We start from the raw sequence: 111,263 nt of genomic DNA, 5'->3' as shown, positions 1-111,263 counted from the left end.
TCGGCACTGACCTCGGCCAGCGGCTTAACCGCTTCCGGCTTGTGGGCGGCGATACGCAGCACAAAAGCACGATCGCCATCAACCGTGATGATATCGGAGTTGCTGCCCGGCGCGCCGTTATCCCCCAGCAGACCACCGTTAAAGATCGCCTGCTCTACCGCTCTGAAATTCAGCTCGGCCGGTGGATTGTCGTGGCTGAACCAGTCCGTTTCCACCGCTTTTACGCCTGCCGCTTCTTCCGCGCTCGCCAGCGACTCGTTGTCGTTGCTGGCCGCGTCGCTCACTTTCTGCTGCAGCTTGTAATAAGCGTCGACGGCCGTTTCGTGTTTCACCTTAGCGGCGATGTCGTCGTGTACGGCCGCCAGCGGTTTGATCTGCTGCGGCTGAACGTCATCAAGACGAGCAACGATAAAGCCGACGGAGGATTTGATCACGCCCGACAGCTGACCTTTCTGCGTCAGGTTAGCGCTTTTCAGCTCGTCCGGCGTGGTATCCGGCTCCAGCCAGCCCATATCGCCGCCTTTACGGGCAGAGATGGGATCGATGGATTTCTCTTTCGCCAGCGCGGCAAAATCGCCACCTTTTTTCAGCGCGTCCAGAACCGCCTGCGCATCGGCTTCGGTTTTGGTTTGGATCACGCTGAAACGGCTGCGCTGCGGCTGGGTATAGTCCTGCTGATGGCTGTCGTACCAGCTTTGAATATCGCTTTCGCTCGGCGCTTTCTGCAACGAGGCCGCATCCAGCTTGATATAGCTGACGCGGAACTGCTCCGGCGCCATAAAGCTGTTTTTATTCTGCTCGTAGTAGTTTTTGACTTCTTCGTCGCTGACGTTCTGCTTCGCTGCCAGCGCCGCGACGTTAATAGTCGCTTCACGCACCAGGCGCTCCTGAGAAACCAGCGCGGCCAGCGATTCAGTTTCGCCCGGCAGCATAAAGTCTGTGCGGGTCACCGCCGCAATCAGCTGCTGCGTGGTCAGCTGCTTGCGCAGCGCCTGAGCGTACTGATCGGCAGTGAGATTCATCTGGTTAATAATCGCCAGATAACGGGCGTTATCGAATTTGCCGTTAGTCTGGAAGGCCGGCTGGTTGAAAATAGCCTGCTTGATCTGATCGTCGCTAACCGCCAGCTGCAGATCTTTCGCATACTGATCCAGCAGCGCTTCATCTACCAGCTGAGAAAGCGCCTGCTGGCGGATCTGCTGAAGATAAGCGGGATTGCTGGCCAGCTGTGAGAACTGCTCGCCCAGCATTTCCTGCTGACGCGAACGTTCGTTGCTGAACGCTCTTTCCAACTGGGCGCGACTGATTTCCTGGCCATTGACCTTAGCTGCATAATCTCCATTGCCGCCGATCAGGTAGTTGCCCACCCCGGTCAGAACAAAAGAGAGGATGATCAGACCCAGTATAATTTTGAGCACGACATGGTTCGACGCCGCGCGTAAATTGTCCATCATGGTGTGACAACACTCCGCTGTATTATGAATGTAAACCCTTGCGCTTGCTTCCCACGTTCCCGGGGCGCTCCACGCCGCTGCGTATCAGGCTCTTGCGACCGTTGAAACAAAAAAGGCACATCATAGTGTGATGTGCCTCGTATGGTACATGAGAACGTCAGGACAGTCCTCATTCCACCGAAGAAATTGCTTGCCTGACGTTAATTAACCGCGTCTTTCAGCGCCTTACCGGCGCGGAATCCCGGGACTTTGCCCGCAGGAATAGTAATTTCTTTACCGGTTTGCGGGTTGCGTCCGGTACGCTCTGCGCGCTCACGCACGGAAAATGTGCCAAACCCTACCAGCGCCACTTCGTCGCCCGCTTTAAGAGAGTCGGTTACCGCTTCCATAAAAGCATCCAGCACGCGTCCCGCCGCTGCTTTAGAGATATCAGCGTTTGCAGCAATGTTGTCGATCAACTGTGACTTATTCACTCAATCATCCCCTCTTTATTATTTACTTCGCAAACGGGCTTCCCCCCGTTACGAGCACGCATCAATTATCGTTGTTTGTCGAGTCGTAAAAGCAGGGCCTGTTCAGACCTTCACCGGCTTAACAGCCCCCTAAATTAACGGCACAAAAAAAAGCTGGCAAGTACGAATTCGTCTGCCAGCTCTGGATTTAGGGTCTTTTTGTCTTATATCACTATTTCGCCGTGGCAACCTGCATGCCGTATGGGGCATTTTGCAGGGCCAGGGTCAGCACTTCTTCGATACGCTTCACCGGGTGGATATCCAGATCGGCAATCACGTTGTCCGGAATTTCTTCCAGATCGCGCTTGTTTTCATCCGGGATCAGCACGGTTTTGATGCCGCCGCGATGCGCTGCCAGCAGCTTCTCTTTCAGGCCGCCGATAGGCAGAACCTGGCCGCGAAGCGTGATCTCGCCGGTCATCGCCACGTCGGCGCGCACCGGGTTACCGGTCAGACAGGAAACCAGCGCCGTACACATAGCGATACCCGCGCTTGGGCCATCTTTCGGCGTGGCGCCTTCCGGCACGTGCACGTGGATATCGCGTTTTTCGTAGAAGTCGCCGTTAATGCCCAGCTTCTCTGCACGCGCGCGTACCACGGTCAGTGCCGCCTGGATGGACTCCTGCATCACCTCGCCCAGCGAGCCGGTATAGGTCAGCTTGCCTTTGCCCGGCACGCACGCGGTTTCGATGGTCAGCAGATCGCCGCCCACTTCCGTCCATGCCAAACCCGTAACCTGTCCTACGCGGTTTTCGCTGTCGGCGCGGCCATAGTCGAAACGCTGCACGCCCAGGAAATCCTTCAGGTTATCGGCATTGATTTCGATATGGGTAACGCTCTTATCCATCAGCAGCGTTTTCACTGCTTTACGGCACAGCTTAGACAGCTCACGCTCAAGGCTACGCACGCCCGCTTCACGGGTGTAATAGCGAATGATACCCACGATGGCGCTGTCGTCTACGGTCAGCTCGCTCGCTTTCAGGGCGTTACGCTCAATCTGCTTCGGCAGCAGGTGCTGTTTGGCAATATTAAGCTTTTCGTCCTCGGTATAGCCCGACAGACGGATCACTTCCATACGGTCCAGCAGCGGTGCCGGAATGTTCATGGAGTTAGACGTCGCTACAAACATCACGTCGGAAAGGTCGTAATCGACTTCCAGATAGTGATCGTTAAAAGCGATGTTCTGCTCGGGATCCAATACCTCCAGCAGGGCCGATGCCGGGTCGCCGCGCATGTCCGAGGACATTTTATCGATCTCATCCAGCAGGAACAGCGGGTTCTTCACGCCAACCTTCGCCATTTTCTGGATCAGCTTGCCCGGCATAGAACCAATATAGGTACGACGGTGCCCACGGATTTCCGCTTCGTCGCGCACGCCGCCCAGCGCCATACGGACATATTTACGGCCGGTCGCCTTAGCGATCGACTGGCCCAGCGAGGTTTTACCCACGCCCGGCGGTCCCACCAGGCACAGGATCGGCCCTTTAATTTTGCTGACGCGGCTCTGCACCGCTAAATATTCCAGGATACGGTCTTTCACGCGCTCCAGGCCAAAGTGATCGGTATCCAGCGTTTCCTGCGCCTTCACCAGATCTTTCTTCACCTTGCTGCGCGCGTTCCACGGCACCTGGACCATCCAGTCGATATAGCCGCGCACCACCGTTGCTTCCGCCGACATTGGCGACATCATCTTCAGCTTCTGCAGCTCGGCTTCGGTTTTATCGCGCGCCTCTTTTGGCATTTTCGCCGCGTCGATTTTGCGCTTCAGCGCTTCGTTTTCGTCCGGCGCGTCGTCCATTTCGCCCAGTTCTTTCTGAATCGCCTTCATCTGCTCATTCAGATAGTACTCGCGCTGGCTCTTTTCCATCTGCTTTTTCACGCGGTTACGAATGCGTTTTTCCACCTGCAGCAGATCGATTTCCGACTCCATCATCGCCATCAGATATTCCAGACGTTCATTGACGTCGGACATCTCCAGCACGGACTGTTTGTCGGCCAGCTTCAGCGGCATATGGGCGGCGACGGTATCCGCAAGACGCGCGGCGTCTTCAATGCTGTTCAGCGAGGTCAGCACTTCCGGCGGGATTTTCTTATTCAGTTTGATATAGCCTTCAAACTGGTTAATCGCCGTGCGGACCAGCACTTCCTGCTCGCGTTCGTCAATTTCAGGCGAAACCAGATATTCCGCCTGAGCCGTAAAATGGTCACCGTTATCGGCGAGCGTAGTGATATGCGCGCGCTGCAGCCCTTCGACCAGCACTTTTACCGTGCCGTCAGGCAGCTTCAGCATCTGTAAAATTGACGCTACGGTCCCTACAGAGAAGAGATCGTTAATGCCAGGTTCATCCGTTGAAGCCTCTTTCTGTGCGACCAGCATGATCTTTTTGTCATGATCCATGGCGGCTTCAAGGCAGCGAATCGATTTTTCACGGCCTACAAACAACGGAATTACCATGTGCGGATAAACCACTACGTCACGCAACGGCAACACAGGGATTTCAATGCGTTCAGAACGCTCAGGATTCATAGAGCTCTCTCTTAGTTTAATTTCCGCCAGGGTGAGGGGAACCGCAATCGTCAGGCATGCAGTTTTACCCACAGGTAGTTGAGTATATGGGGATGAATGTAAGACATTCAACGTTATGTGCGAGAGAAAAGTAAATGGGGGAAAAATTTCCCCCATTTGCGCTAACCGGTTGGAAAGATGTGGTTATTTATTCGCCAGATGCCTGCTGCGCCTCGCCCTTGCCGTAAATCAGCATCGGATCCGATTCGCCCGCGATAACCGACTCGTCGATCACCACTTTTTCCACGTCGTCCATCGACGGCAGGTCGTACATCGTGTCCAGCAGCGCGCCCTCCACGATTGAGCGCAGCCCGCGCGCCCCGGTTTTGCGCGACATCGCCTTGCCCGCTATCGCCTTCAGCGCCTCTTCGCGGAACTCCAGCTCCACCCCTTCCAGGCTGAACAGCGCCTGATACTGCTTGGTCAGCGCGTTCTTCGGCTCGCACAGGATCTGGATCAGCGCTTCCTCGCTCAGCTCGGTCAGCGTCGCCACCACCGGCAGACGGCCGATAAACTCCGGGATCAGACCGAACTTAATCAGGTCCTCCGGCTCCACCTGCGCCAGCAGCTCGCCTTCCGTCGCCTTCTCCGCCTTGCCTTTTACCGTCGCGCCAAAGCCGATGCCCGAGCCGGTATCCACGCGCTGCGAGATAACCTTGTCCAGCCCGGCAAACGCGCCGCCGCAGATAAACAGGATTTTCGAGGTATCCACCTGCAGAAACTCCTGCTGAGGATGCTTGCGCCCGCCCTGCGGCGGCACCGCGGCGACCGTGCCCTCAATCAGCTTCAGCAGCGCCTGCTGCACGCCCTCGCCCGACACGTCGCGCGTGATGGACGGGTTGTCCGACTTGCGGGAAATCTTGTCGATTTCATCGATGTAAACGATGCCGCGCTGCGCTTTCTGCACGTCGTAGTCGCACTTCTGCAGCAGCTTCTGGATGATGTTTTCCACGTCCTCGCCCACGTAGCCCGCTTCGGTCAGCGTGGTGGCGTCGGCCATGGTAAACGGTACGTCCAGCAGGCGCGCCAGCGTTTCCGCCAGCAGCGTCTTGCCGCTGCCGGTCGGGCCAATCAGCAGGATGTTGCTTTTGCCCAGCTCGATGCCGTTGCTGGTGTCGCCGTTGCGCAGGCGCTTGTAGTGGTTGTAGACCGCCACCGCCAGCACCTTCTTCGCCCGCTCCTGGCCGATAACGTAGTCGTCCAGATGCTCGCGGATTTCGTGCGGCGTCGGCAGCGAACTGCGCTCGCGGTGGGGCGCGACTTCTTTGATCTCTTCGCGAATGATGTCGTTACATAAATCGACGCATTCGTCGCAGATATAGACTGACGGGCCGGCAATCAGCTTGCGGACTTCATGCTGGCTCTTGCCGCAAAAAGAGCAGTACAGCAGCTTCCCTGAACCGTCTTTGCGCTTATCTGTCATCAGTTAACCTCATGGCTTATCAGCGGCCCTTACAGGCTGTGTTCATTAATGGACCAGATCCTAATATAGCGCATTTCAGGGGCGTTTTGGCAGCAAAACCGGGACGCGCTGCGCCTGTCAGCCGCCGTGATTTTTTATCAGTATCCGGTAAGGCAGCGGGCGCCAGGTGATGAAAAGTAACGGGAACGGCTAATAAGCCGCTGTTTTGGCAGGCAATCATTCAGCGCCGCCACAGTTGATTTAGCTGTTGAATGGATTATGCTAAACTCTTGTCACTTATACAGATCGTTTCCTATGGAGTCTAAATAATGTCTCAGGAGCCAAAGAAAGAGAGCCCGGAAGAGAAATCCTCTCTGGCGCTTAACAAGTTACTGCAAGCCCGATCTGTGATCATTTCTGGCGAAATCGATCAGGCGCTGGCGGAGAAAGTTACCGCCCAGCTGCTGATCCTGCAGGAAATGGGCGATGAGCCGATCAAGCTGTTTATCAACAGTCAGGGCGGCCACGTCGAAGCTGGCGATACCATTCACGATATGATCAAGTTCGTGAAGCCGAAGGTACAGGTTATCGGCACCGGCTGGGTAGCCAGCGCGGGCATCACCATTTTCCTGGCGGCGGAGAAAGAAGATCGCTATACGCTGCCTAATACCCGCTTTATGATCCACCAGCCGCTGGGCGGCGTGCGCGGCAAGGTTTCCGATATCGAAATCGAAGCCAACGAGCTGCTGCGCGCGCGTGACCGTATCAACCGGCTGATCAGCAAAGCAACCGGCCAGCCGCTGGAAAAAGTGGAACAGGATACGGACAGCAACTACTGGATGGGTCCACAGCAGGCGATTGAATACGGCATCGCCAGCCATCTGATCACCCACTGGGACGAGCTGAAAGGTTAATCCCTTTTCCTTCCTTCTGAAGCCTCCTTAACCGGAGGCTGAGGTTGCTGACAAACTCCTGCTCTTTCATTAAGTCGCGTTCGGGCCGGAGAATAACACCATAGGCAGATCGGAACACGGATACGCCGCAGATCCGTTCGTGGAGGCTCGGTTGGCGCGTCCATGCGCCAAACGGTCCGTTTATCCGCTCAGCCTCTGCTGTACGAAGCTGATGTTTCGCTGTAAAAAACCAGTTCGTACAGACCCTTTAATTTTCAGCAGCCTGAAGCCTCCTTAACCGGAGGCTTTTTTTATTCTGCCTCACTGCCAAATCATAAGTAAAACTAAGCATTATCCGAATCTCCCGCCCAGGAATATGTACCAGCCATAACTCCGTGTATATTCCTTGCCGTTTATGGTTAAGGAAAAGAAAATGATCCGTAAAGAAATCTACAATCTGCAGATTGTCAGGGGGCTGGCCGCGCTGTGCGTGGTGCTGGAGCATCTCTCACCCCGCGCCGTTGCTCACTTCTTCAGTGCAGGACAGGTTGGCGTATCGATGTTCTTCTTCCTGAGCGGCTATATTATGATGCACACCTTCAGAGAGGATCAGTCAGCGGGCGCCTTTATTAAAAACAGAATAAAAAGGATCTATCCCGCCTACCTCATCCTCTCCATTCCCCTTATCTTATATACGCTCCACAAGACCGGCTCATTAACTTATCTTCTGCATAATCTCTTTCTCATCCCCTGGACGGAGTGGGACAGAGAGGCGTTGCCCTATAACTGGTCGGAATCGATGGCGAATCCGGCGGCCTGGACGCTGGTCTACGAGTTCTATTTTTATCTGCTGCTTTGCGTAGGCAAAACGTTGCTGAATAAAAAAGCCTTTGTTTTCTCCTTTACCACCGTAGCGATGCTCGCCATTCTTATTGCGACCAACATGACCTGGGGTAATGACGGCTATCTGGGCTGGCACGGCGTTACGTTCAAATCCGTGGCGGGCAACCTTGCGCTGCTGTCGTTTATCGTCGGCATGTGCGGACGGCAGCTGGGTTTCCACCACGTGAAAAAAAATCCCGCCGTATTTTTGCTGATCCCTGTCGCTATGCTGCTGCTGTGGCTGATGGCCAGACAGGGCGTAACCAATCTGCAAATCCGCGATCTGCTGGGGTCATGCCTGCCTTCCTGGACCTTTGTGCTGCTGATGGCCAACATGGAGGATTTTAAAGGCTTTGCCTACGATAAACTTCACGCTATCGGCATGTACTCTTATTCGCTCTATCTTTTCCATGCCAACTTTTATACCGCGAAGTGGATTGTCTTTAATAATCTTGCCCGTGTCGGCCTGGACTCTTCCCCGATCAAGGTGGCGGTTCTGCTGCTGTTTATCGCGCTGTCGCTGTTTATTTCAAAACATCTCTACCATTTGATTGAAAGAGGCGGCGCGTGGAAGATGCTGCGGGGCCGTAGCGTCAGAGCAGGCTGAGGGCACGACAGGCAGCAGGCTCCACGTCTGGCTTTTCAGGCGGTCAATGGCTGAAAGATCGGGCCGATAAAAAAAAGAGAGCCGGAAGGCTCTCTTTTTCAGGGGGACAGGTCGTACAGAGAACTATTCGCCGGACGCCTGCTGCGCCTCGCCCTTGCCGTAGATCAGCATCGGATCCGATTCGCCCGCGATAACCGACTCGTCGATCACCACTTTTTCCACGTCGTCCATCGACGGCAGGTCGTACATCGTGTCCAGCAGCGCGCCCTCCACGATTGAGCGCAGCCCGCGCGCCCCGGTTTTGCGCGACATCGCCTTGCCCGCTATCGCCTTCAGCGCCTCTTCGCGGAACTCCAGCTCCACCCCTTCCAGGCTGAACAGCGCCTGATACTGCTTGGTCAGCGCGTTCTTCGGCTCGCACAGGATCTGGATCAGCGCTTCCTCGCTCAGCTCGGTCAGCGTCGCCACCACCGGCAGACGGCCGATAAACTCCGGGATCAGACCGAACTTAATCAGGTCCTCCGGCTCCACCTGCGCCAGCAGCTCGCCTTCCGTCGCCTTCTCCGCCTTGCCTTTTACCGTCGCGCCAAAGCCGATGCCCGAGCCGGTATCCACGCGCTGCGAGATAACCTTGTCCAGCCCGGCAAACGCGCCGCCGCAGATAAACAGGATTTTCGAGGTATCCACCTGCAGAAACTCCTGCTGAGGATGCTTGCGCCCGCCCTGCGGCGGCACCGCGGCGACCGTGCCCTCAATCAGCTTCAGCAGCGCCTGCTGCACGCCCTCGCCCGACACGTCGCGCGTGATGGACGGGTTGTCCGACTTGCGGGAAATCTTGTCGATTTCATCGATGTAAACGATGCCGCGCTGCGCTTTCTGCACGTCGTAGTCGCACTTCTGCAGCAGCTTCTGGATGATGTTTTCCACGTCCTCGCCCACGTAGCCCGCTTCGGTCAGCGTGGTGGCGTCGGCCATGGTAAACGGTACGTCCAGCAGGCGCGCCAGCGTTTCCGCCAGCAGCGTCTTGCCGCTGCCGGTCGGGCCAATCAGCAGGATGTTGCTTTTGCCCAGCTCGATGCCGTTGCTGGTGTCGCCGTTGCGCAGGCGCTTGTAGTGGTTGTAGACCGCCACCGCCAGCACCTTCTTCGCCCGCTCCTGGCCGATAACGTAGTCGTCCAGATGCTCGCGGATTTCGTGCGGCGTCGGCAGCGAACTGCGCTCGCGGTGGGGCGCGACTTCTTTGATCTCTTCGCGAATGATGTCGTTACATAAATCGACGCATTCGTCGCAGATATAGACTGACGGGCCGGCAATCAGCTTGCGGACTTCATGCTGGCTCTTGCCGCAAAAAGAGCAGTACAGCAGCTTCCCTGAACCGTCTTTGCGCTTATCTGTCATTAACTTGCCCCTCTTGTTTAACGCTGACGGCCCAGGCCGTCAGTCTGCCTTTATGACGGCAGCAATCTCTTTTACCAACCAGCGCCGCTTAACCGCGCTGGTTCAAAATGGCGTCGACCAGACCGTACTCCACCGACTCGCTGGCAGAAAGGAAACGATCGCGCTGGGTGTCGCGCTCGATGGTTTCGACGCTCTGACCGGTATGTTTGGCCATCAGCTCATTCATCATCTGCTTGGTTTTGATAATTTCACGCGCGTGAATATCGATATCCGACGCCTGACCCTGGAAGCCGCCCAGCGGCTGGTGGATCATCACGCGGGAATGCGGCAGGCAGTAGCGTTTGCCTTTCGCGCCGGCGGTCAACAGGAAAGAACCCATTGAACAGGCCTGGCCCATACAGATGGTGCTGACGTCAGGTTTGATAAATTGCATGGTGTCGTAAATAGACATGCCCGCGGTAATTACGCCACCAGGAGAGTTAATATAAAGGTGGATATCTTTTTCCGGGTTTTCTGCTTCCAGAAACAGCATCTGCGCGACGATCAGGTTCGCCATATGATCCTCGACCTGGCCGGTCAGGAAGATAATGCGCTCCTTCAGCAGGCGGGAAAAGATGTCGTAAGAACGCTCTCCGCGAGAAGTTTGTTCAACCACCATTGGCACTAAAGCCATATGAGGTGCTGTTTGTTCACGTTCGCCACTGTATGACATTACCGTCTCCTGGATTTTTCATTTGGCCACACTACCAATTCTACTTGAGAGCGTTCCGGAACACTATGTCCCCAACTTTATTCACCCGAAAGCTATCGGCGATCCTAAAGCCTTACCGTAACTTTACTATCTGGGGATACACCCCCGCTAATTCAAGCATAACAACGTTTTCAGGCGGCTGCTAACCAGGAAAAGTAGCATAGTCGATAATTTGCCGCTTTAATGAGCGAATAAGGCCCATAATGTCACGCCATCCGGCGGATAAAAGAAAAAAGCCCGCGGTCATGATGACCGCGGGCTTTAATTTATCCTGAAAAATCAGACGATCAGGCCGTTTGGGTCTGGTTCATCAGTTCCTGGAAGTTTGTCGCTTTTTCGGTCACTTTGGCTTTTTCCAGCACGGCTTCCACCGCCTGTTCTTCCAGCGCGACGTTGCGCATGTTGTTCATCAGCTCGTTATTTTTGCTGTAGAACTCGATCACTTCAGCCGGATCTTCGTAGGCAGACGCCATCTCTTCGATCAGGGTCTTCACGCGATCTTCATCCGCTTTCAGCTCGTGGCTGCGGATAACTTCGCCCAGCAGCAGACCAACCACCACGCGGCGCTTAGCCTGCTCTTCGAACAGTTCGCGAGGCAGCTCAAGAGCCTGCTTCTCGTTACCGCCGAAGCGCTGTGCAGCCTGACGCTTCAGCACGTCGATTTCGCTGTCGATCAGGGCAGCCGGCACCTCGATGTCGTTAGCGCTGACCAGGCCGTCGATAGCCTGAGTCTTCACACGGTTACGCACGGCGCCTTTCAGCTCGCGCTCCATGTTTTTACGCACTTCGGTACGCAGGCCCGCTACGGAGCCATCTTCCACGCCGAAACGCTTGATGAACTCTTCGGTGAATTCCGGCAGCTCGCGCTCTTCAACTTTCTTCAGCACGATCTCGAACTTCGCCGCTTTCCCTTTCAGGTTTTCAGCGTGGTAGTCTTCCGGGAAGTTCACGTCGATAGTGAAGGTTTCGCCCGCTTTGTGGCCAACCACACCGTCTTCAAAGCCTGGGATCATACGGCCCTGGCCCATCGCCAGTACGAAGTCGGACGCTTTGCCGCCTTCGAACTCTTCGCCGTCTACAGAGCCGGAGAAGTCGATGGTCACGCGATCTTCAGCTGCCGCTGCGCGATCGGTTTCTTTCCAGGTCGCCTGCTGCTTGCGCAGGGTGTCCAGCATGGCATCGACGTCTTCGTCGGTCACGGAAACAACCGGTTTTTCAACTTCGATTGCTTCCAGGCCTTTCAGCTCGACTTCCGGATAGACTTCGAACTCTACGGAGAAAGTGAAGTCTTCGCCGGTTTTGTATTCGCCCGGCACGTAGTTTGGCGCGCCAGCCGGATTGATTTTCTCTTTGATGATCGCATCAACAAAGTTGCGCTGCATCAGATCGCCCAGCACGTCCTGACGAACAGACGCGCCGTAACGCTGTGCAACCACGGTCATCGGCACTTTCCCTTTACGGAAACCGTCGATACGCACTTTTTTCGCTACGCTGACCAGCTCATTTTTCACCGCGTTTTCGATCACATCTTTAGCAACGGTAATCGTAACGCGACGGCCCAGGCCCTGAGTTGTTTCTACTGAAACTTGCATCTTATTACCTCAAAAAATCACGTGCTCGGTCAACTTCAGACTCGCTCTACCCGTCAGGGCAAAGTAAGACTAAGAACCGGGACGGCCTCTGATGTCAGAACCGCATTCCCTGTTGTCAGAAGCGTCCCGAAGACATTCGGAAAAACAGACGCAGCATTATAGCGGCAACGGCAAAGCGAGTCGAGGCTGCAACGCGCCGCCATTTTGTTAAGGTTCACGCTTTTTGCATCTGAAAGGAGTAAAAGAAAGGGTTAACGCGGTTTTTTCGACCAGAAACAACAAAGCGGCCCGCAGGCCGCTTCAGATTTTCAGAGATTGCCTCAGGCCAGCGTACCGGCACCACGACAGTTGGGCGAAGCCGGAACCGTGTCCTGTAACCCTACCCACTCTTTTTCGGTATAGGTATGCAGCGCCAGCGCGTGGACGCTTCCCGCCAGCTCGTCGGCCAGCACGCCATAAATGGCGCGATGCCGCATCAGAAAGCGCTGGTTAAGAAAGCTGTCGCTGACGATAACTATCTTGAAGTGACTTTCCGCCCCTGCAGGCACATTGTGACGATAGCTTTCGTCATGAACCTCCAGGTGCACGGGTGTAAATGCCGTTCTCAACTTTTCTTCTATTTGTTCGCGGATCATAACCACACTCCTCTACGACCTGATGCGCCCCATCTTATTCAATATTAGCCGGATTTCGCCGCCTGCCGATCCGTTTACGGAAAAATATCCGCCGTTCAGGCGCGCTACTGTGCATTTTCCCGCTGGCGGCTGCAACTGTCCGCGCGCAGAAAGCGCGTCCGACCGCCCGGGTGAAAAGATAAGGTAATGAATTTGCGCGTCGCCGGGGCTTCCTCTTGCTACAGGCAATGTTATGATGACCTCGGTTTTGTCCGGACTACACCCCATAAAATCGAGAACATAAGCATGCTAAAAAAATTATTCTTCCCTCTGCTGGCGGTATTTATGCTGGCCGGCTGCGCCACCAACAGCACCACGCTGAACGTTTCGCCAGTCATCAAACTGCCGCAGCAGGATCCGAGCCTGATGGGCGTCACCGTCAGCATTAACGGTGCCGATCAGCGTAGCGATAAAGCGCTCGCCAAAGTGAACCGCGACGGCCAGCTGGTCACGCTGACCCCGTCCCGCGATCTGCGTTTCCTGCTTCAGGAAGTGCTGGAGAAACAAATGGGCGCGCGCGGCTATATGATCGGCCCGAACGGCGCGGTTGATTTGCAGATCGTGGTGAACAACCTTTATTCAGACGTTACCCAGGGCAACGTGCGCTACAGCATTACCACCAAGGCCGATATCTCTATTATTGCTACCGCAAAAAACGGCAACAAGCAGGTGAAAAACTACCGTCAGACCTACAGCGTCGAAGGCGCGTTTAACGCCACCAACGATAAGATCACCAACGCGGTCAACGCGACGCTGGGCGACGTCATCGACGATATGGCGCAGGACACCAGCATTCACGAGTTTATCAAGCAAAACGCCCGTTAATATAGCCTTGCCCGCCGCGCTGGCGGGCACTGTTTAAGGTTTGTATGCCCAGTCACTATCTGCAAATTTTCACCCGTCGTAACGCCGCCCTTCTGCTCCTGCTCGGTTTCTCTTCCGGTTTGCCGCTGGCGCTGACGTCCGGCACGTTACAGGCCTGGATGGCCGTAGAAAATGTCGATATTAAAACCATCGGCTTTTTTTCGCTGGTTGGGCAGGCTTACGTCTTTAAGTTTCTCTGGTCGCCGCTGATGGACCGCTATACGCCGCCGTTTTTAGGACGTCGGCGCGGCTGGCTGTTGGTGACCCAGCTGCTGCTGATCGTCGCTATTGCGCTGATGGGCTTTATGCAGCCGTCACGCGATCTGACGCTGCTCGCCTCGCTGGCGGTGCTGGTCGCCTTCTGTTCCGCCTCGCAGGATATTGTTTTTGACGCCTGGAAAACGGATATCCTGCCTGCCGAAGAGCGCGGCAGCGGCGCGGCAATCAGCGTGTTCGGCTACCGGCTGGCGATGCTGGTTTCCGGCGGGCTGGCGCTCTGGCTGGCCGACCGTTATCTGGGCTGGCAGGCCATCTGGTGGCTGATGGCCGCGATGATGGTGCCGGGCGTGATCGCCACGCTGCTGGCGAAGGAACCGGATGAGGCAATTGTTCAGCCGCGCTCGCTGGAAGAAGCGGTGATTGCGCCGCTGCGCGATTTTTTCACCCGTAATAACGCCTGGCTGATCCTGTCGTTGATTGTCCTTTATAAGCTTGGCGACGCCTTTGCCGCCAGCCTGACCACTATCTTCCTTATTCGCGGCGTGGGCTTTGACGCAGGCGACGTGGGGCTGGTGAACAAAACGCTTGGTCTGTTCGCCACGATTATCGGCGCGCTGTTCGGCGGCGTACTGATGCAGCGGCTGAGCCTTTATCGCGCGCTGATGCTGTTTGGCATCCTACAGGCGCTGTCAAACCTGGCTTACTGGCTGCTGTCGGTGACCGACAAACACCTTTACAGCATGGCGGCGGCCGTCTTTGCAGAGAATCTGTGCGGCGGTATGGGCACGGCGGCCTTTGTGGCGCTGCTGATGACGCTGTGCAACAAGTCGTTTTCCGCCACGCAGTTCGCGCTGCTTTCTGCCCTGTCCGCCGTCGGTCGCGTCTATGTCGGGCCGGTCGCGGGCTGGTTTGTGGCAGGCTGGGGCTGGCCCGCGTTTTACGCCTTTTCCGTCGCGGCGGCGCTGCCGGGGCTGGTGTTGCTGGCGGGCTGTAAGCGCACGCTGGACAGGGCAGAGAAAACGCGCGAGTTCGCTCCCCGCGATCGTTGGCCACATGCCTACCGCTGGGCTATCCGTCTGCTGCTGTTGGGCTGCGCGCTGGCGGGGATTGCGCTGGCGCTGCTGGCACTGGATGCCCTGGGCGTGGCGCATATCGACCATTTACTCGCAACGCTGTTTGGCGGCGCGGCGCTGCTGGGGTTGGCGGGCGTGATGCTGGGTTCGCTGCTCGATTATCTGGCGCAGCGCAGCGCGCAGGACTAAGGTCATTTGCCGTCCGGCAATCGGACGGCGGTTCCCGTTGTCACCCGTCTGGCCGGGCCGGGCTTCACTCATTGATGTGCGTTTGCCATTGTCAACAACAATTGATAACCAGAGTGAATAGTGTGATAAACCTCACGTAACAAGCTCGCTCACCCGAGAAAGCGGATGCAGACCACCCCGGATTTAAGGCAAACTCAGTGCCGTCTGATTACATCGGGTTAGCATTGAAGAAGCCGGAATACATTAGCAGCGCTGTTCTGTGCACCCTTAACGGCTATTATTTATTGCCCATAGCAGAAAATAAGCTAACAGCAACGTAACAAACGCCCTTTTTTTTCGCTGTAAATAGCGGCAGTGGTGTAGGTAATTTAATCATTTTTTAACAATTCCACCGCTGCGCTTATTTTGCCTCGTCCGTTATTTCCTAAAGATTCTCGTCTTTACATTTACAATAAAACGAGAAAACACAACCGCTACGAAACTATTTTTGTTTATTTGACATAGATCAAATGCTACAGCTATGTTAAATAATTGAGTACCAATTTCGCTGTTTATAGCGACCCTGATTTCTGAAGGGGATTTTCCATCTGTTTTTGTTATATCACCCCCAAAGCCCTGCTATTATTCATATTTTGTCACCCTCCGAAACATGTGTGACAGTGTTTGCAAAAGGTGTCAACACCTCGCTGACACAAGCTGTTGCTGGTTTACAGTACTGAAACGTTCCCGTAAAATGCCGCCACACTTAAACGACAATAGAGCCCTTGTCATTGAGGTCGTTAAATGAGACTCAGGAAATACAATAAAAGTTTGGGGATTCTGTCATTAATCGCAGGCACTGTATTGTTAAGTGGCTGTGATAGTGCATTGTTGAGTCCCAAAGGACAGGTTGCAATGGAGCAACGTTCGCTGATACTGACAGCCTTCGGCTTGATGATGATCGTCGTTATTCCCGCAGTCCTGATGGCCGTGGTGTTCGCCTGGAAATATCGGGCATCGAATACCGAAGCAAAATACAGTCCAAACTGGTCACACTCGAATAAAGTGGAAGCCGTGGTATGGACTGTGCCCATCCTTATCATTCTCTTCCTTGGCGTCCTGACGTGGAAATCAACCCACGCGCTGGAACCAAGCAAACCGTTGGCTTCCAATGTGAAACCCATTGAGATTGATGTGGTGGCGCTGGACTGGAAATGGCTGTTTATCTACCCTGAACAGGGTATTGCAACCGTTAACCAGATTGCTTTCCCGGCCAACACGCCAGTGACCTTTAAGATCACTTCGAACTCCGTGATGAACTCCTTCTTCATTCCTACCCTCGGTAGCCAGATTTACGCTATGGCGGGTATGCAGACTCAGCTGAACCTGATCGCGAATGAGGCCGGCACGTTTGACGGTATCTCCTCTAACTTCAGCGGTCGCGGCTTCTCCGGCATGAAGTTCAAAGCTATCGCCACACCTGATAATGCAGCATTCGATCAGTGGGTAGCGAAAGCGAAAGAGTCTTCTAACCAGCTGATGACCATGGATGATTTCGAGAAACTGGCTGCGCCAAGCGAAAACCATCCGGTGGAGTTCTTCTCTACGGCGAATCCTGATTTGTTCAAGCAGGTTATTGGCAAATTCAAGATGAACCACGGGAATATGGCTATGTCCTCTGAGCATGAAGGCATGGACATGAACGACGCCTCTCACGCGGGAGCCGAGGAATAATACGATGTTGGGAAAATTAACCCTTGATGCTGTTCCGTACCATGAGCCGATTATCATGGTTACGGTTGCCGCCATCATTCTTGGTGGTCTGGCTGTTGCTGGAGCAATCACTTACTTCGGTAAGTGGCAATACCTGTGGACTGAATGGCTGACGTCAGTCGACCATAAAAAACTGGGTATCATGTATATCATCGTGGCTTTCGTCATGTTGCTGCGCGGCTTTGCCGATGCGGTCATGATGCGTAGCCAGCAGGTGATGGCCTCGATGGGCGATCCAGGCTTCCTGCCGCCTCATCACTACGACCAGATCTTCACCGCTCACGGCGTGATCATGATCTTCTTCGTAGCAATGCCGTTCGTTATCGGTCTGATGAACATTGCTGTTCCTTTGCAGATCGGCGCGCGCGACGTGGCCTTCCCGTTCCTGAACAACCTGAGCTTCTGGTTCACGGCTGTGGGCGTGGTGCTGGTTAACCTGTCACTGGGTGTGGGCGAGTTTGCTCAGACCGGCTGGCTGGCTTATCCACCGCTTTCCGGCGCGGAATACAGTCCGGGGGTCGGGGTCGACTACTGGATCTGGAGTCTGCAGCTCTCCGGTATCGGGACGACATTAACAGGTATTAACTTCTTCGTTACTATCCTGAGAATGCGCGCTCCGGGCATGACCATGTTCAAAATGCCTGTGTTTACCTGGGCATCCCTGTGTACTAACGTACTGATCATCGTCTCCTTCCCGGTTCTGACCGTGACGCTGGCGCTGCTGACCCTTGACCGTTATCTGGGCTTCCATTTCTTTACCAACGAAATGGGCGGCAACATGATGATGTACGTCAACCTGATTTGGGTCTGGGGACATCCGGAAGTTTATATCCTGGTTCTGCCTGTCTTCGGCGTGTTCTCCGAAGTGGTTGCAACCTTCTCGAAAAAACGCCTGTTTGGTTACACCTCGCTGGTTTGGGCAACGGTTGTTATCACCGTCCTTTCCTTCATCGTGTGGCTGCACCACTTCTTTACGATGGGTGCCGGTGCGAACGTTAACGCCTTCTTCGGTATCATGACGATGATTATCGCCATCCCGACCGGTGTTAAGATCTTCAACTGGCTGTTCACCATGTACCAGGGCCGCATTCAGATGCACTCTGCCATGCTGTGGACCGTAGGCTTCCTGGTCACCTTCTCTGTTGGTGGTATGACCGGTGTTCTGCTGGCGGTGCCGGGTGCTGACTTCGTTCTGCACAACAGTCTGTTCCTGATTGCCCACTTCCATAACGTTATTATCGGTGGTGTGGTATTCGGTTGCTTTGCTGGCGTGACTTACTGGTTCCCGAAAGCGTTCGGCTTCTGCCTGAACGAAAAATGGGGTATCCGCGCCTTCTGGTTCTGGATCATCGGTTTCTTTGTTGCCTTTATGCCGCTGTACGCGCTGGGCTTCATGGGCATGACCCGTCGTCTGAGCCAGAATATCGATCCTCAGTTCCACACTCTGCTGGTGGTTGCGGCAGTCGGTGCTGCGCTGATCGCTTGTGGCGTCCTGTGCCAGCTTACCCAGTTCTGGGTATCTGTACGTGACCGCGAGCAGCTGCGCGACCTGACCGGTGACCCGTGGGGCGGTCGTACGCTGGAGTGGGCAACCTCTTCACCACCACCGTTCTACAACTTTGCTGAAGTGCCTGTTATCCACGAGCGCGATGCGTTCTGGGAAATGAAAGAGAAAGGCGAAGCGTACAAACGTCCTGCTAAGTATGAAGAGATCCACATGCCGAAAAACAGCGGCGCGGGTCTGGTCATCGGTCTGTTCAGCATGGTGTTTGGTTTTGCCGCTATCTGGCACATCTGGTGGCTGGCTGGTCTCACCTTCCTCGGCATGATCCTTACCTGGATTATCAAGAGCTTCGACGATGACGTGGATTACTACGTTCCCGTTGCCGAGATCGAAAAAATCGAGAATCAGCACTTTGACGAAATTAGCAAAGCAGGTCTGAAAAATGTCAACTGAAACTCTGACTAAGCACCACGACGCCCATGCGGAGCATGGGCATCACGATGCAGGAGCCAATAAGCTGTTTGGCTTCTGGATCTACCTGATGAGCGACTGCATCATCTTCGCCACGCTGTTCGCGACCTATGCTGTTATGGTCAACAACACCGCTGGCGGCCCGTCAGGGAAAGATATTTTTGAATTACCGTTTGTTCTGGTTGAAACCGCCCTGCTGCTGTTCAGCTCCATTACCTACGGCTTTGCCGTTATCAGCATGGAAAAAGGGACTAAGTCTGCCGTTCTCGGCTGGCTGGGCCTGACCTTCCTGTTTGGTCTTGGCTTTATCGGGATGGAAATCTATGAGTTCCATCACCTGATTACCGAAGGCTTTGGTCCGCAGCGCAGCGGCTTCCTGTCGGCGTTCTTCACGCTGGTAGGTACGCACGGTCTGCACGTGACGTCAGGTCTGATCTGGATGCTGGTGCTGATGTATCAGGTTGCCACCAAGGGCCTGACCTCCACCAACCACACCCGCGTGATGTGCCTGAGCATGTTCTGGCACTTCCTGGACGTTGTCTGGATCTGCGTATTTACCATTGTTTATCTGCTGGGGGCCATGTAATGAGCAAGACATTAAGCGATCATGGTACCTCTCACGGTAACGTGAAGACTTATATGATCGGCTTTATTCTGTCGATCATTCTGACTGCGATTCCATTCTGGATCGTCATGGAAGGTGGCGCGTCTAAAACGACGATGCTGGCCGTGGTGGTAATTGCAGCCGTGGTACAGGTGCTGGTGCATCTTTATTACTTCCTGCACCTCAGCACGTCTACCGATCAGCGTTGGAATCTGGTGGCGATAGTGTTTTCCGCCGTCATCATTCTGATTGTCGTAGTGGGCTCTATATGGATTATGTGGAACCTCAATTACAACATGATGGTCCGTTAAAGAGTCGCCTGTGATGATTAAGCAATACCTGCAAGTAACGAAACCAGGAATTATTTTCGGGAATTTAATTTCTGTCATCGGGGGATTTCTGCTGGCTTCTAAAGGCAGCATCGACTATTCCCTGTTTCTCACCACCTTAGTCGGCGTCTCGCTGGTGGTCGCATCGGGTTGTGTTTATAACAACTTTATTGACCGCGACATCGACGTAAAAATGGAGAGAACCAGAAACCGTGTGCTGGTAAAAGGCCTCATTTCTCCGACAGTCTCTCTGGTTTATGCAACCGTTCTGGGTATTGCTGGATTCGCGTTGCTGTATCTCGGAGCAAACCCGCTGGCCATGTGGCTGGCGGTGATGGGCTTTGTGGTTTACGTCGGTATTTACAGCCTCTATATGAAGCGTAAATCCGTCTACGGCACGCTGATTGGTAGCCTTTCCGGCGCTGCGCCGCCGGTTATCGGCTACTGTGCCGTCAGCAACCAGTTCGACGCTGGCGCGCTGATCCTGCTGGCTATCTTTAGCCTGTGGCAGATGCCGCATTCCTATGCGATTGCTATCTTCCGCTTTAAAGATTACCAGGCAGCGAATATCCCGGTTCTGCCGGTGGTAAAAGGCATCTCCGTGGCGAAAAACCATATCACGCTGTATATCCTGGCGTTTATGGTTGCGACACTGATGCTGACGCTGGTGGGCTACGCGGGCTACAAATATCTGGTGGTCGCCGCCGCCGTGAGCGTATGGTGGCTGGGAATGGCGCTTTCGGGCTATAAGACGCAGAACGATCGCGTCTGGGCACGCAAGCTGTTCGTTTTCTCCATCGTCGCCATCACCGCGCTAAGCGTGATGATGTCGGTTGACTTTATGACGCCGGCCTCAAAGGATTTACTGACTTACGTCTGGTAACTTCCACCTCCTCCGAAGGGCGCGATTATCGCGCCCTTTCTTTTTGTTACCACTTCTCGTTAATAATAATTTTACCCACCTTTCCCAACGCCTTAAAATATGCTCACCAGATAAACTGAGGTAGTAATGAACGATAATAAAATGACTCCGGTCGAACTGCGTGCGACATGGGGTTTGGGAACGGTATTCTCCCTGCGTATGCTGGGCATGTTTATGGTTCTGCCCGTCCTGACCACTTACGGCATGGCATTACAGGGAGCCAGCGAAGCGCTGATAGGTCTTGCTATCGGCATCTACGGTTTGGCACAGGCCGTGTTTCAAATTCCTTTTGGTCTGCTTTCCGACCGTATCGGCCGCAAGCCGCTGATTGTCGGCGGACTACTGATTTTCGTGCTCGGCAGCGTGATTGCTGCCAGCACCAACTCTATTTGGGGTGTGATCCTGGGCCGCGCTTTACAGGGTTCCGGCGCGATTGCGGCGGCGGTAATGGCTCTGCTTTCCGACCTGACGCGCGAGCAGAACCGCACCAAAGCAATGGCCTTTATCGGTATCAGCTTCGGCGTTACCTTTGCGATTGCGATGGTGCTTGGGCCGATTGTGACCCATGCGCTTGGTCTGCATGCGCTGTTCTGGATGATTGCGCTGCTGGCGTCCAGCGGCATTGTGATCACGCTGCTGGTGGTGCCTTCCGCCTCTAACCATATGCTTAACCGCGAATCCGGCATTGTTAAGGGCAGCTTCCGCGCGGTGCTGGCCAACAGCCGCCTGGTCAAGCTGAACTTCGGCATTATGTGCCTGCATATTCTGCTGATGTCCAGCTTCGTGGCGCTGCCCGGCGAGTTCGAGCAGGCCGGCTTCCCGGCGGAGCAGCACTGGAAAGTCTATCTGGTCACCATGCTGATCGCTTTCTGCGGCGTGATCCCGTTTATTATCTATGCGGAAGTGAAGCGCCAGATGAAGCGGGTATTTATCGCCTGCGTGGCGATTATCCTGATCGCAGAAATCGTGCTCTGGGGCGCGGGCAACCACTTCTGGACGCAGGTCTTAGGCGTGCAGCTGTTCTTTATCGGCTTTAACCTGATGGAGGCGATTTTGCCTTCGCTGGTCAGTAAAGAATCGCCACCGGGCTATAAGGGCACCGCGATGGGCGTCTACTCCACCAGCCAGTTTATTGGCGTGGCGATCGGCGGTAGCCTGGGCGGCTGGCTGTATGGCCACTTCGATGCCTCCACCGTCTTTGTGGTCGGCGCTTTTATCGCCGTAGTCTGGCTGCTGGTGAGCTGCACCATGCAGGAGCCGCCGTACGTCAGCAGCCTGCGTATCGTGCTGCACGATGATATTACCGACACCGCCGCGCTGGAAAAACGCCTGAGGGCGCAGCCTGGCGTCGCCGCCGTCTTTATCGTGCCGGAAGAGCGAAGCGCCTACGTGAAGATTGACAGCAAAGTCACCAATCGCCCCGAGCTGGAAGCGCTGGTCGGCAGCTGCTGATTATCTGTTAATGGGGCCTGTCGCCCCATTATTTCCGGCCTCGCTCCCCGCCCTCCCCTCTTTGTCGCGCTGCGTAATGCCGTGATAACGCCTTTACGATGACAAAGTCTGGCGGAAGCGGTGGAATTCAGGCGGGGAAAACTGAATAAAAGGGCGATGCATCGCCCTTTTATTATTAATCGCGGAAATTTTTAAACTGGAAAGGCTGCCCCAGGTCGCCGCCGCGCACCAGCGCCATCGCGCCCTGAAGATCGTCACGGGACTTACCGGTCACGCGCACTTCTTCACCCTGCACCTGAGACTGCACTTTCAGCTTGCTGTCTTTGATCAGCTTGACGATTTTTTTCGCCACGTCAGACGGGATGCCTTTTTTCAGTTTGACTTCCACGCTCCAGCTTTTGCCGCTGTGCTCAATCTCTTCCGGCACTTCCAGCGCGCCGCCTTCAATGCTGCGCTTGAGCAGCTTTTCGCGCAGAATATCCACCAGCTGCTTCACCTGAAAATCAGACTCGCTCAGCACCTTGATCGTTTCGTTTTTCTCGTTCAGCTCATAACTGGCCGTCACGTTGCGAAAATCGAAACGGGTGGAAATTTCACGGTTGGCGTTTTCAACGGCGTTGCGCACTTCCTGCAGGTCGATTTCAGATACGATATCGAATGATGGCATGATTTTTTCTCCTGATTCTGTTGTGACAGGCATAATACCGACTTAGCATCAGTAAAAAAACCATCGGCATGGAAAGCTATAATAAGAACAGCTCTGCCAGCGCGGCCTTCGGCCCGGCAGAATTAATCCAACCCGCTGCGGAGAGGAAGAATGAAGATTACCGTATTGGGATGCGGCGCTTTAGGGCAGATCTGGCTGGCTGCGCTGGACGCTCAGGGCAATGAGGTGCAGGGGTGGCTACGCGTACCGCAGCCTTATTGCTCGGTCAACGTGGTGGATCTTGAGGGCAACATAAGTAACAAAACCTTTATTGCCAACGACCCTGCTTTTTTAGCGGAAAGCGACCTGCTGCTGGTAACGCTGAAAGCGTGGCAGGTATCCGAAGCGGTAAAAAATTTGCGGTTTATTCTGCGTGAAGACTGCCCGATCCTGCTGCTGCATAATGGCATGGGCACGCTTGACGAGCTTAAAATGCTCACGCAGCCGCTGCTGCGCGGGATCACGACCCATGCGGCAAAGCGCGACGGCACCATGGTTATCCATGTTGCTTCCGGCATTACCCACATAGGCCCGACTTCTCCGGACGGCGCCATGCTCAGCAGGCTGGCAGAAACGCTGCAACAGGCGCTGCCGGACGTCGCCTGGCATAACAATGTCTCCTCCGCCGCCTGGCAAAAGCTGGCCGTAAACTGCGTGATCAATCCGCTGACGGTTCAGTATGACTGCACCAACGGCGAGCTGCTTAACCATCCGCAGGAGGTGGCCCTGCTCTGCGATGAAGTGGCGATGGTTATGGAGCGTGAAGGTGAACATACCTCTCGCGAGGCGCTGCTGGACTACGTGAAAGAGATTATTACCGCGACCGCCGCCAATACCTCTTCCATGCTGCAGGATATCCGCGCGCAGCGGCGTACGGAGATTGACTATATTACCGGCTACGTTATCCGTCGTGCGCGGGCGCAGGGGCTGACCACGCCGGAAAACAGCCGACTTTATGAAATGATTAAGCGTAAGGAACAAGATTATGAGCGCGAGCGTACTGGTTTGCCTGGCACCTGGCAGTGAAGAAACCGAAGCCGTTACCACTATCGATCTGCTGGTGCGCGCGGGCTTCACGGTCACTACCGCCAGCGTAACGGATGACGGCAGCAAAGAAATCCGCTGTTCGCGCGGCGTACGGCTGTTAACCGATGCCACGCTGGTTGAGGTAGCCGACAACGATTTTGCCGCCATCGTGCTGCCCGGCGGCCTGAAAGGCGCGGAAGCCTTTCGCGACAGCCCGCTGCTGGTGGAAACGGTGCGGCAGTTTCACCAGTCCGGCCGTATTGTCGCGGCGATCTGCGCAGCGGCCGGCACGGTGCTGGTGCCGCATAAGCTGTTTCCGATTGCCAATATGACCGGCTTTCCCGGCCTCAAGGAGACTATTCCCGAAAGCCAGTGGATGGATAAACGCGTGGTTTGGGATCGCCGCTTCAATCTGCTCACCAGCCAGGCGCCCGGCACCGCGATCGACTTTGCCCTGAAGCTGATCGATCTGTTGGCAGGTAAAGAGAAAGCGCATGAGGTGGCGCAGCAGCTGGTGCCGGCGGCGGGTATTTTTGACTATCGGGAATGGGTGGAATAGATCCGGCCTGCGCGACTACCCGTTTGAGCGGCGTCGCTGACGGGCAAAGGCCTGCTGGCGACAGAGAAGCAGCCAGGCCAGCGCTTTAGCCGGTAACCTGTTGCGAACAAAAGCGGAGTTAAGAGATAAAAAAGGCGCTGAAGCCAGCGCCTTTTACCTTTCCGCTTACGGACGGTAAACCTTAACGTTTTTAAAGCCCTGCTCGTGTAAATAGAGCGCCTGCAAACGGCTCATTACGCCCCGATCGCAGTAAAGCAGCCAGGTTTTGCTCTGATCCAGATCGCCGAACTGGGTGCTGAGTTTATAGAACGGCATGCCTTTTACCTCAACGCCTTCCAGCTCCAGCGGCTTGTCATCCTGCTCGTCAGGCGAGCGGATATCCAGCACCACGTCGTTGTCGCCAAACGACACCACGGTTTCGACTTCCACCACTTCCTGCTCGGTCTCTTCCGCAATCTGACGGATATCGACATTGGTGGCTTCTTCGATAGCTTTCTCCAGCACGGCAAAATCAAAGTTCTGCTCTTCCGCTTCGATTTTCGCCTTTACCGCTTTTACCGTTGGGCTTTTCGAGATCACGCCGCAATACTCCGGCATGGTACGGGCAAAATCTTCCGTGCCGATATGGCGCGCCAGCTTGATGATGTGCTCTTTGTCATGCGAAATCAGCGGGCGCAGGATCAGCGTATCGGAAGCGTTGTCGATCAGCCGCAGGTTAGTCAGCGTCTGGCTGGAGACCTGGCCCAGCGCTTCGCCGGTCACCAGCGCCTGCACGCCGTAGCGCTCGGCGATAGTCGAGGCCGCACGCACCATCATGCGTTTCAGCACCACGCCCATCTGGCCGTCGTCCACTTTTTCCAGGATCTCGCCAACCACCGGTTCGAAGTTGATAGCCACGAAGCGCACCTTGTGCGAGCGGCCAAAACGGTTCCACAGGTAATGCGCCACCTGACGCACGCCGATTTCATGCGCCGCGCCGCCAAGGTTAAAGAAGCAGTAGTGCACGCGGCAGCCGCGACGCATCAGCATATAGCTGGACACGCCGGAGTCGAAGCCGCCGGAGATCAGCGACAGCACGTCTTCCTGGCTGCCGATAGGGAAACCGCCGATGCCTTCATAGCGTCCGGTGATCAGCAGCAAGCGATCGTCTTCGATCTCCAGGTTGACCGTGACCTGCGGATGGTTCAGCTTGACCTGCGCGCTCTGGACGTGCTGATTCAGCCCGCCGCCTACATAGCGCTCAACGTCCTGCGAGCTGAACTCATGCTTGCCGCGACGCTTGACGCGTACGGAGAAGGTTTTGCCTTCGATACGCTCGCGGTTCATCGCCAGCGTCTGCTCAAAAATGTTGTGCAGATCGGTATAGCCGCGCTCTTCGACTTCCAGCACGTGATGAATACCGGGAATGCGCGACAGTTCGTCAATAATATAGCCGCGCTGGCTTTCGTTTTTGGAACGGACTTCGATATGGTCCCAGTGGCGCACCACGGCCAGCGTCTCGTCGCACTGTTTCAATACGTTACGAATGTTCGTCGTTAACATTTTGATAAAACGCAGGCGAACGGACTGGCTTTTAATGGTGATTTCAGGGAATAATTTAATGATAAACTTCATGGTGGCACGGGCTCAACGGGCAATTAAGTGCTGAAATGGAGCGCACTTAGCTGGTAAAATCAGAGAATTGCAAAGTAGCTTACGCCCTTCACATCCAGGGGAGATGAGTGTATCACATCTGCCCGGCGACTGCTTCTTCAACAGCGCCCGGAATCATTATTTTGCTAATCAATTTGAGTCGGCTACCATGAGTGACCTGACAGACTAAAACATCACCGAGCAACCGTTATTATGCCGAAAAAAGCCGAACAGCCCGCCAGTTTTGAAACCTCGCTTGCCCAGCTGGAGCAAATTGTCTCCCGTCTTGAAAGCGGCGAGCTGCCGCTGGAAGAGGCGCTCAACGAATTTGAACGCGGCGTGCAGCTGGCGCGAGCGGGCCAGCAGAAACTGCAGCAGGCGGAACAGCGTGTGCAAATCCTGCTTAACGACGACAAAAATGGCGACCTTCAGCCCTTCACGCCGGAAAACGACTGATGGATTTTAGCGCTCTTCTTACCGCGCATCACGCGCGCGTCAACCTGGCTTTACAACGCTTTATTACCGCGCTGCCCTTTCAGCAGTCTCCGCTGGTGAATGCCATGGAGTACGGCGCGCTGCTCGGCGGCAAGCGCCTGCGCCCGTTTCTGGTGTATGCTACCGGCAAAATGCTTCATGCTGACGATGCCGCGCTGGATGCGCCCGCTGCGGCGGTCGAGTGCATTCATGCCTACTCGCTGATCCATGACGATCTGCCTGCGATGGACGATGACAGCCTGCGTCGCGGCCAGCCGACCTGCCATATTAAATTCAGCGAAGATACGGCTATTTTGGCCGGTGACGCGCTACAAACGCTGGCCTTCACTATACTTGCCGATACGCCTTTGCCTGGCGTAACGGCAGAGTACCGTATTGCGATGATTTCCGAGCTGGCGCAGGCCAGCGGCGTTGCGGGCATGTGTGGCGGCCAGGCGCTGGATCTGGCGGCGGAAGGCCAGCAGGTCGGTCTGCGCGAGCTTGAGCAAATTCACCGTTATAAAACCGGCGCGCTGATCCGTTGCGCGGTTCGCCTGGGCGCTTTGACCGCCGGCGACAGAGGACGCGACGCGCTGCCCGCGCTCGATCGCTATGCCGAAGCCATCGGCCTGGCGTTTCAGGTGCAGGACGATATTCTGGATGTGGTGGGCGACACCGCCATCATCGGCAAACGGCAGGGAGCCGATCAGCAGTTAGGAAAAAGTACCTACCCGGCGTTGATGGGACTTGAGCGCGCGCGGGCAAAAGCGTGGGAGCTCTGTCAGGAGTCGCTCAGCGCACTGGAAATACTTGCCGCGCAAGGCTTTGACACAGCATCACTACAGCTGCTTGCAAGTTACATAATTGAACGCAATAAATAACTTTCACAATGAGTCTCTGATGAGTTTTGATACTGCAAAATATCCAACGCTGGCGCAGGCCGCTTCGGTACAAGAACTACGTTCGCTTCCTAAAGAGAGCCTGCCAAAACTCTGTGATGAGCTACGACAGTATTTACTCGACAGCGTCAGCCGCTCCAGCGGCCACTTTGCCTCCGGACTGGGCGTGGTAGAGCTGACCGTTGCCCTGCACTATGTCTATAACACGCCTTTTGATCATTTGATTTGGGACGTGGGTCACCAGGCCTATCCGCATAAAATTCTGACCGGCCGCCGCGATCGTATTGGCACTATCCGTCAGAAAAACGGCCTGCATCCGTTCCCATGGCGCGACGAAAGCGAATATGACGTGCTGAACGTCGGCCACTCCAGTACTTCGATCAGCGCCGGACTGGGCATGGCCGTTGCCGCAGAGAAAGAAGGCAAAGGCCGCCGCACCGCCTGCGTGATCGGCGACGGCGCCATCACGGCGGGCATGGCGTTCGAGGCGATGAACCACGCGGGCGATATCAAATCCGATCTGCTGGTCGTGCTGAACGACAACGAGATGTCGATTTCGGAAAACGTCGGCGCGCTGAACAACCGCCTGGCGCAAATCCTTTCCGGTAAAACCTACTCGAAGCTGCGCGAAGGCGGCAAAAAAGTGCTGACCGGCCTGCCGCCGATCAAAGAGCTGGTCAGACGCACCGAAGAGCATCTGAAAGGTATGGTGGTGCCCGGCACGCTGTTTGAAGAGCTGGGCTTTAACTATATTGGCCCGGTCGACGGCCACGACGTGCTGACGCTGGTGCAGACGCTGAAAAACATGCGCGATCTGAAAGGCCCGCAGTTCCTGCATATCATGACCAAAAAAGGCAAAGGCTACGCCCCTGCGGAGAAAGATCCGATTAGCTGGCACGCCGTACCGAAATTCGATCCGGCCAGCGGCCTGCTGCCGAAAGCGATCGAAGGTCTGCCGAGCTACTCGAAGATTTTCGGCCAGTGGCTGAGCGAAACCGCCGCCGATGACAACAAGCTGATGGCCGTTACGCCTGCCATGCGTGAAGGCTCCGGCATGGTCAGCTTTTCGCGCGACTATCCGGCGCAATATTTTGACGTGGCGATTGCCGAACAGCACGCCGTCACCTTTGCCGCCGGACTGGCGATTGGCGGCTATAAGCCCGTGGTCGCCATTTACTCGACGTTTTTGCAGCGCGCCTACGATCAGCTGATCCACGACGTAGCGATCCAGAAGCTGCCGGTGCTGTTTGCTATCGATCGCGGCGGCATCGTTGGCGCGGACGGTCAGACGCACCAGGGCGCTTTTGATATCTCGTTCCTGCGCTGCATTCCGAATATGGTGATCATGACGCCAAGCGACGAGAACGAATGCCGTCAGATGCTCTATACCGGCTATCACTATAGCGCTGGCCCAAGCGCGGTACGCTATCCTCGCGGCACCGGAACCGGCGCGGAGCTGCAGCCGTTGCAGTCGCTGCCGCTGGGCAAAGGCGTGGTGAAACGCGAAGGCGAGAAGCTGGCAATCCTGAACTTCGGCACGCTGCTGCCGGAAGCCGCCGCCGTCGCGGAATCGCTGAACGCCACGCTGGTGGATATGCGCTTTGTGAAACCGCTGGACGAGGCGCTGATCGTTGAGCTGGCCGCCAGCCACGAGGCGCTGATCACGCTGGAAGAAGGCGCGATTAAAGGCGGCGCGGGCAGCGGCGTGATTGAAGCGCTGATGGCGAAACGCGTGCTGGTGCCGGTGCTGAATATCGGCCTGCCGGATGAGTTTATTCCGCAGGGCACCCAGGAAGAGATCCGCCACGATTATCAGCTGGACGCCGAAGGCATCGAACAGCAGATTAAGCGCTGGCTGGCGCTGTAATACCGCACGAGGCTCCCCTTCCGGGGAGCCTGTACCTGCTATGCTTAGGCCTTTGCGCCTTTTTAACATCAGCAGGAGCACGCATGAAAACCCTTCCGTTAGGCAATACCGATCTCACCGTTTCCCGTTTGTGCCTGGGCTGTATGACCTATGGCGAACCCCAACGCGGCCGCCACGCCTGGACACTGCCTGAAGAGAGCAGCCGCCCGCTGATCAAACAGGCGCTGGACGCGGGCATTAACTTCTTCGATACCGCCAACAGCTATTCCGACGGCAGCAGCGAAGAGATTGTGGGCCGCGCATTGAAAGACTACGCGCGCCGCGAAGATATCGTGCTGGCGACCAAAGTCTACTTTCCGATGAGTAATCTTGCCGGCGGCCTTTCACGCGCCAGCATTATGCAGTCCATTGATGACAGTCTGACGCGCCTGGGCACCGACTACGTGGATTTATTGCAGATCCACCGCTGGGATTACAACACGCCGCTGGAAGAGACGCTGGAGGCGCTGCACGACGTGGTGAAGGCCGGGAAAGCGCGCTATATCGGCGCGTCTTCTATGTATGCCTGGCAGTTCGCCAAGGCGCTCTACACGGCGGATCGTCACGGCTGGACAAGGTTTGTCAGCATGCAGGATCAGTACAATCTGATCCAACGTGAGGAGGAGCGCGAAATGCACCCGCTCTGCCAGGCAGAAAATATCGCCGTGCTGCCGTGGAGCCCGCTGGCGCGCGGTCGCCTGACCCGTCCGTGGGGTGAAACCACCGCGCGCACCGCTTCCGACGAATACGGCAGCACGCTGTATGCCAGAAGCGAAGAGAACGACGGCGCGATTGCGCAGCGCGTGGCGGCTATTGCCGAAGCTCGCGGTGTGAGCCGTGCGCAGATAGCGCTGGCATGGCTGTTGGCAAAACCGGTGGTCACGTCGCCGATTATCGGCGCTTCACGCGCAGAGCAGCTGGCCGATCTGGTAAAAGCAGTGGATATTGAGCTGACGCAGGAAGAGATCGCGGAACTGGAAAGCGTTTATCAGCCGCATCACGTGGTGGGATTTGAATAAGCCGCGCCGCTGTTGCGCCAGGACTAAAGCATAAAGCAAAGAGGCCAGCTATGCTGGCCTCCTTTTTACACGGCTCGCTACAGCGCCAGATGGTGCCCGGCATAATAGAGAATACCGGCGGAAATAATGCCGGCGACAATATCATCTATCATAATGCCCATGCCCCCGTGGACGTTGCGGTCAAACCAGCGGATCGGCCACGGCTTCCACATATCCAGGATGCGGAAAATCACGAATCCGGCCAGCACCCACTGCCAGCTGTTCACCGGGATCGCCATCAGCGTGATCCACATACCGATAAACTCGTCCCAGACGATGCTGCCGTGGTCGTGCAGGCCCATATCTTTCGCGGTGCGATGGCAGAGATAAACGCCGATGCAGATGCCGAACATCACCAGCAGAGAGTAGATATCCGGCGGCAGAAACGACATCAGATACCAGAAAGGAATAGCCGCCAGCGATCCCATGGTGCCGGGCACCACCGGACTTAATCCGCTGCCAAAACCGGTTGCCAGCAGGTGCCAGGGATTGCTCATCTTCAGGCGTTTTTTCGCCTCGTGCTTATCCAAAGTGATCAAATCCTTTCAGTTTGCGCTCGACGGGCCGGTTGTTTTCCAGTAGCACCAGCCCTTCTGACTGCGGCGCCAGCTGACCTACACAGGTAAAAGGCACGCCATAATGCCCCAGCGCCACGTCCAGCGCGCCGCGATTGATTTCCGGGACGGTAAAGCAGAGTTCGTAGTCTTCACCGCCGCTCAGCGCCCAGCTGATTGCCTGCTCCGGGTCAAAATGGCTTTTCATCACCCCGGAAAGCGGCAGCGCATCCAGATGCAGACGAGCGCCGCAGCCGCTGGCTTTCAGGATATGCCCCAAATCGGAGATCAGCCCGTCGGAGATATCGATAGCGGCGCTGGCCAGGTCGCGCAGCGCCTGCCCTTGCAGAATGCGCGGCATCGGGCGCAAGTGGCGTTTGATTAAGGCTTCATGCGCGGCGGGATCGTTAATTTTGATATGGTGCTGCAACAGCGCCAGGCCTGCCGCGCTGTCGCCCAGCGTGCCGGTAACGTAAATCCAGTCGCCGGGCTTTGCGCCAGACCGCTTCAACGCCCTGCCCTGCGGCACCAGGCCGTGAATGCTCAGCGTCATGCTCAGCGGGCCGCGCGTGGTATCGCCGCCGATCAGCTGCATATTGTAATAATCCAGCAGTTCGAACAGGCTGTCGCTGAACTCTTTCAGCCAGGCTTCGTTTACCTCGGGCAGCGTCAGCGCCAGCGTCAGCCAGGCGGGATCGGCGCCCATTGCCGCCAAATCGCTGAGATTGACCGCCAGCGCTTTATAACCGAGATCGGCGGGATGGATGTCACGCAGAAAGTGTACGCCCGCTACCAGCGTATCGGTGCTGATCGCCAGCGTCTGTTTTTCGGGCAGGTTAAGCAGGGCGCAGTCATCGCCAATGCCTTTTTCCACATCACGACGAGAGCTAGTTATGCGATCAAAATAGCGCGTGATAAGTTCAAATTCGCCACATGCCATAATGCTTTCCAGCAGAAAAAAGGAAGAAGGCCGGATAAGACCGGCCTGAGAGGATTACTTCTTGTTGGGGCGGATATGCGGAGCGGCTTTATCCAGCACGCCGTTAACGAACTTGTGGCTGTCTTCAGCGCCAAACACTTTCGCCAGCTCAATCCCCTCGTTAATAGCCACTTTGTAGGGAACGTCGGAGCGCTTGCTCAGCTCGTACAGCGAAATGCGCAGAATCGCCTTCTCCACCTGACCCAGCTCTTCCAGCTGGCGGGAAAGGTAAGGCTTCATCAGGCCGTCAAGGTACGCGCTGTTGGTCGCAACGCCGCCCAGCAGCTCGCGGAAATAGCTGATATCAACGTCTTTGACGTCTTGCTCCGCCAGAAACTGGTATTCGACATCAGAGATGTCGTTCTTTGACAACTGCCAGGAGTAAAGCGCCTGGACAGCACATTCACGGGCGCGGCGACGAGCAGCAGGTTTCACAAAATTCCCCTTAAAATCAGGCTTTGATGGCTTTCAATACGTTAATCATTTCAAGTGCGGTCAGAGCGGCTTCCGCCCCTTTGTTACCCGCTTTGGTTCCGGCGCGCTCAATGGCCTGCTCGATGTTTTCCGTCGTCAGAACACCAAAGGCAACCGGAATATCGCTGTTCATAGCGACGCTGGCCAGGCCAGAACTGGCTTCGCCAGCAACATATTCGAAGTGGGCGGTGCCACCGCGGATCACGGTGCCCAGCGCCACAACCGCGTCGTATTTGCCGGCGTTCGCCAGCGCACGCGCCGTCATTGGCATTTCATAGGCGCCCGGCACCCAGATAACGGTGATGTTTTCATCTTTTACCTGGCCGATACGCTTCAGCGCATCAAGGGCACCGCTCAGCAGGCTGTCGTTGATAAAATTGTTGAAACGCGCAATAACAATGGCCACGCGCGCGTCAGGAGTAGCAACAGCAGCTTCAATAACGTTCATAATCTTCCTTTCAGGGTTTGTTATGGCCCCGCAGGGGGGCGGATTCTATCACACTCTTTAACGCTCTGCTTCCGCTTTTCTGCAGAGCGCTATCGCGGCGTCAGCGTCAGGCGCAAATCTGGCCCAACCTGACGACTATCGCTGAATATAAACGTCGGCGCTTCAGCAAGTTGTGCTAAAGCGGGCAGATGGCACAAACCGCGTGCCGCATCGCCCAATAATTTCGGCGCAAGATAAACGATCAGCTCATCAACCACGCCCGCGCTCAGCAGCGCACCGGAAAGCGCAGCGCCTGCTTCTACCCAGACGCTGTTGATCTGGCGGCGTCCCAGCAGCATCAGCAGGGAAACCAGATCGGTTTGCCCATTGAGGCGCGGCACGCAAAATTGTTGCACGTTATCCGGCCAGCTTAGCCCGTCGGGCTGCTGACGCGCCAGCCAGGTTTCCCCCGGCTGGGAAATCAGCCGATGCTGCGGCGTAACGCGATTGTGGCTGTCGATAACCACTCTGACCGGCTGGCGTAAATCCTGCTGCGCATAGATTGCGCGCACGTCCTGGTTCAGCTCGTCCCAGCGCACGGTCAGCGAGGGATCGTCCGCCCGCACCGTCGCGCTGGTGGTCAGGATCGCGGCGCTTTGCGCCCGCAGGCGCTGCACGTCGCGTCGCGCCTCTGGCGAGGTGATCCACTGGCTTTCGCCGCTTGCCATTGCCGTACGGCCATCCAGCGACGCGCCCAGCTTCAGCTGCACCCAGGGAAAGCCGGTGCGCATCCGCTTCAGAAAGCCGCGATTCAGCGCTTCCGCTTCCTGCATCATCAGCCCGTGGCTGACCTCGATACCGGCCTGCTGCAAGCGGTAAAGGCCGCGCCCCGCCACTTCCGGGTTGGGATCCTGCATGGCGGCGACGACTCGGGCTACGCCTGCGGCAATCAACGCCTCACAGCATGGCGGCGTGCGGCCATGGTGGCTACAGGGCTCCAGCGTGACGTAAGCCGTCGCGCCGCGCGCCTTTTCGCCAGCCATACGCAGAGCGTGAACTTCAGCATGGGGTTCGCCTGCGCGAAAATGGTAGCCTTCGCCGACAATCTCCCCGTCGCGTACAATAACGCAGCCTACGTTCGGATTGGGCGTTGTGGTAAAGCGTCCGCGCCTGGCCAGTTCAAGCGCGCGGGCCATATAGATTTCATCCATGCCTTAATCCTGTAAGCGGGCGATCTCTTCGCCGAATTCGCGGATATCTTCAAAGCTGCGGTAAACCGAGGCGAAGCGAATATAGGCCACCTTATCCAGCTTTTTCAGCTCGTCCATCACCAGATTGCCGATCATCTTGCTGGGTACTTCCCGTTCGCCGGTGGAGCGCAGCTTGCTTTTGATATGGCTGACGGCGTTTTCAACGTCGTCCGAGCTGACCGGCCGCTTCTCCAGCGCCTTCATGATGCCGCTGCACAGCTTGTCTTCATTGAAGGGCTCACGGATATCATTGCTTTTCACCACGCGCGGCATCACCAGCTCGGCCACTTCAAAAGTGGTGAAGCGTTCATGGCACACCAGGCACTGACGGCGACGGCGCACCGAGGTTCCTTCCCCCACAAGGCGGGAATCGATAACTTTGGTATCCACAGCAGAACAGAACGGGCAATGCATGATAATTCCTGGATCCTGGAAAAGTGAACACAGTGTAGCGCGAAGTGGCGAGCAACAAAATATCGGGTTGCCCTTCTTTCCCCCGCCGAATCGCTTTGTCTGGCATCTGACCAGGTATCTCCTCGTTCTTCCGCTATAATGAGAGAACGCTCAGGCGTAACTTTTTTAAAAACAAGGATTAGCCGGAGGAAATATGGGTTTATTTAACTTTGTAAAAGAAGCTGGCGAGAAGCTGTGGGATTCCGTAAGCGGCGCTGGTGAAGACCAGAGCGCGAAGCTGAAAGAATATATCCACAAGCTGGGCCTGCCGGGCAGCGACAAGGTGGACGTTAAGGTGGATGGCGATAAGGCCAGCATCAGCGGCGACAGCATTTCGCAAGAGCTGAAGGAAAAAATCCTGGTAGCGGCCGGTAACGTAGCCGGTATCACCCACGTTGAGGATAACGTGAAGGTGGCTGAAACCGCGACCGAAGCAAAATTCTATACGGTGAAGAAAGGCGACACGCTGAGCGCTATCTCGAAAGAAGTGTATGGCGATCCGAACAAGTACAATCAAATCTTTGAGGCTAACAAGCCGATGCTCTCCGATCCGAACAAGATCTATCCGGGTCAGACCTTACGCATTCCTCAGTAGGCAATTATGGCCGGATACCTGAAAAAGGCCTCGCTGCTGCCGCTGGTTGTTTTGCTGGCAAGCTGCGCCTCACCGCAGCAGCCGCAGATCAACAAGCTGCATAACCAGGTGGGCAAGCTCAACAATGAGATGCAGCAGCTTACCGAGCAGGCAACGGCGCTGACGCGGCAGAATATGCTTAACGGCAATTCTACCCAGGGCGCCTGGCTGCTGCCGGCCACCAATACGGCCGTGCCGCTGCAAAGCCAGCTGGGCGAGGTGAAGCTGTCGCTGAGCCATATAGAAAATGAAGCCAACGGCACGCGGGCGATGCTGCATATTCGCTCTGCCGGCGACAACAATCTGCCTGCGTTCAGCGCAACGGTAGAATGGGGCGAGCTGGATCCGACTACCGGCAAACCGCTACAGGTAAACAGCCAGAGCCAGACCTTCAGCGTGGCGGCCTCGTTGCTGCCTCGTAGCGAAGTCACGGTGCCGCTGCGCCTGAGCAATCTGCCGCCGGAACAGCTGGGCTATGTCCGGGTTCATGACGTTGTGGCCCAGACGAAACCATAAAAAAAGCGCCGCAGATGCGGCGCTTTTTATTTAACAGCGGAAAGCTTAAGGCAGAATCGAAGGCTGATCGGCGCCCTCTTTCTCCACTTTCTGCTGCAGCAGATGCTCGCGTTTCATCCCCAGTTTCAGCGCCAGCGCCGAAGCCACGTAGATAGATGAAATTGTCCCGATGGACACGCCGATTAGCATGGTCAGCGAGAAGCCTTCCAGCAGCGCGCCGCCAAAGATAAACAGCATCAGCACCACCACCAGCGTGGTGGCGGAGGTCATAATGGTACGGCTCAGCGTCTGCGTCAGCGAGACGTTGAAGATTTCGTAAGGCGTACCGCGACGGATCTTGCGGAAGTTCTCACGAATACGGTCCGATACCACGATGCTGTCGTTCAGCGAGTAACCGATAACCGACATCAGCGACGCAATAATGGTCAAATCAATCTCAATATGGAACAGAGAAAGAATGCCCATGGTGATAATCACGTCATGCGCCAGCGCCAGCACGGCGCCTAACGCCAGTCGCCACTCGAAGCGGAAACCGACGTAAACCAGGATGGCTATCAGCGCCACCAGCAGCGCCATGCCGCCGGTCTGCGCCAGATCGCTGCCCACGCTTGGGCCAACAAACTCAATGCGCTTCACGGTGCCGTTTTGCGCCGTCGCCTGATTGATAATGCTGACGACCTTGTTGCCCAGCTCCTGGCCCGCGTTGCCTTCGTGCGGCGACATACGCACCAGCACGTCGCGGCTGCTGCCGAAGTTCTGCACCTGCGGATCGGTAAAGCCCGCTTTCTCCAGCGCGCCGCGCAGGTTATCCAGCTCGGCCGGTTTCTCCAGGGTAATTTCAATCACCGTACCGCCGGTGAAATCCAGACCCCAGTTAAACCCTTTCAGGCCCATGATCGCAAATGAGGCGATCAGCAGCAGGCCGGAAAGAGTAAAGGCCAGCTTGTCCCAGCGCATAAAGTCATGGACTTTACGGCCGTAGTTCAGTTGTTCAACGCTATAGTCCTGTGCCACAACGCACTCCTCAAATAGACAGCTTGTTGATGCGTTTACCGCCGTACAGCAGGTTGACGATGGCGCGGGTACCGACAATAGCGGTAAACATAGAGGTCACTACACCGATAGCCGTGGTGATAGCGAAGCCTTTAATGGATCCCGTACCGACAGCATAAAGGATAATAGCCGTGATCAGCGTGGTGACGTTGGCGTCGATAATACTGGAGAACGCGCCGCTGTAGCCTTCATGGATCGCCTGCTGAACGGAGCGTCCGTTCTTCAGCTCTTCCTTGATACGTTCGTTAATCAGTACGTTAGCATCAACGGCGACCGCCAGCGTCAGCACGATACCGGCAATACCCGGCATGGTCAGCGTGGCGCCGGGCAGCAGAGACATAATCCCCACAATCAGCACCAGGTTTGCCACCAGCGCAGTGGTCGCAATCACGCCGAATTTACGGTAGTAAACCACCATAAACACGATAGAGGCGATCAGGCCCCACAGGCAGGCTTCCAGACCCTGAGTAATGTTTTGCGCGCCCATGGTTGGACCAATGGTGCGTTCTTCCACAATCTGGATTGGCGCAATCAGCGCGCCCGCACGCAGCAGCAGCGACAGCTGACGCGCTTCGTTTGGATTGCTGATGCCGGTGATGCGGAAGCTATTGCCCAGGCGAGACTGGATATTCGCGACGTTAATCACTTCTTCCTGCTTCGCCAGGATAGCGCGACCGTTGGCGTCTTTCTTACCGCTGTCTTTGTATTCCACAAACAGCGTTGCCATCGGCTTGCCGATATTATCCTTGGTGAAGTTGGACATGATGTTGCCGCCCGCGCTGTCCAGCGAGATGTTAACCTGTGCCTGGTTGTACTCATCCATGCTCGACGTCGAGTCAGTGATGTGATCACCGGTCAGGATCACGCGCTTGTACAGCGTTACCGGCTGGCCGTCGCGGGTATTTTTCACTTCGGAATCGCCCGGTACGCGGCCGTTGGCGGCAGCGGTAGGATCGACGGAGGTGTTAACCAGACGGAATTCCAGCGTGGCGGTCGCGCCCAGGATCTCTTTAGCACGCGCGGTATCCTGAATACCCGGCAGCTCGACCACGATGCGGTCAGCGCCCTGACGCTGCACCAGCGGTTCGGCAACGCCAAGCTGGTTCACGCGATTACGCAGGATAGTAATGTTCTGCTGAACCGCATATTCGCGCGCTTCACGCAGGCGGTCATCCGACATGACCGCACGCAGCAGGTTGCTGCCGCTGGCGTTGATCACCAGATCGCGATGGCGGCCGGTCAGATAGCTGACGGCGTCGTCACGCGCCTGTGCGTCACGGAAACGAATTTCCAGACCGTAGTTATCGGTTTTACGCACGTTGGTGTAGGGAATATTTTTGTCGCGCAGATCGCTTCTGAGGTTATCGATATTCTGCTCCTGGAGCTTGCCCAGGGCGGTATCCATATCGACTTCCATCAGGAAGTGCACGCCGCCGCGCAGATCGAGACCGAGTTTCATCGGTTCTGCGGCCAGCATACTCAGCCAGCCTGGCGTGGCTGGAGCAAGGTTGAGCGCGACAACGTAGTCTTCGCCCAGCGTTTTGATGATGGCGTCACGAGCGCGCAGCTGCACGTCGCCGTTAGCGAAGCGCGCCATGATAGCGCCGTTTTCCAGCGCAATGGATTTGCTCTGGATTTTCTCTTCTTTTAAAGCATTCTGGATCTGATTCAGCGTCTGTTCACTGGCGGCGCTTCCGCGCGCGCCGGTGATCTGAACAGCCGGATCCTCACCATACAGGTTGGGAAGCGCATAGAGCAGACCGACGATAAGCACGACGATCAGCATGATGTACTTCCACAAAGGATAACGGTTTAACACGGCAGTTCCCTTAGGGAAAACAAAAAATTACAGCGCCTTCATCGTACCTTTCGGCAGAACGGCAGCCACGAAATCACGTTTGACCACAACTTCCGTCGTCTCGTTCAGCGCGATAGCTACATAGCCGGTATCCGCCACTTTGGTTACGCGTCCGACCAGGCCGCCGGTGGTCAGCACTTCGTCACCCTTGCTGATGGAATCCATCAGTTTTTTATGCTCTTTGCTACGTTTCTGCTGTGGACGCAGGATCATGAAATAGAAGATCAGACCAAAAACCACCAGCATGATGACCAGCGAATACGGGCTTCCCTGTGCTGGCGCACCCGCAGCAGCCACTGCATCAGAAATGAACAAGCTCATTAATTTTCCCTCATTGATTAATTATCAGACGTTTAACGGCGGAACCGCTTTGCCCGTCCGCGCATAAAATTCGGTAACAAAGTGCTCTAATTTACCCTCTTCAATAGCCTTGCGTAAACCAGCCATCAGGCGCTGGTAGTAGCGCAGGTTATGAATAGTGTTAAGACGCGCACCCAGTATTTCGTTGCAACGATCCAGATGATACAAATAGGCGCGGCTATAGTTGCGACAGGTGTAGCAATCACACTCCGCATCCAGCGGCGCCGTATCATCTTTATATTTCGCGTTACGGATTTTCACCACGCCGTCAGTCACGAACAGGTGGCCGTTACGGGCATTGCGGGTAGGCATCACGCAGTCAAACATATCGATACCGCGACGTACGCCTTCAACCAGATCTTCCGGTTTGCCGACGCCCATCAGATAGCGCGGTTTGTCCTCAGGGATCTGCGGACAGACGTGCTCCAGAATACGGTGCATGTCCTCTTTCGGCTCGCCGACCGCCAGGCCGCCCACAGCGTAACCATCAAAGCCGATCTCTACCAGTCCTTTTACGGAGACATCTCGTAAATCTTCGTAAACGCCGCCCTGAATAATCCCGAACAGCGCGTTTTTATTTTCAAGCGAATCAAAGCGGTCGCGGCTGCGCTGCGCCCAACGCAGCGACATCTCCATCGAACGTTTGGCGTAATCCCAGTCGGCAGGATAAGGCGTGCATTCGTCGAAAATCATCACGATATCGGAACCGAGATCGTACTGGATCTCCATCGATTTTTCAGGATCGAGGAAGATCTTGTCGCCGTTAATCGGGTTGCGGAAATGCACGCCCGCTTCGGTGATTTTGCGAATGTCGCCCAGGCTGAACACCTGGAAACCGCCGGAGTCGGTCAGGATTGGCCCTTTCCACTGCATAAAGTCGTGCAGATCGCCATGCAGCTTCATGATCTCCTGGCCGGGACGCAGCCACAGATGGAAAGTGTTGCCGAGAATAATCTGCGCGCCGGTATCCTGCACTTCTTCCGGCGTCATGCCTTTTACGGTGCCGTAGGTGCCCACAGGCATAAAGGCCGGGGTTTCCACCACGCCGCGATCGAAAACCAGACGGCCACGGCGCGCGCGCCCATCAGTAGTATCTAATTCAAACTTCACGTTGCCTCCATCAGAGAAACAGTCTGATGCTTAAGAGTTGACCTGCGCCCTGGTCGGGCGCAGGCGTCGCAACCGGACAAAGCCGGTTATGGCATTATTTACCGACCTGCTCGTTTATCGCCTGCGGATTGCGGGTGATAAACATCGCGTCGCCATAGCTGAAGAAGCGATACTTCTCCGCCACCGCCTGCTCGTAAGCGTGCATGGTGTGACGGTAGCCCGCGAAAGCGGAAACCAGCATAATCAGCGTCGATTCCGGCAGATGGAAATTGGTGACCAGCGCATCAATAACCTGATACTCATAGCCGGGATAAATAAAAATTTTGGTGTCGTCGAAGAACGGCGCAATCAACGCGTCTTTGGCCGCCGCCGCTGCGCTCTCCAGCGAGCGCACGGAAGTTGTGCCTACGGCGACGACACGGTTGCCGCGCGCTTTGCACGCCAGCACCGCATCCACCACTTCCTGCGGAACCTCAGCATACTCGGCGTGCATAATATGATCTTCAATGCTGTCCACGCGTACCGGCTGGAACGTGCCCGCGCCGACGTGCAGCGTAACGAAAGCGGTTTCAATCCCTTTCGCCCGCAGCGCTTCCAGCATAGGTTCGTCAAAATGCAGGCCAGCAGTAGGCGCAGCCACCGCGCCGGGACGTTCGCTGTAAACAGTCTGGTAAAGCTCGCGATCCGCGTCTTCGTCAGGACGATCGATATAAGGCGGCAGCGGCATATGGCCGACGGCGTCCAGAATATCCAGCACGGCGCGTTCGTCGTCGAAATGCAGCTCAAAGAGCGCGTCGTGACGGGCAACCATCGTCGCTTTGACGCTTTCGTCGTCGCCAAGCAGCAGCTCGGCGCCCGCTTTCGGCGCTTTAGAGGCGCGAATATGGGCCAGCACGCGATGCTCGTCCAGCATCCGTTCAACCAGCACTTCGATTTTGCCGCCGCTGGCTTTACGTCCGAAAATACGCGCCGGGATCACGCGCGTATTGTTAAAAACCAGCAGGTCGCCCGGATTGAGCAAATCCAGTAAATCGGTGAACACCCCGTGGGTCAGCGCGCCGTCCGGGCCGTTAAGGCACAGCAGACGGCATCCGCTGCGCTGGGCCTGCGGATAGTGGGCAATCAAAGATTCGGGCAACTCAAAAGAAAAATCGGCAACGCGCATGGTCATTCACAGTCAGGGAAATCAGGGCGCACATTCTAGCTGAAAACCCGCCAATTCTGAACCATTCGCCGCATCTATCGGTTAAACCGTCCGCCAACGGGCGTCGATGCGCTCTGCACGCCACTATCAACGGTATCCCGACACGTCAGAAGCCGATATACTGCCGCGATGAACTTTCTCGCTCACCTTCATCTGGCGCGGCTGGCCAACAGCTCCCTGCTCGGCAACCTGATGGCTGACTTCGTGCGCGGCAATCCGCGTGACGTCTGGCCTGATAACGTTGCCGCCGGCATTTTGCTGCACCGACGCGTTGACGTCATGACCGACGCCCTGCCGGAAGTCCGGGTCGCACGCGGTTTTTTCCGCCCCGAAACCTATCGCGTATCGCCTATCGCGCTGGACGTCATCTGGGATCACTTTTTATCCCGTCATTGGGATGAGATCGTGCCGGAAACGGCCTTACCGGATTTTTTACGTCAGGCGCGGGCGGAGATCGGCCCGCACCTTGCCACCACGCCGGAGCGTTTCCAGCATCTGAATCGCTATCTGTGGACGGATCGCTGGATGGAAAAGTATGCGGAAGCGCCCTATTTGCAAAACGTGCTGACCGGGATGGCCAGCCGCCGTCCTCGCCTGGCCGCGCTGGCAGATTGCTATCAGGATTTTGTTGATAATTATCAACAGCTCGACGCTGTTTTCCGGCAGTTTTATCCGCAGATGATGGCAAAAGCCCGCCAGCAGTTACTGTAGCCACGATTGCCGCTTGCCCTTTTGCTGAAAAAGGTTATTGTTGGCGAACACATTGAATAAAAAAGCTTTTTGATAGGTAAAGCCTATCAGAGAAATCGGCGGTTATCGCTGGTTTACAACGCTATCCCGCCCCATACTGGCGGCCGTTTCCCTTAATTTATCCTTACAGGAGTGACTATGGTTCTCGTAACTCGTCAGGCCCCTGATTTCACCGCCGCAGCCGTGCTGGGCAACGGTGAAATCGTAGAAAACTTTAACTTTAAAAAACACACCGCTGGTAAAGCCACCGTTGTGTTCTTTTGGCCAATGGACTTCACTTTTGTTTGCCCTTCTGAGCTGATCGCTTTCGACAAGCGTTATGAAGAATTCCAGAAGCGCGGCGTGGAAGTGGTCGGCGTCTCTTTCGACTCCGAGTTCGTTCACAACGCATGGCGTAAGACCCCAATCGATAAAGGCGGCATCGGCGAAGTAAAATACGCGATGGTTGCGGATATCAAACGTGAAATCCAGAAAGCCTACGGCATCGAGCATCCGGATGCAGGCGTTGCGCTGCGCGGCTCTTTCCTGATCGACAAAGCCGGTGTGGTTCGCCACCAGGTTGTTAACGATCTGCCGCTGGGCCGTAACGTTGATGAAATGCTGCGTATGGTTGACGCGCTGCAGTTCCACGAAGAGCACGGCGAAGTGTGCCCGGCTCAGTGGGAAAAAGGCAAAGAAGGCATGGGCGCTTCTCCGGACGGCGTAGCGAAATACCTGTCTGAGAACGCTGGCAAGCTGTAATATCTTTTTGCAGACTGCTGAATAAAGCTCGCTTCGGCGAGCTTTTTTTATGAGGGCAATTCAGGCGGCTTAAGCTTTTGATGCGGGCGCACCAGGTTAAATATACAGCACGCCGCGGCGGGCTGTGATAGTCTGTTTACCAGTACAGTTCAAAGAGGGAAGAGAGTGCCCAAAAAAGAGCAGGCGTATTCTTCAGAAATCTGTGCCCTCATCGGCAGAGCCGTAGCAGAGCTGCTGGAAAGCGGCGAACCGGTAGGACGACATAACATCCTGATTAGACTTCAGATCCACAGCGCACAAGCTACAGACGAAAACATGAAGGCCGCTATTCAACGCGCTTTCCGATCGATACTCGACCGCTTCCATTAACCCCTTATAGTCCCTGCACAACCCCTTTTTTCAACTGTCCCAGGCAGCAGGCTTCGGCTATGGCTTTTTACCGATCTGCATAAGCCGCCTGGGATGTGGGTGAAGGTTATGCGTCGTCAGGCGTGCGGGCCACCACCACTTCCAGCGCCTGGCGGAAGATATCCAGCTGGACGACATCAGAGGTGTTTTCCAGCTTTTCAATCAGCTTCAGGATAATCGCTTTGTTCGTTACGTAGCCACCGGCTGCCGCAATTTCTCTGATCACGGCGCCGATAACTTTGGTTTCCTGAGCCAGTAAATCACCTTCTCCCTGAAAATGTTCAAGGATGCCCGGCTCTGAAGAGTGCTGCTGCATAGTATTCGCCTTTATAAAGGGCGGGATATCCCCACCTGAATTGACTCAATGTTTTTTGGTGCCGTCCGGCGGGCCTTCGCTGGTAAAAAGGTGCGTCACGTTATCCACGTCTCGAATTTCGTGCGTATAGCGATTGTTACCAGTCTTTATATTATTTCTGACATCGATAATAGCCTGTTTGCAGGCACGGTGCCTGGCAGCGCTTTTTTCCACGGCGGCCATCGCCTGCAGCTGACGGATCAGCGCGGCGTTATTGATGGTAGCATCGGTTTTTAACAGCACCAGTACGGCCTCACCCAGCACTATATCAATCAGTTTTTCATCGTCATTTCTGTACATACCAGCTTCTCTGTATCAGTGATGTGGGCACATAAATAGCCACAGTTCCCGGAAGTAACCCTGGGAGGCAGCAGGTTTGCCAACCACCGCCGATCAAAGGGCCAGGCGGGAAAGCAGGCCGGGCCGAGCAGAAAAGTTAGGACGTCTGGTAATCATCATCCAGGCTTTGAAACTCAGTCCTCACGGCCAAACAACATGCCTATCAGCTCGTGATAATGCTTTTCCTGTTCCGCATCGGAGGCCAGTTCAAGCCGCCTCAGCAGTTTAGAACAGATCGCCTTGCGGTTAATATTTTTACCCGAACGCAGAATCTCCACCACGATCTGCCCCAACGTTTCCTGTTGAGAGGGCATCATCGCTTCACTGAAGTAGCGACTGATATCACCTTCAGTTTTCGGGTTAAATCCATCCTGACGCATACAGCCCCCTTCAGTTGGTAGGTTAAAACGTGTTTAAATAATTCTGCGCTTAAGTTAACCAGTTTCGGCAAATGTGTACAGCTATTTTGAAGTTGTACAAGCCGATTTCTTGTAGCAAAAAGTGCGGCCCGCAGTGTAATACTCTGTCAGCCTGTTTTTTGAGAGGGATATTCAGGTGTTATAGCAGGTGAAGCTGCGTTTTTCGCTCCCTACAGATTGAATAGTCACCAGGATGCTTTTGGCAGCACGAATCTTTAAGGATGTATGGATGTACAAGTTTTTCTCCGCGGCCGTGCTTTTTGCTGGCCTCACGGCTTTTTTTAGCCAGCCCGTACAGGCGGACTACGTGCTGGAAAAGGTAGTGGAAGTCAGCCGACATGGCGTTCGCCCGCCTTCGCCGGATAACCGACGAGCTATTGAAAACGGTTCGGCCCGGCGCTGGCCCGACTGGCTGACCGCAGACGGTAACCTGACCGGTCACGGCTATACGGCAGCCTGGCTGAAAGGACGTTACGAGAGCAGTTACTATCGTGAAGCGGGCCTGCTGGGCGAAGGCTGCCCGAAGGAACGGGATTTTCACCTGATAGCCAGTCCGATGCAGCGTACCCGGGCCACAGCGCAGGTGTTAGCCGAGGCGGCTTTTCCGGGCTGCGACATTGCGGCACATGTCATGGCGGCCTCGCTGTTTCAGCTTCCCAACGAGAAAGTCAGCCAGGAGCAGGCCGCGACGCATCGTCAGGAAGCGCTACGCGCGATGGGCGGCAGCCTGGCAGACGCGCAGCGGCGGCTGCAACCGCAAATCGACGCGTTAAAAAAAGCCGTCTGTCAGCCCGCCCGGCCCTGCCCTGTTTTCAGCCAGCCCTGGCAGCTTGCCACCTGGTCGAACGGCACGGTCGGCATTCAGGGACTGGATACGCTGGCTGCAATGGCGGAAACGCTGCGGCTGGAATGGAGCGAAAACAAGCCACTTAGCGAAGTGGCCTTTGGCAAGGTTAATAATCAGGCGGAACTGGCCGCGCTGCTGCCGCTGCTGAGCGCTAAATATGATTACACCAACGATTTGCCCACGCTGGCCAGCCGCGGCGCTTCAGGGCTGATGAGCCAGATTGCCAGCGCGCTGCGCGCAGGCGCGACCGGAGAGAGAGCAACCGACGCGCCGCCGGACGTGCGCTGGCTGCTCTATGTCGCTCATGATATCAATATCGCCTGGCTGCGTACCCTGTTGGATTTCCGCTGGCAGCAGGCCGATTATCCGCACGGCAATATTCCGCCCGGCGGCAGTCTGGTATTCGAACGGTGGCGATACAAGGGCGAGCGTTTTATCCGCATCTATTTTCAGGCGCAAAGCCTTGCCCAGCTGCGCGAGCTTACGCCACTCGATAAGCAGCACCCTCCGCTGCTGACCGAGCTGACGTTTCCGGGATGCAGGCAAATGGCCCCAGGCACGCTGTGTCCCTGGCAGGCCGCTATGCAGCGGATAGAAAAACATATCGCCCCTTTGTAAGGGAGGGGCCGATCGCCTTTCTCTGAAGCGCTGCTTCCTTAGTTCTGGCCGAAAGCAGGATCGGCTTCGGCCCTTCACCTTCCTGACCAGACAATATTTCTGATTGTAAATCAGAAAAACCCTACTTATCATAAGGCGATATAGTTACGCTGCCCGATCGACATTCGATCGTTACGCTGAAAAATTCTTTATTAATTAACTAATTATTTGACAAGGATTCGTCAATGTTGGTTTTCAGCCATCGTTTCGCCCCGCTTTGCCTTTACAGCTTCATTTTCATAACCGCTATATTGCCGTTAAAAACACTTGCCGTAACGCCCGCTAACGAACCGCTGATTTTGCAGCGGCAAAATGCCCTGGAGCAGCAGTTGCGGCCCACAGTGCCGGACGTACGCCTTACGCCACCGGCCTCAGGTTTCAGTCGGCTGGTCTTTCCCCAGGAAAAACCCTGTTTCCCACTGAACCGGGTCGTTCTGAAGGGAACAGGCGCGTTACCGCACTGGCTGCCTTTACAGCGGATCGCCGGTCAGGCTGTTGGTCACTGTCTGGGCGGGAAAGGCATTAATCTGCTGATGAGCGCGCTGCAAAACCGCCTGATCGATCACGGCTACATCACGACTCGTGTGCTGGCGCCTTCACAGGATCTGAAAAGCGGCGAGCTGAAGCTGAGCATCCTGGCGGGAAAAATTCGTCAGGTGATGCTGACGCCGGAAAGCAACCGCTATTTCACTCTCTACAGCGCTTTCCCGGCCCACGCCGGAGACCTGCTGGATCTGCGTGATATCGAACAGGGGCTGGAAAACCTGCAACGGCTGCCTACGGTGCAGGCCAGTATGGAAATCGTTCCGGGTAAAGCACCGGGAGAAAGGACAACCTCAACTGGGGCGATAACTGGCTGCACCAGTCCACCAGCCAGCAGATTGGCAGTGAGGTGACCGGCGCGGGTGATGTACAAATGGTCGCCGGAAATAATGTGAACGTGACGGCAGGTAATATCTCCGCCAGCCAGCAGCTCAGCGTGACCGCAGGCAATGACATCAACCTTCAGCACGGCATCGATACTGAGACCTTCGATCAGCATTATAAAGCCACGGGCAGCAGTAGCTTTGGCTCCAGAACCACCACTGAAGTGCGCGATACCTTCAGCAACCAGACCGCCAGCGGCAGCTTGCTGAGCGGAGACAGCGTAAACGTGAAGGCCGGGCACGACCTGACCGTCACCGGCAGCAACGTGGTCGGTACGCAGGATGTCAGTCTTGCCGCCGGGAACGACCTGAACATTCAGGCTGCTACCACTGAGCAGCAAGAATCTCACTTCTACAGCGAGAAGAAATCGGGCCTTTCCAGCACGGGCGGCATTGGTGTGAGCATAGGGACAAACAGCCTGAAAACCACCGATGATGGCAAAACCCTGAGCAGCACGGGCAGCACCATCGGCAGCATGCAGGGTGGCGTTAATCTGACGGCCGGTAACACGCTGACCGTGAAAGGTTCAGACGTGCTGGCAGGAAAAGACATCAGCCTGAGCGGCAAGGAGGTCAGCATCCTCGCGGCGGAAAACCAGTCTTCACAAACGCATAAAACGGAGCAGAAGCAGAGCGGCCTGACGCTGGCGCTTTCCGGCACGGCGGGCTCGGCGCTTAACGCGGCGGTGACCACGGCTAAGCAGGCCAGTGAAGAGAGCGATGGCCGCGTGGCAGCGTTGCAGGGCATGAAGGCAGCGCTGAGCGGCGTGAGTGCGACCCAGGCCGCACGGCTGGACGCGGCGAAGGGGGACGACCCGGCGAACAATGCGACCGTCGGCGTCAGTGTTTCTTACGGCAGCCAGTCGTCAAAATCTGAAAGTTCACTGACACAGACCACGCAGCAGGGCAGCGGCCTGACGGCGGGCGGCAACCTGAGCATCACCGCGACAGGAAGCGGCGTGAAAGGTCAGGACGGCGATATCACCGTGCAGGGCAGCCAGCTTCAGGCCGGTAAGGATATGCAGCTGTCGGCAAACCGCGACGTGAACCTGCTGTCGGCGGAGGAAAGCAGCAGCACGCGCGCCACCAACAGCAGCAAAGGCGGCAGCGTGGGCGTGGGCATCACCGCCGGTTCGGGCGGCACCGGCTTTAACGTCTCGGCGAGCGTGAACAAAGGCAAAGGCCACGAGAACGCGGACGGCGTCAGCCATGTGGAAACCACGCTTAACGCGGGGAGCAACGTCAGTATCACCAGCGGCCGTGATACCGCCCTGACCGGTGCGCAGGTGAACGGCGAGGCGGTGAAGCTGGAGGTGGGCCGCAACCTGACGCTGACCAGCGAGCAGGACAGCGAGACCTTCGACTCGAAGCAGCAGAATGTCGGCGCGGGAGCGGGCTACACCTTCGGGGCGGGCACGGCAACGGCGAGCGTGAACGCGTCGCGGGACAAAATGAGCAGCGACTGGCGGTCGGTGACGGAGCAGACAGGTATTTTCGCCGGTCAGGGCGGCTTTGATATCACCGTTGGGGAGCATACGCAGCTGGACGGTGCGGTTATCAGCTCCACCGCCACCGCAGACAGGAACAAACTCGACACCGGCACGCTGGGCTTCAGCGATATTGAAAACCACGCGGAATACAAGGTTGAACACGCGGGCGCGGGTATCAGCACGGGTGGTTCCATCGGCAGCCAGTTCGAAGGAAACATGGCGAGCAATATCCTGGCGGGCCTGAACGGCTCGGACAGCGCCAGCTCAACCACCCACTCTGCCGTCAGCGAAGGCACCATCACTATCCGCGACCGGGAAAATCAGCAGCAGGATGTTGCAAGTCTCAGTCGTGATGTGGAAAATGCCAATCCGGGTCTTGCGCAAATCTTCGACAAGGAGAAAGAGCAGAACCGGCTGAAGGCGGCGCAGCTGATAGCGGAGATAGGGTCTCAGGTTGGCGATATCGCCAGAACCGAAGGCCAGATAGCCGGGGAAAAAGCGAAGCGTGACCCGGCAGCGCTTCAGGCGGCCAGAGAACAGCTTGCGGGTTCCGGCAAGCCGTTCACGGACGCGGACGTGGCAAAGCAGGCGTACAACAACGCGATGGCGCCGTTCGGCACGGGAAGTGCACTGCAACAGGGTATTCAGGCAGCGACGGCAGCGATACAGGGCCTGGCGGGCGGAAACGTGGGCGCGGCCATTGCCGGAGCCTCTGCGCCATACCTGGCGGAGCAAATCCATAACCTGACGGAAGGCAACCCGGAAGCAAAAGCGATGGCCCACGCGGTTGTCGGGGCGGTAGCGTCCTACGCATCCGGCAACTCGGCGCTGGCAGGCGCGGCGGGCGCGGTCAGCGGCGAGCTGATGGCCGGGCTGGTGATGAAGCAGCTGTATCCGGGTAAGGAAGTCAGCGAGCTGACGGAAACGGAGAAACAAACCATCAGTGCGCTGGGCACGCTGGCGGCAGGGCTTGCCGGAGGCGTCGCTGGTGACAGTGCGGGGAATGCTGTGGCGGGGGCGCAGGTTGGTAAGAATGCGGTTGAGAATAATTTACTCGGCGGTAGTGAAGATGCTCAGGCTGCATGGATACGCCAGCATGGAATAGACATGGCAAGTTGTGCCGATGCGCCGGGTTCTGCAAGCTGCCAGAAAGCGATGAATGAACGAGATGCTGTTGGGCTGGCACTGGCAACGGGAAGTGTAGCGTTGCTACCTGGTGGTGCTCAGGCAATGTGGGGACTGGGTGCGGGCGCGAATGCAGGTATCGGTTATTTGGCGGATGGCACGATAGATCCGGCAAACGCAGCGATAGCGGGTTGGGTGAATGTTATCAGCATGGGTAATGGCCTGGCGGGTACCGTGGGCTGGAACGCCGCAGGTGGTGCGCTGGGTAACTGGATTGATGACAAAGATCCACTGTCTGGTGCGCTCATCAATGGTGCTGGATCTGGTATCGGCTATGGCATTGGTAAAGGGCTCTCATGGGGAGTTAATGCCGGGGCAAACTGGTGGAAAGGTGGCTGGGATCCGAAGTTTAATCCTGTCCTGCAAAAGTATACTGAGATTAAAGGTGATTTTGGTATCTCAAAAGAAGTAACGCCGAGTAACCTTCCTGGCAGTTTTGGCGATATGGGAGCATCTTTTTCTTCCGAGTATGGCGGAAAAAAACTTGAACCAATCATTGAGGAGAAATTGAAATGAAACCCTTCAATGAGAATATATCAAACCTGCTGATTTTATTTTTTGCCTGTATACTGGGCATTACTGTTAGTTTCCTTTGTATAGCCTTTTCTATAGACGTTTTAGTTTGGATACTAACGGGATCTTTCAATCTTACAAAAACCGATATACTCAAAACCATTAAAATTGGGTGCGTAATTGGTACTTTTACTGGTATGATTTTTGTTATTGCCAGGTTATTTAAACTAAAAGGATTTTAGAGCGAAGATAGAATAAAACTTCATCCGCGAGAGTTGAGAGGCTGCTGTTGAGAATAATTTCCTTGGAGCCACTTCTTCCGACAACCTTAATAAGGCCGTTGAGAAAATAAAACAGGATGATAAATCTCTGGCCGCTGCAAGTGAGCTGATAAAGCTGGAAAATCGTGCCATGGCGGAGAATAAAGCCTATGCTGGAGAACCGGTAACAGGTGGAGTGCCACTGTTCCCGGGAAGTGCTCAGGTTATGTGGATGCTGGATGCCGGAGTAAAGGCAGGTGCTCAGTACGCTGAAGATGGCACGGTGAACCCGGTTAACTCTGTTGTCGCTGGCTGGGCAAACGTTATCACCATCGGAAATGGCCTGACCGGTACAGTGATCTGGAACGCTACCGGAGGAGCCTTAACGAATCAAATCAATGGCGATGATCCGCTGACAGGTGCAATAACCAATGGTGCAGGATCGGCATTGGGTTATGGAGCCAGTAAATTGATCTCTTCAGGGACAAATGCCGCTGGTAAATGGATCACTGGTGGCTGGGATCCAAAGTTCAATCCTGATCTGCTGAAATATACTGAAGTTAAAAGACAACTGGGGATATCGAACGAAATACTGCCGAGCAAAGTCCCCAGCAGCATAGGTAATATCGGAGCTTCAGTAATGTCAGAGGGAAGCGGGAAAGCAGCAGAGCAAGTGCTCAAAAAAATAGGAGATGGAAATGAAAAATGATCTTCTCAGAATTTTTCAATCCTTATTTATTTTAGCCGCCACTGTTTTGTTTATGATCGCTCTATCTGTATGTGGGAAGATTTTTTTCTCGTTACTATTATGGCTACTTGGGGATGGGTTTAGTACAACCTGGCAGGATATTGTACATGGAGTAAAAGTTGGATTTTATGGTGGCGGGATCGGAGGTATTGGCCTTGCATTACTTCACTTTTTTAAAGTAAAAGGCTTTTAACTTTTATTGAAAACATCCCGGCCAAAGCGCCGGGATTTTACCTTATAACCAGTCCGTTACCTCAGACAGGCCGCCACTCAATCGTCCCTTCCGGGATTTTACAGGGCCGCTTTTGCGGCGTGGCAATTACCCGGATAAACTCCTCAACCTGCCGTTGCTTGTGAGCCGAAAGCTTTTTACAGGCCTTACGCAGCGTGCTTACTACCTCCGGTTCGGTGGGCAGTTCCGGCGCGGGTTCACACATGCTCAGGATTAGACAGCCCGGCAAAACCCGCACCTCAACCGCCTGCCCGGTCGCAAACCCCGCCTCTTCCAGCCAGTTACCTTTGAGGTTAATGCTGGGGCACTGGCTGTAGTATGTGGTCATACCGGTTGAACGATTTTCGTGACGTATGCTGGTATATCCCACTTTCAGTTTACGTAATGCTTTGGAAATACCCGCCTCTGGCTTAATATCATGCTCAGCCATGATCAACTCCTTACTAGTTGCTTGTGGTCAGCGGCGGTAAAGGGTTGCCTCCCAATATCGCCGCGCTAAAAATCTTCTATCCACTTTTACTCTTCTTGCTTTTACCTGTTTAAATATACACCCTCCCCCGTGCAAACTCACTGAAAAGAAAATATTAAAATGCGAGGTGATTCGGAAAAATGAATTATGCTCCCCTACCCTTTCAGACTGAGACTAACCTGCAAAGCGGCAAGGATTATCAGCATTCCGCGCTATAAAGCACAGGATAAAGTTCAGGTCGGTTTCCGCACCAGTATTATAAATAACACATACCGTTAAGCCCCCTGTTTTTATCCTGCATCAGGCGAGATGGCCTGTTTAAAACTCTATATAAATCGCATTTTACATAATTAACTTTCAAGTCAGTGATTTGTGACAGCAGGATAATCGACACCCGGTAAGCATTAATGATTTCAAATAATAACAAACCATGTTATTTACGTTAATTTATATCAATGATTTGTTAAGCAATTCAGACAAAAATAATAATAACCTCAGGCAGAAATTTTAAATTTTTATGAAAAAAAACAATGCGACAGAAATAATTACCGGTACATAATTTAAATCTCATTCTTCCCAAATCGAATATCACCATGTTATTATGCGGTTGTTTCAGCAGACATACACGCATCTTCAATCTTATAGTATGTATGCCATCTGGCTGAATATGTAACACAGCTACACAATGTCAATTTTAAATTAAGGATGATTTATGAAAAACCTGGCTCTTGTCAGCATTGTTTTTGCAACTCTGGGTTTCAGCGCGACCGCGAATGCCGATCAACAGACCTTCAGCATCGGTTACGCACAAAGCAAAGTGCAGGATTTTAAAAATATCAGAGGCGTTAATCTGAAATACCGTTACGAGTGGGATTCACCGTTTGGTATTATCGGCTCCTTTACTTATATGAGCGGTAAAGAAAGTGAATCTTACCGCACAATTTATGAGAAACTTGATGCGCAGACTAAGCTAAAATATTATTCTTTAGCCGCAGGCCCAACCTATCGCTTTAATGAATACATCAGCGCGTATGGTCTTCTTGGAATAAATTATAATAAAGTAAATTATAATGAACGCTGGGTTAATACTGGGTATAGCAGCAGCTCTTATGATGAATCACAAAACAAAGCTTCTCTGATGTACGGCATCGGCCTGCAAATCAATCCGGTAGAGTATCTGGCCATTGATATTGGTTATGAAGGCTCTCGCCTGGACGCTGGCAATAAAAACCATTCTATCAACGGTTTTAATATTGGCATTGGCTACAGCTTTTAATCATACGAATAATAAAGCAAGTTCACCTCTTTCTCAGGCGGTGATGTAAAGCTGACAAAAAAGGAGCCACGGCACGATGCCGCAGCTCCTTTTTTACTCCGTTGTAAAAGCTTTTACGCAGACTGATGCTCAATAGCCTGCTGGCTTTCAATTGCCTGCTGGCCGTGAGTGATAGGGATACGGCGAGGTTTTTCGCTTTCAGGGATTTCCTGATACAGATCCACAGCAAGAATGCCGTCCTGCAGTTTCGCGCCGGTGACTTTTACATGCTCCGGCACCGTATAGCTAAGACGGAAGTCGGCACGGCTGATGCCACGATGCAGCCAGCCATTTTCTGCGCTTTCCGTTTCTTTCTGCTCTTCCCTCTTACCGGAAATGGTTAGCTGTCCGCCTACCGTTTCAATAGACAGCTCGCTCTCTTTCCAGCCGGGTACGCTCACCGCCAGCGCATAGCGATCTTTATCTACGCGACGAATATCATAGGCGGGCGTAGCGGCTACGGGCGTGTCGCCGGTCAGCTGGCTGAACAGCCGATCCATACGGTTGAAACGGTCTGAAAACAGCGCGTCGCTTAAGGAAGGGATCAGGGAGAAGTTGCGTACGGTCATCATCATAACCTCCTGAATACAGTCTCTATTCAAAAGCTCATTTCGGGCAGGTTCGCCGCCTGCTCGTAAGTAAAATAGGGTCGGCCGAATCTATTTCAAGCGTTGCAAATAAAATTTTTTTACCGCCTGTTTGCCATCGTCGCCCTGAGTCTGACGCATAAAAAAACCTGAGCCGGGCGTGCTGCCGGACTCAGGCTTTTTCAGGATGGCAGGCAGAAATGCTGTTCGCTTTCCGGCCTACGCCTTGATTCTTTTCTTCACCAGCGTCCAGCTGATCAGCAGCAGGGCTATCCAGCCAATACCGACGTAAAGCGATACGCGGGTATCCGGGAAGTAGCCAATCAGGCCGATAATAAAGAACAGGAACAGGATACCGACGATGGCCGTGAATATCCCGCCAGGCATGGCGAACTTCAGCTCTTTCGCCTGCGCGGGCGTCAGCGTGCGGCGGAAGCCGATCTGGGCGAAAAGGATCATAATCCATACCCAGACGGTGGCAAACGTCGCCAGCGAGGCAATCACCAGGAAGACTTTCTCCGGCATCAGGTAGTTCAGGTATACCGCAATCAGCATCGCTAACATCATCACCAGCACGGTGATCCACGGAATACCACGACGTGAGACGGTGGCGAACATTTTAGGCGCATGGCCCTGCTCCGCCATACCGTGCAGCATCCGGCCAACGCCGAAAACATCGCTGTTAATCGCCGAAAGCGAAGCCGTAATCACCACAAAGTTCAGAATGGCTGCCGCAGCGGCTATGCCCATATGCTGGAAAGTGAGGACGAACGGGCTACCGTTGGTGCCAACCTGGTTCCAGGGATAGATGGACATAATCACAAACAGCGTGCCGACATAAAACACCAGGATACGCAGCGGCACCGTGTTAATCGCACGTGGGATCGACGTGGCGGGATCTTTCGCTTCACCAGCGGTAATGCCGATAATCTCAATACCGCCATAGGCAAACATCACGATTTGCAACGACAGCACCATGCCGATAACGCCGTGCGCAAAGAAGCCGCCGTTAGTCCACAAATTGCTGATGCCGGTAGGCTGGCCGCCGTTACCGATGCCCCAGAAAATAATACCGATGCCCGCCACGATCATAATAATGATGGTGGCGACCTTGAACAGCGACAGCCAGAATTCCACCTCGCCAAACACTCTTACCGTGGCCAGGTTAATCGCGCCGATAATCAGCACCACGCTCAGCACCCACACCCAGTGTGGCACGTCGGGGAACCAGACACCCATATAGATGCCGAAAGCGGTTACGTCGGCAATGGCGACGATCAGAATTTCAAAGCAGTAGGTCCAGCCGGTGATATAGCCGGCCAGCGGCCCCAGGTAATCCTGAGCATAGCGGGAGAACGAGCTGGCCTGCGGGTTGTTCACCGACATTTCGCCCAGCGCGCGCATGATGATATAGGCGATAGCGCCGCCGATAATATAGGCGAGGATCACGCTTGGCCCGGCCATTTTCATTGCGTCAGCCGAACCGTAAAACAGACCCGTGCCGATGGCCGAACCGAGCGCCATAAAGCGGATGTGGCGGGTACTCAGTCCCTTTTTGAGCGTATTATTTTTCATCTTTCATTCTGCTTAAACTCTGTCAACTTCTCCTGCCGGAGATCGGGCAGGAGAAGGTATCACACTTTTACTGCTGGTGCGCATTCACCTGCGCGCGTCCCATAACGCGATCGCAGATGGCCACGACGACCAGTATTGCCAGCGAAGGCGGCAGCCAGGCCAGGCCCTGCTCGGCCAGCGGCAGATTGGCCGTAAATGCAGGCAACGCATCCTTAAAACCGGTGGTTTTGATAGCGTCGATAACGCCGAAAATCAGGCTCACCAGCATGGTCGGTGCGATAATACGCGTACTCTTGTTCCACCAGCGCAGCGTAAAGCTCAGCAAAATCAGCACGATGCAAGGCGGATAGATAGCCGTCAGCACGGGTATAGAGAACTGGATCAGCTGGCTCAGCCCCAGGTTGGACACCAGCATCGAGAACAGGCCCAGAATAAATACCAGCTGGCGATAGGTCAGCGGCAGATACTGCTGGAAGAACTCGGCACAGGCGCAGGTCAGGCCAACCGCCGTCACCATACAGGCAACAAAAATCAGCGCCGCCAGGAACAGGCTACCCAGGTCGCCGAAAGTATGCTGCACATAGGCGTGCAGAATAGCAGCGCCGTTGGCGTTCTGATCGACTATAGAGGCGCTGTCGGAACCCAGTTTAAACAGAGCAAGGTAAACCAGCGTCAAACCAACCCCGGCGATCAGGCCCGCGATAATGGTATAGCGCGTCAGCAGACCGGCTTCGCTGACGCCGCGAGAACGCGCCGCGTTAACGATAACGATGCCAAACACCAGCGCGCCCAGCGTATCCATCGTCAGATAGCCGTTAATAAAGCCGCTGGAGAAAGCGCCATGCTGATAAGCCTCGGTAGCCGGTGCCAGGCCGCCCGCTGGCCAGATCAGCGCGGCGATGCCCAGTACGGCCAGCGCCACGATCTTCAGCGGTGCCAGGATATGCCCGACGGTATCCAGCAGCTTGCCCGGATAAAGGGAGATACCAATGACCAGCGCGAAATAGACCAGGCTGTAAATAAACAGCGGCAGCGGGCTGTCGCCGGTCATCGGCGCAATACCCACTTCAAAAGAGACGGTCGCGGTGCGCGGCGTGGCGAACAGCGGGCCGACGGCCAGATAGCAGACGGTGGCCAGCACGATGCCCGCCGCTTTGCCAATCGGCGAGCTGAGCGCATCGATACCGCCCCCCACGCGCGCCAGCGCGACAACGGTGATAACCGGCAGGCCGACGGCGGTCAGCAAAAAGCCAAGCGCGGCGATCCAGACGTGTTCCCCGGACTGAATACCCACCATCGGCGGGAAAATAATGTTACCGGCACCCACAAACAGGGCGAATGTCATAAAGCCCAGCGCGAGGATGTCTTTAGAAGTTAAACGATTTGTCATAAGGCCCGTACTGATGTTGAGTGAAATCGCGATGTCGGTTCCGTTTCCCTGTGTGCTTTCAGCGCCCGATCTTTTGCCACGGCGGATAACTGCCTGACAGAAATACCGGCGCGTTTGCGCTATTTATGATCTTTTATACAGGGAGATAAATAAAACGGCGGTAAGTAAAACGTTTATAGCGGAGAAAGGCAATACGGGATCGAGAAAGCAGAGTGATATAGCGTAGAAATTGCTTAAGCCAGATAATCACTTCAGATTACAGGCGAGATGCCTTACATGATTTGTATTTTTTTTGAACTTCCCGGCGTTATTTTCTGCATTATTTTGCCAATGGATGCACAAAAGGCGCGTATAAACGCGCCTTTTGCATCTTTTGCCCGGCTTACCAGACCTGTTTAGCGATATCCACCACCAGGCGCAGCTTGGCCCACTGCTGCGCTTCGGTCAGGCTGTTGCCCTCTTCCGTAGAAGCAAAGCCGCACTGCGGGCTGAGGCAGATTTGATCCAGGCTGACGAACTGCGCCGCTTCCGCGATGCGCTTCTTCACCGTTTCCGGATCTTCTAATTCGCCGGTTTTGGTCGTTACCAGACCCAGTACCACCTGCTGTTTGCCCGGTTTGATAAAGCGCAGCGGCTCAAACCCGCCAGAACGCTCGTTGTCGTACTCCAGGAAGAAGGCGTCGATATTCACGGTGCCGAACAGAATTTCCGCGACCGGCTCATAGCCGCCTTCGGAAATCCAGGTCGAGCGGAAGTTACCACGGCAAACATGCAGGCCCACGGTCATATCGTCCGGCTTGCCTTCCAGCGCTTTATTCAGCACCTGAGCATAGATGTTCGCCAGCTCTTCAGGATCGTCGCCGCGCTCGCGGATTTGACGCTTTTGATCTTCCGAACACAGATAAGCCCAGACGGTATCGTCCAGCTGCAGGTAACGACAGCCGGCGTCATAAAAACCTTTAATCGCATCGCGGTAAGTCAGCGCCAGATCGTTGAAGTAATCCTTCAGATCGGGATAGACATTAGCGTCAATCACTTTACGGCCGCCGCGAAAGTGCAGCACGCTTGGGCTTGGGATAGTCATTTTAGGGATAGCGTCGCCGCTGATGCTTTTCAGGAAACGGAAATCTTCCAGCATCGGATGGTTGCCGAAGCCCAGCTTGCCGGTGACCTTTACGCCGCGGGCTTTGGTCTGCACGCCGTTGAACTGAATGCCCTGCTCCGCTTCATAGCGCTCCACGCCGTCCAGGCCGTCAAAGAAATCGAAGTGCCACCACGCGCGGCGGAACTCGCCGTCGGTGACTACTTTCAGGCCGCTGGCGCGCTGGTGCCCTACCACCTCGCGGATCGCTTTGTCTTCGATCTGGCGCAGGGCGGCGGCGTCGATTTCCCCGGCCTGAAACTGCTCGCGGGCCTGCTTGATAACGGCAGGACGCAGAAAACTTCCTACAACTTCGGCGCGGTATTGGGCTGAATCTCTTTGCATGATCGGTCACTCCTGGCCTGCGCAGCGGCGCATAATTTCATGGTGAAATAGTTACTGTTTGTTATCCTGAGACATCTGGATGTCTAAATGGCTGAATGCAAGAATGTCATGAGAAAGATTCAGCGGCAAACGAGGAAATTTCATTACCCATGAAAAAAATTCATGTTGATGGTGCTTACCCCTCCACCATCGCTCTGGCCTTTTTTAGCTGGTCGTCAGACAGCGGCAGATAGCCCGCCTGGGTGACCAGCGCCTGGCCCTGCGCCGACAGCGCCTGCCGTAAAAAAGCCTTTGTCAGCGGCTCCAGCGGCTGGCCCGGCGCTTTGTTGACATAGATATAGAGCGGACGCGCGTAGGGATAGCGGCCGCTGCGAATATTCTCTACCGAAGGCGCAATCTCGCGATCGCCGTCAAGGGCGACCGGCAGCGTTTTTACCCCGGTCATATGCGCGCCCATGCTGGCGTAGCCGATACCGTTCAGCGTGCTTGCCACCGCCTGGATCACCGCAGCGGAACCGGGATATTCGCCCACGTCGTTACGAAAATCGCCGTTGCACAGCGCCTGCTGGCGGAAGAACCCCCAGGTGCCGGAAGCGGAATTGCGGCCAAAGCGCTGCACAGGCCGCTGCGCCCATTCCTGCTGCTTAAGCTGAAGATCGCCCCAGTTGCGTACGGCAAACGTCGCGCCGCAGCGGCGGGTTACGGAGAAAATAGCGTCGAGCTGCTGAGCGTTGATGCCCTGTAGCGGATTATCCTGATTGACCACCACCACCAGCGCGTCCATCGCCACCGGCACGGCCAGCGGCGCATAGCCGTAGCGGTTCTCGAACAGCTGGCGCTCCACCGCCTGCATGGGGCGACTCATCGCGCCAAGCTGTGCGGCGCCCGCCGCCAGCGCGGTCGGCGCCGTCGACGATCCCGCAGCCTGAATCTGTACGTTAACGCCCGGATAGTGGCGGTTAAAGCTCTCCCCCCACAGCGCCATCAGCGTGCCGAGCGTATCCGAACCCACGCTGCTGAGGTTGCCCGCCAGCATCCCTTCGTTCGCGCCTGTTGCCGTGCCGCACAGCAGCAGCAGCGCCAAAAACCACTTTTTCATTTTTTTATCCGCCAGCTCAGTGAACCGCATTCTGAGCCAGTTCGTTGTTGACGATCAACCTTGCAGGCAGCGAGAAGCAGAAACAGGTTTCTTTACCCGGCTGGCTGGTAATTTCCAGACGGGCATGGTGATGGCTGAGCGCGTGTTTGACGATAGCCAGCCCCAGCCCGCTGCCGCCGGTCTGCCGCGAGCGCGCCTTATCGACGCGATAAAATCGTTCGGTCAGGCGAGGAATATGCTCGGCGGCGATGCCCGGCCCGTTGTCGCAGACCTTAAACTGCGCGCCGTGCGACGTCTTTTGCCAGCTGACGGTGATGCGCGTGCCGTCCGGCGTATGGTTGACGGCGTTATAGACGAGATTGGAAATGGCGCTGCGCAGCTGCTCATCGTTACCGAATACCCGCAGCTGTGGATCGGCGGAAAAGTGGATTTCGTGCCGCCCCTGGCTGAGCGTTTCCGCCTCGCGCTGGAGCAGCCGCAGCATCAGCGGCACATCGACTTTTTCCTGCAAATCAAGCGCGGGCGCGGCTTCGATCCGCGACAGCGTCAGCAGCTGTTTAACCAGAGCATCCATGCGGCGGGTTTGTTCCTGCATGGTATGCAGCGCCTTATTGCGCGACGGGCCTTCCAGCACCGCGTCGCTCATCATCTCCAGGTAGCCCTGAAGCACGGTAAGCGGCGTGCGCAGCTCATGGCTGACGTTGGCGAAAAAGTTGCGCCGCGCGCCTTCCAGCTGATGCATTTGCGTCACGTCGCGCGCCACCAGCAGCCACTGGCCTTCGCTATAGGGCATTACGCGGAACTCAAGATGGCGATGGCTGTTCAGCACCAGCGTCAGCGGCCGCGAGAAATCGCGCTGGCGCAGATAGAGGGTAAATTCAGGATAGCGCAGCAGGTTTAAGATATTTTGGCCGTTGTCTTCCGGCCAGCGCAGCCCCAGCAGCTGTTGCGCCAGACCGTTGCACCAGAAAATCGTGCCCTCTTCCGTGGTCAGCACCAGCGCATCCGGCAAGGATTCCGCGCCGCTGCGAAAGCGTTTAATCAGATGGCCCAGCTCCCGACGGCGGCGGCGGTTGCGCGCCTGCATCTGGTAAAGGCCGTAAAAAAGCGGTTCCCAGCTGCCGCGTCCGGTCGGCGGCGTGATGCTGCGATCGATCCACAGCCAGTGGGAAAGACGAAGCAGGTTAGCAAAATGCCAGCCCAGCACGGCCAGTACGGCCAGCAGCAGCCACCACGGCAGCCCGCCGACCAGCAGACCGACAATCAGCGCTGGCAGGCAGGCGAGCAGCAGCTCAAGCAGCAATCTCTTCCAGGAGAGGCGTTCCAGCACGATGAAAACTCCAGTGGGGACAATCAGTAACGCGCAGAGAAGCGGTAACCCGTTCCGCGCACTGTCTGCACCATACGATCGTGCCCGGTCAGTTCAAGTGCCTTACGCAGACGGCGAATATGCACGTCTACAGTACGATCTTCCACGTACACGTTAGTGCCCCAGACGTTATTAAGCAACTGCTCGCGGCTGTAGACGCGCTCGGGGTGCGTCATAAAGAAATGCAGCAGCTTATATTCCGTCGGCCCCATCTCCAGCGGCTGCGTTGCCGACATCACGCGGTGCGAGGAGGGATCCAGGCTCAGGCCCTGAATTTCAATCACCTCTTCCACCGCCATGGGCGAAATACGGCGCATCACCGCTTTGATGCGGGCCACCAGCTCTTTGGGCGAAAAAGGCTTGATAATATAGTCGTCCGCGCCCACTTCCAGCCCGCGCACGCGGTCTTCCTCTTCGCCGCGCGCGGTCAGCATCATCACCGGAATATCGCGGGTCATCGCCTCGCGCTTCAGATGGCGGATAAACTGAATACCGGTGCCGCCGGGCAGCATCCAGTCCAGCAGGATCAAATCGGGCCACGGCTCAATCAACAGATTAATGGCGCTGTCATAATCTTCCGCTTCTATCGGCTGATAGTCATTTTGCTCCAGCACAAAACACAACATCTCACGGATTGGGGCTTCATCTTCGACCACCAGAATGCGCTTAGCCATTATTGCTCCTGCGTTTGTGACGGAATGTCACTGGATATGCGGCGTCATTATGCGTCAGATTTATGACACTTTTATGAAAAAAGCGCCGGCTAATCATCAGTTTTATAACACTTTCAGCAGGATGGAAATGCGTAGCTGAGGTTTTTTGGCCAGGCGTTTATAATCGGCGTTTCGCTTACCTGACACTGAAGGGACGCTATGCGACTTATTCATACCGCCGACTGGCATCTGGGCCAGTTTTTTTACACCAAAAGCCGGGCGCCGGAGCATGACGCTTTTCTGACATGGCTGGTCGGACAGGTTGAGCAACATCAGGTCGATGCCGTGATCGTCGCGGGCGACGTGTTTGATACCGGCTCGCCGCCCAGCTACGCGCGCGAGCTTTACAATCGGTTTGTGGTCAGGCTGCATCAGACCGGCTGCCAGCTGATTATTCTGGCGGGCAACCACGACTCCGTCGCCATGCTGAACGAATCGCGCGAGCTGCTGGCCTGTCTGAATACGCGGGTGATTGCCGCCGCCAGCGAGGATCCGGCCGATCAGGTGCTGATGCTGAACCAGCGGGACGGTCAGCCCGGCGCGGTGCTCTGCGCTATTCCATTTTTACGTCCACGCGATATTACCGTCAGCAAAGCGGGTCAGTCGGGACGGGAAAAACAGCAGACGCTGCTGGAAGCGATTACTCACCACTATCAGCGCAGCTACGCGGCAGCGGTGCAAATACGCGGCGAGCTGCCGCTGCCCATTATTGCCACCGGCCATCTGACCACAATGGGCGTCACCAAAAGCGACGCCGTACGCGACATCTATATCGGCACGCTGGACGCTTTTCCCGCCCAGGCCTTTCCCCCTGCGGATTATATCGCGCTGGGCCATATTCACCGCGCGCAGCGCATCGCCGATACGGATCATATTCGCTACAGCGGCTCGCCCATTCCGCTCAGCTTTGACGAGCTGGGACGCGATAAAAGCGTGTTCCTGGTCGATTTCGCCGACGGCCAGCTACAGCAGGTCATGCCGCTGACGGTGCCGCTCTTTCAGCCCATGCAGATGATTAAAGGCTCGCTGGAAGAGATCGAGCGCCAGCTGCGCGAGATCCAGCCGCCGGAAACGGGGCAGAAAGTCTGGCTGGATATCGAAATCGCCACGCAAACCTGGCTCAACGACCTCCAGCGGCGTATCCAGGAACTGACGGAAAGCCTGCCGGTCGAGGTGGTGCTGCTGCGCCGCAGCCGCGAGCAGCGCGACAGCATTATCAGCCGGCAGAACAACGAAACCCTGAGCGAGCTGAGTGTGGAGGAAGTCTTTCAGCGCCGTCTGGCCGCCGAAGAAGAAGAGCCGGAGCGCATCGCGCGCGCCACGCTGCTGTTCAGCCAGACGCTGGCGGACATGGAGGAGCCATCATGAAGATCCTGACGCTAAGGTTTAAAAACCTCAACTCGTTGAAAGGCGAATGGAAAATTGACTTTACCGCCGAACCGTTCGCCAGCAACGGGCTGTTCGCCATTACCGGCCCGACCGGCGCGGGCAAAACCACGCTGCTGGATGCCATCTGCCTGGCGCTTTATCACGAAACGTCGCGGCTGGGTAAGCTGTCGCAGTCACAGAACGACCTGATGACGCGGGATACCTCAGAATGCCTGGCCGAGGTGGAGTTTGAAGTAAAAGGCGTCGCCTGGCGGGCGTTCTGGAGCCAGAACCGCGCACGCGGTGCCGTAGACGGCAATCTTCAGGCACCGCGCGTCGAGCTGGCCCGCTGCGACAATAACAAAATCGTCGCCGACAAGGTAAAAGACAAGCTGGAGATGCTGACCGAGCTGACCGGGCTGGATTTTGAGCGCTTCACCAAGTCGATGATGCTCTCGCAGGGACAGTTTGCCGCCTTTCTTAACGCCGACGCCAACAGCCGCGCCGAGCTGCTGGAGGAGCTGACCGGCACGGAAATCTACGGTCGCCTTTCCGCCAGCGTTTTTGAGCGGCATAAAAACGCCCGTGGCGCGCTGGAGAATCTGCGGGCGCAGGCCGCCGGGATGGCGCTGCTGGATAATGAACAGGTTCAACAGCTTACGTTACAGTCAGCCCGGCTGCTGGCAGAGGAGCAGGCGCTCACTTCGCAGCTTCAGCATCGGCAGCAGCTGCTGCACTGGCACCAGCAGTACCAGACGGCGCTACAGGCAAAAGAAGCGGCCGTCGCCGGGCAGCAGGAGGTGGAAGCGGCCTGGCAGGAAGCGATGCCGCAGCTGAACTGGCTACAACAGGCCGAACCGGCGGAAAAGCTGCGGCCTCAGTGGCTGCTGCGCAATCAGCATCGGCAGGATCGGCTCGCGCTCGCTGAGCAGCAGCAGCACATCAATACGCAGCGCCAGCAGGCTCAACAGCAGCTGGACGAGCTGGCCGACGAGCTGAAAAAGGCGGAGGCGGCCCGGCAGCAGCACGAAAACGACAGGCAGCAGCAGGAGACGCTGATCGCCGAACAGCTGCTGCCGCTGGATAACCGTATCGACACGCTGGCCCAACAGAACCAGGCGCTGGAAAAAGAAGTAAGCGATTACCAACTTCATCTTAACGCGCGCCAGGCCGCGCTGCATCAGGCCCAAAACCAGCACAAGGAAAACGCGGCCCGCCAGCAGGAGCAGCAGCGCTGGCAGCAGCAGCACGCCCATTTTGCCCACTGGGGAGAATCGCTGCCGCTGTGGCGCGCGCGCTTCGAACAGCGGCAGCAAAGCGAACAGGCGCTGGCCGCGCTGCGCCAGCGTATCCACGAACAGCAGCAGGCGGTCAGCCGACTACGGCAGCAGATTGCCCAGGCGGAACAGCAGGCGCAGCCGCAGCAGGCTCAGCTTGAAGCGCAGCAAAAACAGGTCGCGGAAGCCGAAGCGGCGTTAACCAGCCAGCGGCAGCAGCGTTCCGAAGAGCAGCTACAGGCCTCGCTGACCAGGCTACAGCAGCAGCGGCCACAGCGGCAACGCCTGGCGCTGATCGCCTCGCAGTGGCCGCCGCTGATGCAGCGAAGCCAAAGCCAGCACAACGATCGCACCGCGTTGCAGCAGCAGCTCCAGCAGGCGCAGGCCGATCTGCAAAACCTGCGCAGCGGCTGGAAAGAGAAGCGGCAGCATTTGCAGGACCTGGAAAAACGCTGCGAGCTGGAGCAGCGCATCGCCGATCTGGAGCAGTATCGCGCCCGGCTGGAGCCGGAACAGCCCTGCCCGCTGTGCGGCTCCTGCCAGCATCCCGCCGTCGCCGACTATCAGGCGCTTGAGCTTTCTGAAAACCAGCAGCGCCTTGCCGCCTTAAGGCTGGAAGTCGACCAGCTGAAGGATCGCGGCACCGCCAGAGGCGAACAGGTGAAAAGCCTGCAGGCGCAGCTGGACAAGCTGCAGCGCGAGCTGACGGAAAGTGACAGCGAAGCGGCGCGCCTGCGCGAACAGTGGCAGAGCACGGCGCAGGCGCTGGGCCTGAGCGCTTCGCCGGACGATCTGCAACAGACCAGCGACTGGCTGACCGCTCAGGAACGCCAGGAAAGCGAAACGCAGGCGCAGCTGCTGGATTTGCAGCAGCGCGCCCGCCAGCTTCAGCAGCAGAAAGATCGGCTGGCGGAAATGCAGAAAGCGCTCAGCGAGATGAAGCAGCAGCAGGAGCTGGCAGGTCAGCAACTGCTTACTTCTGTCAGAACGCAGGAAGAGCTGGAGCAGTCGCTCGCCCAGCAGCAGCAGCAGGCGCAGCAGCAGCATGACAGCCTGCGCGCTGCGCTGGCCGAACGGGATCTGACGCTGCCGCCGGCGGAGGAAACCGAAAACTGGCTGCATGAACGACAGAAAGAGTGGGATGCGTGGAACACTGTTGCGCAGTCGCTGACGGCTTCGGCTTCGCAGCTGACCGCGCTGGCCGCGCAGCAGCAGGCGTTGCAGGAAGAGATCGCGCGTGAACAGGCGCAGCTGATCCAGCGCGAGCAGCGCAGCCAGGCCGGTCAACAGGCGCTGGCCGTCCTGCGCGACCAGCGGCGACAGCTGTTTGGCGACAAGGTGGCGGCCGAGGTGCAGCAGCAGCTGCGCGCGCTGTCGCAGCAGCATCTTGAGCGCGGCCAGCAGCTACAGCAGCAGTGGCAGCAGCGGCAGAACCAGTTAAATACCCTGACCGGACAGCATAATTCGCTGGACGAGCAGCTGACCGTGCTGGCGCACAGGCTGGAACAGGCGCAGCAGGCCTTTAGCGCGGCGCTGGAAGCCAGCGACTTCAGCAGCGAGGCGGCCTTTACGGCGGCGCTGCTGGATGAAGATCGGCTGCGGCAGCTGCAGGCGCTACAGAAAACGCACGAGCAGCGACGCCAGCAGGCAGCGATCCTGCTGGCTCAGGCAGAAAAAACCCTGGCGGCGCTGCCGGAAAAGCCGCAGGATCTGCCGGAAGATCCTTCTGCGCTGCACGCCGCCGTGGAAAGCCTCTCGCAACAGCTGAAAGAAAACGCCCGTCAGCAGGGCGAGACGCGACAGCAGCTCAGCAGTGATGCGGATCGCCGCGAACAGCAAAAAAACCTGCTGGCGACCATTGAGCAGGAAACGCGCCAGGTAGAAGACTGGAGCTATCTCAATCAGCTTATCGGCTCGAAGGAAGGCGATAAGTTCCGCAAATTCGCCCAGGGCCTGACGCTGGATCATCTTGTCTGGCTGGCGAACAACCAGCTAAACCGCCTGCACGGCCGCTATTTGCTCCAGCGCAAATCGCAGGAGGCGCTGGAGCTGCAGGTCGTGGATACCTGGCAGGCGGACGCGCTGCGCGATACGCGCACCCTTTCCGGCGGCGAAAGTTTTCTGGTGAGCCTGGCGCTGGCGCTGGCGCTCTCGGATCTGGTCAGCCATAAAACGCAGATCGAATCGCTGTTTCTGGACGAAGGCTTCGGCACGCTGGATGCCGCTACCCTGGACGGCGCGCTGGATGCGCTGGACGCGCTGAACGCCAGCGGTAAAACCATTGGCGTAATCAGCCATGTGGAAGCGATGAAAGAGCGTATCCCGGTGCAGATCAAGGTGCGCAAAATCAACGGACTGGGTTACAGCCGACTGGAAGTGCCGGGCTGAATCTGCCGAGATACGGATGGCGGCAGCGCCCTGCTCCGGCAGCGTGACGGTGTCCGTTGCGCCAGGACGCCATCCGCTGTAAACGGCTGTGAAAGCTGACGGCAGTCTGTAAAAGCAACGGCCCGGCACGCGTGAATGCGGGCCGGGCCGTTTTGCCTTCGCCAAACGGTAAACCATCAGATTTTACCGTTTTACTTAGCCAGACGGTAAACCGTCAAATTTCACCGTTTTACATAGCCAGACGGGAAACCATCAAATTTCACCGTTTTGCCTTCGCCAAACGGTAAACCATCAGGCTTCACCGTTTTACTTAGCCAGACGGTAAACCGTCAGATCTTCCCGGCCTTAGCGCGCGGGCCTGGCAGAAGCGCACCGTCGTCGCCAGCCGTCAGCAGGCGGGCGCTGGTAATGGCCGCGACATCATGGGCTTTATCCGAGACGTTGCTGGCGATCTGGTGCACGGCGGCGGCGATCAGCATCCCCAGCGCGGACTGATTATTGTTGCTGCTCTCATTATCGGAGGCCGTCGCCGACCCGCTCCAGATCTGCTTGCCGCTGCGTAAATCCACCAGTTTTGCCGAAGCGGTCACGCGCGTTTCGCTGTCCACGATCAGGTATTTAGTGCCGTAGGTGTTGATATCGATATACAGCGCCGCGTCGGCGTTAAAAATATCGTGCAGCTTAGTGGTGGAAACGCTGCGAATATCCGTGGCGTTGTTCAGACCGTTCTGCTTAAAGGTTTCCTCAACCACCGCCACGGGGAAAACGTAATAGCCGGATTCCGCCAGCGGCTGGGTGACCAGCGAAGTAAGGCTGTGCGCCGCCGCGATATCCGTTGTGTGGTTCTCCGCAGGCAGTACCAGAATGGAAGCGGGCTTGCTGGCGCGAAACGCGCTGTAGTCATGCGGCGTTTTCTTTGCGCAGCCGGTCAGCGTGATAACGGCCAGCAGAGCGGTAAAGGCGAAAAGCTTTTTCATTATTTTGCTCCCTGCTTATTACGCATCAGGAAATCCATATAAGAAGCGGACTCAGGAAAAGCCGTTTTCTCGGCGGTAAACTGTTGGAAAGCTAAATCGGGCTGGCCAGCGTTAACATAAAGTAATCCCAGCTGCGCGTGCAGGCCCGGTGCCACCGGTTTATTTTTTGCTTTCGCCTCTTCAATCACTTTATTCAGCGTAGCGATTTCTTTTTCCGGCGCGCTGCCGTTTTGATAAAAGCTGTAAAGCGAATTCTGGTAGTCGCCCCAGTAATAGATATTTTCTTTTTTCTGCGCGCAGGCAGTTAACAGCAGTGCCGTGGCGACCGCTGCGGTATATTTTATTACTCGCATTTTTTTCTCCGTTATTTAACCGGACGCCACGCGCCTGATTCCAGACCGCTGACCAGATGATTTACCGCTTCGCGTACCGCCAGGTCCATGACCTTGCCATTAAGCGTGGAGTCGTAGCTGGCGGTGCCGCCAAAGCCGATGACTTCGCGGTTGGAGAGTGCGTATTCGCCCGCGCCCTGCACGGAGTAGACCACTTCTGAGGTCGCCACGTCGACAACGTTCAGGTTGACCTTTGCATAGGCTACCTGCGTTTTGCCACGGCCCAGGATGCCCCACAGCTGCTGATCGCCGACTTCTTTACGACCGAATTCGGTAATATCACCGGTGATAACGTAATCCGCGCCTTTAATCGTTTGAGTACTGTGCTTATAGCCCGCTTCGTTTTTCAGCTCATCAAGGTTGGCACGATCCAGCACGTTAAAACGACCGGTTTGTTGCAGATGAGTAATAAGAATGGTTTTAGACTGATTGCCCAGGCGATCCACGCCGTCAGAGAAAATACCGTTCATATAAGAAGAGCGGTTATCGAATTTGCCAATGGCTATCGGGCTTTTTGCGCCCTGATATACCGGCTGGCTGGCGGCAGCTACCTGCGGCGCTTCAATAGCTCGGGAGGATTCGGTGGCGCAGCCGCTAAGCAGCGCGCAGCTTAATAAAGAAAAAGCAACAAGGTTATAACGATATTTCATTCTTTTCTTTTCCATGAATAAAAAAATACATCCAGCGTCCGCGCGCAGAATACAATAATGATGCAGAAAAACACAGGAAATAATAGCGTTTGACGAACAAGCGGTATTTTACTGCCTGGCCATGACAGGGAAATAATCTGTAAATGGCCCAGGATCGCCGGAATAACCTGTCAGCCTGAGGCTAACAGGCTAAACTATCGGCTTACATCAGAAAACCTTTAGTAATCATGGGAAAAAAATGCCATCGGGAATGATTAAAAGCGGACTGCCGCTGCTGGCGCTGCTGCTGACGGCCTGCCACTCTCCGCCAGAAGAGCCGCGTCCTGTACCGGCCACGCCGCAGGAGATGCAGGCATGGGCAGACAAAGTCTGTAGCGGCCGCACGGAGAATAACTGTCGCTATTTCGCTGAGATGCAGTACGGCATTCAGCGCAATTTTTACAATGCGCATCGCTATCATGGACGCGCCTGTACCGTCACCGTCACCTGGCGCCAGAACGGCCGCTACGGCGTACAGAGCACCCGGGGCGATGAACAGCTCTGCCTGAAAGCATGGGGCGTGATCGGCAGCGCGGAAAACCTGCCGCCGCCGCCGCCTTCGCTGCCGACCTCAATGGTTATCGAGCTGAAGCCTGACTAGCTGGCCGGCTTCAATGGCTATCGAGCTTAAGCCGGACTAGCTGGCCTGCCGCCACTGGCGCGGGCTGACGCCAAACCAGCGCCGAAAAGCGCGCGAAAAGGCGCTGACTTCTGAATAACCCAGCAGCAGCGCCATTTCGGATACCGGCAGCTGCCGCTGCTGTAAATACGAGGTCGCCAGCTCGCAGCGCACCTTATCCACCAGCGCGGTAAAGCTCAGGTTCTCTTCGCGCAGGCGGCGCTGGAGCGACCAGCTCGACATGCCCATTTTTTCCGCCACCTCGGGCAGCGCCGGCTCGCCCTGCATCAGCATCAGACGCACCTGCGAACGCGCCCGATCGACCACGCTCTGGCGCGGCGTCGCGCTGTTCAGACGCCGGATCGCGTCCTGCATCACCAGCAGCAGCATCGGATCGCTTTCCGGCATCGCGCGCGTCAGCTCTTTTTTAGGGATGATCATCGCATTGCAGGGCTGTTCAAACCAAACCGGTGCGTCAAAGACTTTGCAGTGCTCATGCCACTGCTCGGGGCGGGGATGTTCAAAGTGCACTTCTCTTGGCGCCCAGTGCCTGCCGGCAACGTGACGGATCAGGTTCATAAACATGCCCATCGTCAGCTCGGCGTCCTGCCTGCGGCATAAAATCGCGCCGTGGCGCACCTGGTAGTCCAGACGCCAGCAGTCGCCTTTGTCGGTCAGCCGCGTCAGGGTATCGTGCTGATGCCACGGAAAAGCGTTGACGACGTTGTGCAGCGCCTGCTCCAGCGTGGCGGAGCAAAGCCCGACATAGCCAATCAGGCCTAATGACTGCGGTTTAAACTGCCTGCCGTAGTGCAAACCGAAGTTATCAAACCCTGAGCAGCGCGCCGCTTCCTCCATTACCCGGCAGTAGTTAACCAGCCCCAGGCTCAGCGTCGGGCTGGCGAGCTGCTCCGGATCGATGCCGCTGACGCCGAAAATGCGGTCGACGTCGCCGCCTTTTTCCGTGATAAATTCACCGAGGCCGCTGGCAGCGGCGGCCAGCACGCCATGGTTACAGCCAGCATTCAGCACCGCTGCCATCTCAGGCCGTTTGATCGCTCCGCTTTCCATTATTTATCGCCTCGCTGCAGAAAACATTCTGCTTACTCAGCAATTTCTATACCAGCTGGCGGCTAAGCGCCCACCGGCAGCTCGCTGGTTTCAAGGTAGCGATGGCAGAGGCGCACCGAATGATCGGCCCACTGCGGCCCCAGGCTCAGCGCCATCGCGGTCTGCGCGTGCGAGCCGACCCAGGCCAGCAGCTGTATACGGCGCTGGATAAGCAGCGTCGGCACCAGCGCCAGCTCCGCATCGCTGATATGCGCCACCTGCTCATAGCCTTTGATCCAGTTGTCCACCCATTGCGCTGCACGAGGATGGTGCTCCACAAAGCTGATGGCTGCCGCAAGATCGTGCAGATACCAGCCCATGCCGCAGTCGTCGAAGTCAATCACCCGCGTTTCGCCTTTATGCCGCAGCAAATTGGTCAGGCGCAGATCGGCATGGATCAGGCCATAGCGGGAAGGATCTTTGCCGAATCGGGCCAGCTCTTCGCCAGCGCGGGTAATGGCCTGCTCCACCACGCCGCGATCGTCACGCCGCAAGCCCGGCGCGTCTCGCCAGTCGCCCCAGTGGCTTTGCGGGCTGACCATGGTCTGATGATCCCAGATGATGCGCTGGAAACCCGCCGGTTTTTGCCAGCTTTTGCTGTGCTGATGCAGCCGCGCGGTGATTTGGCCAAGATCCTGGAACGCGCGGGGATCGACGTCGGTGTCCGGCATCTCGCCTTCGATCCAGTCGAACAGCACCGCGTGGCGCAGGCTGCCGTCCGCCAGCCGCAAATCCTGAACGGTCTGCCCTTCCCGATCGGCAAGCGCCTGCGGCACCACGATACCCGTTTCGCGCAGCGCATCCAGCCAGCGCAGCTCGCTGAGGATATCGGCGCGCTGATGATAATTGCCGCGATGCAGGCGCAGCGCATAGCGTTTTCCGGCGGCCTCCAGCAGAAAGGTAGCGTTCTCCGAGCGGCAAAGCAGGCTGAGTTTGCCCTGTAAAGCGGCCGGATAGCGGCTCAGAGCGCGGTGGGCAAGCGCCAGCAGCGCGGCATTGGTCAGGTCGTCATATTGGCTGGTCATCAGTGTGGCTCCCGAAAGAAGTTGATACGGCCTGAACCAGCATGGCGTGACGCTTCCTCAATCGCTTGACCGCAGGTAACCCTCTTTTGACTTTAGCGTACAGCGGGCACTTTTTTTGCTTGTGAGTTGACAGCAGAGCGCAAAAATCCTTATGCCCGCGTCAAGTTTCCCCGGGACGACGGCTGCATTATCAATCAACACTTACTGGCGGGAACAGCGATATGACAAGCAAGCTAAAGCCTGGTCTGGGCACGATACATTTGTGGGGCATTGCGGTAGGCCTGGTCATTTCCGGCGAATATTTCGGCTGGAGCTACGGCTGGGGCGTGGCGGGCACCATGGGTTTTCTGGTGACGACCGCCCTGATTGCCCTTATGTACACCTGCTTTATCTTCAGCTTTACCGAACTGACCACGGCGCTTCCGCACGCGGGCGGCCCTTTCGCCTACAGCCGCCGCGCCTTTGGCGAAACCGGCGGGCTGATCGCCGGTATGGCGACGCTGATTGAGTTTGTCTTCGCTCCCCCGGCCATTGCCATGGCGATCGGCGCTTACCTTAACGTGCAGTATCCGGGATTGAATCCTAAATATGCCGCGGTCAGCGCTTACCTGATTTTTATGACGCTGAATATCCTGGGCGTCAGGCTGGCGGCCATGTTTGAACTGGTGGTGACGGTGCTGGCGGTGATCGAGCTGCTGGTCTTTATGGGCGTGGTCGCACCGGGCTTCAGCCTGAGCAATTTTACCGCGCACGGCTGGGCGGGCAGCGAAAGCTTCGGCCTGCCCGCCGTCTCCGGCATTTTTGCCGCTATCCCTTTTGCCATCTGGTTTTTTCTGGCCATTGAAGGCGCGGCGATGGCGGCCGAAGAGGCCCGCGATCCCAAACGCACCATCCCTAAGGCCTATATCGCCGGGATCCTGACGCTGGTGGTGCTGGCGATTGGCGTGATGCTGCTGGCGGGCGGCGCGGGCGACTGGCGCAGGCTTTCGGACATCAACGACCCGCTGCCGCAGGCCATGAAAATGATTGTCGGCGAGCACTCTAACTGGATGCATATGCTGGTCTGGATCGGTCTTTTTGGCCTGGTCGCCAGCTTCCACGGCATTATTCTCGGCTATTCGCGCCAGTTCTTCGCGCTTTCTCGCGCGGGCTACCTGCCCGCCGGGCTGGCGAAGCTTTCCCGTTTTCAGACGCCGCACCGCGCTATTATCGCCGGCGGCGTGATTGGTATCGCCGCCATTTTTAGCGACGGCTGGATCAATCTTCAGGGCATGACGCTGACGGCGGCGATGATCACCATGGCGGTGTTTGGTGCCATCGTAATGTACCTGATGAGTATGTTAAGCCTGTTCCGCCTGCGGCGTAGCGCGCCGGATCTGGCACGCAGTTTCCGCGCGCCGGGCTACCCTGTTGTGCCCGGCATCGCGCTGCTGCTGGCGCTGGTCTGCCTGGTGGCGATGCTGTGGTTTAACCCGGTTATTGGCGGGCTGTTTGCGCTGTTAATGGCCGCTGGCTACGGCTATTTCCTGCTGACCAAAGCCCAGCGCGCCAGCGCGCCGCGCGATGCGATGCTGGTCGGAGAATAACGACAAAAGGCAATGAAACCCCGTCGCCGATTCGCTATCATGCGCGCTGACTTTGAATGAGCGCGCATGACGCGCCGGAGAGGGAAAGTACAATGCTGTGGTTTAAAAATTTGATGGTATATCGTCTGAATCGCGAGATCCCGCTGGCGGCAGACGAAATGGAAAAACAACTTGAGGCATTCTCTTTCACTCCCTGCGGCAGTCAGGACATGGCGAAAACCGGCTGGGTTGCGCCGATGGGATCCAAAAGCGATGCGCTGACCCACGTCAATAACGGACAGATCCTGATCTGCGCCCGCAAAGAGGAGAAAATCCTGCCGTCGCCGGTGATCAAACAGGCGCTGGAAGCGAAAATCAGCAAGCTGGAAGCGGAGCAGCAGCGCAAGCTGAAGAAAACGGAAAAGGATTCGTTAAAGGATGAAGTGCTGCACAGCCTGCTGCCGCGCGCCTTCAGCCGCTTCAGCCAGACCTTTGTCTGGATCGACACCGTTAACAACATGATTATGGTCGACTGCGCCAGCGCCAAAAAAGCGGAAGATACGCTGGCCCTGCTGCGTAAAAGCCTGGGGTCGCTGCCGGTGGTACCGCTAACGCTGGAAAGCCCGATTGAGCTGACGCTGACCGAATGGGTTCGCTCCGGTGATACGCCGGCGGGCTTTGCGCTGATGGATGAAGCGGAGCTGAAAGCGCTGCTGGAAGACGGCGGCGTGATCCGCTGTAAAAAGCAGGATCTAGTGTGCGATGAAATCGCTAATCATATCGAAGCGGGCAAGCTGGTGACGAAGCTGGCGCTGGACTGGCAGGAACGCGTGCAGCTGGTGCTGTCGGACGACGGATCGTTGAAACGCCTGAAGTTCGCCGATACGCTGCGCGAGCAGAATGACGACATCGACAGGGAAGACGTGGCGGCACGCTTTGATGCCGACTTTATCCTGATGACCGGCGAGCTGTCTGCACTGATAGCCAATACTATCGAAGCGCTGGGCGGCGAAGCGCAGCGTTAAGCAAAGCACGGAGGCCGGATGCCCGGCCTCTCTGCATCACGCTTGCAGATACCAGCAAAGCCAGGAAACACGAAGGCCGGATGCCCGGCCTCTCTGCATCACGCTTTCAGGTAACGGCAAAGGTAGGAAGAAGGTTCGGCTACCTGCAGGTGAAACTCGCTGTGGCCCGGCACGTTGAAAACCTGGCCCGGATCGTAGTGACGCCATTCGGTTTCGCCCGGCAGCAGCACTTTAAACGAGCCGCTGACCACGGTCATCTCTTCCGGATCGCCGGTGCTAAAAGTATACTCCCCTTCCGCCATCACGCCGACGCTGGCGCGCCCTGTGCTGGCGCTGTCAAACCCGATCGATTTCACTTTTCCTTCGAAGTACTCGCTGACGTTGAGCATGGCACTATCCTTTATCAGAGATGAAAACGGGCGGCCCGTAATCGTTACGCTACCAGCTCTGCGGCCAGTCCGGCCAGCAGCACGTTGGAGAGCAGTACAGGGATACCCAGCAGTTTTTGTAAGAAATCACGATGACGCTGCTGATAGCCCAGGCAGTCCAGCACCACAACATCGGCGCCCTGCTCCTGAAGCTGTAGCGCGGCGTCAATCAGCTCGTCGTCGTGCTTTACCCAGGGATTGGCTACGGCAAAGCGAGGTCTTGAAGACAGACTTTGCCACTTATAGCCCTGCTCGCCCAGATATTCTTTTCGCGCCACCATGACGCCGACCTGATGGCCGTCGGTAATGGCGTTAACCAACGGCGGCAGCATACGGTACGCATCCAGCAGAACAGCGCTGCTGGTCTTAAGGTTTTTGTACTCGCCTGCGCAAAGAACCAGAATATTTTCAAATCCTTCCGCTTCCAGCTTGTTGATCAACTTTTGCAGGGATGCCTCGACCTTCGCGGCAGAGAGAATAACGAAAGAGCCATCCTCCATGTGCGTCATCGTCACCTTTTCGCCCGCTACCGGCCCATAACGCTGTTCGATGTCGGCCGCTGAAAGGCCGTCAAGCAATCCGAAGTGTGCGATATTCTCTTCAGGCAGGTGTTCCAGCAGCAGAGGCAGCAGATCTCTGCGAGGCGCCTTTCCTAAGGTTAAGGTAGCCAGTTTGTGGGTATTGCTTTCTGCCTCATTAAACACGTCGGACATAAAACTTCCGGAAAACAGGATATCAGTTCCGGAAAAAGACGACGGATTTGGATGGGAAAGCGGAGTGGTGAAGATCTCGGTCAATGGTCTGTCCAGTTAAAGGCGATGGAAGCGTCAGGCTTATAAACTTGCAGCGAAAATATGACGCCAGTCGCTTTCGGTCAAGCCCGGATCCCATGATACAAATATCAATACACAGCAAATTATGTTGGTAATTTGTCTTCTGCCGCAAAATTATTTTTTGCTTGAGCCAGACAGCTTGCTGTCGCAACAACAGCGGTCGTTTTGGCAGAAGATTCGCCTGAATTACAGGTGGTAGCGCTTACATTTTAACCACGCCTTGCTGTGCCCCGGTGTTTTACGGCGTCCATGCCGTCATGCGTTACTCTTTTTCGATATCTTCATAACGAGCTTTAGCGTCGACCGCTTCCTGCTCGCTTTGGTGCTCACTAATTAGCGTATCCGGCTTAGGATGATCGGCACGAAGTTCGTACCAGGTGACACAATTTTCTTCCGTTCCTTTTTTTATCGGAACAATATGCGCTTCACGAGGATAGGGCGGTCTGCCAGGCATATCTTTTCCCTCCTTAAAGTATTACCGAGCTGGCCGGGATTTACCGCGCGGCCAGCTTCCGTACTTCAAGTATAGACAAAGGCTGATAATTCTCTGTCCGCTCTGCGCAACTTGGGAAAAATCGTAGGTTTAACTGGCGCGAGCCAGCGCCAGCGCGCTAATAATTTCCTCAACCACGACCTCAGGTTGCTGCATGGCATCGATAATATAGTGGGCCGCCTCATGATAAAGCTTATCGCGGGCGGCCAGCACGTCGACCATTTCATCAGCAATAGGTCGGCCCGTTAACGTGGGCCGCTGCGCCTGTTCCGGATAGGCTTCCAGCCTGGCGGCCAGTACGGCGGCATCGGCTTTCAGATAGATAACCTGGCCGTGCTCGCGCATAAACTGCCGGTTTTCCGCTGCCAGCACCATACCGCCGCCGGTAGCAATAACCGTGCGATCGGCCGTTACCGCCTGTAAAGAAAGCGACTCGCGCTGCCGGAAGCCCTGCCATCCTTCAGCCGCAACAATTTCCGTGACGGTCAGTCCGGTGGTCTGCTGCAGATGTTTGTCCGTATCGCTGAAGGCGTAGCCCAGCGCCAGCGCCAATGCCTGGCCAACCGTGGTTTTTCCGCAGCCGCGCGCGCCGATAAGATAGAGGGGTAAGGACATGGCGAAAAATTCCTCAGCCTTGTTTACTGGCCGCTTAGCAGCAACCGGCAGTGAATAATGAGAGGCAGGCATCATACCGAGAATTCTTGTTTGTCACCAGCAGTCACTTTTTCTTTACACCCCTTGCACGGGAGAAACAGCACATCCCTTTGATATAAAGCAAAAATAGCATGTAAACCTTCCGTTACATACATTTTAGCCTGGCGGTAAGCCCGGCAACATTTCCTTACCCGAACCTCGTTTACTTTCCCCGGTTCTGCCCCAAAATAAAGGGACAGCCCGTTAATGAGGATCTCTTATGCAGAGCGAAGAACAAAAGTTAATTGAAAGCCTGTTTGGCCGACTGAAACAGGCTGAAACCCAGTCCGGCCCGCGTGATGCCGCCGCAGAAAAACTGATCCAACAACAGCTTCAGCAGCAGCCTGGCGCGCCTTATTACATGGCGCAGGCGATCCTGATCCAGGAAGCGGCCCTGAAACAGCTGAACAATCGGGTGAGCGAATTAGAGGCGAAGCTGGCGGCCCAGCCGCAGCAAAGCAGCGGCGGCTTTCTTTCCGGCCTGTTTGGCGGCGGCCGCCAGCAGCAGCAGCAGCAGCAATCCTACAACGCGCCACAGCAGCAGTCTGCCTGGGGCAATGCACCACAGCAGCAGCAGCAGCCGTGGAATAACGCGCAGCAGCCCTATTCTGCGCCCGCGGCGCCTTCGGCTGGCCGAGGCTTTTTAGGCGGCGCGCTACAGACGGCGGTCGGCGTGGCGGGCGGCGTAGTGATGGCGGATATGCTGACCAGCATGTTCCACCACTCGCAGCCGGAAGAGATCGTAAACATTATTAACGAACCGGCGCTGCCGCAGGAAAGTTTCGACAATAATCTGGATACGTTTAACAACGGCACCGACGCCCCCTTCCTGAATCAGGATGCCGGACTGCCGCAGGATTACGCCAGCGACTACGATAATGATTTCGACAACGGCGGTTTTGACGACGACGACAGCTTTGTCTGAATAAGGTCGAGGCTGGTTGCATAAATGAAAGGCGGGGATTTCCCCGCCTTTTGCTATTTGCCGCGCTGCGCCTGTAGCCATTTATCCAGCTCGTTGGCGAACTGCTGACGGTCGCGCTGGTTCAGCGTCGCAGGGCCGCCGGTCTGCACGCCGCTCGCCCGCATCGTGTCCATAAAATCGCGCATGGTCAGCCGCTCTTTTATCGTCGCCTCGCTGTAGCGTTCGCCGCGCGGATTCAGCGCCACGGCCCCTTTTTCCATCACTTCCGCCGCCAGCGGAATATCTGCCGTGATCACCAGATCGCCGGGTTGCGCCCTTCGAACAATTTCATTATCCGCTACGTCAAAACCCGCCGGCACCCGCAGCGTGCGTAAGAAACGCGAGGGCGGCACGCTCAGCGACTGATTCGCCACCAGCGTCACCATTACCTGCTCGCGCTCCGCCGCACGATACAGCACTTCTTTAATTACCTTTGGACATGCATCGGCATCTACCCAGACTGGCATCGCCCTTTCCTTTATCAACACAACACTGCCTGCGATCTTGCCTGGCTTTTCAGGAATGGCAACCTGTTATTCACCGCATCTTAGCGCTGCGGGATAATACTGATCTTGCCGTTCTTCTCCAGAATAGCGAATTTGATCTGATCCAGCCGCTCCAGCCCCGCGGTGCTGCGGGCAGAATTCAGGATATCCTCTTCGGAAATGCCCGCTTTTCTGGCCCTTTCCGGCAGCAGACTGCCGTTTTCCACCAGGATTAGCGCCGTGCCGTCAATCAGCATATCCAGCCGGGGAAAACGCGCCTTCAACATGCCGAACAGGATGTCGACCACCACCAGGGTGATAATCGTCAGCGATGCGCCGGTGACCGAAAAATCGTTGCCCAGCAGCGCCTGCTGCGTCGCCTCGCTGATAATCAGCAGCAGGATCAAATCAAACGAGGTCATCTCCATCAGCGTGCGGCGTCCGGCGATTTTCAACACTACCAGCAGCAATAAATACATACTGGCAGCCCGCAAAACGGTTTCCATAATTAGCTCCTAAGGATAAATCCACTGGGTAAACTGCACGCTGGTTTTATTGTCCAGCGTCACGGTAACCGGATAGCGGCCAGGGTTCTGCGCCTGTAGGCCAATCCACACCGTCGCGCCGTCGCGATAGCGAGGAGAAGACCAGTGCAGTTCAAGAGCATTGCCACGGCTGAACGCCTGCTGCGGCTGCGGCTGAAGCGACTGAATTTGAAAGTTGTCCATCTCCTCGCCGTTGAGCACCAGCCTGAAGTCACCGTCCTGCTGCGGCCTGATGCGGATAGTCATCGACATATCGCTCGCCAGCCGCCCGAAACGCTCGTATTCCACCTCCAGGGCGCCGTCTGCCGACTTCACCCGTTTGTTGCTCAGCATCCCTTTTGAGAAAAGCCCGCAGGCGCCCAGGATCACGATAGTAAACAGAAAAAGATAGCCAATACGCTGTATCCGCCATTCAATCCGCTGCAGGCGCATATGCTCCTGAACCGGATAGCGGCGGCTGTCCATTTCATTTTGTTTCTTTAGATTCATCTGCGGCTCCTGGTTGTTGCTTAAGCGTAGCCGAAGCTGAATTAAGCCGGGTAATGACGTAAGCTGAACGGAATGAAAAGACAAAAAGAGGCAGAAGGATGATGAAAAAAATCGGTTTTATCGGCTGCGGTAATATGTCGAAAGCTATTATTGGCGGCCTGGTTGCCGCCGGCCAGGTGAAAGCGGAAGACATCTGGGTTTACGATCGCAAGCCCGAAACGAATCAGGCCATGCACGAGCAGTACGGCATTACGCCGGGCAGCAGCGCGGAAGAAGTCGCGAAACAGGCCGATATTTTATTCGGCGCGGTGAAGCCCAACGTTATTCTTAGCGTACTCAAGGAAATTTCCGGCTGCCTGAACAAAGATACCGTGGTGGTTTCCATCGCGGCTGGCGTCACGCTTGATTCGCTGGCGCAGGCGCTGGGGCACGATCGCAAACTGGTGCGCGTAATGCCCAATACGCCAGCGCTGGTCAATGAAGGCATGACCTCCGTGACGCCGAACGTGCTGGTGACCAAAGAAGAAGCGGATGAAATCGTGGCGATTTTTAACGGCTTCGGCAAGGCGGCGCTGGTGCCGGAATATCAAATCCACGCCGTGGTCGGCGTCAGCGGCTCTGCGCCGGCCTACGTTTTTATGTTTATCGAGGCGATGGCCGACGCGGCGGTGCTCGGCGGGATGCCAAGAGCGCAGGCCTATCAGTTTGCGGCGCAGGCGGTAAAAGGCTCCGCGCAGATGGTGCTGGAAACCGGCAAGCATCCCGGCGAGCTGAAAGATATGGTCTGCTCGCCAGGCGGCACCACCATCGAAGCGGTAAAAGTGCTGGAGGAGAAAGGATTCCGTGCGGCGGTCATGGAAGCGATGCAGCAGTGCATGAACAAGTCGGAACGGATGAGTAAAGATTGACCCACTTCAGCCCCTCATTACGGAGGGGCTGAATGCGTATTCAGCCCAGCGCTTTTTGCGCCAGCGCCGCGCCTTCGGCCATGGTCATCGGCTGCTGCATCCGACGCACCAGATCGGCGGTAAAGGTATACAGCCCGCAGGAGGCGACCGCGGCCAGCTGGCCTCTTTGCCCGTAGAGCGCCACAAAGTTTTTTTCCTTCAGCGAGCCGAACAGCCGAAAATCATCCCACTCTTTGGCATGACCCAGATACTCGTAGCGCGTGCCGAACTGCGCCGTCCAGAAAAAGGGCACGCGATCGAACTTCTCGCCGCGACCAAGCATGTTCTTCGCCGCCACCCGGCCCTGCTGCTGCGCCACGCGCCAGTGTTCGATGCGCATGGGGCCGGAAGCGGCGGGCCAGGTGGCGATATCGCCCGCGCTCCAGACGTTGGTCGCGATTTCCAGCTCCTCGCTGGCCGTCAGGCTGCCGTCATCGTTCAGCGGCAGATCGTGAATAAACCCGGTGCCGGGCGCGACGCCCGTTGCCAGCAGCACGGCAGTGGCGGGCACCACGCGACCGTTTTTAAGCTCGACGCCGCTGACGTGGCCTTTCTCGCCCTGCAGCGCGGCCACTTCGCCTTCGATAAACTCCACGCCGTTTTCTTCATGCAGCTCCCGAAAATAGCGCGCGATTTGCTCGCCGAACTGCTTTTTAAACGGCAGCGCATCGGGCGCGATAACCTGCACCTGCACTTTTTTGGCTCTTAGCGCAGAAGCCAGCTCCATGCTGATAAAACTGTTGCCGACGATCACCAGCTGACTGCTTTCATCCACCTCCTGCAACAGCGTCGCCGCCTGTTCAAGGCTGCGCAGCACGTGTACGCCGAACAGCGCCTTGCCGCTGAAATCGGGCCGCTGCGGGATCCCGCCGGTGGCAATCAGCAGCCGGTCATAATGCAGAGTGGAGCCATCGGCAAAGCGCAGCAGCTGCTCGCGGCTGTCCAGCTGCTCCACGTCGCCGTGCTTGCGTTCGGCATAGTGCCAGAAATCGTCATCCAGCAGAGGCGGCACCTCATCAATCGCCATCTTGCCGGACGGCACGAATTTGCTCAGCACGGTGCGATCGTAAGGTGCCTGCTGTTCGCGATCGACCAGCACCAGCCTTCCCTTAAAGCCTTCCCGACGCAGCGTCCAGGCCGCCGCCGCGCCTGCCGCGCCGGTGCCCAGGATCGCGAACACCGGCTCATCTTCTTCTTCTGCAAATTGATACAGCGGGGGAAGCGCTTCGGGATCCACCTGCACCATGCCGTTCTCGACCCTGACCGGATAGCGTTGCAGATCGCTTAGCGCCAGCGGCTCGCACAGACTGCCGTCGCTGATGGCGAAATTGGCCTTATGCCAGGGACAAACCAGATAGCCGTCACGGATAGCGCCCTGCTCCAGCGGCGCGCCGGAATGCGGGCATTTGGCCTGGTAGGCCTTGATTTCATCGTCTTGCCGAATCAGCAGGATCTCCTGCTCCCCAATGGGCACCCTGACCGGTTTCAGCTGCGGTAAATCCTGCAGGACGATAGCGTTTTGATAGCTCACGACAGGCTCCTTTCTTGTTATGCTTTTGTATTATCAGACTTGATAAGCCTGGCATTAACAGGGAGATCGGCCATCTTAAAGCGAAGCATGCCGTGCGCAGGATTGGATAAACTATTGTTATTTATACCGATTAAATTTTATGGCGGATAGCGAACAAGCCATGCTGTTGGCAAGCGGCTGTGAGAAACGTACTGGTAAAAAAAGCGCCGGCGTAAACCACGCCGGCCCGTCATCCGTTAGCGGCCCGGCCCCTGGGAGAAACCGCCGCGTGGGCCGCCGCCGCCCCAACCGCCGTGACCGCCACCGCCGCCCGGCGGCGGGAACAGACATCCGCTCAATGCTGTTACCAGCGCGACCACACTCACTGCTTTAATCAAACGACTCATTGCTCTTTCCTCATGGTAACAATGGCGCTGATAGTAAGCGTCGCCACACGGGCCGACAATGCAGAAAAATCCTGTTAGCCCCTGTTTTTACCCGGCGTAACCACGCTTAACGCTTTCCTTGCGGGAAAGCGCGAAAAACCTTAAAAGGCTAAAGCCACAAACGAGGCGTGATCAGGCCGCCGCAGCCGCTTTTCTGCGCCGCCAGACCAGCATCAGCTGCACGGTATTAATCAGCACCACGATCGCCGTGGCGGTAAAGACCCAGCGGAAACCGCCGATGGCGGAAACGCCTGAGCCAATCAGCGGCCCGACCACGTTACCCAGATACATAAACGACTGGTTATAGCCAAAAATCCGTCCGGTAATGCGGTCGCTGGAGTAGCGCAGCAGCAGCGTTTGCACCGCCGGCATCATGGCGCCTTCGGCAAACCCCAGCAGAAAACGCAGCGCACCGAGCTGTAAGGCGCTGCTTGCCCACGACATGGCGAGAAACAGCACTATCGTCAGCATTAACGCGGCAAATAAAATGCGCTGCGCGCCGATGCGGTCGCCCAGCTTGCCCAGTCGGGGCGCGGAAAAGAGCGCCGATACGCCGGGAATGGCTGCCACTACGCCGCTGATAAAGGCAATGTTTTCTACGTTCGGCTCCAGCTGGCGCACAAACAGCGTAAGAATTGGACTAATTGAGCCGTTGCAAAGCTGGATAACCAGCGTGGTGATAAACAGGCTGATAATTAATCCGGGATGACTCAGCGAACGAAAAACCATGGCGCCGCTGAGCTTTTCTTCTTTGCTGATTTTGCGATGCCCGGTTTCCTTGATCAGAAACAGCGTAATCATAAAGCTGGTCAGCAGCAGGCAGGAGGTAATAAAAAATACGGCACGTAGCCCGACCCAGTCGGCCAGAAAGCCGCCCAGCAGTGGCCCCATAATCACGCCGCAGATTTGCGCGGTGGAAACCATGCTCAACGCCCAGCCGCTGCGCTCGCGCGGCACCTGCGAAGCGACCAGCGCCATGGCGTTGGGAATATAGCCGGAGGTCAGCCCCATCAACGCCCGTAACAGCAGCAGCTGCCAGACGTTGGTTACAAAAGCCTGTAAAAAAATGACTATTCCCATGCCCAGCGAAGCGCGCAGCAGCATCAGCTTGCGCCCTTTACGATCGGCAAGGCTGCCCCACATTGGCGAGACGATGGCTGAAACCATAAAGGTAATGCTGAAGATTAACCCTGACCACAGCGTCAGCGCGCTGGGATCGGTGACGCCCAGCTGCTCCACGTAGAGCGGCAGAAAAGGAATAATCTGGCTGATAGCAAGGCCGGTAAACAGGCAGCCAAACCAGACCGAAATAAGGTTAACCTTCCAGGATTCCATGTTTTTTTATGCTCTGCAGGAGAATGCGAGCCATGAGTGTAACAACTCCCTGCCTGAACGCCAAAACGGTCAGACATCGTTACAGGCCATCGGCATGGTTCACAAGCGGTTGTTTTCACGGTGGGACGCTGCCCGCAAAGCACGCTCGCCGGCGATAAATAGCAAAGCGGTAAGCCATCAATGAGCGGTGGTCAGAAGGTCAGAAGACCATAAAGGCGCCAGGCCACAACTGAAGACAAGCGATAGCTTCAGAAGGCGGATAACGGCTGGCGTGCAAAGCCAGAAACAGAAAACAGGCGGCAGAGGGTAATTCTTCTGACGCTAAACGCAAAAAACCCGCCATAAGGCGGGTTTTTGTTCTTCTGCCCGACGAGGTCGCAGCAGAAGTTTCTCTCGAATTACAGCGCAGTTACGTTAGCAGCTGCAGGGCCTTTCTGGCCGTTTTCGATAGAGAATTCAACTTTCTGACCTTCTTCCAGAGTTTTGAAACCCTGGTTCTGGATTGCAGAGAAGTGTACGAACACGTCTTTGCTGCCGTCAGTTGGAGAGATAAAGCCGAAACCTTTCTCAGCGTTGAACCATTTTACTAAACCAGTCATTTTGTTAGACATTTGTCTTTCCTTCAATAAGTATAAAGCCGTTAAGGCACGAGGTTTGTCAACAGGGTAGACTTATGGGGCACTCAAGAAGGAAGTCAGGAAGAAGAGATATCTGAGATAACGCTTTAACTGAAAACTGCTTTACTAAAATTGCTCGCATACGTGTCTGTTTCAAAACCGACGGTGCATTTACTCATAACCAGCGCTGCGGCACAAGCACTGATGACTAAAAAAAAGTAATTTAATGTCAATTCGCTGATTTTTATAAAGATAATTTTCATCTTTTTGCCGCATTCAGTTAAACCTTCACTCGCGACGCTTTTTGCTACGGCATAACGACAAAAAAATAGTGCGGCGGCGGCTGGACATTCCGCTACGCCCATCCAGACTAATAAAAATCTCCACCTGGTTATTTTCCAGGCTAAATGGCAATTTATTCGGTTTGGTAAATTAGCCCGTTAAGCCTTTCCCGATCTCATTGCCGGGCTGTCGATGGCGCTTTGCAGGAGGTTTACCATGGTTCATCACGCTACCGGCGCAGGCCGGGAAATCACCGAGTATTTTAACAGCCCTGCTTTCAACGCGCCGAAAGAGAGCGAGCTGCTGGCGGCCATCATGACCGAACTGATGCGTAACGGCAGACCAACCACCAGCAAAGCGATTATCGCTACCGTTATTGCCAGGCTGGAAGGCGAGATAGATGAAACCCAACTGCAGGGCTATCGCAACTTGCTGACCCAGCTACTGGAAGAAAAACGCCCTGAACGGTAACGCCTCTGAAGCGGGAGCAGTGCGCTTACCTTAGGCCTTATTTTTTTTACTGATAACGCCGTGATAATGCTCGCCCAAAAAAAACCCGCACGGGGCGGGAAGCAAACGGGCATACCTGTCTGTGGCGAGATCAAAATGTCACCTTTATTAATAGTGTAAAGTACAGCGCGCCTGTTGCAGGTGTATGACAATCAGATAACCTTTCGTATCGTGAAAGAGACTGACATTTCAAATGATAAGGTGAACGGACTTCTCTTTATCAGCAACGGTCGGATCCGTTGCTCCTACTCAGGTAAAAGGACATGCTTACAGGCTTTACAACGGCGTATTGCGCTCATCTGCCCCGGACGCGCAGGGTGGGACAGGCTCATGGCTAATATCAGACAGGGCTTGCGGACGATTTTTTCATTATTGCTGGCGATTGCTGTGGTGTTATGGCTGATGGACTGGCTGCGCGCACCGAAACCGCCAGAAGATTTTGCCCAACAGATTTTCCATACTATTGATGGCCGGACGATTACTATCGCCGAGCTGAGCGCAAAAAAACCGCTGCTGATTTACTTCTGGAGTGGCAACTGTAGCGTTTGTCGTTATACCACCCGCGATATCACTAACCTGAGCAACAGCGGCTATAACGTGCTGGCCATTGTGCACCATGCCGGCAACGATATTCAGATCGTCCGTCTGCTGAACGGTAAACATCTTACCCTGCCGGTCATTAACGATCCCACCGGCGCTATAGCCGCACGCTGGCAGACAGACGTGATGCCAACGCTGTTAATCGTGAAGAAAAGCAAGGTGGTGCAAAGCACCACCGGCTGGACCAGCGCCACGGGCATTCGGCTGCGCCACTGGTGGGTGAATAAGTGGTATTAGCCGCAGTAGACGCGGGTGATAGTATTCTGGCTGTCGCCCATAAAATTCAACCGGTTAAGATTAAAATCCATGGTAACCGCTGAGTTCCACGGCACCGCACGAGCCGGGTGCTCAAAGCGGAGTCCGTCAATGGCGGAAAGCGGTTTGCCAACGTACTGCTGGTAGTCGGAAGCGCCGCAGCGATCCAGTTCTGGATCCGTCGGGCCGGACGCCGCACCTTTGTGTGCGCCCGACTGACAACCCGCCAGCAGAATCGCCGCCGCAAAAGCGGCCAGTGTTTTCTTACCGATCATGATTTCTCTCCTCAGCTTGCTTTTTTTGTCGTCGCAAGGGTAGCAGATAAGCGCCAGGGTGCAAAAACGCGATCTTTTCGCGCAGCGATTCCAGCGGAAAATGGCACGGATTGCTTTTATTTTAATCAGGAAAATCCGCTATAATTTAGGAATTATCTCAACAAAGGAGCAACTCATGGATCTGATAGTGTTCATGCTGATTGCGGCCATGATGACGCTGGTCGCGGTGAAAGTCCGTTAATCAACAGCCCGCTTTTAGCGGGCTGTTGTTATTCAACTGCGAACGATATCGCAAGGCGCGTCCAGCAGCTGCCTGAAACGATCCAGCGGCATCGGTCGGCCCAGATAGTAGCCCTGCCCTTCCTGACAAGCGATAGCCTGAAGCTCCTGCAACTGCTCCTGCGTTTCAATCCCTTCCGCCGTTACCGTCAGCGAGAAAGCTTTCCCCAGCCCGATAATGCCTTCAACAATCGACAGCGCCTGTGGAGAGTGCGGGAAATCGCTCATATAGGATCGATCCATCTTCATGCCGTCAAACGGGAACATTTTCAGATAGCCCAATGAAGCATGGCCCGCGCCAAAATCATCCACCGTCAGCTTTACGCCCAGCGCTTTCAGCGACTGCATCACTTCCAGCGCGCTTTGCGGATTTTCGAGCGTAATGTTTTCGGTAATCTCCAGTTCAAGCCGGTGCGCTTCCAGGCCGCTGGTGGCCAACGCGCTGGCTACGCGCTGCGCCAGATTGCCGCTACGAAACTCCACCGGCGAGATATTCACCGAAACGTACATCGGCTCCGGCCAGCCCAGCGCGTCGTGGCAGGCCCGATGCAGCACCCAGTCGCTGATATCAATAATCAGCCCGGTCTCTTCCGCCAGCGAAATAAATTTATCCGGCATAATCAGGCCGTGGCTCGGATGCTCCCAGCGGATCAGCGCTTCCGCGCCGTCCAGCCGCGTGTTTCTCAGACAATAGCGCGGCTGGTAAAAGAGCTTCAGTTCGTTTCCGGCGATAGCCTTACGCAAATTGCGCTCCATCTCGCGACGCAGCACCAGCTGTTCGGCCATTTCCGCGCTGTACCACGTCCACCGATTTCGCCCTTCCCGCTTCGACTTATAAAGCGCAATATCCGCCAGCCGCAGCAGTTCGTCGGCCTGCATCGCATCGTCAGGCGCCAGCGCAATCCCCATGCTCGCGCCGATAAAAATTTCCTGCTGACCCAGCTGGAAAGGTCGGCAAACCTCGTCCAGCAGCGCCTGGCAGCAAGCGTCAATCTCATGTTCGCCGTTCAGATCGGAAACGATAATAATAAATTCGTCGCCGCCCTGCCGCGACACCAGATCGCCGGCTTTGAGCACGCTGCGCAACCGGTGCGAGACCTCATTCAGCACGCTGTCGCCCGCCGCGTGGCCCCATGTATCATTGATCGGCTTAAAATGATCGAGATCGAGACTGATCAACACCAGCGGTCTTTCCGCCGTGGGCTGCGCCTGTAGCCTGCTCAGCAAAAACTCGCTCATATAGAGCCGGTTTGGCAGTCCGGTCAGCGCGTCGTGCTGCGACAGATAGTGAATGCGCGCCTGAGACTCGATCTCCTGAGTAATGTCGGAAACCGTGCCGCGATAGCCGCTAATCTGTCCGCCCGTTTCTACGGCGTTAGCCACCAGGCTACAGATGCGCTTTTCGCCGCTGGCCGATACCGAATAGCAGCGCAGGGTATGGCGATGCCCTTCCTGCCGATGCTGAAACAGCCATTCGGAAACCGGCTGCGTATCGTGCTGCAGGATCGCGTCGATCGATTTATCCAGCAGCTTTTCCACCGCAAAGCCCGTGGCGACGGTAAAGCGCCGGGAAAGGTAGGTCAGCACGCCTTCGGCGTTGGTTTCCCAAATCCAGTCAGACGCGGTTTCGGCCACGTCGCGAAAGCGAGCCTCGCTAACGGCCAGCTCGTGCTGACTGTGGATCAGCTGCAAAAAACGCTCGTCGCAAAGCCTGGCGTTGTACATAGCGTGCCTGATAACGCGTCGCGTCACCAACGCCAGCATCACCGCTGCCAGCAGCAGCACAGGTAACAGCAGCAGCAGCAGCGCCCGTCCCGGCTGCTGCGAATCCCAGCGGATCACCACCGGCATCCCGTCGAATACCGCCTCCAGCAAAAAGGGCTCGGTAGCGGTATCCTGCGCGTTGCCCGGCACACGAGCATTCATCACGCCGACCGTACGGCCGAACTGCGCCAGCTTTTCCGGCGTGTAGCGGCTGACGAACACCATGACCGAAGGCGGCCCTGAGCGGGCTTCCAGCCCCGGCACTTTTCCTGTGGTGATCGGCGCAGCGGCTACGATAGCCGGCGTCGAACCGATAAGCGTATTCAGCGAGGTCGCGCCCTCCTCCTTTGCCAGCAGACGTGCCCTGGCGATAAGCGGCGCGGTCTGAATACCCAGCCAGCTTTCCAGCTGGAGATCGTCCAGCTGGCCGTTAACCACTGAATAGGTGGTGCGCCCTTCGCCGTCGACCACAAAGACGCCGTCATAATGGAATTCGCTGTATAAACCCGGCCCCAGGTTTTGCTGCTCAAACGCCCAGACCTTATCCATCGTCAGATGTAAATGGTTCCAGGCTTCACCCCAAAAGGCGTAATCGCGGATATTGGTCATCAGCTCCTGACGAGCGTCCTGCCAGGCGTTATGCAGTAAAAAACTTTCCTGCTTAACGGCCTCTTCGTTCTGACGCCAGGCGATACCGACCACCATAAGCATGGCGAGCAGCGTCACGCCGCTCATCAACAGAATAAGCGATACGGCTATTCGTCGGGTAAAGAAGGTGGATTTCTGGCCGTAAGGCACCTGGTGGCTAAGCATGGGGGGAAAATTCATCTACTCCGAACCTTATCCTGCGGGCTGACAAACAACTCCCGTTTGCCCGCCCTGACTGCTATCTGAAAATCGCAGGTCCTTTTTCCCTTCCAGACGCGATCGTTAATGCATTATCGGCCTGGAGGCTGAACAATTTAGATGCAGCGCGCACTAATTCTGCCGCCTCGACACTCCCCTTCGCCCTTGCTACCATCCGCTGACGCGCTTCTCAAACCCATGCTAATGAATAAAGACACGGATACAGCGATCGAGGCCCTGCTCTGTACAGGGATTTGCCTGATTTGGTACGGCATTACGCTGCTGATCGGCACGCCGCTGCTCCATCCTTTTTTAACGGAAAACGGCATTTTGATGCCGGCGCTCTGTCTGCTGGAATTTGTGGTGCTGGTGCCGCTCTGGCGCTGGTATAACCGGTATTATGACGGCGTGGCGTCAGGCGTGCTGCGGCTCCGCCCGCTGCTCCTGTTCGGCCTGCTGCTGCTTGCCCTGATTTTTTCCCAGTCTTTTTATTTACAGCCGGAAAGCTGGACCGCCACGCAGCTAAACGGCGACGAACAGATCGAAGCCTGGCGCACGCTGGCCTTTTCGCTGGCGGTGGTGATACTGGCGCCCGTGGCTGAAGAGATTGTTTTCCGGGGCTTTTTGCTGCAGGCGCTGTTAACGATGGTGCCGGGACAGCGGCTGGCCTGTGCGCTACTCACTTCGCTGATCTTTGCCGGACTCCACACCCAGTATGTTCATCTGCAAACGCTCCTGGCGCTCACGGCGCTTTCTCTGCTGCTCTGCCTGGCCCGTTTTTATTCGGGCGGCCTGAAGCTGCCCGTCGCGCTGCATATGCTGAATAACTTTATCGGCGTTGCGCCCTGGCTATGGGCTACCTTCCTGCGGTAGCAATGGTTAGTGTTTATAACCAATAGGTTTTGCTTATAACCAATTCGCATATCGATAGCCGATAATCTACTATTTATCCGGTATGCAGGTAATCTACACTCGCCAACAAATTAAAACAGGGTAAGGAAACGTCATGAAACTTCTGCTTCCCGCCATTGCCGTCGCGCTGGCAGGTTCTTTTGCGGCACAGGCCGCTACGCCGCCGGATACGCTGGTTATCGCGCAGTCTATTGATGACGCCAACAGCTTCGATCCCGCGCAGGGCTTTGAGCTGACCTCGGTACAGGCGTTTACCAATCTCTATCAGCGTCTGGTACAGCCGGATCCGCAAAATCCTGTCGACCTGCAGCCGACACTGGCCAGCGCCTGGCAGCCGGGCAGCGATAACCGCAGCCTGACTTTCACCCTACGCGACGGCGCGAAATTCTCTTCCGGCAACCCGCTGCGCCCGGAAGATGTGATCTTCTCTCTGGGACGCGTGGTCAAGCTTAACCTCGATCCCTCTTTTATCCTGACCCAGCTGGGCTGGACCAAAGAGAACGTGGACTCGCATCTGAAAAAGATCGACGACAGCCACGTGCAGATTAGCTGGACGGCTGACGTCAGCCCGACCTACGTGCTGAGCCTGCTCGCCGCGCCGGTTTCCTCCATCGTGGATGAAAAAGTGGCGATGGCTAACGCGCAAAAAAATGACTTTGGCAACAGCTGGCTGATCGCGCACTCGGCGGGCAGCGGCCCTTATCAGATCCGCAAATATATTCCGCATGAGGTGCTGCTGCTTTCCGCTAACGCTTCTTCACCAGCGGGCGCGCCAAAGCTGAAAAACGTGCTGATTAAAAACGTGCCGGAACCGGCTGCCCGTCGCCTGCTGCTGGAACAGGGCGATGCGGATATCGCCCGCAACCTGGGCGCCGATCAGATGGCGTCGCTCAAGGGCAAAACGGACGTGAAGCCAATGGCGGTGCCGATGGCCTCGCTGTATTACATGCAGTTTAATATCGACGCCAACCCGGCGCTGAAAAACCCGGCGTTCTGGGAAGCGTCCCGCTACCTGTTCGATTACAAGGGCATCGCGGACGATCTGCTGAAAGGCCAGTTCCAGGTGCATCAGTCGTTTCTGCCGCAGGGCTTCCTGGGCGCGCTGAACGACAACCCTTACACTTTCGATCCGGAAAAAGCTAAGGCGATTCTGGCGAAGGCGGGACTGAAAGACGTCAGCTTCAAGCTGAGCGTCAGCAACCAGCCGCCTTACCTGGATATCGCTCAGGCGTTGCAGGCCAGCTTCGCGCGCGGCGGCGTCAAGGTTCAGCTGATCCCCGGTATCAGCACCGAAGTGGCAACAGCCGTCAAAGCCCATCAGTATGAAGCCACGCTGAACGCCTGGGGAGCGGACTATTTCGATCCTAACACCAACGCCTCCGCCTTTGCCTACAACCCGGAAGACGGCAGCAAAACCCTGGCATGGCGCTCTAACTGGCATATCCCGGAGCTGAATAAACAGACGCTGGCGGCCACGGCGGAAAGCGATAAGGAAAAGCGCATCAAACTGTATGAAAACATGCAGCGCGAAGTGCAGAAAAACTCACCTTACGTAATCGGCTTACAGGCTCGCAACCTGATTGCGCTGCGCGCCAATCTCAAAGGCTACGTGCAGGGCATCAACCCGGATATGGTCTACTACAGCCAGGTCAGTAAGTAATGGCGCGTTTTACCGCTGAAGCCGGGTCCGCCCGGCTGTTCTGGCTGCGCGGCGGCCGCCTGGCGACCGGTCTGGTCGCGCTGGCGGTCACGCTGCTCGGCCTGCTCGCCTTCACCTTTACGCTTTCGCATCTGTCGCCGGTCGATCCTGTTTTACAGATTGCCGGCGATCACGCCAGCGAATCAACCTATGCGCAGGTAAGAAGCGAGCTGGGTCTGGATCAGCCGCTGCTGATGCAGTTCTGGCACTATCTGACGCATCTGGCGCACGGCGATTTAGGGATTTCACGCCTGACCAATTCGCCCGTCGCCAGCGATCTGCTGCGCACCTTTCCGGCCACCATCGAGTTGGCCACCTGCTCGATGATTTTCGGTGCCTTTTTCGGCATCGTGCTGGCGCTGGTCGCCGCATGGAAACCGGGCAGCCTGGTGGATAACCTGGCGCGTCTGGTTTCGCTGCTGGGCTATTCCGTTCCGGTGTTCTGGCTGGGCCTGCTCGGCCTGCTGCTGTTTTACGCCGTGCTGCACTGGTCGGCCGGGCCGGGTCGCCTGGACGATATCTGGATCTATACGCTGGAGCCTAAAACCGGCCTGGTGTTGATCGACAGCTGGCTTTCCGGCGATCCCGAGATGTTCCGTAATGCGGTTGCCCATCTGTGGCTGCCGGTAGTGGTGCTGGGCCTGCTGGCGATGGCGGGCATTACCCGTCTGCTGCGCGCGGCGCTGCTGGAAGAGAGCAGCAAAGAGTACGTGACGCTGGCGCGGGCAAAAGGCGCCAGCCGGGGCCGCATTCTGTTGCTGCACGTTTTTCCTAACGTGCGCGGCACCCTTATCACCGTACTGGCGCTTTCTTACGCCACGCTGCTGGAAGGATCGGTGCTGACCGAAACCGTCTTTGCCTGGCCAGGCGTGGGCCGCTATATGACTACCGCCCTGTTTGCGTCCGATACGCCAGCCATCCTCGGCTCTACGCTGCTGATCGGCGGCTGCTTTATTCTGCTGAACGCGCTGGCGGATGCGTTAACTTATCTCACCGATCCGAGAACCCGATGACGCAAAATCTTACCGATCTTGAACTCGCCGCCCCGCGCCGACGCCGTCGACCACGCGTCACGTCGCTGGCTATCGGCGGCACGCTGGTGGCTATCCTGCTGCTGGCCGCGCTGTTTGCGCCGCTATTAGCGCCTTTCGACCCCAACGCGCAGATTATCTCGGCGCGCCTGCTGCCGCCGTCTTCCGCGCACTGGCTGGGCACCGACGGCTTTGGCCGCGATCTGCTTTCCCGCGTGATTTACGGCTCTCGCCCTACGCTGCTGCTGGTATCGCTGATCCTGCTGCTGACTATCCCGGTCGGGATGCTGGTCGGCATCTGCGCGGGCTATCTTGGCGGCTGGACGGAGCGCGTGCTGATGCGCATTACCGATATTTTCCTGTCACTGCCGAACCTGGTGATCGCGCTGGCGCTGGTGGCAATGCTCGGCCCTGGCCTGCTGAACGGCGCGCTGGCGCTGGCGTTAACCAGCTGGCCGCCTTTCGCTCGTCAGGCGCGCGCCGAAACGCTGGCGCTGCGCCGCAGCGACTATCTGGCCGCCGCCAGAATGCAGGGCATCAACGGCCTGCGCCTGATGTTCGGCCATATTCTGCCGCTCTGCCTGCCCAGCGCCGTGGTGCGCGCCGCGCTGAGCCTGGGCGGTATTATCCTTTCCGCCGCCGGCCTCGGTTTCTTGGGCATGGGCGTGCAGCCGCCGACGGCGGAATGGGGATCGATGGTCGCTGAAGGCAGCAAGGTCATCTTTGACCAGTGGTGGGTAGCCGCCGCGCCGGGCGGCGCGATCCTGTTCGCCAGCCTGGCCTTTAACCTGACGGGCGATGGCCTGCGTGACCGACTGGATACCCGAAATGCCAACTGACTCTACGCCGCTGGTTGTGGCGGACAACCTGACGATAAGCAGCGCCGCCGGTGTGGCGCTGGTCAAAAACATCAGCTTTACGCTGGGCCGCGAGCGCGTGGCGCTGGTGGGCGAATCCGGCTCCGGCAAGTCGCTGACCGCGCGCAGCCTGATGGGCCTGCTCTCCCCCGCCCTGCATTTACAGGCTTCCACCCTTAGCGTGGCGGGCGAAAATGCGCTGACGCTGAGCGAAAGCCGCTGGAGCCAGCTGCGCGGCAGCAGGCTGGCGATGGTGATGCAGGATCCGAAATATGCGCTGAACCCGATGCGCACCATTGGCTGGCAGGTGGCGGAGCCGCTGAAGCTGCACGCCCGCCTCAGCCGCGCCGAAATCAAAGAAAAAGTCTGCGAGATGCTGGATGCGGTAGGCCTGCCGCAGCCCGCGCAGCTGATGCAGCGTTATCCTCATCAGCTTTCCGGCGGCATGGGCCAGCGCGTGATGCTGGCGATTGCGCTGATTGCCGACCCACAGTTTCTGATTGCCGACGAGCCGACTTCCGCGCTGGATCACGCCATGCGCGATCAGGTGCTGGCGTTAATCCGCCGTCTGGTGGAACAACGGAATATGGGCCTGCTGCTGATCAGCCACGATTTACAGCAGGTTTCCGAACACTGCGAGCGCGTGATGGTGATGTACCAGGGCAATATTCTGGATACCCTGCCCGCCGCTAATCTGCCGCAGGCCACGCATCCCTATACCCGCACCCTGTGGTCGTGTCGCCCGAGTAAAGCCACGCAGGGCAAACCGCTGCCGACGCTGGATCGCGCCGCGCTGGAGGCTTACCGTGAGCATGATTGATTTACAGAACCTCAGCGTCGCGCACCGCCAGGGCTATGAACAGCGCACCGTGGTGCATGACGTGTCGCTTCAGGTTGCGGCGGGCGAATGCTTCGGCCTGGTCGGGCCTTCCGGCTGCGGCAAATCGTCGCTGCTGTGGGTCATGGCCGGTCTGAACCCAAACTGGCAGGGCACGATGACGCTGGCCGGCCATCAGGCGACGTCCGGCAAACCCTTTACCGGGCAGCTGCGTCGGGACGTGCAGATGGTGTTTCAGGATCCCTATGCTTCGCTGCATCCGCGCCATCGTCTGAAGCGCACGCTGGCGGAGCCGCTGAAGCTGCTGAAGGTGCGCGATATCGATGACCGTATCGAGCAGGGATTCCGCCATGTCGGGCTGGATCCGGCGCTGGCCGATCGCTATCCGCATCAGCTTTCCGGCGGCCAGCGCCAGCGCGTCGCTATCGTGCGCGCGCTGCTGCTGGAGCCGAAAATTCTGCTGCTGGACGAGCCGACCTCCGCGCTGGATATGTCGGTGCAGGCCGAAATCCTCAACCTGCTGAACAAGCTGAAGCAGCAGGATAACCTGACGATGGTGCTGGTCAGCCACGATCCGGACGTGATCGACCATATGTGCGACCGCGCGGTGAGAATGGAGCGCGGCTACATTAAATAACGGGCGATGGCTGAACGCGGTGTTCAGCCATAAGCGCTTGATCTGGCTAATCTCTTAAACTGCTAACCCTTGCCGGAATTCGCATTTCCCCGCCGCTTTTTTCCTCCTATAGTCCTGATATCTCTCTCTTCAGGATATGACGATGCGCAAGATTGCCTCCGTTCTTTTTGCCAGCCTGTTCGCCGCGCAGGCTTACGCCGCTACGCCCGCCGACACGTTAATCGTAGCCATTCCGCTGGACGGCATTATCAGCTTCGATCCGGCGGAAAGCTTTGAAACCGTCAGCAGCAGCAGCTTGATCAACCTTTATCAGAAGCTGGTCGATGCCGATCGCAACGATCCCACTAAACTGGCGCCGCAGCTGGCGACATCCTGGCAGCCGGGCGGCAGCGAACACAGCCTGATCTTTACCCTGAAGCCGGGCGCGACCTTCGCCAGCGGCAATCCGGTCACCGCCGACGATGTTATCTGGTCGCTGAGCCGCGTGGTCAAGCTGAATAAGACGCCTTCGTTTATCCTGGCCGAGTTCGGCTGGACGCCGGAAAATATAGACCAGCAGCTGATCCGCCGCAGTGACAATCAGGTGGAAATCCGCTGGCCTGCCGCTATCGGCCGCGATCTGGCGCTGCGTCTGCTGACCGCGCCTGTGGCTTCCATCGTTGACCGCAGGCTGGCTATACAGCACGCCAGCGGCAACGATTACGGCAACGGCTGGCTGCGTACCCACTCCGCCGGCAGCGGCGCCTACGGCATTCGCAACTTCGTGCCGCAGCAGGCGCTGGTGCTGGAGGAGAACACGCACGCTGTCCCGGCGCCGAAGCTGAAAAGAGTGATCCTGAAGGGCGTGGCCGATGCCGGCTCGCGTCGTCTGCTGCTGCAACAGGGCGATGCCGATGTCGCCTATGATTTAGGGGCCGATCAGTTTGCGGCGCTGAAAAATCAGCCGGGCGTCACCGTTGCCAGCTTCCCTTCCAGCCTTGTCTACTATCTGGGTTTCAATACCCAGGATAAGCAGCAGCCCGCCCTGAGCAATCCGGCGCTGTGGCAGGCGGCGCGCTGGCTGGTGGATTATCAGGCTATTTCGCAGCAGCTGCTGAAAGGGCAATACCAGGTGCATCAAAGCTTCCTGCCGCAGGGTTTTGACGGCGCGCTGGAAAACCAGCCCTTTCATTACGATCTGGCAAAGGCTAAATCGATTTTATCGCAGGGCGGCATCAAACCCGGCACCCGCTTTTCGCTGACTATTGTTAACCAGCCGCCTTATACCGACGTAGCGCAGGCGCTCCAGGCCAGCTTCGCCAGAGCGGATATTGAGCTTGATATTCAGCCGGTGGCGGAAGCCGAGCTGTGGGGCAAAATGCGCGGACGTGATTTTCAGTCGATCTTTATCTACTGGGGCGCAGACTATATCGATCCCAACACCAACGCCAGCGCCTTTGCCTATAACGTGCCGGGCGGGCCGAAAACGCTGGCATGGCGACTGGGCTGGGCCATTCCGCAGCTGAGCCAGGAGACGCGGGCCGCAGCGGCCGAGAGCGACGCCCGGAAGCGCAGCGCGCTTTATCAGCAGCTGCAAACGCAGATCCAGCAGGATTCGCCTTACGTAGTGACGCTGCAGGGGCAGAAGCTGGTTGGCTTACGCAGCAACGTACAGGGCGCACAACAAAGCATTGGCGTGAGTATGCTGTACTACGACGCGGTAAGTAAGATTTAGGCGCGAAGCGGGCGGTTTACCGCCCGCCGGGATATCAGGAGATAGCGGAGTCGGCAGAGTGCTTGTGCTTGTCGGACTCAAAATGCGTTTTGAACTGCTCGTAAATAGAGATCATGTTCGACGCATCGCCCTGTAACGGGCTGAGTTTACCGGCGCGAACCAGTTCAATAACCAGCTGGAGCGCGGCCTGTTTAGGGCTGCTTGAAGGATGAGCAATTTCTGATGACATAGCGGCTTCCATGAAAAAAGAGTAAAGAGTAATTTTAACAACTTTCGTTCTTTTCGGCAGAATATTTTCTCTGTTTCCAGTGCCGTATCGGCTTTCGGCTGTTGCTACTTGTCACGCGTTGTCGCCAGCTTTCGATCCCGATCGATCGCGATCCTGTCTCGCACGATCCCTCAGATAGCACGTTTATTGCCACTGCATAACTATGCATTAACGAAAAGTTGTACAGGATTAAATAAAACTTGTACAAGGCGTTAAAAAAGTCTACATTCCCGTGCGTAACGTATTATGCATTTGCATAGCCTCAGGAAGTGCAGTAGGGTTTCCCACTTCCCGAGGCAATTTTTTCCCTCTAAGCCAAATTTCCTCTCTTCTAATCCTTTTTCATATTACGCTGGCCCTGAAAAGAAAATAATTTGCTTTCCTGCTTATCAAAACCTGTTGATATTTAATGAGCTTTCTTTGCAAAACCGGCAAAAGTTTTGATCCCAGCTATATTAAGAGTTTTCCAGCTGATTTGGCCAGGCTTCGTCCGATATTATGCGTGAAAGCTTGCAGGTCGCCGTGTCGGGACGCTACCGTCATAGCTTATCACTGGCAGTGCCTCACAAGAGCAGAGCCGGGCCTCTTCTATTAACTTCTGGCTGTTTATGATGAATGGATCGAACACTTTTCTTACTCTGGCCGTGCCAGCGCTTTTTACCGTGCTGCTGCCGCTGAACGCGCCGGCGCAGCAGGTCACGCTGACGCTCTCTCAGGAGCAGGATGGCGGATCCGCAGGACGTGCCTGCATGTATATCCACCAGGGCCAGGCCGAATATCGCCTCGTCAAGCCTGACCAGCTTTGCCCCGGCACGCTGACTATTGAGGCGGCGACGCACCACATCTGAGCGGCTTTGCCCTGGTACGCTAACGGCAAGGCGGCCAGGCACTACGCCCGATCGGCTTCGCGCTGATACGCTAACGGCGAGGCGGTCACGCACTTCGCCCTATCGGCTTCGTCCTGGTACGCTAACGGCGAGGCGGCCAGGCGCCAGACCTGAACGCTTTTTTCCTGTCCGGAGATACGTCTGTACGACGGAGTATGTTACCTTTAGCCGAATGGCTATAATCTGACTGCTCGCGTCTGATTACGCTTCCTGACAAGGAGTTAAGTGTTGAAAAAAATGAATATTAAGCTGCTGACGCTGGTGGCCACCTATCTGGTTGTTCTGCTACATACGGCGGCCGTTCCTTTCAGCTATTTCCATCTGGCCTGGTCAGTGTCCGTGATGTATGAAGCGCTCGGGCGCATCGCTTTTCCCCTCTTCTTACTGATTGCCGGCTACGTTTCTCTTAATAAAAATGAGTCGCTGCTCAGTACGTTAAAAACGCGCGTGCTGGATCTGGTGATCCCGCTGGTTGTCTGGTCCGTTATTTATATTATTTATAATAAACAAGTTAACGCGGATACTTCACCGGTCAGCCTGCTGGAGCTGCTGAGCACGCCCGCCTATCCGCATATGTGGTTTATCTATACGATGATCCTGCTTTATCTGGTGACGCCGTTGCTGAATACGTTTATTCAAAATGGTAGCCAGCAGCGCGTTAATTACACCGTTACCGTCTGGTTTGTGCTGGCTTCGGTTTATATGCTGTTTGATAACGTTAAGGCGAACCTGCTGGAAGGCCACGCCATTCCGGCGCCCAGCAATATTGATATGGTGGTGTATCTGTCCGGTTTTTATATTATCGGCGGCGTGGCGAGGCGTTTTGATATCAATCCCAAGGTCGTGATTTCAGGCATTATCTTTATTCTGTCTGCGGTGTTAACGTCGGTAATGACCTATTCGCTTTCAATCAGCACTTTTGCGCCTAACGCCATTTTTCTGTTTTACTCCGCGCCGACGCTGGTGGTGGTTTCACTGGCCTGCTTCTTTATGCTGCTGAATGCGCCCTTCCACTATAGCAAGCGCGCCATACGGCTTATCCACGGGCTATCGCGGCTGAGCCTGGGGATTTTCTTTGTGCACCTGATGGTGCTGGAGTCGCTGCTGCATCTGTTGCATATCGAATTTGAAGGCTATTCATCCGCGCTGACCATTCCGGCCGTCGCGCTGGCCTGCTTCGCTATTTCCGCCGCTATTACCTGGCTGCTACGGCAGATCCCCTGGGTACGTCGTATTACCTGATGTTCCGACGGCTCCCTTGCGTACGCCGCATTGGCTGCTTGCGCGATACATCCCCCGGGCGTCCTGCCTGATCGCCTGAAGCAGTAAGAACGGCCGCCTCGGAAAGCGGCTGTTCTTCCGGCAAACTACCGGTGCGCCACGGACCGTCAGTAACTGGCTGCGGCAAATCTGTGTGGCTGATTGATTGCTCTGCGCGCAATCCAGTAGAGTAAAATTCGCTCTTCATCGCTGTCCTGATCCGCCATCGCCAACAGCTTAAGCGCCAGCGTGGCCTTATTAACAGGCTGTCCTGTTATGCTCAGGTCAACCACCGCTTTACCAATAATGGTGCACACTTCTTCATCGCTCGAAGCCAGTAAATCGTGATCTGTACTCATCGTCTCCTCCTGTTGCCGGTAAATTTTAAGTCTGGCAGAAGCTGGGGAGATTGCCATCTCTCAGTCTTTTAAACTGGTTATCGTTATGCTGTCGCTATTTTTCGCTTTTTTCAATGAAATCAGCCACCGGGCGCCTGTTCGTCATCTTTTAGTCATACTTATTAACGAGAAATAATATCGCCACACAATTTTTCGGGCCGAAATTTACCTTAAGTCGCAACAGCGATTAACAACCAGGATTTTATGCCGACGTTTATTCTTAAATTTGCGCCAAAACTCTGGAATAAAGCGGATCTGATTTATGACCAGACCCGATCGTTTTATCGCCGCCCGGCGCATTAAGATTATTCTGTAGTTTTACCTTTTCACCTCTTACTGTCTGGCACTCGCCGGCTTTAGCGCTTTCTGCGTCAGCCTTTTTTACTCGCCATACTCTGTTAATGACTGGATCTGTTTATGCCATTCTTAAACAGAAAATAAGCAAAAAGGCTGTTTTGCGGCTATTTGCAACGCAAAGGATTAAAACTAAGCTTTCCGCCAACAACACCTGTATAACGCCTGAGGATAAAAATAATGAAAAAAATCACCGCGCTGGCTTTGTTCCTGATGATGACGGGCAGCCATGCCGCTTTTGCCGCACCAGCACCAGCACCAGCCGCCGCAGGCGTCGCCGCCGGCAGTGAAGCGACCACGCTTTCTGACGGTAACTCCAACGCCGTTGGCGTCGGCGCGGTCGGCGCGCTGCTCGGTATCGCTCTGGCGACCATGGGCGGCGGCGGCGACGGTTCGAACACGGGGACCACCACAACGACCACCTCCACCACGGCTCATTAGTCCGCAGCCGGCCTTTTAGTCATAAAGGGTCGGCTTTTAGTTAACGTCCGCCTCGCTTTTCAACCCCATGGCTGTACCGCATCGCCAGCTGACATTCGTCGGCCGCCTCGCTTTTCGCCTATACTTTGGGACTGATGTGGTTTTATTACGGAGGGAACAATGTTAATCGGCTTCGTTTTACTGGTTAGCGCCTGCGGCCACGACGCCTGTGACGCTTTACCGGTGTCCGAACATATTTTCCCGACGCGCGCATCCTGTGAGCGCATGGCAGAGCGTATTCATGAACGCCGCCCTTCCGCCGTATTACTGTGCGGCGAGGTCTATCGCAACCATGACAGCGAAACGACGGATATAAATCCGTAAGACAATCTTTTTTGGACGTTTAGTGGCAAAGGTGAGGATGGCTCTTCAAAAGCCATGAATGTTAACGCAGAAGGCAGGTATTGGTTGAGCTTGCATGCGGCGCCCGTCAGGCGACTCAGAACAGCCCAGAAGCAGACGGCCTGAGCCAGGCTGCCCGCTTCTGGTTTGCCTCGGCGCTAGAGCCCCAGCTCGCTCAGGCCGGGATGGTCATCCGGGCGACGGCCCAGCGGCCAGTGAAATTTACGCTCGCTTTCCTGTATGGGCAGGTCATTAAGACAGGCATAGCGCGTGGTCATCAGGCCATTGTCATCGAACGCCCAGTTTTCATTGCCGTAAGAGCGGAACCAGTTGCCGGAATCGTCATGCCACTCGTAGGCATAGCGCACCGCAATGCGGTTATCCGTGAAAGCCCACAGCTCTTTAATCAGGCGATACTCCAGCTCGCGCGCCCATTTACGGCTCAGAAAAGCCTCCGCTTCCTGACGGCCATGAATAAACTCCGCCCGATTACGCCATTGCGTATCCAGGGTATAGGCCAGGGCCACTTTTTGCGGATTGCGACTGTTCCAGCCGTCTTCCGCCAGGCGTACCTTCTCTGCTGCCGTTTCACGCGTAAAGGGCGGAAGCGGCAAACGACGTTCCTGTTCAGCCATCACTTTTCCTCGCGGAGAGGCTATTGCGCCTCGGCTTTTTCATCGACGTAGCGCGTCACCGCCAGCAGTCGATTAATATGGGTCAACAACAGATCGATATCCGACTGCAAAAAGCTTTCGCCGGATGTCGTGGCCGCCACGATGGCGTTCTGGATGTTGTCTGAAATCGTCGATGCGCCATCGCCTTTTCCGGCCGTCAGCAGCAGCGCCGCCACCAGCAGCGACTGCGCTTCTACCTGCGCCGTCAGCTCTTTTGCATCAACTTCAATTTTAGCCATCTTCATTAAGATATCGATAACCAGCTGCTTCATCATTACTCCCCGCAATAAATTATCCCAGAAATTACCATTACGTTCAGAAACGAGCAAACTGAAACGCCGCTGGCTGCACCTTCTGTTGCATTCTGATCCACTTTCTTCCTTTTTAGCGCATTTTATAAGCAAGATGGCCATTTTCCCTGGGCAAAAGCAATTATATTTCCCGTTTCGCCTGGCTAAATGCCCGGCGTGGAGTAGATTTAATCTTGTGATGCTTATCACATCATTATCACAATAATAACGTTGGCAAGGGAGTAACTTGTGAATCAGACATCAAACGGCGGGACAGCCGGCACTCAAACGAGTACCCCGACCGAACCCCTGGTAAAAGTGATCGCGTTTATCGCGACGCTTGGCGGTTTACTGTTCGGCTATGATACCGGGGTGATTGCGGGCGCCTTGCTTTTTATGAAGCACGACCTGCATTTAACGTCATTGACCACCGGGATGGTCACCAGCTTCTTAATTCTGGGTTCCGCCATCGGCGCCATCTTCGCCGGGCGCGTGGCAGACCGCTTTGGTCGTAAAAAAGTCATCCTGGTGATGGCGGTGATCTTTATGGCCGGTTCGCTGGGCTGCGCCACCGCGCCAAACGTGGAGATGATGATCACCTTCCGCTTTATCCTCGGCCTGGCCGTAGGCGGCGCGGCGGCTATCGTTCCCGTCTATATCGCAGAAATCGTGCCGGCCAATCGCCGCTGGCAGTTCGTGACGCTTCAGGAGCTGATGATCGTTTCTGGCCAGCTGATCGCCTATACCAGCAACGCCGCGATTAACGAAGTCTGGGGCGGCGAAACCACCTGGCGCTGGATGCTGGGCGTAGCCTGCGTTCCGGCAGTTGTGCTATGGGTCGGGATGCTGTTCCTGCCGGATACGCCTCGCTGGTATGCAATGCACGGCCGCTACCGTGAGGCGCGCGACGTGCTGGAGCGCACCCGCCATTCGCGCGTGGTAGAGAAAGAAATGGGCGAGATCCGTAAATCGATGTCCTCGAAAAGCGAGAAAAACGCCCGTCGTAAAAAGACGATTTCGACCTGGATGAAGCGCCTGGTCGCGCTGGGTATCGGCGTGGCGATGCTGCAACAGCTTTCCGGCGTAAATACTATTATGTTCTATGCGCCGACCATGCTGCAGGCGACCGGCCTGGGCACTAACGCCTCGCTGCTGGCGACCATCGCTAACGGCGTCATTTCCGTGATTATGACCTTCGTGGGAATTATGCTGCTGAGCCGCTTTGGCCGTCGTCCGCTGCTGCTGACCGGCCAGATTGGCTGTACCTGCACGCTGCTGGCGATTGGGCTGCTGACCTGGCTGATGCCGGAAACGGTTGATGGTCATCCGGACGTGCTGCGCAGCTACCTGGTGCTGGCCGGCATGCTGATCTTCCTCTGCTTCCAGCAGGGCGCGCTGTCGCCGGTCACCTGGCTGCTGCTGTCGGAAATGTTCCCGATGCGTATCCGTGGGATGGCTAACGGCATCTCCGTTTTCGCCATGCAGATGACGAACTTTTCCATCGCGTTTCTTTTCCCGACGCTGCTGGAAAAATTCGGCCTGACCAACACCTTCTTTGCCTTTGCCGCTATCGGTATCGCCGGCGGTATCTTTGCGGTGCTGTTCGCGCCGGAAACGCAGGGAAAAACGCTGGAACAGATCGAGAAGCACTTTAAAAAGCATCTCCAGGACGATCCTGCGCCGCAAACGGACAACTAATCGAGGCGCCAGGGACGGCGCACAACTTTCTGACAAAGGAAACTTTCTGAGTCTGCACGACAGGTAAACAAATAAAGAGGCCTGAAATGGGAACGGCGATATTTATGGTTTTGATGGTTTGCGGCTACTGGTACACCAGTCGCGACCTTTCCACCCGCTTTAAAATCAAGCGTTCTTTTGGCTGGGACGTCTACTTTCTGGTCGCCCTTTACGGCTGTATTTTTGTCTTGCAGGGCGTGATCGCCACCGGGCTAATCTGGCTCTTTCTGCTCGCCTGCTCCAGCCTGCTGAACATCATGCCTGAGCTTACGGGCGGTCATCACCACAACTGGCAAATGGAATTTATGAACTGGAGCTTTCTCGGTATCCAGGCGCCAGTTGTGGTGATGCTCTCTTTTGCCGTCGCCTTTTGTCTTTACCGTTCTAACTGGTCCGGCAGCGCCAGGCTGAACAGCAAGGGCCGCAAAAAGCTTTATAAAGAACTTTCACGCTCTAACGGCGTTGAAGGCATTCTGTTTCAGTGCATGGAAGAAGGCGAGCTGGCCTGGGTGACGCTCAAATCGCGCCGCATCTATATCGGTATGATCCATACGGCTTCCTATGAGATCGAGAATACCGCTAATATTGTGCTGATCCCGATGCTGAGCGGCTATCGTGACGGCAAGACGCTGAATCTATGCGTAGAACACAACTACAGCAAGTGGTATGCGGAGCATAATATTACGCTGGATTCGGAACCGAAATCCGCGATGGCGTTCCGTAAAGTTATTCTGCTCAGTCAGATTGAGAGCCTGTCGCTGTTTGATGCCGCCAGCGCCAGCGCGTTAGCTTTCGATAGCGATGAGGATGAGGAACAGCCGCCGCAGTAATACGGTTTTCGGGCTGGTGCGCCCTATCAGCTCATCAGCCCATCAGCCCATCAGCCCATCAGCCCATCACTAAAGTGATAAGCCAGAAGCCGGCGAACGTCATCAGCAGCGAACCAACCACGTGCGTTAATACGGAAACCATCGCCCACAGATAGTTTCCCGCCTGCATCAGCGTAACAATTTCCAGCGAAAAGGTGGAAAACGTGGTCATGCCGCCGCACAGGCCGGTGGTGATCAGCAGCTTCCAGGCAGGATCAAGCTGCGGATTACGTAAAAACCACGCCATCGCCGCGCCGATAATAAATCCGCCCAGCAGATTCACCAGCAGCGTACCCGGCGGCAGATTTGGAAACAACGAGTTAAGACGGACGGCCAGCAGCCAGCGAATAACGCAACCGGCCGAACCGCCGATAATCACAGCGAGCAGAGGTTTAAACATCATCTTCCTCAATAGAGTGACGAGGATTGCGTAAGAAGCCCGACGCGCACTCCTGCTGGTTAAAAGAGAGCGTTGTCAGGCGTCATCAGCCCCTTATGAGCGGGGCGGTTGGGAAAGGCGGCACGCCATCGCCTCAGGCCGTTGAGCGTAATCAGTCGCGTGAACTTTTGCAAGCCTGCGGCCCGGCACCAGCGATGCTATCAGAAGCATTGCCATGAATTTACTGGAATTTATAGCAGATCAGCCGTGCTGCGCTATGCTTGCTTTCGTTATTAGCTACAAGGACATTTGGCTACCGCATGCGTTTAATCCCCCTGCCGCGACATGATTTACTGCTTGGCCTCTGCTGCCTGCCCGCGCTGCTCGTTATCTATCTGACCGGCTTTACCTTCGGACAGGTGCAGGCCGCAGGCCTGGTTGCCAGCGGCGCGCTGACGCTGGCGTTCGGTGCGAATAAAACCTGGGGCGGATCTTCTTTTTCGCTGCTGTTTACCACCACGCTGGGGGTGGCGCTCTCTTCAGCGCTGGGCTGTCTGGCGGGCAACATCACGCCGCTCTATATTGCCGGAGCCATGCTTTATGCGGCCGTTTACGTGACGATGGCGAACGTGGATGACAGCGCGTGGTGGATGCTGTTGCAATGGTCGATCGCCTGGCTGGTCTCCGGTTATTTTGCCGGTTCGCCGGAGCACGCCGCCGATCGGGCTATGCTGGTTGGCGCTGGCGGTCTGATCCAGATGTTTTTCCTCTATCTGGTGTTCCGCCGCTACCCTTTTTATCTGAAAGACGTTTATCCGCGCGCCTGGCTGCGTTTTTTACGCGTCACAACAGGCAAATATAAACACAAAATCCATCTGCAATGGTCGGTTTTCTTTGCGCTAATGGCGATGGGGCTGGCGCTCTCCGGCGTGGAATTTTTCCATCTGAAAAACGGCTATTGGGCGGGCATGACGCTGTTAATCTGTCTGCGTAACAACTATCGGGATTCGCTGTCGCGGGTGCGCGCGCGCGTATTGGGCACGCTGATGGGCAGTATTGCGGCGGCGGCGCTTATCGATCTGTGTGACTCTCCGCTTTACCTGATCGGCGGATTTATGCTGTTTGGTTACGCCGCCTTTACCTGGTCCTATTCGCTGATCGCTAAATCCTATTTCGTCTTTGCCTTTATCGTCACCATGATGGTGGTGTTTATGATCGCCAGCCTGGGAACGTCGCAAATTGTTGTTGCCACCCATCGTCTGGAAACCACCGCTATAGGCGGCCTGTTCGCGCTGTTTGCCCTGGTGATGACCCGCCTCTTTACCCGCAAACAGATCCTGCTACGGCGGCGTAAATCGGCCTGAACACCGCGCCCTTTCCGGCTGAAGCTCACCGCTTTGCTGCAGGACGTTTTTCAGCCATGTTCAGGGTGGGTTCCTCTGCGGCCGGTTTTGGTTTTTCCTCTTCCTCAGGAAAGAAAGACTCCAGAAAACGTCGCTGTTGCTGATTCATTTTCCAGCCCTTCAGGCATGATTTTTCAGGAAGCGTAGCCATTAAGCTATCCCCCACAGCAGCAACAGTATCCAGAATATCAGACAGCCCAGCACAATCTTCAGCCAGACTTTTCCGCGAAATGATAAATATTTTCCCATTGACGCTCCTTATCTCTGTCAGAAACAGAGCCACTATAAAATATAGCGACTAAATTAACTATCCATTTATTATTTTCGCAATATGGGATCTACCACACTAAATTTATAAACAATAAAATAGCGCTTTATATTTCAATAACCAACTTTAAAAATGCTATTTGAATTACAAAAAACGCTTAACAACACCCCTCAAAAAGTTAACGCCTGATAATATTTTTTATTAGTGCTATATCAGGAAAGATAAACATTTTTACATTCCAGAATTAACGCATTTTATTAACTTAAAAATTCCATATAAATAAAATTAATTCCAATAAGGCGATGCCGGGGCACCGCCAGTGGATTAGCGCTTTTAAGAAGTCGCTTCGGCCTGATCTTCTTCGCTGTTAACCATTGCCGCCTGAATTTCCTCTTCATCCAGCGAGGGATTCAGCGCGACGGCCAGCGGTGAACTGGCCAGGCTGTCCGGTACGGCGACATGCGGCGTAGGATTTTCGGCATTTTCCTGCTGGATTTCGCTACGGTGCCAGCTCATTACCGCAATTATTACGCCACAAAGCGCGAAAAACAGATATAGCATATGCCCGCCCAGCGGCTGCATCAGCGCGCCGGTGATCATCGGCCCGATGCAGGCGCCAACGCCAAATGCCATCAGCAGGCAGGCGGTCAGCGAAACGCGCCTTTCCGGAGCCACGCTGTCGTTAGCCATCGCCACCACCAGCGGGTAAAGCGAGAACTGCATCATGCTGGTGATAAATGCCGCGCCGGTCACCCAGATGAAAGTGAAATGCAGCGGCAGCGTCAGCAACAGCGCCGTTATCGAATAAAGCAGCGCGGTGCCGCAAAGCAGACGATGGCGGTTAAAACGATCGGAGAGCCAGCTCAAAGGGAATTGCGACACCAGCCCGGCGAAAATCGTAATGGCCATAAACAAACCGGTTTGCCGCGTGGTAAACCCTAGCTGGCTGGCGTAAACGGGCGCCATGCCGTAAAACGCGCCAACGGCCATGCCGGTCGCCAGCGTAATCAGCAGGATGCGAGGGATAGCGCGAAAAAAATAGCCCAGTTCCATCGGCGCGGGCGACATTGGCTGCGCGTTGGTACGGGTGGTCAGCGCAATAGGCACCAGGCAAAGCGCGAAGCAAAGCGCCACAATCAGCAGGCTTGCGCTACCGGATGCCGCCTGGGTCATCAGGATGATCTGACCGGACGACAGTCCCAGATAGGTGGCGACCATATAGAAACCAAAAATCAGACCGCGCTGGCCCGGCTCCGCCTGATCGTTCAGCCAGCTTTCCAGCACCATATACTGGCACATCATGCACAGGCCAATAATCAGCCGCAGACCTATCCAGGCAGGCAGCCATTCCGTCAGCCCGTGTCCCAGCACGGAAGCCGTAATGATGCCAGCGCAGGAGACATAGGCGCGAATATGCCCCACCCGCGCGATGAGGTTATGCCCTACCTTGCCGCCTATCACCAGGCCGATGTAGTTGGCTGCGATAATACCGCCGATCAGGCTGCCGCTAACCTGTTCCTGCGCCAGACGCAGGGAAACATAGGTGGTCAGCAGGCCGGAACCCAACAGCATCAGCAGCGTGGTGCTGTATAAAGGTAAAAAGGTGCCGAGAACTTTCTTCATTGCGCTTCCTGTCTTTTTTATTCCACAAAAGCAAACCTGCACTGTAAAAGGTAGTCGTGCTTTTGCCGTGACAGCAAGCTTAACGGGCAGAAAAACAGACAAAAAAATTATGCGTTGATATTGACGAGGTCATTGCAATAATTAAGACAGGAGCCGAGTGACAATTATTTTCTTCAGCAGAAACATAGCATTGCACCGTTATGTGAGCAAATACAAAGCAAATGAAAATATATTAATATCTTTCTCAATGTAATTTTTTCGGTTGATTATTTAATCAGATTAATAATACTTTGCAGCGCAATAAATAAAGCATAAACACTATTTGTCGGCCCTGAAGCTGGTCGGCTCAGGGCCAATATTTTCAACGTGGCAGCAGCATTACTGCCCCAAATCCCGCAGTTTTTTCCCCGCCATCAGATTCTTTTCAATATGTTCCAGCGTAATGTTTTTGGTTTCCGGCACCAGCAGGAAGGTAATTACAATAAATACCAGATTAAAGCCGGTATAAAGCCAGAAGGTGCCCGCCGCGCCGATGCTGCCCAGCAGGGTCAGGAAGGTCGCGCCGATAATCATGTTCGCTACCCAGTTGGTAGTGGTGGAACAGGTGATGCCAAAGTCGCGGCACTTTAACGGCTGGATTTCCGAACAGAGGATCCACACCACCGGCGCGGCGCTCATCGCGTAGCCTGCAATACAAAGCATCGTCATGCCGACCGCCACCCAGGAAAGGTTCATGGTGGCTTCGCCCTGCCCCACTTTCATCAGGCAATAGCCGAGGATCAGCGTGGCAAAAGCCATCACAGAGAAACCGATTTTCAAAATAGGTTTGCGGCCCGCCTTATCGACAGTAAAGACCGCGATAAAAGTCGCCAGCATAAAGGTGACGCCAACCACTACCGTCGCCATCATCTGCTGCTGGGTACTCTGGAATCCCGCCATTTTAAAAATCTGCGGCGCGTAATACATGATGATATTCATACCGGTAAACTGCTGCATTCCCTGTAACAGCATGCCGAGAAACACGGCGCGGCGGACGTTGCTGTTTTTGCGAAACAGCGACAGCCCACCCTGCTTCATTTTCAGGCTTTCGCGGATCTCGTTCAGCTCCTGCCTGGCCTTATCGGACGTATCGCGCAGCATCCGCAGCACCTCTTCCGCCTCCACATGCAGGCCTTTCGCCGCCAGCCAGCGCGGGCTGTTGGGCAGGAAGATCACCATCACGAACAGCAAAACGGCGGGCAGCGCCAGAATGCCCAGCATGGCGCGCCAGTTGCCGCTGTAGCTGAAGGCCGTATCCGATAAAAACGCCAGCAGAATGCCGAAGGTGATCATCAGCTGATAGGTGCTTATCATCTTGCCGCGAATATTTTCCGTCGCCATTTCAGAAAGATAAAGCGGCGCAGTATAGGAAGCGATGCCGACGGCGACGCCCAACAGCACGCGAAAAGCGAGCAGGACCTCCAGATTGACCGCCAGCGCCGATCCCAGCGAGCCGACGATAAACAGCAGCGCGCCCGCCATCAGGCTATATTTCCTCCCCAGCCGGTGCGACACCCAGCCGTTGCAGATAGCGCCAATTGCCGCGCCCAGCATCATGCTGCTGACTACCCACTCCTGCTCATGGCTGTCGAGCGTAAAGTGTTGGGTAATAAACGGCAGCGCGCCCGAAATCACGCCGATATCCAGCCCGAACAGCAGCCCGGCCAGGCCTGCCGAAAACGAAATAAAGAGATTCATCCGCCGGACTTTGTTTTTCCGCGCCTGCGGCAGCACCATACTGTTATTGATTGAAGACATTTTTTTAACCCCGGTTTTATCCTGTCTGCCGGTAACATACAGACTCGCGCAGGCCGGAGGTTATGTTAAAAAGTCCACAGGCATGGATTAAATGGCTGTGGCGCACGAAGTTGTGATGACGATCGCATTCCTTTGCGCCATGCTCAGGACAACGCGGCGGTTTGCGACCAGTTGTAGGTCACCAGACGCAGCTGAATAGTGCCGGTAATGTCGCCATATCGCTGATTCATACGCGCTTTAAAAAACTGCTGTAGGCGCTCGGGCAACACCGCAGCGTTATAGCGCAGCAGCGTGCTGTGCCAGAACGTCGGTGGCCGGGCGCTGCCGCTATACCTCTCTTTTAACAGGCCCGCATAGCCGGAATGCTGCAACGCCTGCCAGAAAGCTTCTCTTCTCGCGATATCCGCTGCATCCGCTATACCGGCGATAAGTAATTGATTAGGCAAAGCCACCAGCCGCAGCTCGCGGACGGTAAGCTTTTTTTCCAGGCAGTGCGCCGCGGCAATTCGCGTTAGCTCCTCAATGCCCTCAGGCTGGTGGCGTTGGTCATAACACGAAGGGGTAATGGCCAGAAAAGTCAGATGAAAATGGTCAGGCTGCATGATATCGGCAAGCGGATCGTCCAGCACCTGTTCCCGCAGCTCTGCCAGCAACGCGCTTATCGGCTGGGTCAAGGCGGGCTTAATGCCGGTGGCGATGGCTTTTAGATTTTCCGGATAGAAGCCGCTGTACGCTTTAGCCGTTGTCGGATCGCGCCAGATGCGCAGCGTTTCCTGCGAGCGCTGATGATAGATTTGCGTAAGGCTTTCTTCTTCCACCTTGTGTTCTCCCGTCCGCTGTTAAGCATGCCAGTGTAGAAGCCACGGGAGAGAAAGGGCAAACAGCGGGCTGGCAGCAGCAAGACGAAAAACAGGGAAATAGCAGGGACGGAAAGGGTTTTGCGAAGCATATCAATAGCTAAAAATTTCGCGGGCGGGTCAGAATGTTAAAGGCGCGCCAGCACAGCTCTTACATTTCCCCGACGCCAGTCGCGCTATTGTCAAAGCTTGTTTGCTGTATTCGGGAACGGTCAGGAACGCTCAGTAACGGTTTCTGAAGGTCCTCAAAAAACCCGGTCTACCAGCCGGGTTTTTTTGTGCCTGCCTGCTGACGACCTGCATTCAAATCATAAACGTTCGCGCGTTTATGACTGGCATGTCGCTGAGCAACTGCCCGGCTAAGCAAAGCCAGCGGCTCTTAGTTTTAAAGATTGCCGGCACGCTGCTTTTAATTATGTTTCAGACCGGCTCTTTTATTGCCTTTTCTGCAAGGATCGCCTCAGCGTAAGGCACAATAAAGCGAGCCGCCTCAGTTTCCGGAGGCGGCTCACGACACGGGTTCAATCAGATATCCTCCTACCTGTCCTCGTCGTCGTCCTCTTCATCATCGGACTCAACGAGATCGTCATCCTCCAGCGGTGCATCAATTTCTTCGTCATCTTCCAGCGGATCGACGAGTTCATCGCTGCCTTCAGGGATATCTTCATGGTCATCATCGGCTGGATATTCAGCGTCATCAGGAACCGGTTCCTGGTAATCCGGACGTTCAGACATAGCCACCTCCATCACCCCATATGGGTCAGTTAACTATAGAGGCTGGCACCAAACCGATCCCGCGCTGCATCACAGATCCGATAAAACTCGCGGCGATTTATTCGGGAAGTTTGTCGCCCGATTCTGGCGCATCGTCCGGGCTGTCTTTCTGCTCTTTGGGATCTTTTTCGATCCGATTCTGCAAGCCGGTAAAGCGCGGATCGTTAGAATAAGAAATGAACATAGGTGACCTCCTGAATAGCGAATGAAACAGAAGTATAAACCCAATTTTAAGATCTGAGTCCCGAAAGGCGGAAAGGCGAGCCCGTGGCATGGTGACTTTTTAACCAGGCTGCTCTAAGGTTTTAACAGGTTATGACGCTGAATTTTTTCTGGTTAACGCTTTAAGGGGAAAATAATGGAAAAAATGACGGTTAAGTATGGCAATTTAACCTTTCCGGCCGAATACAGCGAAACGCAGACCGGCGGCGGCCTTGATAAAACGCTAATTATTGCCAAAACCGAGCAAAGCACGGCGCTGTTCAGCGGCGCATTACAGGAAACGTTTAATTTTGAATCCGAACGATTAGGTGAGGAAGATTATATTTTGAGCGATGAAGTGCCACAGCATTTTATTTTTACCCACAAATAAGAGCTGTAGCCGTACGGCTATTTTGATGTAAGCGTGTCGTAACCTTTTTGATGCATAAAAAAACCCGGCCTGAGCCGGGTTTTGTCTTGTAGCGTAAGGCTTACTGCAGCAGAGACAGAACGCCCTGTGGAACCTGGTTGGCTTTTGACAGCACGGAGGTACCAGCCTGCTGAAGGA

The 111,263-nt window shown here is 56.0% G+C and carries 112 protein-coding genes, 1 pseudogene and 1 riboswitch (1 of these 114 running past the window's edge); of the genes and pseudogenes, 51 read left to right on the top strand and 62 right to left on the bottom strand.

What is annotated here, in order from left to right; all coding sequences use genetic code 11:
• The 4 genes from ppiD to clpX (AB3U87_RS07950) form a co-directional block, all read right to left on the bottom strand.
• Positions 1 to 1,454, bottom strand: partial view of a peptidylprolyl isomerase gene (gene ppiD, locus AB3U87_RS07965; protein ID WP_253455046.1) — the 5' portion only. Its footprint begins 418 nt before the window's first position; only the first 1,454 of its 1,872 coding nucleotides appear in the window; the start codon lies at positions 1,452 to 1,454; its stop codon lies off the left edge, out of view.
• 200 nt (positions 1,455 to 1,654) lie between these two features.
• Positions 1,655 to 1,927, bottom strand: a complete 273-nt coding sequence (gene hupB, locus AB3U87_RS07960) for a nucleoid-associated protein HU-beta (protein WP_125288435.1) — start codon at positions 1,925 to 1,927, stop codon at positions 1,655 to 1,657.
• 211 nt (positions 1,928 to 2,138) lie between these two features.
• Complete coding sequence (gene lon / locus AB3U87_RS07955; protein ID WP_125288434.1) at positions 2,139 to 4,493, bottom strand: endopeptidase La; 2,355 nt, start codon at positions 4,491 to 4,493, stop codon at positions 2,139 to 2,141.
• Positions 4,494 to 4,680: 187 nt separating this feature from the next.
• Positions 4,681 to 5,955, bottom strand: a complete 1,275-nt coding sequence (clpX, locus tag AB3U87_RS07950) for an ATP-dependent protease ATP-binding subunit ClpX (RefSeq protein ID WP_394148813.1) — start codon at positions 5,953 to 5,955, stop codon at positions 4,681 to 4,683.
• A 308-nt stretch (positions 5,956 to 6,263) separates the two neighbouring features.
• Here clpX (AB3U87_RS07950) and AB3U87_RS07945 point away from each other — a divergent pair, with 308 nt between their 5' ends.
• Positions 6,264 to 6,848: an ATP-dependent Clp protease proteolytic subunit gene (locus tag AB3U87_RS07945; RefSeq protein ID WP_253455049.1), complete on the top strand. Its 585-nt coding sequence runs from the start codon at positions 6,264 to 6,266 to the stop codon at positions 6,846 to 6,848.
• A gap of 412 nt (positions 6,849 to 7,260) precedes the next feature.
• Positions 7,261 to 8,316, top strand: coding sequence for an acyltransferase family protein (locus tag AB3U87_RS07940; RefSeq protein ID WP_253455050.1), 1,056 nt, complete (start codon positions 7,261 to 7,263; stop codon positions 8,314 to 8,316).
• A 123-nt stretch (positions 8,317 to 8,439) separates the two neighbouring features.
• On the opposite strand, the gene clpX (AB3U87_RS07935) is transcribed toward AB3U87_RS07940, so the two are convergent.
• The 4 genes from clpX (AB3U87_RS07935) to bolA all read right to left on the bottom strand — a co-directional run bounded on the left by clpX (AB3U87_RS07935) (position 8,440) and on the right by bolA (position 12,692).
• The gene (gene clpX / locus AB3U87_RS07935) at positions 8,440 to 9,714 is read right to left on the bottom strand and encodes an ATP-dependent protease ATP-binding subunit ClpX (RefSeq protein ID WP_394148813.1); all 1,275 of its coding nucleotides are present in this window, start codon (positions 9,712 to 9,714) and stop codon (positions 8,440 to 8,442) included.
• 88 nt (positions 9,715 to 9,802) lie between these two features.
• Positions 9,803 to 10,426 (bottom strand): ATP-dependent Clp endopeptidase proteolytic subunit ClpP, encoded by a 624-nt coding sequence (gene clpP, locus AB3U87_RS07930; protein WP_125288429.1) that lies wholly within the window; start codon positions 10,424 to 10,426, stop codon positions 9,803 to 9,805.
• Between the two features lie 326 nt (positions 10,427 to 10,752).
• Positions 10,753 to 12,057 (bottom strand): trigger factor, encoded by a 1,305-nt coding sequence (tig, locus tag AB3U87_RS07925; RefSeq protein WP_253455053.1) that lies wholly within the window; start codon positions 12,055 to 12,057, stop codon positions 10,753 to 10,755.
• Between the two features lie 320 nt (positions 12,058 to 12,377).
• Positions 12,378 to 12,692: a transcriptional regulator BolA gene (bolA, locus tag AB3U87_RS07920; protein WP_253455054.1), complete on the bottom strand. Its 315-nt coding sequence runs from the start codon at positions 12,690 to 12,692 to the stop codon at positions 12,378 to 12,380.
• Between the two features lie 285 nt (positions 12,693 to 12,977).
• On the opposite strand from bolA, the gene AB3U87_RS07915 reads away from it, so the two are divergent.
• The 8 genes from AB3U87_RS07915 to AB3U87_RS07880 all read left to right on the top strand — a co-directional run bounded on the left by AB3U87_RS07915 (position 12,978) and on the right by AB3U87_RS07880 (position 22,110).
• Positions 12,978 to 13,556 carry a lipoprotein gene (locus tag AB3U87_RS07915; protein WP_253455055.1) on the top strand — a complete coding sequence of 193 codons (579 nt, stop codon included), beginning with the start codon at positions 12,978 to 12,980 and terminating at the stop codon, positions 13,554 to 13,556.
• 44 nt (positions 13,557 to 13,600) lie between these two features.
• A complete protein-coding gene (ampG, locus tag AB3U87_RS07910; RefSeq protein ID WP_394148812.1) occupies positions 13,601 to 15,076 on the top strand; it encodes a muropeptide MFS transporter AmpG in 1,476 nt (491 codons plus the stop codon).
• A 783-nt stretch (positions 15,077 to 15,859) separates the two neighbouring features.
• Positions 15,860 to 16,789: a cytochrome o ubiquinol oxidase subunit II gene (gene cyoA / locus AB3U87_RS07905; RefSeq protein WP_125288424.1), complete on the top strand. Its 930-nt coding sequence runs from the start codon at positions 15,860 to 15,862 to the stop codon at positions 16,787 to 16,789.
• A 4-nt stretch (positions 16,790 to 16,793) separates the two neighbouring features.
• The gene (gene cyoB, locus AB3U87_RS07900) at positions 16,794 to 18,785 is read left to right on the top strand and encodes a cytochrome o ubiquinol oxidase subunit I (protein ID WP_253455059.1); all 1,992 of its coding nucleotides are present in this window, start codon (positions 16,794 to 16,796) and stop codon (positions 18,783 to 18,785) included.
• Positions 18,775 to 19,389 (top strand): cytochrome o ubiquinol oxidase subunit III, encoded by a 615-nt coding sequence (locus tag AB3U87_RS07895; RefSeq protein WP_253455061.1) that lies wholly within the window; start codon positions 18,775 to 18,777, stop codon positions 19,387 to 19,389. The genes cyoB and AB3U87_RS07895 overlap by 11 nt, the downstream gene beginning before the upstream one ends.
• Positions 19,389 to 19,718, top strand: a complete 330-nt coding sequence (locus AB3U87_RS07890) for a cytochrome o ubiquinol oxidase subunit IV (RefSeq protein ID WP_125288421.1) — start codon at positions 19,389 to 19,391, stop codon at positions 19,716 to 19,718. The genes AB3U87_RS07895 and AB3U87_RS07890 overlap by 1 nt, the downstream gene beginning before the upstream one ends.
• A gap of 13 nt (positions 19,719 to 19,731) precedes the next feature.
• Complete coding sequence (gene cyoE, locus AB3U87_RS07885) at positions 19,732 to 20,619, top strand: heme o synthase (RefSeq protein ID WP_125288628.1); 888 nt, start codon at positions 19,732 to 19,734, stop codon at positions 20,617 to 20,619.
• Between the two features lie 126 nt (positions 20,620 to 20,745).
• The gene (locus AB3U87_RS07880; RefSeq protein WP_253455063.1) at positions 20,746 to 22,110 is read left to right on the top strand and encodes an MFS transporter; all 1,365 of its coding nucleotides are present in this window, start codon (positions 20,746 to 20,748) and stop codon (positions 22,108 to 22,110) included.
• Between the two features lie 175 nt (positions 22,111 to 22,285).
• Here the strand turns inward: AB3U87_RS07880 and AB3U87_RS07875 are convergent, their stop codons facing one another.
• The gene (locus tag AB3U87_RS07875; protein ID WP_125288419.1) at positions 22,286 to 22,777 is read right to left on the bottom strand and encodes a YajQ family cyclic di-GMP-binding protein; all 492 of its coding nucleotides are present in this window, start codon (positions 22,775 to 22,777) and stop codon (positions 22,286 to 22,288) included.
• A gap of 150 nt (positions 22,778 to 22,927) precedes the next feature.
• On the opposite strand from AB3U87_RS07875, the gene panE reads away from it, so the two are divergent.
• The gene (gene panE / locus AB3U87_RS07870) at positions 22,928 to 23,842 is read left to right on the top strand and encodes a 2-dehydropantoate 2-reductase (RefSeq protein ID WP_369896324.1); all 915 of its coding nucleotides are present in this window, start codon (positions 22,928 to 22,930) and stop codon (positions 23,840 to 23,842) included.
• A complete protein-coding gene (yajL, locus tag AB3U87_RS07865; RefSeq protein WP_253455067.1) occupies positions 23,802 to 24,401 on the top strand; it encodes a protein deglycase YajL in 600 nt (199 codons plus the stop codon). The genes panE and yajL overlap by 41 nt, the downstream gene beginning before the upstream one ends.
• 165 nt (positions 24,402 to 24,566) lie before the next feature.
• Here the strand turns inward: yajL and thiI are convergent, their stop codons facing one another.
• Positions 24,567 to 26,015, bottom strand: coding sequence for a tRNA uracil 4-sulfurtransferase ThiI (gene thiI, locus AB3U87_RS07860; protein WP_125288416.1), 1,449 nt, complete (start codon positions 26,013 to 26,015; stop codon positions 24,567 to 24,569).
• A 231-nt stretch (positions 26,016 to 26,246) separates the two neighbouring features.
• On the opposite strand from thiI, the gene xseB reads away from it, so the two are divergent.
• The 4 genes from xseB to AB3U87_RS07840 all read left to right on the top strand — a co-directional run bounded on the left by xseB (position 26,247) and on the right by AB3U87_RS07840 (position 30,331).
• Entirely contained in the window at positions 26,247 to 26,489 is a 243-nt protein-coding gene (gene xseB / locus AB3U87_RS07855; RefSeq protein ID WP_125288415.1) for an exodeoxyribonuclease VII small subunit, read from the top strand.
• Positions 26,489 to 27,388, top strand: a complete 900-nt coding sequence (gene ispA / locus AB3U87_RS07850; protein ID WP_253455069.1) for a (2E,6E)-farnesyl diphosphate synthase — start codon at positions 26,489 to 26,491, stop codon at positions 27,386 to 27,388. The genes xseB and ispA overlap by 1 nt, the downstream gene beginning before the upstream one ends.
• Positions 27,389 to 27,407: 19 nt before the next feature.
• Complete coding sequence (dxs, locus tag AB3U87_RS07845; RefSeq protein ID WP_253455070.1) at positions 27,408 to 29,273, top strand: 1-deoxy-D-xylulose-5-phosphate synthase; 1,866 nt, start codon at positions 27,408 to 27,410, stop codon at positions 29,271 to 29,273.
• 83 nt (positions 29,274 to 29,356) lie between these two features.
• Positions 29,357 to 30,331: an aldo/keto reductase gene (locus AB3U87_RS07840; RefSeq protein WP_253455071.1), complete on the top strand. Its 975-nt coding sequence runs from the start codon at positions 29,357 to 29,359 to the stop codon at positions 30,329 to 30,331.
• Positions 30,332 to 30,408: 77 nt separating this feature from the next.
• Here the strand turns inward: AB3U87_RS07840 and pgpA are convergent, their stop codons facing one another.
• The 6 genes from pgpA to nrdR all read right to left on the bottom strand — a co-directional run bounded on the left by pgpA (position 30,409) and on the right by nrdR (position 34,468).
• Positions 30,409 to 30,909, bottom strand: coding sequence for a phosphatidylglycerophosphatase A (pgpA, locus tag AB3U87_RS07835; protein ID WP_253455072.1), 501 nt, complete (start codon positions 30,907 to 30,909; stop codon positions 30,409 to 30,411).
• Positions 30,893 to 31,864 (bottom strand): thiamine-phosphate kinase, encoded by a 972-nt coding sequence (gene thiL, locus AB3U87_RS07830; RefSeq protein WP_301252317.1) that lies wholly within the window; start codon positions 31,862 to 31,864, stop codon positions 30,893 to 30,895. The genes pgpA and thiL overlap by 17 nt, the downstream gene beginning before the upstream one ends.
• Positions 31,865 to 31,918: 54 nt before the next feature.
• A complete protein-coding gene (gene nusB / locus AB3U87_RS07825) occupies positions 31,919 to 32,338 on the bottom strand; it encodes a transcription antitermination factor NusB (protein WP_125288408.1) in 420 nt (139 codons plus the stop codon).
• Positions 32,339 to 32,354: 16 nt separating this feature from the next.
• Complete coding sequence (gene ribH, locus AB3U87_RS07820) at positions 32,355 to 32,825, bottom strand: 6,7-dimethyl-8-ribityllumazine synthase (protein ID WP_125288407.1); 471 nt, start codon at positions 32,823 to 32,825, stop codon at positions 32,355 to 32,357.
• 89 nt (positions 32,826 to 32,914) lie between these two features.
• The gene (gene ribD, locus AB3U87_RS07815) at positions 32,915 to 34,015 is read right to left on the bottom strand and encodes a bifunctional diaminohydroxyphosphoribosylaminopyrimidine deaminase/5-amino-6-(5-phosphoribosylamino)uracil reductase RibD (RefSeq protein WP_253455074.1); all 1,101 of its coding nucleotides are present in this window, start codon (positions 34,013 to 34,015) and stop codon (positions 32,915 to 32,917) included.
• Between the two features lie 3 nt (positions 34,016 to 34,018).
• On the bottom strand, positions 34,019 to 34,468 hold the full coding sequence (gene nrdR / locus AB3U87_RS07810; protein WP_125288405.1) for a transcriptional regulator NrdR: 450 nt from the start codon (positions 34,466 to 34,468) through the stop codon (positions 34,019 to 34,021).
• 193 nt (positions 34,469 to 34,661) lie between these two features.
• Between nrdR and lysM the strand changes: the two genes are divergently transcribed.
• Together lysM and AB3U87_RS07800 are read left to right on the top strand one after the other, a co-directional pair.
• On the top strand, positions 34,662 to 35,102 hold the full coding sequence (gene lysM / locus AB3U87_RS07805; RefSeq protein ID WP_125288404.1) for a peptidoglycan-binding protein LysM: 441 nt from the start codon (positions 34,662 to 34,664) through the stop codon (positions 35,100 to 35,102).
• A gap of 6 nt (positions 35,103 to 35,108) precedes the next feature.
• Positions 35,109 to 35,657: a SadB/YajI family lipoprotein gene (locus AB3U87_RS07800; protein ID WP_253455076.1), complete on the top strand. Its 549-nt coding sequence runs from the start codon at positions 35,109 to 35,111 to the stop codon at positions 35,655 to 35,657.
• A 45-nt stretch (positions 35,658 to 35,702) separates the two neighbouring features.
• On the opposite strand, the gene secF is transcribed toward AB3U87_RS07800, so the two are convergent.
• The 5 genes from secF to queA form a co-directional block, all read right to left on the bottom strand.
• Positions 35,703 to 36,671, bottom strand: a complete 969-nt coding sequence (gene secF, locus AB3U87_RS07795) for a protein translocase subunit SecF (protein WP_253455077.1) — start codon at positions 36,669 to 36,671, stop codon at positions 35,703 to 35,705.
• 10 nt (positions 36,672 to 36,681) lie between these two features.
• Positions 36,682 to 38,529 carry a protein translocase subunit SecD gene (secD, locus tag AB3U87_RS07790; RefSeq protein WP_301252315.1) on the bottom strand — a complete coding sequence of 616 codons (1,848 nt, stop codon included), beginning with the start codon at positions 38,527 to 38,529 and terminating at the stop codon, positions 36,682 to 36,684.
• Between the two features lie 27 nt (positions 38,530 to 38,556).
• The gene (gene yajC, locus AB3U87_RS07785) at positions 38,557 to 38,889 is read right to left on the bottom strand and encodes a preprotein translocase subunit YajC (protein ID WP_125288400.1); all 333 of its coding nucleotides are present in this window, start codon (positions 38,887 to 38,889) and stop codon (positions 38,557 to 38,559) included.
• A gap of 24 nt (positions 38,890 to 38,913) precedes the next feature.
• Entirely contained in the window at positions 38,914 to 40,038 is a 1,125-nt protein-coding gene (tgt, locus tag AB3U87_RS07780) for a tRNA guanosine(34) transglycosylase Tgt (protein ID WP_125288399.1), read from the bottom strand.
• A gap of 94 nt (positions 40,039 to 40,132) precedes the next feature.
• Entirely contained in the window at positions 40,133 to 41,203 is a 1,071-nt protein-coding gene (gene queA, locus AB3U87_RS07775; RefSeq protein ID WP_301252336.1) for a tRNA preQ1(34) S-adenosylmethionine ribosyltransferase-isomerase QueA, read from the bottom strand.
• A 168-nt stretch (positions 41,204 to 41,371) separates the two neighbouring features.
• Here queA and AB3U87_RS07770 point away from each other — a divergent pair, with 168 nt between their 5' ends.
• A complete protein-coding gene (locus tag AB3U87_RS07770) occupies positions 41,372 to 41,953 on the top strand; it encodes an ACP phosphodiesterase (protein ID WP_369896329.1) in 582 nt (193 codons plus the stop codon).
• A gap of 177 nt (positions 41,954 to 42,130) precedes the next feature.
• Positions 42,131 to 42,733, top strand: coding sequence for a peroxiredoxin C (locus tag AB3U87_RS07765; RefSeq protein WP_125288397.1), 603 nt, complete (start codon positions 42,131 to 42,133; stop codon positions 42,731 to 42,733).
• Positions 42,734 to 43,208: 475 nt separating this feature from the next.
• Here AB3U87_RS07765 and AB3U87_RS07760 read toward each other — a convergent pair whose 3' ends face one another.
• From AB3U87_RS07760 to ycgZ, 3 genes are all read right to left on the bottom strand, one after another.
• On the bottom strand, positions 43,209 to 43,457 hold the full coding sequence (locus AB3U87_RS07760) for a biofilm/acid-resistance regulator YmgB/AriR (RefSeq protein WP_125288395.1): 249 nt from the start codon (positions 43,455 to 43,457) through the stop codon (positions 43,209 to 43,211).
• 45 nt (positions 43,458 to 43,502) lie between these two features.
• On the bottom strand, positions 43,503 to 43,796 hold the full coding sequence (locus tag AB3U87_RS07755; RefSeq protein ID WP_253455080.1) for a hypothetical protein: 294 nt from the start codon (positions 43,794 to 43,796) through the stop codon (positions 43,503 to 43,505).
• Positions 43,797 to 43,969: 173 nt separating this feature from the next.
• Entirely contained in the window at positions 43,970 to 44,215 is a 246-nt protein-coding gene (gene ycgZ, locus AB3U87_RS07750) for a regulatory protein YcgZ (RefSeq protein ID WP_253455081.1), read from the bottom strand.
• Between the two features lie 268 nt (positions 44,216 to 44,483).
• Here ycgZ and AB3U87_RS07745 point away from each other — a divergent pair, with 268 nt between their 5' ends.
• The 5 genes and pseudogenes from AB3U87_RS07745 (at position 44,484) to AB3U87_RS07725 (ending at position 51,073) form a co-directional block, all read left to right on the top strand.
• Positions 44,484 to 45,719: a histidine-type phosphatase gene (locus tag AB3U87_RS07745; protein ID WP_301252307.1), complete on the top strand. Its 1,236-nt coding sequence runs from the start codon at positions 44,484 to 44,486 to the stop codon at positions 45,717 to 45,719.
• Positions 45,720 to 45,943: 224 nt separating this feature from the next.
• Positions 45,944 to 46,585: pseudogene (locus AB3U87_RS07740) on the top strand (POTRA domain-containing protein); the annotation flags it as partial.
• A 65-nt stretch (positions 46,586 to 46,650) separates the two neighbouring features.
• The gene (locus AB3U87_RS07735) at positions 46,651 to 49,875 is read left to right on the top strand and encodes a hemagglutinin repeat-containing protein (protein WP_477181475.1); all 3,225 of its coding nucleotides are present in this window, start codon (positions 46,651 to 46,653) and stop codon (positions 49,873 to 49,875) included.
• A 408-nt stretch (positions 49,876 to 50,283) separates the two neighbouring features.
• Positions 50,284 to 50,841 carry a hypothetical protein gene (locus AB3U87_RS07730; RefSeq protein ID WP_394148811.1) on the top strand — a complete coding sequence of 186 codons (558 nt, stop codon included), beginning with the start codon at positions 50,284 to 50,286 and terminating at the stop codon, positions 50,839 to 50,841.
• Positions 50,831 to 51,073: a hypothetical protein gene (locus AB3U87_RS07725; RefSeq protein ID WP_394148810.1), complete on the top strand. Its 243-nt coding sequence runs from the start codon at positions 50,831 to 50,833 to the stop codon at positions 51,071 to 51,073. The genes AB3U87_RS07730 and AB3U87_RS07725 overlap by 11 nt, the downstream gene beginning before the upstream one ends.
• A 61-nt stretch (positions 51,074 to 51,134) precedes the next feature.
• On the opposite strand, the gene AB3U87_RS07720 is transcribed toward AB3U87_RS07725, so the two are convergent.
• Complete coding sequence (locus AB3U87_RS07720) at positions 51,135 to 51,542, bottom strand: SymE family type I addiction module toxin (RefSeq protein ID WP_394148809.1); 408 nt, start codon at positions 51,540 to 51,542, stop codon at positions 51,135 to 51,137.
• Positions 51,543 to 52,293: 751 nt separating this feature from the next.
• Here AB3U87_RS07720 and AB3U87_RS07715 point away from each other — a divergent pair.
• Complete coding sequence (locus AB3U87_RS07715) at positions 52,294 to 52,857, top strand: Ail/Lom family outer membrane beta-barrel protein (RefSeq protein WP_370734521.1); 564 nt, start codon at positions 52,294 to 52,296, stop codon at positions 52,855 to 52,857.
• Positions 52,858 to 52,970: 113 nt separating this feature from the next.
• Here AB3U87_RS07715 and AB3U87_RS07710 read toward each other — a convergent pair whose 3' ends face one another.
• The 7 genes from AB3U87_RS07710 to phoB all read right to left on the bottom strand — a co-directional run bounded on the left by AB3U87_RS07710 (position 52,971) and on the right by phoB (position 61,076).
• Complete coding sequence (locus AB3U87_RS07710) at positions 52,971 to 53,465, bottom strand: Hsp20 family protein (RefSeq protein WP_253461089.1); 495 nt, start codon at positions 53,463 to 53,465, stop codon at positions 52,971 to 52,973.
• Between the two features lie 237 nt (positions 53,466 to 53,702).
• Positions 53,703 to 55,058, bottom strand: a complete 1,356-nt coding sequence (gene proY / locus AB3U87_RS07705; protein WP_394148808.1) for a proline-specific permease ProY — start codon at positions 55,056 to 55,058, stop codon at positions 53,703 to 53,705.
• 67 nt (positions 55,059 to 55,125) lie between these two features.
• Complete coding sequence (brnQ, locus tag AB3U87_RS07700) at positions 55,126 to 56,448, bottom strand: branched-chain amino acid transport system II carrier protein (protein ID WP_253455086.1); 1,323 nt, start codon at positions 56,446 to 56,448, stop codon at positions 55,126 to 55,128.
• A gap of 382 nt (positions 56,449 to 56,830) precedes the next feature.
• Positions 56,831 to 57,934: a cobalamin-independent methionine synthase II family protein gene (locus AB3U87_RS07695; protein ID WP_394148807.1), complete on the bottom strand. Its 1,104-nt coding sequence runs from the start codon at positions 57,932 to 57,934 to the stop codon at positions 56,831 to 56,833.
• Positions 57,935 to 58,109: 175 nt separating this feature from the next.
• A complete protein-coding gene (locus AB3U87_RS07690) occupies positions 58,110 to 59,033 on the bottom strand; it encodes a PstS family phosphate ABC transporter substrate-binding protein (protein ID WP_394148806.1) in 924 nt (307 codons plus the stop codon).
• A gap of 16 nt (positions 59,034 to 59,049) precedes the next feature.
• Positions 59,050 to 60,363: a phosphate regulon sensor histidine kinase PhoR gene (gene phoR, locus AB3U87_RS07685; RefSeq protein WP_253455091.1), complete on the bottom strand. Its 1,314-nt coding sequence runs from the start codon at positions 60,361 to 60,363 to the stop codon at positions 59,050 to 59,052.
• A 23-nt stretch (positions 60,364 to 60,386) separates the two neighbouring features.
• Positions 60,387 to 61,076: a phosphate response regulator transcription factor PhoB gene (phoB, locus tag AB3U87_RS07680; protein ID WP_125288383.1), complete on the bottom strand. Its 690-nt coding sequence runs from the start codon at positions 61,074 to 61,076 to the stop codon at positions 60,387 to 60,389.
• Positions 61,077 to 61,274: 198 nt separating this feature from the next.
• Between phoB and sbcD the strand changes: the two genes are divergently transcribed.
• Together sbcD and AB3U87_RS07670 are read left to right on the top strand one after the other, a co-directional pair.
• On the top strand, positions 61,275 to 62,483 hold the full coding sequence (gene sbcD, locus AB3U87_RS07675; protein WP_253455092.1) for an exonuclease subunit SbcD: 1,209 nt from the start codon (positions 61,275 to 61,277) through the stop codon (positions 62,481 to 62,483).
• Complete coding sequence (locus AB3U87_RS07670; RefSeq protein WP_394148805.1) at positions 62,480 to 66,148, top strand: SbcC/MukB-like Walker B domain-containing protein; 3,669 nt, start codon at positions 62,480 to 62,482, stop codon at positions 66,146 to 66,148. The genes sbcD and AB3U87_RS07670 overlap by 4 nt, the downstream gene beginning before the upstream one ends.
• Before the next feature lie 329 nt (positions 66,149 to 66,477).
• Here the strand turns inward: AB3U87_RS07670 and AB3U87_RS07665 are convergent, their stop codons facing one another.
• The 3 genes from AB3U87_RS07665 to AB3U87_RS07655 are packed head-to-tail and all read right to left on the bottom strand — an operon-like array spanning position 66,478 to position 68,167.
• Positions 66,478 to 67,125, bottom strand: coding sequence for a DUF799 domain-containing protein (locus AB3U87_RS07665; RefSeq protein WP_301252291.1), 648 nt, complete (start codon positions 67,123 to 67,125; stop codon positions 66,478 to 66,480).
• Positions 67,125 to 67,478, bottom strand: coding sequence for a DUF4810 domain-containing protein (locus AB3U87_RS07660; RefSeq protein WP_253455101.1), 354 nt, complete (start codon positions 67,476 to 67,478; stop codon positions 67,125 to 67,127). Before AB3U87_RS07660 ends, AB3U87_RS07665 begins: the two co-directional genes overlap by 1 nt.
• 11 nt (positions 67,479 to 67,489) lie before the next feature.
• Positions 67,490 to 68,167 carry a CsgG/HfaB family protein gene (locus tag AB3U87_RS07655; protein WP_253455103.1) on the bottom strand — a complete coding sequence of 226 codons (678 nt, stop codon included), beginning with the start codon at positions 68,165 to 68,167 and terminating at the stop codon, positions 67,490 to 67,492.
• Positions 68,168 to 68,405: 238 nt separating this feature from the next.
• On the opposite strand from AB3U87_RS07655, the gene AB3U87_RS07650 reads away from it, so the two are divergent.
• Positions 68,406 to 68,807 carry a cell envelope integrity TolA C-terminal domain-containing protein gene (locus AB3U87_RS07650; protein WP_394148804.1) on the top strand — a complete coding sequence of 134 codons (402 nt, stop codon included), beginning with the start codon at positions 68,406 to 68,408 and terminating at the stop codon, positions 68,805 to 68,807.
• A gap of 36 nt (positions 68,808 to 68,843) precedes the next feature.
• Here AB3U87_RS07650 and qhpR read toward each other — a convergent pair whose 3' ends face one another.
• Together qhpR and AB3U87_RS07640 are read right to left on the bottom strand one after the other, a co-directional pair.
• On the bottom strand, positions 68,844 to 69,896 hold the full coding sequence (gene qhpR / locus AB3U87_RS07645; RefSeq protein ID WP_394148803.1) for an AraC-like transcriptional regulator QhpR: 1,053 nt from the start codon (positions 69,894 to 69,896) through the stop codon (positions 68,844 to 68,846).
• 62 nt (positions 69,897 to 69,958) lie between these two features.
• Complete coding sequence (locus tag AB3U87_RS07640; protein ID WP_253461093.1) at positions 69,959 to 70,963, bottom strand: phosphotransferase enzyme family protein; 1,005 nt, start codon at positions 70,961 to 70,963, stop codon at positions 69,959 to 69,961.
• A 218-nt stretch (positions 70,964 to 71,181) separates the two neighbouring features.
• Between AB3U87_RS07640 and eat the strand changes: the two genes are divergently transcribed.
• The gene (gene eat / locus AB3U87_RS07635) at positions 71,182 to 72,546 is read left to right on the top strand and encodes an ethanolamine permease (RefSeq protein WP_394148802.1); all 1,365 of its coding nucleotides are present in this window, start codon (positions 71,182 to 71,184) and stop codon (positions 72,544 to 72,546) included.
• 92 nt (positions 72,547 to 72,638) lie between these two features.
• Positions 72,639 to 73,550: a recombination-associated protein RdgC gene (gene rdgC / locus AB3U87_RS07630; protein WP_253455107.1), complete on the top strand. Its 912-nt coding sequence runs from the start codon at positions 72,639 to 72,641 to the stop codon at positions 73,548 to 73,550.
• A 98-nt stretch (positions 73,551 to 73,648) separates the two neighbouring features.
• On the opposite strand, the gene ppnP is transcribed toward rdgC, so the two are convergent.
• The 4 genes from ppnP to aroL form a co-directional block, all read right to left on the bottom strand.
• On the bottom strand, positions 73,649 to 73,939 hold the full coding sequence (gene ppnP / locus AB3U87_RS07625) for a pyrimidine/purine nucleoside phosphorylase (protein WP_253455108.1): 291 nt from the start codon (positions 73,937 to 73,939) through the stop codon (positions 73,649 to 73,651).
• A 44-nt stretch (positions 73,940 to 73,983) separates the two neighbouring features.
• The gene (locus AB3U87_RS07620) at positions 73,984 to 74,691 is read right to left on the bottom strand and encodes an AroM family protein (protein WP_253455109.1); all 708 of its coding nucleotides are present in this window, start codon (positions 74,689 to 74,691) and stop codon (positions 73,984 to 73,986) included.
• Positions 74,692 to 75,073: 382 nt separating this feature from the next.
• Entirely contained in the window at positions 75,074 to 75,265 is a 192-nt protein-coding gene (locus AB3U87_RS07615; protein WP_125288368.1) for a YaiA family protein, read from the bottom strand.
• 129 nt (positions 75,266 to 75,394) lie between these two features.
• A complete protein-coding gene (aroL, locus tag AB3U87_RS07610) occupies positions 75,395 to 75,919 on the bottom strand; it encodes a shikimate kinase AroL (RefSeq protein WP_253455110.1) in 525 nt (174 codons plus the stop codon).
• A gap of 298 nt (positions 75,920 to 76,217) precedes the next feature.
• Here aroL and AB3U87_RS07605 point away from each other — a divergent pair, with 298 nt between their 5' ends.
• A complete protein-coding gene (locus tag AB3U87_RS07605) occupies positions 76,218 to 76,922 on the top strand; it encodes a DUF2076 domain-containing protein (protein ID WP_394148801.1) in 705 nt (234 codons plus the stop codon).
• A 53-nt stretch (positions 76,923 to 76,975) separates the two neighbouring features.
• Here the strand turns inward: AB3U87_RS07605 and AB3U87_RS07600 are convergent, their stop codons facing one another.
• The 3 genes from AB3U87_RS07600 to AB3U87_RS07590 form a co-directional block, all read right to left on the bottom strand.
• On the bottom strand, positions 76,976 to 77,428 hold the full coding sequence (locus AB3U87_RS07600) for a YaiI/YqxD family protein (protein WP_301252283.1): 453 nt from the start codon (positions 77,426 to 77,428) through the stop codon (positions 76,976 to 76,978).
• A gap of 80 nt (positions 77,429 to 77,508) precedes the next feature.
• Positions 77,509 to 77,952, bottom strand: a complete 444-nt coding sequence (locus AB3U87_RS07595; RefSeq protein WP_253455113.1) for a DUF421 domain-containing protein — start codon at positions 77,950 to 77,952, stop codon at positions 77,509 to 77,511.
• A 9-nt stretch (positions 77,953 to 77,961) separates the two neighbouring features.
• Positions 77,962 to 78,480, bottom strand: coding sequence for a hypothetical protein (locus AB3U87_RS07590; protein ID WP_253455114.1), 519 nt, complete (start codon positions 78,478 to 78,480; stop codon positions 77,962 to 77,964).
• 98 nt (positions 78,481 to 78,578) lie between these two features.
• On the opposite strand from AB3U87_RS07590, the gene proC reads away from it, so the two are divergent.
• On the top strand, positions 78,579 to 79,388 hold the full coding sequence (gene proC, locus AB3U87_RS07585; RefSeq protein WP_253455115.1) for a pyrroline-5-carboxylate reductase: 810 nt from the start codon (positions 78,579 to 78,581) through the stop codon (positions 79,386 to 79,388).
• A gap of 40 nt (positions 79,389 to 79,428) precedes the next feature.
• Here the strand turns inward: proC and AB3U87_RS07580 are convergent, their stop codons facing one another.
• The 4 genes from AB3U87_RS07580 to cspE all read right to left on the bottom strand — a co-directional run bounded on the left by AB3U87_RS07580 (position 79,429) and on the right by cspE (position 83,329).
• A complete protein-coding gene (locus tag AB3U87_RS07580) occupies positions 79,429 to 80,958 on the bottom strand; it encodes an FAD-dependent oxidoreductase (RefSeq protein WP_394148800.1) in 1,530 nt (509 codons plus the stop codon).
• 236 nt (positions 80,959 to 81,194) lie between these two features.
• Positions 81,195 to 81,344 carry a hypothetical protein gene (locus AB3U87_RS07575; RefSeq protein WP_301252278.1) on the bottom strand — a complete coding sequence of 50 codons (150 nt, stop codon included), beginning with the start codon at positions 81,342 to 81,344 and terminating at the stop codon, positions 81,195 to 81,197.
• 171 nt (positions 81,345 to 81,515) lie between these two features.
• Positions 81,516 to 82,718 carry a multidrug efflux MFS transporter gene (locus AB3U87_RS07570; protein WP_301252277.1) on the bottom strand — a complete coding sequence of 401 codons (1,203 nt, stop codon included), beginning with the start codon at positions 82,716 to 82,718 and terminating at the stop codon, positions 81,516 to 81,518.
• Positions 82,719 to 83,116: 398 nt separating this feature from the next.
• On the bottom strand, positions 83,117 to 83,329 hold the full coding sequence (gene cspE, locus AB3U87_RS07565; protein WP_125288360.1) for a transcription antiterminator/RNA stability regulator CspE: 213 nt from the start codon (positions 83,327 to 83,329) through the stop codon (positions 83,117 to 83,119).
• 504 nt (positions 83,330 to 83,833) lie between these two features.
• On the opposite strand from cspE, the gene AB3U87_RS07560 reads away from it, so the two are divergent.
• Both AB3U87_RS07560 and AB3U87_RS07555 read left to right on the top strand, forming a co-directional pair.
• Complete coding sequence (locus AB3U87_RS07560; protein WP_301252276.1) at positions 83,834 to 84,088, top strand: biofilm development regulator YmgB/AriR family protein; 255 nt, start codon at positions 83,834 to 83,836, stop codon at positions 84,086 to 84,088.
• Between the two features lie 369 nt (positions 84,089 to 84,457).
• The gene (locus AB3U87_RS07555; protein WP_301729907.1) at positions 84,458 to 84,964 is read left to right on the top strand and encodes a redoxin domain-containing protein; all 507 of its coding nucleotides are present in this window, start codon (positions 84,458 to 84,460) and stop codon (positions 84,962 to 84,964) included.
• On the opposite strand, the gene AB3U87_RS07550 is transcribed toward AB3U87_RS07555, so the two are convergent.
• Complete coding sequence (locus tag AB3U87_RS07550; RefSeq protein ID WP_253455121.1) at positions 84,961 to 85,257, bottom strand: I78 family peptidase inhibitor; 297 nt, start codon at positions 85,255 to 85,257, stop codon at positions 84,961 to 84,963. The two genes, AB3U87_RS07555 and AB3U87_RS07550, sit on opposite strands and share 4 nt — an antisense overlap.
• A gap of 58 nt (positions 85,258 to 85,315) precedes the next feature.
• Here AB3U87_RS07550 and AB3U87_RS07545 point away from each other — a divergent pair, with 58 nt between their 5' ends.
• Complete coding sequence (locus AB3U87_RS07545; RefSeq protein ID WP_394148799.1) at positions 85,316 to 85,498, top strand: hypothetical protein; 183 nt, start codon at positions 85,316 to 85,318, stop codon at positions 85,496 to 85,498.
• A gap of 32 nt (positions 85,499 to 85,530) precedes the next feature.
• Here the strand turns inward: AB3U87_RS07545 and AB3U87_RS07540 are convergent, their stop codons facing one another.
• On the bottom strand, positions 85,531 to 88,128 hold the full coding sequence (locus AB3U87_RS07540) for a bifunctional diguanylate cyclase/phosphodiesterase (protein WP_394148798.1): 2,598 nt from the start codon (positions 88,126 to 88,128) through the stop codon (positions 85,531 to 85,533).
• 222 nt (positions 88,129 to 88,350) lie between these two features.
• Here AB3U87_RS07540 and AB3U87_RS07535 point away from each other — a divergent pair, with 222 nt between their 5' ends.
• From AB3U87_RS07535 to AB3U87_RS07505, 7 genes are all read left to right on the top strand, one after another.
• A complete protein-coding gene (locus AB3U87_RS07535) occupies positions 88,351 to 89,019 on the top strand; it encodes a CPBP family intramembrane glutamic endopeptidase (RefSeq protein ID WP_394148797.1) in 669 nt (222 codons plus the stop codon).
• Positions 89,020 to 89,152: 133 nt separating this feature from the next.
• Complete coding sequence (locus AB3U87_RS07530; protein ID WP_394148796.1) at positions 89,153 to 90,718, top strand: ABC transporter substrate-binding protein; 1,566 nt, start codon at positions 89,153 to 89,155, stop codon at positions 90,716 to 90,718.
• Positions 90,718 to 91,770 carry an ABC transporter permease gene (locus tag AB3U87_RS07525; protein WP_394148795.1) on the top strand — a complete coding sequence of 351 codons (1,053 nt, stop codon included), beginning with the start codon at positions 90,718 to 90,720 and terminating at the stop codon, positions 91,768 to 91,770. Before AB3U87_RS07530 ends, AB3U87_RS07525 begins: the two co-directional genes overlap by 1 nt.
• Positions 91,767 to 92,627, top strand: coding sequence for an ABC transporter permease (locus AB3U87_RS07520; protein WP_253455126.1), 861 nt, complete (start codon positions 91,767 to 91,769; stop codon positions 92,625 to 92,627). Before AB3U87_RS07525 ends, AB3U87_RS07520 begins: the two co-directional genes overlap by 4 nt.
• Positions 92,617 to 93,465: an ABC transporter ATP-binding protein gene (locus AB3U87_RS07515; protein ID WP_301252271.1), complete on the top strand. Its 849-nt coding sequence runs from the start codon at positions 92,617 to 92,619 to the stop codon at positions 93,463 to 93,465. Before AB3U87_RS07520 ends, AB3U87_RS07515 begins: the two co-directional genes overlap by 11 nt.
• Complete coding sequence (locus AB3U87_RS07510) at positions 93,458 to 94,120, top strand: ABC transporter ATP-binding protein (RefSeq protein WP_301252330.1); 663 nt, start codon at positions 93,458 to 93,460, stop codon at positions 94,118 to 94,120. The genes AB3U87_RS07515 and AB3U87_RS07510 overlap by 8 nt, the downstream gene beginning before the upstream one ends.
• A gap of 142 nt (positions 94,121 to 94,262) precedes the next feature.
• Positions 94,263 to 95,834 carry an ABC transporter substrate-binding protein gene (locus AB3U87_RS07505; protein WP_394148794.1) on the top strand — a complete coding sequence of 524 codons (1,572 nt, stop codon included), beginning with the start codon at positions 94,263 to 94,265 and terminating at the stop codon, positions 95,832 to 95,834.
• A gap of 34 nt (positions 95,835 to 95,868) precedes the next feature.
• Here AB3U87_RS07505 and AB3U87_RS07500 read toward each other — a convergent pair whose 3' ends face one another.
• Positions 95,869 to 96,063 carry a hypothetical protein gene (locus AB3U87_RS07500; protein WP_125288348.1) on the bottom strand — a complete coding sequence of 65 codons (195 nt, stop codon included), beginning with the start codon at positions 96,061 to 96,063 and terminating at the stop codon, positions 95,869 to 95,871.
• A 647-nt stretch (positions 96,064 to 96,710) separates the two neighbouring features.
• Here AB3U87_RS07500 and AB3U87_RS07495 point away from each other — a divergent pair.
• Positions 96,711 to 96,950 carry a hypothetical protein gene (locus AB3U87_RS07495; protein WP_253455129.1) on the top strand — a complete coding sequence of 80 codons (240 nt, stop codon included), beginning with the start codon at positions 96,711 to 96,713 and terminating at the stop codon, positions 96,948 to 96,950.
• Positions 96,951 to 97,214: 264 nt separating this feature from the next.
• Positions 97,215 to 98,231 carry an acyltransferase gene (locus AB3U87_RS07490; protein WP_367317864.1) on the top strand — a complete coding sequence of 339 codons (1,017 nt, stop codon included), beginning with the start codon at positions 97,215 to 97,217 and terminating at the stop codon, positions 98,229 to 98,231.
• A gap of 146 nt (positions 98,232 to 98,377) precedes the next feature.
• Here AB3U87_RS07490 and AB3U87_RS07485 read toward each other — a convergent pair whose 3' ends face one another.
• Positions 98,378 to 98,608: a hypothetical protein gene (locus tag AB3U87_RS07485; protein WP_125288345.1), complete on the bottom strand. Its 231-nt coding sequence runs from the start codon at positions 98,606 to 98,608 to the stop codon at positions 98,378 to 98,380.
• 573 nt (positions 98,609 to 99,181) lie between these two features.
• Between AB3U87_RS07485 and yjbE the strand changes: the two genes are divergently transcribed.
• Both yjbE and AB3U87_RS07475 read left to right on the top strand, forming a co-directional pair.
• Entirely contained in the window at positions 99,182 to 99,442 is a 261-nt protein-coding gene (gene yjbE, locus AB3U87_RS07480; RefSeq protein ID WP_394148793.1) for an exopolysaccharide production protein YjbE, read from the top strand.
• 159 nt (positions 99,443 to 99,601) lie between these two features.
• Positions 99,602 to 99,805 (top strand): hypothetical protein, encoded by a 204-nt coding sequence (locus AB3U87_RS07475; RefSeq protein ID WP_253455130.1) that lies wholly within the window; start codon positions 99,602 to 99,604, stop codon positions 99,803 to 99,805.
• A gap of 176 nt (positions 99,806 to 99,981) precedes the next feature.
• Here the strand turns inward: AB3U87_RS07475 and AB3U87_RS07470 are convergent, their stop codons facing one another.
• Both AB3U87_RS07470 and iraP read right to left on the bottom strand, forming a co-directional pair.
• Positions 99,982 to 100,458: a nuclear transport factor 2 family protein gene (locus tag AB3U87_RS07470; RefSeq protein ID WP_253455131.1), complete on the bottom strand. Its 477-nt coding sequence runs from the start codon at positions 100,456 to 100,458 to the stop codon at positions 99,982 to 99,984.
• Positions 100,459 to 100,478: 20 nt separating this feature from the next.
• Positions 100,479 to 100,769, bottom strand: coding sequence for an anti-adapter protein IraP (gene iraP / locus AB3U87_RS07465; protein WP_253455132.1), 291 nt, complete (start codon positions 100,767 to 100,769; stop codon positions 100,479 to 100,481).
• Positions 100,770 to 101,036: 267 nt separating this feature from the next.
• Here iraP and AB3U87_RS07460 point away from each other — a divergent pair, with 267 nt between their 5' ends.
• Positions 101,037 to 102,485 carry a sugar porter family MFS transporter gene (locus tag AB3U87_RS07460; RefSeq protein ID WP_253455133.1) on the top strand — a complete coding sequence of 483 codons (1,449 nt, stop codon included), beginning with the start codon at positions 101,037 to 101,039 and terminating at the stop codon, positions 102,483 to 102,485.
• Between the two features lie 86 nt (positions 102,486 to 102,571).
• Positions 102,572 to 103,354 (top strand): hypothetical protein, encoded by a 783-nt coding sequence (locus AB3U87_RS07455; protein WP_253455134.1) that lies wholly within the window; start codon positions 102,572 to 102,574, stop codon positions 103,352 to 103,354.
• Between the two features lie 58 nt (positions 103,355 to 103,412).
• Here AB3U87_RS07455 and crcB read toward each other — a convergent pair whose 3' ends face one another.
• Positions 103,413 to 103,793, bottom strand: a complete 381-nt coding sequence (gene crcB / locus AB3U87_RS07450) for a fluoride efflux transporter CrcB (protein WP_253455135.1) — start codon at positions 103,791 to 103,793, stop codon at positions 103,413 to 103,415.
• Positions 103,794 to 103,862: 69 nt separating this feature from the next.
• Positions 103,863 to 103,935, bottom strand: a riboswitch (Fluoride riboswitch).
• Between the two features lie 157 nt (positions 103,936 to 104,092).
• Between crcB and AB3U87_RS07445 the strand changes: the two genes are divergently transcribed.
• Entirely contained in the window at positions 104,093 to 105,136 is a 1,044-nt protein-coding gene (locus AB3U87_RS07445; RefSeq protein WP_253455136.1) for an FUSC family protein, read from the top strand.
• A 25-nt stretch (positions 105,137 to 105,161) separates the two neighbouring features.
• Here AB3U87_RS07445 and AB3U87_RS07440 read toward each other — a convergent pair whose 3' ends face one another.
• From AB3U87_RS07440 to AB3U87_RS07415, 6 genes are all read right to left on the bottom strand, one after another.
• The gene (locus tag AB3U87_RS07440; protein ID WP_253455137.1) at positions 105,162 to 105,326 is read right to left on the bottom strand and encodes a hypothetical protein; all 165 of its coding nucleotides are present in this window, start codon (positions 105,324 to 105,326) and stop codon (positions 105,162 to 105,164) included.
• A 450-nt stretch (positions 105,327 to 105,776) separates the two neighbouring features.
• Positions 105,777 to 107,066, bottom strand: coding sequence for an MFS transporter (locus AB3U87_RS07435; protein WP_253455138.1), 1,290 nt, complete (start codon positions 107,064 to 107,066; stop codon positions 105,777 to 105,779).
• A gap of 378 nt (positions 107,067 to 107,444) precedes the next feature.
• Positions 107,445 to 108,863, bottom strand: coding sequence for a sugar porter family MFS transporter (locus AB3U87_RS07430; RefSeq protein ID WP_253455139.1), 1,419 nt, complete (start codon positions 108,861 to 108,863; stop codon positions 107,445 to 107,447).
• 143 nt (positions 108,864 to 109,006) lie between these two features.
• A complete protein-coding gene (locus tag AB3U87_RS07425) occupies positions 109,007 to 109,681 on the bottom strand; it encodes a hypothetical protein (RefSeq protein ID WP_369896348.1) in 675 nt (224 codons plus the stop codon).
• Between the two features lie 576 nt (positions 109,682 to 110,257).
• Positions 110,258 to 110,455 carry a hypothetical protein gene (locus AB3U87_RS07420; RefSeq protein ID WP_301252260.1) on the bottom strand — a complete coding sequence of 66 codons (198 nt, stop codon included), beginning with the start codon at positions 110,453 to 110,455 and terminating at the stop codon, positions 110,258 to 110,260.
• A 97-nt stretch (positions 110,456 to 110,552) separates the two neighbouring features.
• Positions 110,553 to 110,678 carry a hypothetical protein gene (locus AB3U87_RS07415; RefSeq protein ID WP_301252258.1) on the bottom strand — a complete coding sequence of 42 codons (126 nt, stop codon included), beginning with the start codon at positions 110,676 to 110,678 and terminating at the stop codon, positions 110,553 to 110,555.
• A gap of 174 nt (positions 110,679 to 110,852) precedes the next feature.
• Here AB3U87_RS07415 and AB3U87_RS07410 point away from each other — a divergent pair, with 174 nt between their 5' ends.
• Complete coding sequence (locus AB3U87_RS07410) at positions 110,853 to 111,086, top strand: hypothetical protein (protein ID WP_125288333.1); 234 nt, start codon at positions 110,853 to 110,855, stop codon at positions 111,084 to 111,086.
• A 100-nt stretch (positions 111,087 to 111,186) separates the two neighbouring features.
• On the opposite strand, the gene AB3U87_RS07405 is transcribed toward AB3U87_RS07410, so the two are convergent.
• Positions 111,187 to 111,263, bottom strand: a 77-nt coding sequence (locus AB3U87_RS07405; RefSeq protein ID WP_394148208.1) for a flagellin, incomplete at its 5' end; no start/stop codon positions are given.

This window comes from Erwinia plantamica, from assembly GCF_043420595.1.
In the GTDB taxonomy this organism is placed as follows: domain Bacteria; phylum Pseudomonadota; class Gammaproteobacteria; order Enterobacterales; family Enterobacteriaceae; genus Erwinia; species Erwinia aeris.
Note: the sequence above shows the minus strand (reverse complement) of the source record. Positions and strands in the feature narration are given on the sequence as shown.

What these genes read in the sequence shown, in the direction of transcription:
- AB3U87_RS07715 (WP_370734521.1), top strand. Translation starts at nt 52,294, where the DNA reads ATGAAAAACCTGGCTCTTGTCAGCATTGTTTTTGCAACTCTGGGTTTC.
- AB3U87_RS07745 (WP_301252307.1), top strand. Translation starts at nt 44,484, where the DNA reads ATGTACAAGTTTTTCTCCGCGGCCGTGCTTTTTGCTGGCCTCACGGCT.
- AB3U87_RS07470 (WP_253455131.1), bottom strand. Translation starts at nt 100,458, where the DNA reads ATGGCTGAACAGGAACGTCGTTTGCCGCTTCCGCCCTTTACGCGTGAA.
- crcB (WP_253455135.1), bottom strand. Translation starts at nt 103,793, where the DNA reads ATGTTTAAACCTCTGCTCGCTGTGATTATCGGCGGTTCGGCCGGTTGC.
- AB3U87_RS07600 (WP_301252283.1), bottom strand. Translation starts at nt 77,428, where the DNA reads ATGCCAGTCTGGGTAGATGCCGATGCATGTCCAAAGGTAATTAAAGAA.
- AB3U87_RS07595 (WP_253455113.1), bottom strand. Translation starts at nt 77,952, where the DNA reads ATGGAAACCGTTTTGCGGGCTGCCAGTATGTATTTATTGCTGCTGGTA.
- AB3U87_RS07420 (WP_301252260.1), bottom strand. Translation starts at nt 110,455, where the DNA reads ATGTCTGAACGTCCGGATTACCAGGAACCGGTTCCTGATGACGCTGAA.
- ampG (WP_394148812.1), top strand. Translation starts at nt 13,601, where the DNA reads ATGCCCAGTCACTATCTGCAAATTTTCACCCGTCGTAACGCCGCCCTT.
- AB3U87_RS07710 (WP_253461089.1), bottom strand. Translation starts at nt 53,465, where the DNA reads ATGACCGTACGCAACTTCTCCCTGATCCCTTCCTTAAGCGACGCGCTG.
- AB3U87_RS07535 (WP_394148797.1), top strand. Translation starts at nt 88,351, where the DNA reads ATGAATAAAGACACGGATACAGCGATCGAGGCCCTGCTCTGTACAGGG.
- AB3U87_RS07575 (WP_301252278.1), bottom strand. Translation starts at nt 81,344, where the DNA reads ATGAGTCGTTTGATTAAAGCAGTGAGTGTGGTCGCGCTGGTAACAGCA.
- thiL (WP_301252317.1), bottom strand. Translation starts at nt 31,864, where the DNA reads ATGGCATGTGGCGAATTTGAACTTATCACGCGCTATTTTGATCGCATA.
- clpX (WP_394148813.1), bottom strand. Translation starts at nt 5,955, where the DNA reads ATGACAGATAAGCGCAAAGACGGTTCAGGGAAGCTGCTGTACTGCTCT.
- AB3U87_RS07800 (WP_253455076.1), top strand. Translation starts at nt 35,109, where the DNA reads ATGGCCGGATACCTGAAAAAGGCCTCGCTGCTGCCGCTGGTTGTTTTG.
- cyoE (WP_125288628.1), top strand. Translation starts at nt 19,732, where the DNA reads ATGATTAAGCAATACCTGCAAGTAACGAAACCAGGAATTATTTTCGGG.
- AB3U87_RS07525 (WP_394148795.1), top strand. Translation starts at nt 90,718, where the DNA reads ATGGCGCGTTTTACCGCTGAAGCCGGGTCCGCCCGGCTGTTCTGGCTG.
- AB3U87_RS07720 (WP_394148809.1), bottom strand. Translation starts at nt 51,542, where the DNA reads ATGGCTGAGCATGATATTAAGCCAGAGGCGGGTATTTCCAAAGCATTA.
- AB3U87_RS07515 (WP_301252271.1), top strand. Translation starts at nt 92,617, where the DNA reads ATGCCAACTGACTCTACGCCGCTGGTTGTGGCGGACAACCTGACGATA.
- AB3U87_RS07690 (WP_394148806.1), bottom strand. Translation starts at nt 59,033, where the DNA reads ATGAAAAAGTGGTTTTTGGCGCTGCTGCTGCTGTGCGGCACGGCAACA.
- proC (WP_253455115.1), top strand. Translation starts at nt 78,579, where the DNA reads ATGATGAAAAAAATCGGTTTTATCGGCTGCGGTAATATGTCGAAAGCT.
- AB3U87_RS07570 (WP_301252277.1), bottom strand. Translation starts at nt 82,718, where the DNA reads ATGGAATCCTGGAAGGTTAACCTTATTTCGGTCTGGTTTGGCTGCCTG.
- xseB (WP_125288415.1), top strand. Translation starts at nt 26,247, where the DNA reads ATGCCGAAAAAAGCCGAACAGCCCGCCAGTTTTGAAACCTCGCTTGCC.
- AB3U87_RS07670 (WP_394148805.1), top strand. Translation starts at nt 62,480, where the DNA reads ATGAAGATCCTGACGCTAAGGTTTAAAAACCTCAACTCGTTGAAAGGC.
- AB3U87_RS07650 (WP_394148804.1), top strand. Translation starts at nt 68,406, where the DNA reads ATGCCATCGGGAATGATTAAAAGCGGACTGCCGCTGCTGGCGCTGCTG.
- AB3U87_RS07880 (WP_253455063.1), top strand. Translation starts at nt 20,746, where the DNA reads ATGAACGATAATAAAATGACTCCGGTCGAACTGCGTGCGACATGGGGT.
- qhpR (WP_394148803.1), bottom strand. Translation starts at nt 69,896, where the DNA reads ATGGAAAGCGGAGCGATCAAACGGCCTGAGATGGCAGCGGTGCTGAAT.
- AB3U87_RS07730 (WP_394148811.1), top strand. Translation starts at nt 50,284, where the DNA reads ATGGCGGAGAATAAAGCCTATGCTGGAGAACCGGTAACAGGTGGAGTG.
- AB3U87_RS07540 (WP_394148798.1), bottom strand. Translation starts at nt 88,128, where the DNA reads ATGAATTTTCCCCCCATGCTTAGCCACCAGGTGCCTTACGGCCAGAAA.
- AB3U87_RS07555 (WP_301729907.1), top strand. Translation starts at nt 84,458, where the DNA reads ATGGCTAATATCAGACAGGGCTTGCGGACGATTTTTTCATTATTGCTG.
- ispA (WP_253455069.1), top strand. Translation starts at nt 26,489, where the DNA reads ATGGATTTTAGCGCTCTTCTTACCGCGCATCACGCGCGCGTCAACCTG.
- nrdR (WP_125288405.1), bottom strand. Translation starts at nt 34,468, where the DNA reads ATGCATTGCCCGTTCTGTTCTGCTGTGGATACCAAAGTTATCGATTCC.
- AB3U87_RS07435 (WP_253455138.1), bottom strand. Translation starts at nt 107,066, where the DNA reads ATGAAGAAAGTTCTCGGCACCTTTTTACCTTTATACAGCACCACGCTG.
- AB3U87_RS07605 (WP_394148801.1), top strand. Translation starts at nt 76,218, where the DNA reads ATGCAGAGCGAAGAACAAAAGTTAATTGAAAGCCTGTTTGGCCGACTG.
- dxs (WP_253455070.1), top strand. Translation starts at nt 27,408, where the DNA reads ATGAGTTTTGATACTGCAAAATATCCAACGCTGGCGCAGGCCGCTTCG.
- AB3U87_RS07695 (WP_394148807.1), bottom strand. Translation starts at nt 57,934, where the DNA reads ATGCAAAGAGATTCAGCCCAATACCGCGCCGAAGTTGTAGGAAGTTTT.
- AB3U87_RS07940 (WP_253455050.1), top strand. Translation starts at nt 7,261, where the DNA reads ATGATCCGTAAAGAAATCTACAATCTGCAGATTGTCAGGGGGCTGGCC.
- lysM (WP_125288404.1), top strand. Translation starts at nt 34,662, where the DNA reads ATGGGTTTATTTAACTTTGTAAAAGAAGCTGGCGAGAAGCTGTGGGAT.
- AB3U87_RS07440 (WP_253455137.1), bottom strand. Translation starts at nt 105,326, where the DNA reads ATGGCTACGCTTCCTGAAAAATCATGCCTGAAGGGCTGGAAAATGAAT.
- iraP (WP_253455132.1), bottom strand. Translation starts at nt 100,769, where the DNA reads ATGAAGCAGCTGGTTATCGATATCTTAATGAAGATGGCTAAAATTGAA.
- AB3U87_RS07660 (WP_253455101.1), bottom strand. Translation starts at nt 67,478, where the DNA reads ATGCGAGTAATAAAATATACCGCAGCGGTCGCCACGGCACTGCTGTTA.
- lon (WP_125288434.1), bottom strand. Translation starts at nt 4,493, where the DNA reads ATGAATCCTGAGCGTTCTGAACGCATTGAAATCCCTGTGTTGCCGTTG.
- clpX (WP_394148813.1), bottom strand. Translation starts at nt 9,714, where the DNA reads ATGACAGATAAGCGCAAAGACGGTTCAGGGAAGCTGCTGTACTGCTCT.
- cyoA (WP_125288424.1), top strand. Translation starts at nt 15,860, where the DNA reads ATGAGACTCAGGAAATACAATAAAAGTTTGGGGATTCTGTCATTAATC.
- aroL (WP_253455110.1), bottom strand. Translation starts at nt 75,919, where the DNA reads ATGTCCTTACCCCTCTATCTTATCGGCGCGCGCGGCTGCGGAAAAACC.
- AB3U87_RS07410 (WP_125288333.1), top strand. Translation starts at nt 110,853, where the DNA reads ATGGAAAAAATGACGGTTAAGTATGGCAATTTAACCTTTCCGGCCGAA.
- AB3U87_RS07505 (WP_394148794.1), top strand. Translation starts at nt 94,263, where the DNA reads ATGCGCAAGATTGCCTCCGTTCTTTTTGCCAGCCTGTTCGCCGCGCAG.
- AB3U87_RS07560 (WP_301252276.1), top strand. Translation starts at nt 83,834, where the DNA reads ATGGTTCATCACGCTACCGGCGCAGGCCGGGAAATCACCGAGTATTTT.
- cyoB (WP_253455059.1), top strand. Translation starts at nt 16,794, where the DNA reads ATGTTGGGAAAATTAACCCTTGATGCTGTTCCGTACCATGAGCCGATT.
- yajL (WP_253455067.1), top strand. Translation starts at nt 23,802, where the DNA reads ATGAGCGCGAGCGTACTGGTTTGCCTGGCACCTGGCAGTGAAGAAACC.
- AB3U87_RS07550 (WP_253455121.1), bottom strand. Translation starts at nt 85,257, where the DNA reads ATGATCGGTAAGAAAACACTGGCCGCTTTTGCGGCGGCGATTCTGCTG.
- queA (WP_301252336.1), bottom strand. Translation starts at nt 41,203, where the DNA reads ATGCGCGTTGCCGATTTTTCTTTTGAGTTGCCCGAATCTTTGATTGCC.
- AB3U87_RS07840 (WP_253455071.1), top strand. Translation starts at nt 29,357, where the DNA reads ATGAAAACCCTTCCGTTAGGCAATACCGATCTCACCGTTTCCCGTTTG.
- ribH (WP_125288407.1), bottom strand. Translation starts at nt 32,825, where the DNA reads ATGAACGTTATTGAAGCTGCTGTTGCTACTCCTGACGCGCGCGTGGCC.
- AB3U87_RS07875 (WP_125288419.1), bottom strand. Translation starts at nt 22,777, where the DNA reads ATGCCATCATTCGATATCGTATCTGAAATCGACCTGCAGGAAGTGCGC.
- AB3U87_RS07755 (WP_253455080.1), bottom strand. Translation starts at nt 43,796, where the DNA reads ATGTACAGAAATGACGATGAAAAACTGATTGATATAGTGCTGGGTGAG.
- brnQ (WP_253455086.1), bottom strand. Translation starts at nt 56,448, where the DNA reads ATGACAAATCGTTTAACTTCTAAAGACATCCTCGCGCTGGGCTTTATG.
- AB3U87_RS07500 (WP_125288348.1), bottom strand. Translation starts at nt 96,063, where the DNA reads ATGTCATCAGAAATTGCTCATCCTTCAAGCAGCCCTAAACAGGCCGCG.
- yajC (WP_125288400.1), bottom strand. Translation starts at nt 38,889, where the DNA reads ATGAGCTTGTTCATTTCTGATGCAGTGGCTGCTGCGGGTGCGCCAGCA.
- AB3U87_RS07415 (WP_301252258.1), bottom strand. Translation starts at nt 110,678, where the DNA reads ATGTTCATTTCTTATTCTAACGATCCGCGCTTTACCGGCTTGCAGAAT.
- AB3U87_RS07430 (WP_253455139.1), bottom strand. Translation starts at nt 108,863, where the DNA reads ATGTCTTCAATCAATAACAGTATGGTGCTGCCGCAGGCGCGGAAAAAC.
- tig (WP_253455053.1), bottom strand. Translation starts at nt 12,057, where the DNA reads ATGCAAGTTTCAGTAGAAACAACTCAGGGCCTGGGCCGTCGCGTTACG.
- AB3U87_RS07915 (WP_253455055.1), top strand. Translation starts at nt 12,978, where the DNA reads ATGCTAAAAAAATTATTCTTCCCTCTGCTGGCGGTATTTATGCTGGCC.
- AB3U87_RS07485 (WP_125288345.1), bottom strand. Translation starts at nt 98,608, where the DNA reads ATGAGTACAGATCACGATTTACTGGCTTCGAGCGATGAAGAAGTGTGC.
- AB3U87_RS07725 (WP_394148810.1), top strand. Translation starts at nt 50,831, where the DNA reads ATGAAAAATGATCTTCTCAGAATTTTTCAATCCTTATTTATTTTAGCC.
- AB3U87_RS07615 (WP_125288368.1), bottom strand. Translation starts at nt 75,265, where the DNA reads ATGCCTGGCAGACCGCCCTATCCTCGTGAAGCGCATATTGTTCCGATA.
- eat (WP_394148802.1), top strand. Translation starts at nt 71,182, where the DNA reads ATGACAAGCAAGCTAAAGCCTGGTCTGGGCACGATACATTTGTGGGGC.
- AB3U87_RS07765 (WP_125288397.1), top strand. Translation starts at nt 42,131, where the DNA reads ATGGTTCTCGTAACTCGTCAGGCCCCTGATTTCACCGCCGCAGCCGTG.
- AB3U87_RS07770 (WP_369896329.1), top strand. Translation starts at nt 41,372, where the DNA reads ATGAACTTTCTCGCTCACCTTCATCTGGCGCGGCTGGCCAACAGCTCC.
- AB3U87_RS07620 (WP_253455109.1), bottom strand. Translation starts at nt 74,691, where the DNA reads ATGTCCGACGTGTTTAATGAGGCAGAAAGCAATACCCACAAACTGGCT.
- AB3U87_RS07655 (WP_253455103.1), bottom strand. Translation starts at nt 68,167, where the DNA reads ATGAAATATCGTTATAACCTTGTTGCTTTTTCTTTATTAAGCTGCGCG.
- AB3U87_RS07895 (WP_253455061.1), top strand. Translation starts at nt 18,775, where the DNA reads ATGTCAACTGAAACTCTGACTAAGCACCACGACGCCCATGCGGAGCAT.
- rdgC (WP_253455107.1), top strand. Translation starts at nt 72,639, where the DNA reads ATGCTGTGGTTTAAAAATTTGATGGTATATCGTCTGAATCGCGAGATC.
- AB3U87_RS07520 (WP_253455126.1), top strand. Translation starts at nt 91,767, where the DNA reads ATGACGCAAAATCTTACCGATCTTGAACTCGCCGCCCCGCGCCGACGC.
- ycgZ (WP_253455081.1), bottom strand. Translation starts at nt 44,215, where the DNA reads ATGCGTCAGGATGGATTTAACCCGAAAACTGAAGGTGATATCAGTCGC.
- clpP (WP_125288429.1), bottom strand. Translation starts at nt 10,426, where the DNA reads ATGTCATACAGTGGCGAACGTGAACAAACAGCACCTCATATGGCTTTA.
- AB3U87_RS07445 (WP_253455136.1), top strand. Translation starts at nt 104,093, where the DNA reads ATGCGTTTAATCCCCCTGCCGCGACATGATTTACTGCTTGGCCTCTGC.
- AB3U87_RS07760 (WP_125288395.1), bottom strand. Translation starts at nt 43,457, where the DNA reads ATGCAGCAGCACTCTTCAGAGCCGGGCATCCTTGAACATTTTCAGGGA.
- ribD (WP_253455074.1), bottom strand. Translation starts at nt 34,015, where the DNA reads ATGGATGAAATCTATATGGCCCGCGCGCTTGAACTGGCCAGGCGCGGA.
- proY (WP_394148808.1), bottom strand. Translation starts at nt 55,058, where the DNA reads ATGAAAAATAATACGCTCAAAAAGGGACTGAGTACCCGCCACATCCGC.
- cspE (WP_125288360.1), bottom strand. Translation starts at nt 83,329, where the DNA reads ATGTCTAACAAAATGACTGGTTTAGTAAAATGGTTCAACGCTGAGAAA.
- AB3U87_RS07590 (WP_253455114.1), bottom strand. Translation starts at nt 78,480, where the DNA reads ATGAATCTAAAGAAACAAAATGAAATGGACAGCCGCCGCTATCCGGTT.
- panE (WP_369896324.1), top strand. Translation starts at nt 22,928, where the DNA reads ATGAAGATTACCGTATTGGGATGCGGCGCTTTAGGGCAGATCTGGCTG.
- AB3U87_RS07665 (WP_301252291.1), bottom strand. Translation starts at nt 67,125, where the DNA reads ATGAAAAAGCTTTTCGCCTTTACCGCTCTGCTGGCCGTTATCACGCTG.
- AB3U87_RS07495 (WP_253455129.1), top strand. Translation starts at nt 96,711, where the DNA reads ATGATGAATGGATCGAACACTTTTCTTACTCTGGCCGTGCCAGCGCTT.
- ppnP (WP_253455108.1), bottom strand. Translation starts at nt 73,939, where the DNA reads ATGCTCAACGTCAGCGAGTACTTCGAAGGAAAAGTGAAATCGATCGGG.
- sbcD (WP_253455092.1), top strand. Translation starts at nt 61,275, where the DNA reads ATGCGACTTATTCATACCGCCGACTGGCATCTGGGCCAGTTTTTTTAC.
- AB3U87_RS07890 (WP_125288421.1), top strand. Translation starts at nt 19,389, where the DNA reads ATGAGCAAGACATTAAGCGATCATGGTACCTCTCACGGTAACGTGAAG.
- phoB (WP_125288383.1), bottom strand. Translation starts at nt 61,076, where the DNA reads ATGGCTAAGCGCATTCTGGTGGTCGAAGATGAAGCCCCAATCCGTGAG.
- thiI (WP_125288416.1), bottom strand. Translation starts at nt 26,015, where the DNA reads ATGAAGTTTATCATTAAATTATTCCCTGAAATCACCATTAAAAGCCAG.
- AB3U87_RS07945 (WP_253455049.1), top strand. Translation starts at nt 6,264, where the DNA reads ATGTCTCAGGAGCCAAAGAAAGAGAGCCCGGAAGAGAAATCCTCTCTG.
- AB3U87_RS07530 (WP_394148796.1), top strand. Translation starts at nt 89,153, where the DNA reads ATGAAACTTCTGCTTCCCGCCATTGCCGTCGCGCTGGCAGGTTCTTTT.
- yjbE (WP_394148793.1), top strand. Translation starts at nt 99,182, where the DNA reads ATGAAAAAAATCACCGCGCTGGCTTTGTTCCTGATGATGACGGGCAGC.
- AB3U87_RS07455 (WP_253455134.1), top strand. Translation starts at nt 102,572, where the DNA reads ATGGGAACGGCGATATTTATGGTTTTGATGGTTTGCGGCTACTGGTAC.
- bolA (WP_253455054.1), bottom strand. Translation starts at nt 12,692, where the DNA reads ATGATCCGCGAACAAATAGAAGAAAAGTTGAGAACGGCATTTACACCC.
- AB3U87_RS07510 (WP_301252330.1), top strand. Translation starts at nt 93,458, where the DNA reads ATGATTGATTTACAGAACCTCAGCGTCGCGCACCGCCAGGGCTATGAA.
- AB3U87_RS07475 (WP_253455130.1), top strand. Translation starts at nt 99,602, where the DNA reads ATGTTAATCGGCTTCGTTTTACTGGTTAGCGCCTGCGGCCACGACGCC.